Here is a 110,458-nt window from a genome sequence, read left to right as displayed (position 1 = left end):
CAGCTTTTCTTGATGCGGCTGCGGTCCACCACGCGGCCCATCAGCGGGCCGACGTAGATCACGCACAGGCCGTAGATCATCAGCACGCGACCGATGCTGGACGCAGCCACGCCTTCGGCTTCCAGGTAGAGCGGCAGCGCGAACGACAGCAGGCCGACCTGCGCGATCGAAAACGGGATCACGCTGCCCAGCAGCAGCAGGCCGAAATCGCGCGTGAACAGCAGCTTCAAGGTGTCCGAGACGTGCGCGCGGGCGCGGCCCGCCGTCTGCGCGGCCAGCTTGCGGCCGCGGTCCATGTAAGGCCGCATCAGCACCAGCACGCCGGCCAGCGGCATCGCCAGCATCACGGCGCCCACCGCGAACACCGCGCGGAACCCCACTTGTTCCATCAGCATCGCGCCGACCGCGGCGCCCGACAGATGGCCGGCGAACAGGCCCGCGATCACGCCGGTCATGTTGCGGCCGCGGAACTGCGGCGGGCTGCGCGTGACGATGAAGCCTTGCAGGCCCATCCAGGTCAGGCCGTAGCCCAGGCCGACCAGGCCGCGGGCCGCGCTGAACATCAGCAGGTTGGTCGCGGCCGCGCAGGCCAGCATGCCGGCGGCGGACACACCCAGCCCGGCCAGCACCGGCACCTGCCAGCCCTTGCGGTCGGTCAGGCGGCCCGCCAGCAGCGAGGTCAGCAGGCCGCAGCCCATTTCCACCGAGATCGGCAAGGCCAGCAGCAGGTTGGCCGGCAGGTCCAGGCCGCCCGCGGACAGGCTGCGCGCGTACAGCGGCAGAAAACCCAGCGGCAGCGCCCAGGCGAACAGAAAGCCGAACATGACGGGCCGCGCGATGCGGCCGACTTCGGATTCGTCGTCGGGCCCCACGCGCGACCCATCCGGCAGGGTGGCGCGCGCGGCGAATGCACGGTTCATCAGCAAGGACAGCAGCAACAGCATTTCGATGGCGGCCACCAGCGCCACGCCCACCACCGTCACCGCGTCCAGGGCGCGGCTGCGCACGCCCGCGGCGATCACGTCGCCGGACAGCCGCAGCACCAGGTCGCCATGCGCCTTGGGGTCGGCCAGCCCAGCACCCAGCGGCAGCACCAGCGTCAGGTCGTCGGGCTGCGCCCGCGTCTGCGGCAACGTCGCGACATCCAGCGGGCCACGGGCGTCGGCCCCGTACAGCACGCGGCCATTGCGGTCGGCCAGTTCGATCTGCGCCACCGCCGGGAAGGTCCCGGCCAGCCGCGAGAAGGGCGCGTCCACGCCGCGCAGCCGGTCCACCTCCAGGCCGTAGCCCAGCACGCGGTTCAGGTCGCGCTGCAGGCCTTCGGCCAGCAGCCCCACGTTGTTGCGCGTGACTTCCAGCCAGCCGCTGCGAAAGGTATGGATGGTGTAGGCCGCGTACACGCCCTGCGCCACCACCAGCGCCAACAGCGGCACCACGAAACGGGCACGGCCGCCCGCGGCCAGCGAGGTCAGCGGCACGACATATTTGAAGACCGCGGCCAGGCCCAGCCCGACCAGCACCGTGACGACCAGCAGCACCTGCAGGTTGTCGATGATGAGGCGGCGGCTGGCTTCGCCATCCTTGGCGGCCGACAGCACCACCGCGCCCACCGCCTTGCCGCCCGCGGCCGTCAAGGGCACGGCCACGGTGACGCGGTCGTCGGCCACCGCCACGATGGCGCCCGAACCGCGCCGCGCCAGGCCGGCGCCGGGCGTGCCGCGCGTGTCCAGCGTGCGGGCAAGCGCGGCCGCATCGTCAGGCAGCTCGCCCTGCGCGGCCAGGGCCTGGCCATCGGCCAGCAGCACCGCCGCGCCTTGCACGCCGCGCGAGCCGGCCACGCCGTCGCGCAAGGTATCGCGCAGGCCGAAATACTGTTCCAGGGGTTTACCCAGGCGCAAGCCGTTTTCGATGTTGCCGGCCACGCGCCGCGCCACCACTTCAACGCGGTCGGCGGTGGTGTCCACCACCAGCCGGTTCAGGGCCGACAGGCTGAGGGCGCCGATCAGCGCCTGCGCCAGCAGCAACACGGCCAGACAGGCCAATGTGACTTCCAGCACGGGGCGGCGACGCAACCCATCGAGCACTATTTGTATTGGTTCGCTACGCATGGGGCCCCGCCGCCGCAAAGTATTTACACACGGGCACCAATGGTATTTACAATTAATGCAAATTGCATCTTATTTCACGCCATCACCTCACCCGCCCCCTATATCCCCCATGTCGTTGCGCTCGCTCCGTAGCAAGATTTTTCTACTGGTCGTAGCGCTGCTCCTGGCGGTGGCGGCATTCGTGATGCTGACGTCGCAACGCAACGTCACGCGCACGGTGATGAACAGCGAGCGCCACGCCGTCAGCAACGTAATGGAGCTGGTGCTGCGCGACGCCGAGGCCCGCTGGGGCGCGCTGCTGGCGGACAAGATATCCACCGTGCGCAGCGGTCGGCGCCAGCTGATGCAAAGCGGCACCGTGGTGGCGGCGGCGCTGGGCGCCTACGCCGACCTGGCCGAGCGCGGCATCATCACCCAGGGAGCGGCCAAGGGCATGGCCCGCGCCTGGATCAACCGCCTGAAGCTGGATGACCGACGCTACGCGTTTGTCTACGATGCCGACTTCCAGGTGCTGGCCAGCGGCAATGCCGACATGGTCGACCGGGATCTGTCGACGCTGTCCGACTTCAAGAACCGGCCCCTGGCGCAGGCGCTGCTGGAAGAAAGCCGCACGTCAGGCTACGGCTTTGCCATCTACCGCTGGCCGCCCTCGGCCCAGCGCGGCGACGGCGAAACGCGCTACGCCTATTTCGGTTACTTCCGCCCCTGGAACTGGGTGTTCGCCATTTCGGACAGCGCCCAGGACGTGATCGAGCAGATCGACACGCGCCGCACACAGCTTGAGAATTCGGTGCGCGACACGCTGTCGAAGCTGACGCTGGCGCAATCGGGCTTCATCTTCATCGCCACCGACGACGGCCGCATGGTGGTGCCGCCGCCCCAGGCCCGGGCCGGCCTGCTGGATGCCAGGAACAGCGGCGGCGACACGCTGCGTGCCTTGCTGGCGCGGCAAGACAACAGCGGCAAGCTGCAAAGCCTGCGCTTTGACGGCGGCGACGGCCCCTGGCAGATCGACAGCGCGCGCTTCGCGCCGCTGGGCTGGACGGTGGTGGCGGTGGTGCCCGAAAGCGACCTGACCGCCCCGGCGCGCGAACTGCTCAACCGCCAGGCGCTGATCTTCGGGATCATGATGCTGGTGGCGCTGGTGTGCGCCTGGCTGGTGGCCGCGCGCATCGTGCGCCCCCTGGAAACGCTGACCCGCTATGCCCGCCAGCTGCCCGAGCAGGACCTGACCGCCGAATCCAGCGTACCCGCCCACATCGCGGCGCTGCCGGCCAGGCACAAGGACGAGGTCGGCCGGCTGGCATCGTCGTTCCTGTTCATGGACCGCAAGCTGCGCGAGAACATCGCCCGCCTGATGCGCGAAACCACCGCGCGCGAACGCTTCGAGAGCGAACTGAACATCGCCCGCGCGATCCAGCTGGGTCTGCTGCCGGTGCCGCTGTCGGCCATCACGCGCGAGCGGATCGACCTGAACGCGGTGATGCTGCCGGCCAAGGAGGTCGGTGGCGACCTGTACGACTATTTCACGCTGCCCGACGGACGGCTGTGCCTGGCCATCGGCGACGTGTCGGACAAGGGCGTCCCGGCCGCGCTGTTCATGGCGGTCACGCGCACGCTGATCCGGGCCACCGCCGAGGATGAGACCGACCCGGCGTTGATGATGCAGAAGATCAACAACCGGCTGTCCGAGAACAACCCGAACATGATGTTCGTCACGCTGCTGATCGGCGTGCTGGACATGACCACGGGCGAACTGCAATGGGCCAACGCCGGCCACCTGCCGCCCGCAGTGGTGGGCGCCGACGGCGTGGTGCGGCTGCTGCAAGGTCGCAGCGGCCCGGCCTGCGGCGTGCAGGAAGACCTGGAATACCGCTGCCTGTCGACGCTGCTGGCACCCGGCGAAATGCTGGTGGGCTACACCGATGGCGTCACCGAGGCCGTGAATCCGCAGAATGCGCAGTATGGCGACCCGCGCCTGCTGGCCGTGCTGTCCAACCCCCCCGTGCCGGCGGCCAGCCTGGCCAAGCGTCTGCTGGAAGACGTGCAGGCCTTTGCCGACGGCGCGGAACAATCCGATGACATCACCTTGATCGTGATCCGCCGCCCATGAAGACATCGCTGCCCACCCTATTGCTGAGCCTGGCCCTGCTGGCGCCCGCCGCGTGCCTGGCCCAGGCCGCGGCGTCTGGCGCATCGGCGGCTGGCGCCACGGCCGGGACGCCGGCAGCGGCGCCCCCCGCTGCCGCCCCCCAGGTGTTCCCCACCAAGCCCGTGGCCCGCCCCGATGGCAAGAAGTGGCGCATCGGCTATTTCGAAAGCGGCGACTACAGCGAATACCCCCGCACCTTGCGCGTCACGGTGGACGGCCTGCAGAAGCTGGGCTGGATCACCGTGCCCACCATTCCCGATGGCCTGAGCGGCAAGCAGATGTGGGAGTTCCTGGCCGACAACGCTCGCAGCGACACGCTGGAATTCGTGCGCGACGCCTGGTGGCAGCCTGGCAATTTCGACGCCGCCCAGCGCCCGGCCGTGCGCGAATCGATCAAGCAGCGGCTGGAAGGCAAGAAAGACATCGACCTGATCCTCGCCATGGGCACCTGGGCCGGCCAGGACATGGCGGGCATGGGCGCGCCCGTGCCGACCATCGTGGCCTCGACCAGCGATGCGGTCGGCGCCCGCATCACCCGCTCGGCGCAGGACAGCGGGCTGGACAATCTGCACGCCCGCGTGCAGCCCGAACGCTATCAACGCCAGGTGCGCCTGTTCCACGAGATCGTGCCGTTCAAGCGGCTGGGACTGGTGTATGAGGACAGCCCCGAAGGGCGCACCTACAGCGCGGTGGAGGCAGTGGAGCAGGTGGCGCGCGAACAGGGTTTCAAGGTGCTGACGTGCAACGCGCCGTCCAATGGCATCGCCCCCGAAGTCGCCACCCGCAACGCGCTGGAATGCTATGCCAGGCTGGCGCCGCAGATCGATGCCGCCTACGTGACGGTGCACCGGGGCGTGACGCCCGCGTCGGTCGACACGGTGGCCGAGATCCTGCGCCAGGCGCGGGTCCCCAGCTTTTCGATGCTGGGGTCCGAAGAGGTCAAGCATGGCCTGCTGCTGAGCCTGGCCCAGGCGGACTACTCGTACGTAGGGCTGTTCTACGCGGAAACGATGGCGCGCATCTTCAACGGCGCCAAGCCGCGCGAACTCAGCCAGGTGTGGATCGACCCGGCCAAGATCGCGCTGAACCTGCAGACCGCGCGGGTCATCGGCTTTGACCCTCCCGTGGACATCCTGCTGGCGGCTGACGAGGTCTACGAAGCGAAGTAGCGCGCGGGCGCAGCCGCAATGCGGTAACGCCCTGTTTCGCGCTGCCTGCCCCAACCCACGCAATAGCTTAAAATCCGCGTACGTGTCCCGGCGATGGAACCAAAGCGCCATCGGGGTTACTTAATCACAGGGGTTCTCGGACCCCGCCGTTAAGACCTCTTTCTGGCCGGATTTCGGACACGCCGGATTTATTGGCTGCATGACAATCTCATCGGTTACCCCTTCGTCGTCATTCGTCTCTCTCGAGGCCTTCTCCAAGGCCGCCGAGAGCGGTCAAGACATCTATGTCGACATCGCGGGCGAAACACTGCAGGTCCTGGGCATGGGCGCCACGCCCGGCGGCCGCAGCGTGGCATGGGTCGCACCCAATGTCGACACGACCGAAATGTTCGCCCAGGCGCTGGCCCGCAGCTACGGCCAAGGCATCGCCAGCGCCGTCTCGCGCGAGCTGGGCCTGGAGCCCAACCCCGGCAAGCCCCTCTCCGCCCGCACGGTTTCGTTGGCGCTCGACATGGCGCAGACCTCCAGCGATGCGCTGTCGGGCGTGGATTTCCTGACCCGGTTGGCGGTCTCGGCCGCACACGGCACCCCCGCGTTCCAGCAGGCCTGTGCCGATGCCGGCGTGGCGCCGGCCAGCCTGGATGCCGCGCGCCGCGGCCAGCTCGACCAGGCCATGCAGGCCCGCTTCGAACACGCCGCCCAGTCTGGCCAAAGCCCCGTCGCACTCAGCACCGCAGCCGGTTGGCTGCGCGAACTGCTCAAGGCGTAAACCCGCCAGGACTTTTCCGTCCCTGATTCCGGGTTCCGGAATACCGCCGAGTAACGGTTTACTTCTATTTACATTTCTGACTAAAAAAAAGCTACTTTTGCCTCAATATTTCCATTTTCGAAATATTGTGACACCGGTATGCTGCGATAATTCGCGTCATCCCGGTAGTAACTTGTAGCTTAATACACGTTTCTTTTCCCCTTCCATGACCAACCCCAGCGATTGCACAACCGCTTCCCCGGAAGCGGATCTGCCGCCCATTCGCGCTGACGGCGACGGGCCGGGTTGGGACACGGGCGAGGAATACCTGCTGCGGGACCTGGTGCGCGAACATTCCACCCGCCTGCAGCGCTTCATCATCAAGCACATCGGCAACACCACCGAAGCCGAAGACCTGGCCCAGCAGGCGTTCGTCGAAGCCGCCCGGTCCTACCGCAGCTTTCGCGGCGAATCGCAACTGTCTTCCTGGCTGTACGGCATCGCGCTGAACCTGGTGCGCAACTACCTGTCGCGGGCGCCCGAGCGACGTCACGACTTCGTCAGCGACAGCGTGCTGGCCGAGCATGCCTCCAACGACCTGTCCCCGGATCGCATCCTGGAGCAGAACCAGACTATGGCGCTGCTGCAGGAATCGCTGGACGAACTGCCGGCCAACATGCGCGACATCCTGCTCATGGTCGGGCTGGACGACATTTCCTATGAAGACGCTGCCGCGTTGCTGACGGTGCCGATCGGCACCGTGCGCAGCCGCCTGTCACGCGCGCGCACAGCCCTGCGCGACAAGCTGGCCGCCAAGGGCCTGCACCTGGACGACTGAGCATCGGCGGGCGCCGGCGACCGCACGGCGGCCCGTGCCGGCGGCGCCGACCCCATTCGATAGCCGATGCCGCGCCGCCCCATCACGGCGCCCTGCCCGTCCCCGGCGCCGCCACCGGTTCGATCTGGATCACCGGCCCCTGGCGCGCGCTGGACTTGCCTTCGAGCACCGGCGTGGCGACCGGGTCGGCGGTCGGCACGCCCTCCAGCCATTCCGAGGCCCGCAACGGGCCGCTCGACCGCCGCAATTCCACGTTCGGTCCGAACAGGATGCGGGTGCGCTGGCTTTGCGCCAGGTCCAGATACTGTCCCGCCGTCATGCGGCCGTCCCCCCAGGTGGCGTTGAGCATCGGCCCGGTGCCCGCCCCGCCCGGCGTGGCCACCATTTCGCCATTGATCGCCACCACCTTCGGCCGGATCAGGAACAGGCGTTCGCGACGCTGCACGGTCTTGGACTTGTTGGAGAACAGGATGCCCAGGCCCGGGATGTCGCCCAGGATCGGCACCTTGTCGACCTGCTCGGAATTCTGGCTGCTGTTGTAGCCGCCGATCAGCAGCGTCTGGTCGTTGCCGACGATGGCCAGGGTGCTGATGTTGCTCTTCCTGACCGTGGGCAGGTTGTCGATCTGGCGCTCTTCCTGGATGCGGCCATCTTCGATGTCCACCGTCAGTTCCACCCGCGAACCGCTCTTGGCCTCGATATGGCGCGGCGTCACCCGCAGCGACGTGCCCACGGTGACCGGCGTGACGGTCGCCACGCGCTCGCCGCGGGTCTGGATGTAGAAGGTGTCCGACAGGTCGATCATGGCACCCAGGTTGTCCGCCGTCAGGATGGACGGCTGCGACAGGATGTTGGCCTGGCCCTTGGTCTGCAACGCACGCAGGCGCGCCGCCAAGGTGTTGCCCACGCTGATGCCGATGGTACCCGGCGAGAGCGCCGCCCCGCTTTCCAGCGGCAGGCCGCCGCTGGGGCTCAAGGCCATGTTGCCGTAGCCGAACGAGGTGCTGCCGGCGCGCGCGCCCCAGGTCACGCCCAGTTCGCTGACCAGGTCGGAATTCACGTCCACGATCATGGCCTCGATCTCGACAAGCGTGCTGGGCAGGTCCAGCTGTTCGATCAGGCTGCGATAGATGGGAATGCGGTCGGGAATGTCCTGCACGATGATGGCGTTCAGGCGCGCATCGGCCTGCACCGTGGGTTCGCGCAGGCGCAGGCCCGATTTGGCGGCACCTGCCGGGGCCGGCGCCTGGCCGCCGCCGGCATTGGCTGGCGGCGCCGCGCTGTCGCCGCCCACCTGCGGAAAGGCCGGCGGGTTGTCGCGCAGGGGCGCGGCGATGGCCGCCAGGGTTTCGTTGTTGGCCCCGCCGCCGCCGCCCGTGATCAGGTTGCGCAGCACGGTCGACAGGCCGGGCGTCACGACCTTCTGGTCGCGGTAGCTGATGGTGCGGTCATTGACCGAAGCATGCTTGAGCCGGAACACCGCCACCTGCTGGCCGCCCGCGCCCATCGGCAGCGCGGCCACGGTGCGTTCGACCAGGTCCACATAGCCCGGCGGGCCGGACACCAGCGCAATGCCCTGGTCCGGCAATTCGCCCCAGCCAAACCGCGGGTCCAGCACGCCCAGTTGCTGCAAGGCCTGGCGCAGCGCGCTGATCGAGCTGCCCATGGCACTGACCGAGCGCGTCTTCATGTCGTTGGTGCGGCTGACGAACAGCGTGCCCGCATAGACGAACCAGTTGAAGCCGTAGACGCCGCCCAGCCGGTCCAGGAATTCGGTAGGCGTATTGGCGTTGAACTTGCCGTTGACGGTGCCCGTGACGTTGGGCCCGAGCTGCAGCGACAGGCTGAAGCCGCCGGCAAACTCGCGCAGCAGCGTCTGCAGGTTTTCGTCGCGGGCATAGTAGCTATAGGGCACGTTCGGCCAGTTCGGCGCGGCTTGCGCGCCTGCCGCCAGGCCCAGCGACAACGCGGTCGCCAGTATCATCCGCTTCAACACTCTTTCTCCTCGGGCGCTGCGCCCGTATCGCGTGTTCATGCCAGCCGCCGCACGGCGCCGGCCCAAAAGGAAAGCGCGTTCGCGAACGCGCCCATGGCTTCGTCCAGTTCCAATTCGCTGCTGCCCGGGCGCAGCGACTGCTGCAGCCACAGCGCCCGGCCCTGCGGATCCACCACGCAGGCGGCCGCATGCCGCGCCAGCATGCCGGCGGCGAGCTTGCCGATCTCCTGCACCAGCTCGTCGCGGCCGGCGTTCCTGGCCGGCAGGGCGCACAGCCGCGCGCTCATCGCCAGCCAGCCATCGCGGCCGGGTTGCAGATGTACGCGGTAGGTGTCGTCGATCACCAGCGTGACGCGGCCGTCGGGCCGGGTGGAGGGCGCCAGCCCGTGGCGGGCGGCGTAGGCGGAAATCAGGGGATGTGCGTTCATGTCGGGGCGTCCGGATGGGCAGCCAGTTTCCTGACGAGCCGCAAGACTTCGGCAACGGGCTCGATCAACTCGCTGGGAATGTACTGATCGGGTTGCGCGGACGCCATCAGCGCGCGCGCAAGGGGAATGTTCTGCATCACCGGCACGCCGGCTTCTCGCGCCGCCTGCATCATCTGCTCGGCCAGGGCGCCCTCGCCCTTGGCCAGCACCATCGGCAACGGGGTTTCGCCGGGTTCGTAGTAGATCGCCACCGCCAGGTGGGTCGGGTTGGTCACCAGCACCGAGGCCTTGCGCGTATTGGCCACCGCGCCGTGCATCACCATTTCCTGGTGCAGGTGCTTGCGCTTGTGCTTGATGTGGGGGTCGCCCTCCATCTCCTTGAATTCCTGCTTGATGTCTTCTTTGCTCATCATCAGCCCCTTGCGGTACTGCATGCGCTGCCAGACGAAATCGGCCAGCGAGATCACCACGTAGGCGACGGCGATGTTGATGATCAGCGTGCGCATCATGCCGCCCACGCCGGCCTCAAGACCGGCCAGGCCGCTGTGCGGCACCGCCATCAGTTCGGGCAGCGCATCGCGCACCACCAGCGTCACCAGCACCGACAGGAAGGCGATCTTGACGATGGACTTGAGCAGCTCGACCAGGTTCTTCTTCGAGAAGATGTTCTTCAGGTTGCTCATCACGTCCAGCTTCTTGGCCGACGGCTTGAGCTTTTCGAATGCCAGCACCACCCCCACCTGCAGGAATTCCGAGAACATGCCCACCACCAGCACGATCAGCACGAAGGGCAGCACCAGGTACACCGCCTCGCGCAGCGCCGCGTCCAGCGCCAGGGGCAGCGCCTGTTCGAAGGGCTGCCCAACCAGCGTCGAGGGGATCAGGATCAGCCGCCCCAGCGCCTCGACGATGCCGTGGGCGTTGCCCAGCATGTAGCCGAACAGCGACAGCACCAGCAACGTCTGGGTGAAGTCCTTGCTGTGCGCGACGTCGCCCTTCTGGCGGGCGTCGCGCAGCTTCTTGGTGGTTGGCTGTTCGGTCTTTTCGCCGCTCATGGCGCCCGCCATTGGTTGTCCAGGAACGGCAGGGCCGAACTGATCTGGCCGGTGGCCTCGGCGGCATACTCGAACAGCGTGTTCATGTACAGCACCATCACCAGCAGGGCCAGCGCGCTCTTGATGGGCATGGCCAGAAAGAACACCTGCAACTGCGGCGCGAAACGGCTGACCAGCGCCAGGCCGACTTCGGCCAGGAACATGGCGACGATCGCGGGCGCGGCAAACAGCAGCGTCAGCCGCAGGAAGCGGCCCAGCTGGTCCAGCATCAGCGGCACGCTTTCGCGGCGCAGCGTGGGGGCCCAGTCCCACAGGTCCCACAGCCGAAAGCTGTCGTACAGCATCGTCAGCATCAGCGTGAAGCCCCCGCCCACCAGGAAGAACACCATGAAGGCCTGGTTGAACAGGATGCCCAGCGGCGACGAATCGTTGCCCGTGGCCGGGTTGATGGTGGCGCCCAGGCTGGCGCCGCGCTGGTTGTCCACCACGAAGCCCACGGCCTCGAAGATCCAGAACGGAATCGCCACCAGGAAGCCCATCACCAGGCCGACGAAGACTTCTTTGACGACCAGCAGCACCAGTTCGATGGCGGACGGATCCATCTGCACGTAGCGCGGCGACAGCGCCGGCACCAGCACGATGCCGATGGCCGCGCAGATGGCGTAGCGCAGCATGCCGGGCAGCAGCTGGCGGTTGAACAGGGGCAGCATCGCGCACAGCGCCAGGATCCGCGGCTGCGTCAGCGCCAGCGTGCCCAGGAAGACTTTCGCTTCGACGTAGGTGATGCCCGAGATCATGGCCGCGTGTCGCTCCTAGTGGATCTTGTAGAAGAGATCGAACACGGAAATCGTGAAGTTGTAGAGCTCGGCGCTGAGCCAGCGCGCCGTCAGCATGATGGTCGCGAACACGGCGATCAGCTTGACGGCAAACGACAGCGTCTGTTCCTGGATCTGCGTCAGCGCCTGGAACAGCGAAAACAGCGTGCCCACTATCGCCGCCACGGCGATCGGCGGCAGCGACAGCCACAGCACCAGGTACAGCGCCTGGGTCATGTAGGAAACGAGGTCGACGGTTCCCATGGCGGCCTCAGGCGTAGGACAGCACAAGGCCCTGGATCAGCCGCGTCCAGCCGTCGACCATGACGAACAGGAACAGCTTCAAGGGCATCGAGATCGTCACCGGCGACACCATCATCATGCCCATGGCCAACAGGATGTTGGACACGATCAGGTCGATGATGACGAACGGCAGGTACAGCAGGAAGCCGATCTGGAAGGCCGCGGTCAGTTCCGACAGCAGGAACGACGGAATCAGCACCAGCAGGTCGTCCTGCTTCAGGTTGCGCGCCTGTTGCTCGCCCCACAGGCCGCGCGCGGTGCGCATGAAGAAGTCACGCTGCTCGGGCCGGCTGTTCTTCAGCATGAAGGCGCGCATCGGCTCGGCGCCGCGCGCCACGGCATCCAGGATGCCTTCCAGCCGGTCAGGCTGGGGCTGGCCCGGCGCCACCACGGCAGGCGGGGCGCGCAGTTCGTCGCCGATCTGCATCACCACCGGCCCCATCACGTAGGCCGACAGGATCAGCGCCAGCCCGTACAGCGCCATGTTCGGCGGCACCTGTTGCACGCCCATGGCATTGCGCACCAGCGTCAGCACCACCGCGATCTTCAGGAACGAGGTGGTCATGACGGCAGCCAGCGGCACCAGCGCCAACAGCGCCAGTACGACCGCCAGGCTGATGGGATCCGCGCCGCTCATGCGCCCGCCTTGCCCAGGCGATGCAAGGTCACGCCGATGCGGCCGTCGATCTCGACCAGTTCGCCGCTGCCGACCAGTGCGCCGTTGGCGCGCACCAGCACGGGGCCGTCGGCCAGTGGCCGTTCCAGGTCGAAGGTTTCGCCCGGCTGCAACTGCTTGAGTTCGCCCAGCGTGATCTGGCGTTCGCCCAGCTCGAACGTGAGCCTGACGGGAATGGCATCGATGTCGAGCGGCGTCGGGGCGCCCGACTCGGCATCGGGCGGTGTTTGCGGCGTCTCGGTCATGAGGGAAGTCCAGCCTTGAGTGATGAGGTATGAGGAATCCTGCCGGCGCACGCGCAGCCCCTGGCCGCCGGCGCCCAGCCACAGTTCGCCGTCCGGCGTCACCAGGCTGTGGTCCAGGAAAACGGTGTCGCGCGGGGCCAGGGTGCGCAGTTCCGCGGCCGGCAACCAAGTCCAGCCCAGGCAGGCGGCGATGCGCACCGGCACCGCGTCGGCGTCGATGTCGTTGGCGGCGGGCGCGGCGCGGCCCACCAGGCCGGCCAGCAGCATCAGGCCCAGGCCGTCGGCCTCCAGCGTGGCGTAGACGGTATGGCCGGTGGCCGAATGGCGCGCGGCGAGGGTCCAGGCCTGCGCCAGGGCGGGCGCCGGGCCGTCACGCCCCACCACGCGCACCGGGCCGCCGGGCGAGGCCTCGCTCAGGCCAGCCACCACTTCGGCCAGCAGGGTCTCGATGGCGGTGGCCACCAGCGCGGGCGGCAAGGCGTCGGCTTCCAGGCCCGGCAACCTTGCGGCCAGCCAGGCATCGGCGGCGCTGGCAGGCAGGCCCAGGCGTAGCCGCGCGCCGGCCCATTCCAGGTCGGCCGCCAGGGTGGCGGATTGGCGCAGGGCGTCGGGCACACCGGGCGTGAAGCCCAGGCGCCAGTGCGCCGGTTCGGCGTCGGCGCCGGCCAGCGGCGCCAGCGTCACGGACAGGTCGGCGCCGTGGCGCGCGATCAGCGAGCGGGCGCGGGCTTCGTTGGCGGTCAGGCGCGGCAAGAGATGTTGCGAACTTGCGGTCATGGGTTCCAGGGGTCAACGGGCCGGCGCCGAAGCGTCGGTCTCGGCCAGGCAGGGATATTCGGGATCGTCGGCGCTGACGCGCACGCGCGCCGGCCGCGCCAGGCTATCGGCCAATTGCTCGGCCAGCGGCCGCGCCATCGCAGTCAGGCGCTCGCGCGAGTCTTCGTTGGCGCAGACGAAGTCGGCGACGACACGGCCTTCTTCTTCATAGACCGACACGCTCACGCCGGGCAGCACGTCGTCTTTCAATTCCACGCGCACCTGGCGCCGGCCCTGGCTGCCATCGGCCACCAGCAGTTGTTCGGCGCTGTCCAGCAGCGCATCGGTCAGCGCGGTGGACGGTGCCTCGGCAGGTCCGGTCGCGACCGATGCGGCGGCGCCAAACAAGGAAAACGGCGTCGCAGCGGGCGGCGCGGGCGGCTTGCCGTCCGCGTCGGCGTCCTGCGCAAGCGCCTGTTCGAATGCGCGCCGGTCGGCGTCGCTGGCGTGGCGGCCGGGGGCCTGGCCATCGGATTGCGCCAGGCCGGTTCCCTGGGGGATGGCGGTTTCCAGGCCGATGCGTCGGTCGATGCTCATGCCGGCTCGAACTCCTCGTGCTGTTCCCAGTCTTCGCGGTCGCGCGACAGCGTGGCGGCCTCTTCCATTTCCATGTCTTCCTTGTGCTCCAGCGCCTTCAGGTGCTCGGCCAGGTGGATGCTGGCCAGCTCGACGAACTTGCCGGTCAGTCGCACCGCCTGCTGATGGCGGACGCGGCTGTCAGCCAGCGCCTGGCTTTCTTCGTGCAGGCGCTGGGCGGCCTGTTCCAGCGCCGTTTCGCACTGGCGCTCGCCCTCGCGCAGGCCCGCCACGCCCTGCAGTACGTTTTCGATTTCACGTACCCGCACCACGCGGCTGCACAGGTCGCGGTACATCTCGCGTTCCTGCCTGTCGGCGGCCTCGCGGAAATCCGCCAGCGCCTGTTCCGAGGCCTGCCGCGCAGCATCGGCCTCGGCCTGGCGCAGGCGCTGGCGCGACACCGCGATCTCGGCCTGGCCCTCGCGGAACCGTTTTATGGCCAGCAGTTCGTCAAAGACGCTCATCGCGTCCCCACGATGGCGCTCATCTGCGCCAGGGCGTCGGCCAGCGTGGCCCGTTCGTCGGTGCGCTGGCGCAGGAACTGGTTGATGGCGCCGATCTTGTCGATGGCCTCGTCGGTCACCGCGTCACCGCCGCGCTTGTATTCGCCGATCTTCACCAGCAGCTCCACTTCCTGGTACTTGGCCATCAGCTCGCGCAGCCGGCCGGCGGCCTGCTTGTGTTCGGGCGTGATGACGGCGTTCATGACGCGGCTGGCCGAGGCCAGCACGTCGATGGCGGGATAGTGGTTGGCGGCGCCCAGCTTGCGCGACAGCACGATGTGGCCGTCCAGGATCGAGCGCGTTTCGTCGGCGATGGGCTCGGTCATGTCATCGCCTTCGACCAGCACGGTGTACAGCGCGGTGATGGAGCCGTGCTCGTTCATGCCGGCGCGCTCCATCAGCTTGGGCAGGGTGGCGAACACCGACGGCGGATAGCCGCGGCGGGTCGGCGGTTCGCCCGCGGCCAGGCCGATCTCGCGCTGGGCGCGGGCAAAGCGCGTCACCGAATCCATCAGGAACAGCACGCGCTTGCCCTGGTCGCGGAAATACTCGGCGATGGCGGTGGCCACATAGGCGGCCTTGGCCCGTTCCATCGACGACTTGTCGCTGGTGGCGCAGACGATGACGCTCTTGCGGCGGCCTTCGCGGCCCAGCTCGTGTTCCAGGAATTCCCGCACTTCGCGGCCGCGTTCGCCGATCAGCGCCACCACGGTCACGTCCACGTCGGCGCCCTTGACCAGCATGCCCATCAGCGTCGACTTGCCGCCGCCTGCCGCCGCGAAGATGCCCATGCGCTGGCCTTCGCCGCAGGTCAGCACGCTGTCCAGCGCCCGCACGCCCAGTTCCAGCGGCTGCGAGATGATGCGACGCTTGAGCGGGTCCGGCGCCTCGGCGAACACGGGGTAGAACTTGCTGGCTTCCAGCGGCCCCAGTTCGGCCTCGTCCAGCGGCCGGCCCAGGCCGTCCAGCACGCGGCCCAGCAGGCCCGGGCCCACGGGCACCATGTGGGCCCGGCCGGTGGGAATGACCTCGGTCGCCGTGGAAATGCCGTACATGTCGCCGATGGGCGTGAGCAGCGCGGCGTCGCGGGCAAAGCCGACGACCTCGCCCTTCATCTCGAAGTTCTCGCCCGGATTGCGCAGGATGCAGACCTCGCCCACCTTCACCGAGGGCACCACGGCCTTGATGATGGTGCCGATCACCTGCGTGACCCGGCCCTTGATGCGCAGCGTCGGCGTGTCCTGCAGCGCCAGCGACATCATTTCCGAGATGTAGTCGAATTGGCGCATCGCTAGACCCGGCTGCCCAGGGTGCGCTGGAAAGCCTGGCGCAGCGCCTGGATCTGCCCTTCCAGGCTGGCTTCGACCATGCCGATCTCGCTTTCCAGGATGCAGGCGCCGCGCGCCAGCCGGCCGTCGGCCAGGATGTCCAGGTAGCCCACGCCGGGGTAGGCGGCCAGCAGGTCGTTGATCTGCTCGCGCACCGTGTCCACTTCGGCCGGGTTCAGGCGCAGCGTCATCTGCTTCTGGTTGCGCACCACCGCCAGGGCGTTGCGCACCACCACCATGACTTTTTCACGGTCGTCAAAACCATCGACCACCTTGCGCACGGCCGACATGACCAGTTCGACCATCTCGTTTTCGACGCCCGCGAAATACTCGACCGTGCGGCCGACGGTTTCGATCATCTTTTCGGCCTGGTCCAGCAGCGCCGATTCGCGGCCTTCCTGATAGCCGCGTTCGCGCTCGGCCTCGAAGGCCGCCTGGGCGCCGCCGATGATCTCGTCAGCCTGGGTCCGCGCCTGCGCCAGCAGTTGCCCGGCATCCGCCCAGGCCGCGTGATCGGCCGCCCGCAGCACGCGCAGGGCCGGATCGATGCGGCCGGCGGCGGCTCGCGGCGTCAGCGGATCGCGGGGAATGAGGAAAGCCATGTGGGATCCGTTTTCTTCAGTAGCGACAAGCCCAGCGACAGCGCCTCTTGCCCCGGCAAGGGCGGTGGGCCGGCGGGCAGGTCGGGCAGTTTCAATTCGGCGCGCTGCGCCAGTTCGGGACCGCCGCGGGCCAGGGCGGCGCGCAGCGCGTCGCGCCCCAGCGTGTCCACCGCGGCGGTGGTCTCGGCCAGCGACCAGGCGCTGCTGGCGGCAATGCCGCCATGCAGCGAGCCGGCGGTGCGGCGGGTGAAGTCCAGCAGGTCCGCGCCCAGCGCCGCGATCAGCATGCGCACCTCGTCGCCAGCTATGGCGCGGCGCAGCCGCGGGCCGCACAGCACCGCACCCAGCCGGCGCGCGCACTGCGCCAACGCATCGGGGGCCAGCAGCGCCAGCGCCAGTTCGGGCCGGTCCGGGTCCGTCACGGGACGCTGGCGCAGGCCCAGGGCGTCCAGGATGTCGCGCGACCAGTGCCGGTGCCAACCCGCTGCCAGCGCCGGCGCGGCGGCGATCGCCGCCAGCGTGGCCGGCGGCGCATAGGCCGCATGGCGGCTGGGGTGCAGGGTGCGGCTGGGCAACTGGTTGAATTCAACCAGCCGACGGTCCAGCGCGGTCAACGCCAGCGTCATCGCTAGCGCCCGTCCGTCACGGGTTCGCGGCGCTCGGGCCGGGCGCGGCGGGGCATGCCATAGCGCCAGAGCAGGTAGCCAATGACGCCGGCCAGCGCCAGCACCAGCACGATCAGCCCGATCAGCCACGCGGTCAGCGCCGGAGAAGTGCCTTCGCCCCCATCCCCCCCCATGGCCTGGCGCGCCGCATTGGCCGCGGCCGCCGCCGCGCCGGCCGGCTGCGCCGACACCAGCGCGATCGACACGCGGTCTTCGGTCAGCCCGGGAATGGCATGCGTGACCAGCTTGCGGATCTGCGGCTGCAGCGCGTCCAGGTTGTAGCCGGTCTGGTGCTTGATGAACACCGCGGCCGTGGACGGCGTGGTGGTTTCGCCGACGCCGCCGCGCTCGGGCAGCACCACGTGCACCCGGGCGGCCAGCACGCCGTCCATCTGCGACAGCGTGTTGGTGAGTTCCTGCGACAGGGCGTAGATGTAGCGGGCGCGCTCTTCCAGCGGCGACGACACCAGGCCTTCCTTGCGGAAGATCTGGCCCATGCCGTCGAAGCGTTCGCGCGGCAGGCCGCGGGCGCGCAGGATATCCAGCGCGCGGGCCACCTGCTGGCCGTCCACCGACACGGCCACGCCGGTCTTGGTGGTGGCCTTCTGCGCCGAGATGCCGGCATCGAGCAGCACCGACAGCACCTCGTTGGCCTCGCTTTCATTGGCGGCCGAAAACAGCTCGACGCGCGAGCCGCACGCGGCCAGCAGCAGCGCCAGCGCGAACAGCAGCCAGCGCAGATGCCGCAGCGCTGAGGCGCCGGGAACGGCGGGAAGGAACAACGGGGCAACGGCGTGCATTAGGACATCCTGACGAGCGTATCGATGTTTTGCGTGGTGCGCGAAACGGCCTTGCCGACCATTTCGTACTGCACCGAGATCTGCACCAGATCGGCCTGCAGGCGCAGCATGTCGGCGATGGACGGCTCGGTGGACATGGCGTCCAGGCGGCCGGAGATGTTCTGCCACTTTTCCGAATACTCGGTGGTGGTGCTGCGCAGGCTGGACAGGATCTGGTTGCCCAGCGTGGCCGGGGCCGCGTCGACGCCGGGCGTGAATGCCGATTGCAGCGCCGCTTGCAGGCCGGTCAAGGCCGGCGCGCCGGCCTCGGGCGCGGCCATCAACTGGTTGAAGCGTTCGGTGGCCAGCTCGGACGGCGTGGCGGCCGGCGCGGCCTTGACCGAGTCCAGCGCGGGCGACAAGGCGGCGGAAAGCGCGGTGATTTCCATGATTTTCCTAGCGTTGATCGGTTTGCAATCCCAACAGCGAACGCGCCAGCACGGCGCCCTCGCCGTCGGCGTCTGTCTCGGCGCAGGCCTGCAGCAGGCGCACGCTTTCGGCGTTGCGGCCCGCCAGCTGCAGCGCCAGGCCGCGCCAGGCGGCCAGCAGCGTGCGTTCCCCCGCGGCGCTGGCCTCGCCCTGCTCCAGCAGCCGCACGGCCTCGTCGGCCCGGCCCGCGTTCAGGCGCGCCACCGCCAAACCCAGCCAGGGGTAGGCGCGGCCGGGGCGCAAGGCGCGCAGCGCGTGGAAGATGGCATCGGCGCGCGCGACGTCGCCGCGGCCCGCGGCCAGAAAGCCCACTTCGGCCAGGCAACGCGCGTCGTCCGCCTCAAGTACAAAAGCCGTCTCACCCGAGACGGCCGTTGCCGAGGCTGTGCCCACCCTATCGTTCATGGCGTTCCCGACTCATGGGCGGACCTCCTTCTCAGCCAGCGCCAGCAAAGAGGCGGCGCGCGCGCCGGCCTGGGCATAGGCGCTGTCGGCCTCGGCCGCCGCCACCACCAGCCGCAACGATTCCCGCGCGGCTTCGGATTGGGCCAGCGCCAGCTGGCATTCGGCCACGCGCAAGGTGGCTTCCGGCGACGGCGGGAACAGCACGCCGATCAGCGACTGGATGCGGATCGCTTCTTCGAAGCGGGCCTGCATCTGCAGGCACAACGCCAGGCCCGCGAGGTAGTGCTTGCGGGTCGGCCCGTACTGCGACAGGAAAGCGAACAGCGGCAAGGCCTGCGCGTACTGGGCCTGGGCCACGTGGGCATAGGCCATCGCGTAGATCACTTCGAGCTGGTCGGCGGTCAGGCGTTGGCTGCCGGGCAGCGCCGCCAGGCCGTCATACAGTTGCTGCCCGAAGGGGCTGCGCACATTCGCGGATGAAGATTGGGACATGGTGTGGGTTCCGATGTTGCGCTGGTCAAACCATGGCGCGCTTGCCGATATTGGCGGTGACCTGGCTCATGCTGTCGGCGGCGGCGTTGATCATCTTGCTGACCAGCTGCATGGACTCGTCCATCGCCTGCATCACGGTCTTGATCTGTTCGCGGTCTTCTTCCATCGAGGCCTGCAGCTTGACCAGCAGGGCCTCGAGCGCCTTCTTGTCGGCCAGCACCTTGTCGGCCGCCTCCTGCGCCTGGGCCGACTGGATGGTTTCGACGCCGGTGGCGATCTGGCCCGCGCCCTTGACCACCGCCGCCGCGCCCGAGGCCACCTGCCCGGCCGTCTTGACCGAATCGGCCACGGTGCGCGCCGTCTGGGAACCGACATTGGCCGCCGCGTTGGCCCCGGCCGACACGGCGCCCGCGCCGAAAGTGGCCACCGCCATCACGATGCCCACGGTGATGGTGGCCGCCAGGCCGACGGCCATGGCGATATAGCCGGCGGTCTGCGGATCTGCCCCGGCCAGCACCGCAATGGCGCCGGCCATCTTGCCCAGCGCACCGGGTTCGATCAGGATCGCGCCGGTCAGCAGCATGGATGCGCCCGCGACGATGTTGCCGATCTTCTCGGCCATTTCAGGCTCGACGCCAAACGCCTGCAACAGCTTGCTGACCGCCTGCGTGACCAGGTTGCTGATGCTGATCTCGGGCCCGCCGCACTCGGCCGATATCTGGTTGGCCAGCATGCTCACCGCCCCTGCCACCGCAATCGCCGCCAGCGTGACCATCACCGGACCTGCCGCGCCCCCGGTCACCGCGGTGGCCGCCACGGCCGCCACCACCATCAGGGCCGCCGCGATCGCCGCCACGATGGCGCCGATCCAGCCGAAGATCTTGCCCAGGATGCCGCCCTTCTCGGCGTCCTTGCTCTTCTGGATCCACTCGTCGACCTTGCGCAGCTGCTCTTCGTTGTTCTTGGCCTGCTCGATGCGGTTGTTCTCGATGTTTTCCTTGGCGCTGCGCAATTGCGCGTCCTGCGTCTTGCCTTGCAGCGCGCGCAGCAGGTCCACCATTTCCGAGGCCGAGAATTCACGCGCCGGCGGCGCGATGGCGGGCTTGCCGTTGGCATTGGTGACGCCGTCGCCGGCGCCGTTGCGCGCCTGCGCCACGCTCGAGGCCCATTGCGAGGCCAGCGCGGCCAGGTCCAGTCCGCTGGCCGCCTGCAAGGCGGCCTGGGCCGCGGCGCCCGCGACCGCGCCGGCACCGGACGGGTCCAGCGCGGGTGTCAGGCCGGCGTTGCCGGTAGAAGGCCGGATATCCATAGTGATGGCTCCCCAGGCGGGTTCAGAGGTTGCGGGCGATGCCGCGATTCGTCTCGCTGCGGCTCTGTTCGATGGCGCCGAGCTTGTCGCGAACATCACGAATGACGTCCATCATCTGCTGCATCAGGTCGTTGGCATGCTGCACGCCCGACTCGAATACCTTGGCGTCGGCTTCCAGGTGGGCGCGCGCGGCGTCGGCTTCGCCTGCCTTGCGGTCGTAGTTCGCCTGAATGATGCCGCCGACGCCGCCGGCCACGCCGCTCAGGCCCTGGCCGATGCCGGAGGAGTTGGCGGCAAAACCGTCCAGCTTGGCCTGCGTGACCGTCTGCTGTGCGGTAAGCGGGCTGGAGGTGGTCGTCATGCGCGCCGACGCGCCCATCGCGGCCATCCCGCCGAGCCCCACGCCGGCCTGCATGACGCCGCCCACGATCTGGCTGATGCCCTGGGCCAGCGCGCCCTTGAAGCGCTCTTCTGCGGCTTCCTTGATCTTGTCCGCCGCGGAATGCAGGGCCTGGACCTGCGCGTCCATCGACGCGGCGCGTTCCGTGCGCGCGGCGTTGCGCTGCTCTTGCGCCATCTTCTGAAACAGCGCCATGACGGCGTACATGTCGGTCTCGGCCGACCCCATCAGCTTGCTCAGTGCGTCCGCGGCGCCCGCAGCGGCGTTGCCCGACGGCAGGGGCAGGCCCAGCGCGGCCAGCTTGTCGGCCGCGCTGCCCTTGGCCACGTACTGCGTGGCGTCCAGTTCGGTGAACCCGGCGGCCGGCGGCGGCGCGCCATCGGCGCCGGCCAGGGGATTGAGCAGCGCCGGATTGATGCCGGCGTTGTTGATGTTGATCATGTCAATTCTCCTTGGCGCCGCGCGCGGCGAGCAGGGTGCGCAGGGCCTGCGCGCGTTCGGCCAGCACGGCGTGGCGATCGGGTTTGCACATGGCCAGCGCCAGGTCGCACGATTGCATCGCGGCCTCGGGCTGCCCCATTTCCAACAGGCACTGGGCGGCGTAGAACACCGGGGCCGGCTCCAGCGGGTCCAGCAAGGTGGCGGCCATGTATTGCTGCAGTGCGTCGGCGTGCTTGCCCATAGCCTGGGCGGTGGCGCCCAGCGCCACCAGATAACGGTGTTCGGTGTGGTCCAGCGACACCAGGTAGGCCAGCACCTTGAGGGCGTCGGCATAGCGCGCCTTTTCGTACAGGCCGTAGCCCAGGCTGTAGAGCGCCTCGCATTCGTCGGCGGTCATGCCCTTGAGCTGGCCCAGGCTGCCGCCCCGGGCCAACTGGCCGACGATCTGGTCGTGCAGCGCTGCGTACTCTTCGCCGGTCATCGGCGCCTGGGCGGCGGTATTCATCGGGCGGCTCCTGGTGCGTTCGGAATCAGACCATCGTGCGCGGACGCTTGACCGGCGCGCCCGCGGCGCGCGGGGCGCTGCGTTGGCGGGCGTAGGCCGCCTCTTGCTCGACTTCGCGTTCGATCGCTTCCATGTCCTGGCGGAACAGGGCCTGCGCCTCGTCGCGCTGGCGCTCGTCCATCGGCTGCGCCTGCAGCGTGGAACGAACCTTTTCCGGGTCCAGGCCCAGCTTGCGCAGCTTGTCGTCGGATTCCTCGATGGACCGCTGGGCGTCGCGCACGGCGGCCTCGGCGCGCTCGATGATGTCCTGGATGTTCTGGTCTTGGGTGTCGGCCATTGCCGTTCTCCGGGGTGGGCGTATTTATCAGGGGCAGATCAGCGCATGTTGCCGATGATCGACGAACGGCTGTCCTGCATTTTCTTGACGAAGTTGGTCATCGTGTCGAAGGCTTCGTTGCGCTTGTTCGACAGGCTTTGCAGTCGCAGCATGTCCATCTGCTGACTGTTGCTGGCGGCATCCAGCTTGCTCTTGAGGTCGGGAATCGCCTTCTCCAGGCCCTCGCGGGTCGGCAGGCCGGTGACGTTCGCACTGATGACGTTGCCCTGGGCATCCTTGACCGGCGTGGCCTTGACCGGCGCCGGGTCCATACCCAGCTTGAACGCCAGGATGGCGTAGTCCTTCGCCAGCGCGTCGTTCGTCGGCGTGCCGACGTTGCCCTTGACCACGTCGCCCGGCTTGGCGTCCTTGGATTCCAGCGAACCCTTCATGCCGTTCAGCTTGGCCTGCATGTCGTTCAGGGCGCCGGTCAGTTCGTTGCGCTTCTGCACTTCCTCGATCTGGCTCTTGAGCTGGCTGTCCAGCAGCTTGGTGCGTTCGGACTGCACCATCATCAGGGCGGTCTCGATATCCATGCCGGCGAGGTTGCTCAATCCGACGTTGCCGACGTTGGCGCTGTTCACGTTCATGTTCAAGATGGGCTCCTGGCCCGGGCTGGCTGCCCGGATTCGATGTAGACGGTTGACCGACGATGCAGCGTAAGTAACGGAACCCGGCCTCAGGTTCCACGAATCTTTTCCGAAATCGACATCTTGCTGTCCTGCATCTTCTTGACGTAGTTGCTCAGCATTTCCGCCGACTCGTTGCGGCGGTTGGTCAGGGCTTGCAGGCGCAGCATCTGGTCCTGTTGCTGGTTGGACGTCTCGTCGATGGCGCCCTGCACCCGCTGCACGGCCTGGCGCAGTTCGCCATAGTCCGAGTCGTAGCGGATGCCGCCGGGGCAGCGGTTCAGCGTCTGGCCGGGGTAATCCGGCGTCATGAAGCCGTCGCCGCCGGCCATTTTCTTGACCAGCGTCTCGGCCAGGAAGTGGCCGCGCAGGTCACCCTTGTCGCGCCACTTGACCAGCAGGTCGGCCTGGTCGGGCGGCAGGTAGGCGTGGGCGAATTCCTTCATGTCACCCATGTGGCCGAACAGGCGCCAGGTGTTGCTGTCCGAGGCAAACCCCAGGTTCAAGCCGGCCTCGGCCGCCGCCCGGTTGATCTCGTCGGCGCGGCGAAAGCTCCAGCCGCCGCTGGCATCGTCCCATTCCTTGCTGTACTTGGCATCGGCATTGAATTGCGCCTGCACCGCCTTCAGGCCGGCCTGCACCGTATTGAGCAGTTCCAGCCGGCGGTTGAGCGCGCGCAATTCCTGGATCTGGGTCTCGATCTGCTTGTCCAGCAGGCGGCCACGCTCGCCCTGCACGCTCAACATGGCCGTTTCCTGGTCGGCGCCCACCAGGTCCGCGCCACGCACGCCGCTGGAACTTTCCAGGCCGACGCCGCCCAGCACGGGCTGGCTGCCGCTTACCGGTCCGCTCATCGATCGCCCCTGTTCATTAGCCGCCCCGGGCTCAACGCATGTTGCCGATGATCGACGACCGGCTTTCCTGCATCTTCTTCAGGAAATTGGTCATGACGTCGAAGGCTTCGTTGCGCTTGCCGGTCAGGCTTTGCAGGCGCAGCATTTCCATCTGCTGGGTGTTGCTCAGGTTGTCCAGCGACGACTTGATCTCGTTCACGGCCTGCTTGTTGGCGTCGATGGTCTTGCCGTTGTCGACGATCTTCGCTTCCAGCGCCGCGATCTTGCCGTTCAATTGGTCCACGAAGTTCTGCACGACCCGGCCCTTGGCGTCCATGGTGCCGTTGCGGTCGACGTCGCGGGGCGCGTCGTCGCCGGTCGGGATCGTCAAGCCGGCCGCCTTGATCTGGGCCAGGGTGTCGTGCGACAGCTTCTTGTCATCGCCCTGCCCCCATGACAGGCCGTACCAGCCTTCGGGATTGGGGCACTTGCTGGCCGACAGGCGGCCTTGCAGGTCTTTCAACTGCCCGATCTGGTCCTGCAGGCTGACGTTGGCCGATTCCAGCTTCAGGTTGTCTGCCGTCTTGGCGTTCATGGCCTCGTTCATGCCCGCCATCTGGGCATTGCGGCCGTTCACCGCATCCAGCTGCTGGCGCAGGGCGTCTTCCAGCATCTGCGAACGCTGGGTCTGCACCGTCATCAGTGCGGTCTCCAGGTCCATGCTGGACAGGTCCATGCCCGCAACGTTACCCACTCCCAATCCGGAAACCGTAGACATTCCATTCTCCTTTGACGGCCGCCCGCTGCCCGCGGCGCGCACCAGAACCATCACGGGTTAACCCTTAAATTCGGCATCGCAGCACCGGCGCCCATGGCAACTCGGCCTGCCCCGTGTACGTAACCGTTGCCCGGGCTTGGTTCCCTGCAAGAAGGATGGAACTTTCCCGCCCCAACCGTTACTACCCCAGACCATGCGCGGCCCTCGCCCGCCGCCTACCCGCGTCCCCATGAACCGTATCGACACCGGCCTGCCCGCTTCTTCCGCTTTCTCGTCCTCGACCGCGCACGCCGATGTCCAGTCCGGCCAGCCGCAGGTCGGCACGATGCTGGGCCAGACCGCGATGAAGGTGGACGGCGAGGTGTCGCTGGCGGATTCCGCCGAAGAGCTCAGCCTGCACATGGCCGAGAAGGCCGAGGACAAGCACCACGCCGAACGCAAGGTCGGCCGCGAGGCGCCCCTGCAACTGCTCAGCGCCGAAGCCATCATCGGCTTCCTGGCCGAGGCCCACGACGCCGATGCCCAGGAAAAACTGATCGAGCTGGCGCGCCACCTGCTGGCCGGCCAGGCCGACCCGCGCCAGGCCGCGGCCCAGGCGTTCGGCGATGCGGCCCGCCAATACCTGGGGCTGCAATACGCGCTGCGCCAGGGCGAAAGCGAAGGCGCCCCCGAAGACGTGCTGGACGGCCTGCGTGAAGCCCTGGCCGACCTGGAACTGGAAAGCGGCCCGCAGATACGCGCCAGCCTGAACACCATCGGCGCGGCGGCCGGCTATGCCGACGACGCCCGCGGCATCGCCGACTTCCAGCGCACCTACCAGGACGTGGTGCTGGGCGAATCGTCGCTGGCCAAGACCCTGGCCCTGGCGCTGGAGCGCTTCGGCGGCAAGGACGTGGGCCGCGGCTTGCAGCAGCTGATCCAGGCGCTGGGGCAGGACCTGGCCGCCGCGCGCCCGTCCACCAACCCGGACCGGCTGCACGCCCTGATGCAGGACCTGTATCAGCTGGGCGTGGCGGTGACGGTGCTGGACGGCTGCGCCGAACTGGGCCAGAAGCTGGCCACCGAACACGGCAAGACACTGGCGGCCGACCGCCTGATGCAGGACCTGGTCAACGTCAGCAACGAGAAATGGGTGTCGGAATCGCGCTTTTCCGCACTGGCATCCAGCCATGGCGTGGACACGGTCGGCGCCCGCATCGTGTTCCTGGGCGGGCTGCGCGCCGTGCTCAAGGACCTGCCGGTGCCCATGTTTCCCGACCTGGACGCCCGCCAATCCGTCCTGAATGCGGCGCAACTGGCCCTGGACGCGGCCATCGACGAGGAATACGAATGAACAGCCTGGACCGCGCGCTGGGCGCCTTCGGCGAGCACATCGGCATGGACGGCTTGGCCCTGGGCCGGAACGGCAACGTGGCGCTGCAGCTCGAATCCGGCCGCCGGGTCGTGATCGAGGCGGCCGGCGATCCGGCGGCCGCCGGATCGCCGGCCGGCGACGAGGTGCTGGTGTACGTGTCCGAACCGGTGCCCTACGACGCACCGCAACGCCTGCTGCAAGCCTGGAAGCGGGCCCACCATTCGCGCCTGGAAGGTTATGCCGTACAGGCCGCGCTGCGCGAACAGGACGGCTTGCCGCGCCTGCTGGCCGTCACACGGTTGCCGGCCGCCCAGGCCAGCGCCCCGGCGCTCAAGCAGGCGGTCCAGGCGCTGTCGCGTTGGCTTGACGACGCGCGCGCCGACTGACCGGGACGGAGACCAAGACATGTCAGATATGCGCATCAACGGCTACGCCTTCGACCGGGGGCTGGACGGCATTTCCTACACCAGCCGCGAAGCCACCGGCCAGCATCTGCCCGATCGCCAGGAACTGGCGCCGCCCACCGACGGCGTCAAGGCGCAACTGGCCCAACTGCTGGACACCCCCGGCACCGATCGCTACCTGGACAGCCAGTTGCGCCCGCCGCTGGCCAACCGCGACCTGCTGCTGCCCGGCAAGTTCGGCCAGGCCTTGCAGGCGGCGCTGGACGGGCTGGCCACGGCGGCCGAACAGGCACAGGGCAGCAGCCCGGAAGACGCCCGCGCGTTGAACCGCGCCGTGCGGCTGCTGAAGGACGAAGCCGGCCTGCGCGACCTGGTGGCCATGTACCGCAGCGCGTTGTACCAGGGATGAACACCGCCATGCCCCTGACGCCCGAAGCCCGCGAACTGCTCAGCCTGCTGGCGTACGTGTACCTGGAGAACAACCGGCCCGAGAAGACCGCCGTCGTGCTGCGCGCCTTGCAGACCCTGGGGCTGGCCGACGCGCGCCAGCTTGCCACCCTGGCGCTGGCGCAACTGCGCGCCGGCAAGGCCGACGCGGCGCTGTCGACGCTGGACCTGCTGGCCATGCAAGGCGGCGTCGATGCACCGTTCCACCTGATTCGCGCCCAGGCCCTGCTGGCCCTGGCGCGCCGCGACGAGGCCGCCGCGGCCATGCGCGCCTATGTTGCCCTGCGCCCCGCCCCGGCGCCCGCGCCCACCGAGACGGAAACGCTTTGAGCCGCCCCATGCAAGCCCTGAACCGCGCCGTCGCCGTCGCCACCAGCCGCAACGATATCGTCCTGGCGATCTTGATCGTCTCGATCATCTTCATGATGATCCTGCCGTTGCCCACCACCCTGGTCGACGTGCTGATCGGCGCCAACATGACGCTGTCGGCGATCCTGCTGATGGTGGCCATGTACCTGCCGTCGCCGCTGGCGTTCTCGTCGTTTCCGTCGGTGCTGCTGGTCACCACGCTGTTCCGGCTGGGCATCTCCATCGCCACCACCCGCCTGATCCTGCTGCAGGGCGATGCCGGCCACATCATCGAGACCTTCGGCAACTTCGTGGTGGGCGGCAACCTGATCGTGGGCCTGGTGGTGTTCCTCATCCTCACCATCGTGCAGTTCGTCGTCATCACCAAGGGCGCCGAGCGGGTGGCCGAAGTGGCGGCGCGCTTCTCGCTGGACGCCATGCCGGGCAAGCAGATGTCGATCGACGCCGACCTGCGCGCCGGCACCATCGACATGGACGAGGCCCGCAAGCGCCGCTCGGTGGTGGAAAAGGAAAGCCAGCTGTACGGCGCCATGGACGGCGCGATGAAGTTCGTCAAGGGCGACGCCATCGCCGGGCTGATCATCGTAGCGGTCAACCTGCTGGGCGGCATTCTGATCGGCACCATGCAGCGCGGCCTGACCGCCGGCGAAGCGGTGCAGGTGTATTCCATCCTGACCATCGGCGACGGCCTGATCGCGCAGATCCCGGCGCTGTTCATCGCCATCTGCGCCGGCATCATCGTGACCCGCGTGCAGACCGGCGACGGCCCCTCCAACGTCGGCAAGGACATCGGCGCGCAGGTGCTGGCGCAGCCGCGCGCGCTGCTGATCGCCGCCGCCATCGCCATCGGCATGGGCCTGATCCCCGGCATGCCCACCCTGACCTTCCTGGCGCTGGCCGCCGTGGTGGGCACCATCGGCTTCGTGCTGCTACGGGGCACCCGCAAAGTGGTGGACGAAAAGACCGGCGAGATCACCGAAATCCCCGCCCTGGCCGCCGACGGCCAGAAGCCCCAGGCCAAGCCGCGGGCCGATGGCAGCGCCGAATTCGCGCCGACCCTGCCGCTGATGATCGACGTGGCCGCCGCGCTGCAACGCAGCTTCAATGCCGACGAGCTGAACGACGAACTGCTCAAGATCCGCCGCGCGCTGTATTTCGACCTGGGCGTGCCGTTCCCCGGCATCCAGCTGCGCTTCAACGACGCGCTGGCGCCGGACACCTACAACATCCTCCTGTCCGAAGTGCCGGTGTCGCAAGGCAAGCTGCGGCCCGGCGCGGTGCTGGTGCGCGACACCGAGCAGAACCTGCAGGCGCTGCAAGTGCCGTACGACACCGACAAGCGCTTCCTGCCCAACATCCCCACTCTTTGGGTCGACGCCGCGCTGGCGCCCACCTTGTCCGCGGCCGGCATTCCGTTCCTGGACCCGCACCAGGTGCTGACCTGGCACCTGGCCTTCGTGCTGAAGAAGTATTCGTCGGACTTCATCGGCATCCAGGAAACCCGCTTCCTGCTGACCGCGATGGAAGACCGCTTCCCCGACCTGGTCAAGGAGGCGCTGCGCGTGATGCCAGTGCAGAAGATCGCCGAGATCCTGCAGCGGCTGGTGTCCGAAGACATCTCGGTGCGCAACCTGCGCGCCGTGCTGGAAGCGCTGATCGAATGGGGCCAGAAGGAAAAGGATTCGGTGCTGCTGACCGAATACGTGCGGGTCTCGCTCAAGCGCCACATCAGCTACAAATATTCCAGCGGCCAGAACATCCTGCCCGCCTACCTGCTGGCGCCGAACGTCGAAGAAACCGTGCGCGGCGCCATCCGCCAGACCTCGGCCGGCAGCTACCTGGCCCTGGACCCGGGCGCTTCGAAGAAGCTGGTCGACAACATCAAGCGCGCCACCGGCGATCTGACGGCCGCGGCGCAGAAACCCGTGCTGCTGACGTCGATGGACATTCGCCGCTACCTGCGCAAGATGATCGAGCAGGACCTGTACGAGCTGCCGGTGCTGTCCTACCAGGAACTGACGCAGGAAATCAACGTGCAGCCGCTGGCCCGGGTGGACCTGTGACCCTGCGCGCAACCGGAGCCCCGACATGAGCGAAGCGCTGGAACTGCGGGTCCTGTCCGGGCTGCACCGCGACGCCCGCTGCCTGGTCGAAGACGGCTCGGTGCTGGGCGCCGACCCGGCCTGCGACATCGTGCTGGCCGACGACGGCATGGGCCCGCGCGCCGCACGCGTGCGCATCGGCGCGGGCGGCTGGGACCTGGCGGTGGACGACGGCCAGGCCGGCGCGCAAGCCGATGCCCCGCCCGGCACGCCCTTCAATCGCCCGGTACCGCTGGGTCCGGTGTGGATCACCGTGGCGCGACGCGGCGACCCCTGGGCCAACGTGCCGGACGCCGCCAACGATGCCGTGGCGCCGGCAGCGGAACCGGCGGCGGGCCTGGCCGCCGCCGCGGTGTCGGCCACCGACGCCACGCCATCCCCGTCGGCCGCCCCCAACGACGAGGATCGCCAACTGGAACAGCGCCTGCCCCTGCCGCCCACGCAAGGGCGGCGCCGCAAACGCGATTCGTGGCCCATGGTGCTGGGCCTGGCTGCCGTGGTGCTGACCATACTCGTGGCCATCGGCCTGGCGCTGATGCCCACGTCCACCGCCACCCGCGCGCCGCAGGTCGACCCGCGCCTGGCCGCCGCGGAAAAATCGGTGGGCCAGATTTCCGCCGTGTTCGACCGCATGGGCCTGGCCTCGCGGCTGCACGTGTCGATGTCGCGCGACGGCACGGTGACGGTCTCGGGCTGGGTGCGCAACGCCGCCGAACAGGACGCGGTGGCTTCGGCCTTGTCGCAGATCTGGCCAATGCCGGCCATGCGCGTCAGCAACGAAGACGAGGTCGTGCGCACGGCCCGCGGCGCGCTGCGCGCCTTCAACGTGCGCTACGAGCCGCGCTACGAAGGCGATGGCCGCCTGAACATCGCCGGCATCGCCAGCAGCGCCCGCGAACGCGCCTCCGCCCTGGATGCGCTGCGGGCGCAACTGCCCGGCATGACGGTGCTGGGCAACGACATCGCGCTGACGCAGCAACTGAGCGACACGCTGTCCAGTCAACTGGTCGACGCCGGCCTGTCGGGCGTGACATTGGCCTGGAAACCCGATCACCTGGAAATCGCGCCCGGCGCGCTGGACGACGACCAGCAATCGCGGTTGCAGGAACTGGTGGACGACTTCAACAAGCATTACCTGGGCGTGGCCAGGCTGGCCGCCGCCAGCGCCGCACCGGCCGCCGACAGCGTGCCGTTCGTGATCCGCAGCGTAGTGGGCGGCCCCCAGCCCTTTGTGGTGCTGGAAGATGGCAGTAAGCTCCTGGTGGGCGGCGTCTACCGCAAGTACCGCCTGATCTCCGTGGAGAACACCCGCATCATCTTCGAAGGCCCCCGCTCGGCCATCGTCACCCGTTGACACCCCCCCTCGCCCGCATGAACGCCTCGACCGCCCTCACCGAACTGGAACAACGCCTGGCCGCCCCCGGTGGCGCAGACCTGCGCGCCAGCCTGATGCAGCAGCTTGCCACGCTGGAACAATCCGCGCGCACGCGACTCGATTCCGGCCTGGTGCCGGTGGCGTTCCAGCAATGCCAGGCCGTCGCGCAAGCGGCCGCCGCCGCGCGCGAGGTGCTGGCAGAGATTGCGCTTGACCCCCAGGCCGACGCCCCGGCGGCGCCGGCCTTCTCTCCCTTGACCCGCTAGGAGACGCACCATGGCACTGAACGGTTTGACCGGCTCGTCCGGCCTGAATTTCAACAGCGTGAACAACACCATCTACGACAGCATCCGCTCGCAGGAAAGCAATCTGCAGACGACGCTGTCGAACATGCGCACCAACGCCGACGGCAGCGTGTCGCAGGCGGACATGCTGAAGATGCAGCAGCAGGTCCAGCAATGGACCATGCTGATCGAAATCCAGAGCACGATCACCAAGCAGATCGCGGATTCGCTCAAGGGCGTGATCCAGAAGGCCAGCTAAGGCCCTGGCATCCAGGGTGTGGGGCGGCCGGCTAGACCGACCGCATCATGAAGGCGGGATCGCGCCGCAGCGCGTTGACGTCGGGTTCGGCGCGCGCGCTGCGTTTTTCCCAGGCCTCGACCTGGCCCAGCAGCGCGTCGATGGCGGCCAGCAACGCCGGCGCGCCGCACTGTTCGCGCGGCACGCCCAGTTGCAGATGCAGGCGTCCATCGGGGGCCGCGCAGGCCACCACGCCGCCGCCGGCCTGCAGGAAATTGCTTTGCGCCGCGTGCAGCGCCTGGGCGCCATCCATCTTGCCCCCCGCCACCGCGCACGACAGCAGCACTTGCCCGCGCGCCCCGTGCAGCATCAACTGCACCAGGTGGCGCCCGTCGAACGCCAACTGACACAGGCCGCCATCGGCCGGCGCCAAGGCGGGAATGCCCAGCGCAATGCCGAGTTCGGAGAGTATCCGGGCGAAATGGGGATCTGACACGATTGAGGTTCTGCAAGGCCGGGCACCGCCTGGGCGGCCCGGCATGCGGGAGATGAACGAGCCGGCATTATGGCATTCGTTGCCCACCCCGCCCAAGCCCCGCAACGTAACCGACGGGCCGGGCCGCGCTCGTGGCCACCGCGGCCCGGCCCGACATCCACACCGCCGTTCAGAGCGGCACGGCCGCGCGTTGCCGGCCGACCTTGGCCAGGCGCTGCGCATCCCCTTCCAGGCCGCGCCAGAGCCGCAGCAGACGGTCCGCGCCCGTGCTGCGCGACTCGATCGCGTAGCGCGCATACGCCAGCCAGTGCCGTTCGTCCGGCGCCAGGCCGCCTTCTGCCACCGCCAACACCTCGCCAGCCAAGGCCCGCACGGCATCGTCGTCCAGGGCATCGCGCATCGCGTCGGCGCGCATGGCGCGCAGCCGCAGCCAGCCCCACGATCGCAACAGGTCTTCAGCCTGCGCCAGATTGCGCATCAGGCCCAGTTGCAAGGCCGACGGCGCCATCACCAGCGTCGCGGCAATGGCCGGGCCGGCCTCATCGATCAACTGCGCGTCGGCAAAACCCGCCCCCGGGCCACGGCCTTCGATGTAGCCGCTGGCCCCCAGGCCTGCGTAGAGTTCTTCAATGCCGCCGGGCCGCCGCCAGGCCGCGCGCAGCGCCTCCAGCGAGGGCGGCTCGGCCAGGCGATAGCGCCAGCGCGCGTCAAGGAAATGCGCAAACTGCGAATATTCGAAATGGCCGCCTTCGGGCGCAATCGTCACGGCCTCGCCGGTATCCGTGCGCCGGCCCGGCCAACCGCCCGACGCCAGGAATTCGGACAGCGACGGCGAACCCGCCAGGCGCACGCCCGTGGCCGACTTGTAGCCGTCGTCCATCGCCAGCGGCAGGTAGCGGCTGGCGGTGCCCGGCGCGAACATCCAGCGGAAATAATCGCCCAGGTCCACGAACGGCCGTTCGGGCAAGCGTTGCAGGTAATGGTCGCCCGCATAGCGTGCATGGCGGAACATGCGGTCCCAGACCGTCAGCCGGTTTTCCTTCAGGCCGGTGACGCGGCCGCCTTCCAGCGGGCTGTTCGCGAAGATCGCGATGCCGGCCGGCGCCAGCGCCAGCACCACGTTCAACGCGCGCGCCGCCTGCGACACCTGCACCGACGTGCACGGGCTGTTCTGCGCCTTCGCGTCGATGCCCACGCGGTGCAGCCATTCACGGTGGCCCACCAGTTCGCGGTAGATCGGCCGCGGCACGTGCACCGAGGCATACCAGGACGGGTCCAGCGTGCATTGCGGATGCTCGGAGGCGTTCAGCACCATCGCGTCTTCGGCGGCCAGCGCCGTGCTGGCGTCGTGCAGCTCGCGCGATACGCGCCGCGCCAGCTCGTTCAGGCCGCCTTCGGCATCGGCCACCGGCGCAAACGCGGTCTCGAGCAGATTGAAGCCGTTGTCCAAGCCGCTTTCGCCAGCCGCGACCGATACCCCCACCGCCCGCGTGCCGATGCACACCCGCTCCGGCGCCTCGCCACGCGCTGCCTTGATGGCGGCCAGCGCATCGAAATAGCCGGCCACGGGGTGGCTCGCGCCGGTCGCGCGGTGCGCCACCGCCATCTCCATTTCCAGCCCCAGCGTCTGCCCCGCCACCGTCACTGCCGTCTCCTTGTTCTTGTGCGCCGTGCGCGCCGGGCGCGAACCGCGCCCGCCCCCTGCTTGGTAACCGCCATGCCGCCCCGCGTTCCCTGCGACAGGGCGTCAGGCAAATTCCGCCACGCCCTGGAAGCGCCGCGTCAGGATACCGACGAACGCTTCCGTCACCACCGACGGCGCCGTCTGCGCTGGATACGCCATGCACACCCGCACCGGCAACCTGGGTTTGAAAGGCCGTATCGCCAACTGCTGCGAGAACACGTCCGCGATGTACGGGTTGACGATGCCCAGCCCCGTGCCCGCCGCGGCCAGCGCGCAGATCGTCGACGAATACGTGGTTTCGATCTCGGACACCGGCTGCACCTGGTGCGCCAGCATCGCGCCCCGCAATTGCAGGTAGACGTCATCGTCGGCGTTCAGCACCAGCAGCCGGCGCTCGTTCAGGTCGGCAATGCCGATGGACGCCAGTTCGGCCAGCGGATGGTCCGGCCGCATCACGCACACCGCCGCGCTTTCGTGCAGGCTGGTCAAGGACAGGTGCGCGCCTTCCAGCGGCACCGTCGTCACCACCACGTCGTAGGTGCCGTGCAGCAGCCCTTCACGCAGATACTGGCTGCCCACGGTCTGCATGTTGATGTGCACGTCGGGGTAGCGCTGAGCGAATTCCTCGACCGCGCCCGGCAGCATGCCCAGGCCCAGCGCTGGCGTGCACGCCAGCCGCAGCACGCCGCTGCCGCTGCGGCGCATGGCGGCCACGCGGTCTTCGATGCGTTCCAGGCCGACGAAATGCCGCTTGACGGTATCGAACAGGTCCTTCGCCTCGCGCGTGGGCCGCAGCCGGCCGCGCTCCATATCGAACAGCTTCAGGCCGCTGGCCTGCTGCGCCTGCGACAGCAGCCGGCTGATCGACGGTTGCGTGGTGCGCAGCATCTGCGCGGCGCCGGTCGTGGTGCCGGTCAGCATTACCGCGTGGAAGGCTTCGATCTGACGGAAATTCAGCGGTCGGCTCATGGGCTCACAGGGTATGGCAAATCTGCATAGCCTATGCCTAAAAAAGAATTTTTTCAAATACTTGGCGACTCCTACACTCGTGGCTCCCAAGGTGCCGTGCTCCAGCACCGCCCTTGAAATCCAACCGCTGTAGGGAAACACCATGAATGCATGCCGTCCCTGGCGCCGCCGCGTCCTGCAAGCCCTTTGCCTGACCCTGGCCGGCGCCGCCCTGCCGTTTGCCGCCCAAGCCCAAGCCAATTATCCGGACCGTCCGTTACGGATCATCGTGCCCTTCACCGCCGGCGGCAGCTCGGACATCCAGGGGCGCCTGCTGGCCGAACACCTGGGCAAACTCTACGGCCAATCCGTCGTGGTGGAAAACCGCCCCGGCGCCGGTGGCCACATCGGCGGCAAATACGTGGCCGACTCCGGGCCCGATGGCTACACCCTGTTGCTCGGCTCCATCGGCCTGCACGCCACCTACGGCGTCTACAAGACCCTGAACTACCGCCCCGCCGAGGATCTGAAACTGATCACCATCGTCGCCGAAATGCCGCACGTGGTGGTCGCCAACCCGGAACTGTCGGCCAACACCCTGGGCGAACTGACCGCCCTGGCCCGCGCCAATCCGGACACCGTCCACTTCGGCTCGGCCGGCGTGGGCTCGTCGGTGCATATGGTAGGCGAACTGTACAAGATGGCGGCCCAGGCGCCGATCGTGCACATTCCGTACCGCGGCAGCTCGGCGGCCACCAACGACCTGCTCGGCGGCCAGATCCAGCTGCTGTTCGAGAACGTGCCCACCACCATCGGCTACATCCAGACCGGCAAGCTCCGTGCCCTGGCCATCACCGGCGCCACCCGTTCGCCCGCCCTGCCCAACGTGCCCACCGCCGCCGAGGCCGGCCTGCCCGGCCTGACGGTCACCTCATGGACTACGCTGGCCGCCAGCAAGGACGTGCCCGACGCCCTGATCCAGAAGATCAGCGCCGACCTGCGCCGCGTCTACGCCGACCCCGCGTTTCGGGCCGGTCTCGAACGCCTGGGCATGACGCCCGTGGGCAACAGCCCCACCGAAGCGCGCGAATTCGTCGAACGCGAGCGCGCCCGCTGGAACAAGGTCATCGAAACCGAGCACATCAGCGCAGGCTGATCCTTTCCCTCTTTACGATTGATGATTCGCATGACGCAATCCGACATCCCCTGCCGCCGCCTGGGGGCCGCGCCGGGCCACCACTTCTTCGGCTACTACAACAAGACCGTCTGGCACCGCGGCGGCCGCTATCTGCTGGCCAACCGCACGCCGGTCAAAGACGCCGTGCTGACGCCCGCGCTGCGCGCCGAGGTCGGCTACTTCGACCTGCAGGATGGCGAGCGCTACCACCCCGTCGGCGCCACCACGGCGTGGAACTGGCAGATGGGCTGCCAGCTGCAATGGCTGGACGGCAAGGCCGAACCGCAACTGATCTACAACTGCCGGCGCGACGACGACAGCGGTTTCTATTCCGGTTTCCGCTCGGCCGTGCACAACATCGTCACCGGCGAAACCCGCACCCTGCCGCTGCCCATCTACGTCGCCGCGCCCAGCAGCCGCTACGCGCTGTGCGTGGACTACCGGCGCCTGTACATCACCCATCAGACTATCGGCTACAGCGAGCATGCGCCCGGCCCCGTTGCCAATGCGCCCGCCGACGACGGCATCCACACGCTGGACCTGGACAGCGGCGAACACCGCCTGCTGGTCAGCTACGCGGACCTGGCCGCCTTTCACCCGCGCACCTCGATGCAACGCGCCATCCATTGGGTCAGCCACATCGAGGTCAACCCGTCGTCCACCCGCATCCTGTTCCTGCACCGCTGGACCGAACGCGTCAAGGACGAAACCTGCTTCCTGCACCGGCTCATCACCATGAACCCGGACGGCAGCGACATGCGCCTTCTGGAATGTTCCGACCACCCGCTGCCGCAACTGGCCGACGACTTCGACCCCAACGCCGTCGGCACCTTCGACTACGAAAAGTCCGAATACCAGATCTCGCATCCGCTCTGGCGCGACGACCGCTCGATCATTGTCTGGGGTCCGCACGACGGCAGCATCCACTACCACCTCTATGAAGACGCCCCCGGCGGCGCAGTGCAGGTGGTGGGCGATGGCGTACTGACCGAGAACGGCCACATGACCTTCTCGCCCGTCGACACCCGCTGGCTGCTCAGCGACACCTATCCCGACCCCGTCACGCACGAACGCATCCTGTTCCTGTACGACATGCAGACGGGCCGGCGCCACGACCTGGGCAGCTTCTACGCCGACCCCACGCTGTCCAAGGAAAACCGCTGCGACCTGCACCCGCGCTGGAGCCGTGACGGCACGCAAGTCTGCATCGACTCGGTGCACGAAGGCGAACGCCAGATGTACGTGCTGGACGTCGGGCCGATCGTGAAGGGATAAAAGAACAGGGCCGCTCTGGGCGGCCCCGCTTCTCTTCGACAGGTGATGCGTAACGCGTACGCAGGACCCGGGCCGGACCGCCCCGACGTCAGCCCTCTTGCGCCACTTGCCGCAACGCCTGCTCGAACACGTCCGCCGGCTGTCCGCCCGACACCAGGTACTTGCCGTTCAGGATCACCGACGGCACCGAGGTGATGCCGCGGTCGCGCCATTCGGCCTCTTCCTTGCGCACCTCGTCGGCATAACGGCCCGAGGCCAGCACCTCGCGGGCCTCGGTTTCGTCCAGCCCCGCATCCGCGGCCGCGCGCGCCAGCACGTCGGCTTCCGCCGTGTCCTGGTTGTCGTAGTGATAGGTTTCCAGCAGGCGCTTCTTCAGCGCCGTCTGGCTGGCCTGGCCCTGCAATCCAGCCCAGTGCAGCAGGCGATGGGCGTCGAAGGTATTGAACGAGCGGTTGTCCTCGGCCATGCGCATGCGCATGCCGACCGCCGCCGCACGCTCGGTGATGACCTTGCGGTTGGCCTGCACCTGCTCGCGATCGTAGCCATACTTGGCCATCAGGCGCTCGATGGTGTTCTGCCCGCCCTTGGGCATGTCGGGATTCAACTCGAACGGCCGGAACCGCAGCTCGACGTCGGCCTCGCCTTTCACCCGCTCCATCGCGGTCAGCAGGCCGCCCAGGCCCACCGCACACCAGGGGCAGGCAACGTCGGACACGAAATCGATAGTGACTTTGGACATGGAAATCTCCGGAGATCAGGCGTCCAGCGTAGACCAAAGCGGCACGGTGGCGCACAAAAGCCCTGAATGCGGCAAGGATTCCCCGTCGAGGCTGACCCTCAATCCGCGCTGGCGACTTCCCGCAGGGCATCGATGAACAGCTCGGCCGGCCGGGACAACGAGCGCCCCGACCGCCGCAAGATACCGATGAATCGAGACAGCGAAGGATTCTCGATCGAAATGCGCCGCAACCGGCTCGTGTCACCTCCCCGCACGACCAGTTCGGAAAGAACGGCCACCCCGAGGCCCTGGGCCGCCATCGCCATGATGGTCGAGTTATAGACCGCCTCGTAGGCCGCGGGCAGCGAGATCTTGTTCTTGTCGGCCGCGGCCTCGATGTGCATGCGGATACTGCTTTCCCTGACGGGCAGGATGAGCGGCGGGCCGGCCAGGTCCTTCAGCGTCACCGAACCGCGTTTCGTCCACGGGAAGTCCGGCGCGACGAAGGCGTAAAAACGGTCGGTCATCAATTTTTCCCAGACCAGCTCCTGGTCGCGTTTGACCGGGCTGCCCACGCCCAGATCCACCTCTCCGTTTCGGATCATGTAGGTCAGGCGAGCGGCCACGGTGTCCCGGATGCGGACCGTGATGCGCGGATAGTCTCGATTCAAGCGATGGATGGCGCGGGGCAACAGGCCCGCCGCCACCGACGGCAAGGCCGCCACGGTCACCGTACCGCGGTCCGGATCGTTTGCCTCTCGGGCATGGGTGACCAGGTCTTCGATTTCACCGACCAGGCGTTCGATTCGGGGGAACAGCTCCTGGCCTTGCGGCGTCAGCGTCACGCTTCTGCGATTGCGATCGAACAGTTGCGTGCGCAGGTGGGTTTCGAGTTGCTGAATCTGGATGGTCAGCGCTGACTGAGAGATGTTCAGCTCGTACGCAGCCCGGGTGAAGTTCCCCAGACGGGCGATCGCAAGGAAGGCACGCAACTGCTTCAGATCGCCCAGCATTACCGCTCCCCTTTTTTTTCGATGCAGCAATAGACGAGCTATTGATATTTTTGAAAACTCTATTCGTTTATTTGAATTTTACCAATCGCAACCACCTGAGTAAATTGTGATGCGGCACTTGACCAGGCCTCTAACCGGGAAAAAAGATGAGCAGCATCAACAAGGTAGTGGTAGTGGGCGGCGGAACCATGGGATGCGCGGTCGCCGCCATGTTCAATGTGGCGGGGTGGCGCGTCGACGTGGTCGAATCGGAAGCCTCGGCGCGGCTTGGCCTGCTTGACAGGGTAGGCGCGGCCGCCCAGGCACTGGGCGCGGACGGACACCGATCTTCGCTTGCCATTCATGGCGCGTTGGCCGATGTCGACTGGGCCGGCGTCGAGATCGTCATCGAGTGCATATTCGAGAACCTCGCCCTCAAGCAGGCGCTGTTTGCCGAACTCGAAGCACTGTGTCCGGCATCCATTCCTTTGACCAGCAATTCATCGAGCTTTCCGATAAGCCAGATCGCAAAGGGCTTGGCGACGCAGCATCGAATGCTTGGGCTGCACTTTTTCATGCCGGCTCATCTGGTGCCGGCGGTAGAGGTGGTCTGCAGCGCGGTGTCGCTGGCGTCGACCGCCGATCACGTCAGCGCCATCATGAGAGCGGTCGGCAAAAAGCCGATCCGGGTCAAGCGCGATATTCCTGGCTTTCTCGCCAATCGCATTCAGCATGCCTTGATGCGCGAGGCGATCGCCCTGGTCGAAGAAGGTTTCGCCTCGGCGCAAGACGTGGACGCCGCCGTGCGCTATGGGTTCGGGTTCCGCTACATCGCGGCCGGCCCGCTGCTGCAAAAAGACCTGGCCGGCATCGACATCCATTGCGCGGCCGCCACGACGATGTATCCGTATCTGCGCACAGACCAGCAACCCAGCGCCTACATGCGCGAACTGGTCGCCAACGGCGATATCGGCGTCAAATCGCCCACGCTACGCGGCTTCTATCAATGGACGCCCGAGCAGGTGGCGCTTGAACAAAAGCGATATGAGACGGCACTCCTGAAGGCCGCACGAATTCTGTCGGACGAAGAGGCCGCCACGAGCCCCCGATAGCACGCAAGCCCGGCACCCAAAACAAGAAACCAATCATTCAAATCTGCAATGCAGATTCCTACCAAGGACCAAGGGGAGATTTGATGAAGCGAGACACCACGCACCGGGAGGCGCCATGAACGGACATTGCGCCTCTCATAGAAAGTTCCTGGCGCTGCAACGGGCCATGGATTCCATCAACAATGCCGCGGAAAAGTGTGCCGGACTTTTTCTTCTCGGCATGATCGTCGCCATTTCGGTTTCCGTCTTTGCCCGGATTCTCTCTACCTACACCGGCATCCCCCTGTCCGCGCCCTGGGCAGAAGAGCTCGCGCGCTACCTGATGGTCGGAAGCGTCTTCATCGGTGGTGCGGTTGCCGCCTATCACCTGCGCCTGATCGGGGTCGATGTCTTCGCCAGCCTGGTCCCCGAGCGGCTTGCCCGTTGGCTGCGGCTGCTATCCCATGTCCTGACCCTGGCGCTGGCGGTCCTGCTGGTCTGGAAGTCCGTCCGGCTGATCGAGCTGGGCCTGAAGCAATGGTCGCCCGCCATGGAAATGCCGATGGCCTATGTCTATTCATTGATGGCCATCGGCTGCCTGCTCATGTGTGCGAACACCCTCACGAATGCGGCAAAAGAGCTGTTGAAGGTGGACACGCCCCAGCGCGAATCCGCGGAAATGGAAGAAGCGATGGAAATAAAGAACAGCGTCGAGGGGGCAATATGATTCTGGTACTTGGCTTGTCGTTCTTTCTGATCATGCTGATCGGCGCGCCGATCATGACGGCGCTGGGCCTGTCCGCCGCCATGGCACTGCAATCGGGGGACCGGTCGCTGCTCATCGTAGTGCAGATGGCCTTCCAGTCGCTGGACTCATTCAGCCTGATGGCCGTGCCGTTCTTCATCCTCGCCGGTCATCTCATGCAGTCAGGCGGCGTCGCGCGCAGGCTGGTCCAGCTGGCCAACGCCTTCGTCGGCTGGATTCGGGGCGGCCTGGGCGCCGTTGCGGTCCTGACATCCCTGTTGTTCGCCACCGTGTCCGGATCATCGTCGGCGACAACCGCCGCGATCGGCTCCGTGCTGATTCCTGAAATGGAGAAAAAGGGCTATCCGCGATCCTTCGCCGCGTCGATTGCGGCGTCGTCCGGCGAGCTGGGGGCCATCATTCCCCCTTCCATTCCCATGGTGGTCTATGCGCTGACGGCCAATGTCTCGGTCGGCGCGCTGTTCATCGCGGGCATACTCCCCGGCCTGCTGATCGCCCTGTCGCTGATCCTGACGGTTTGCGTGATTGCCAGCATCCAGGGCTTTGACGAGGTGCGGGTGCTGAGCCTGAAGGATTGGACCAAAGGCGTGCTGGTGGCGTTGCGGGACGCCATGCTGGCCTTGATGATGCCGATCATCATTCTTGGCGGCATCTATGGCGGCCTGTTCACCCCCACCGAAGCATCCTGCGTCGCGGTGCTCTATGGCCTGGCGCTGGGGATGTTCGTCTACAAGGAAATCACGCTCAGGAACCTGCTCGGAATCTTCGGACGGGCCGCGGTGATGTCCGCGATCATATTGCTGATCGTCGCCTTCGCCGCGGTCTTTGCCTATCTGCTGACCATCAACCAGGTTCCGCAACGCGTCGCTGCCATGCTCGGATCGGTGACCACCAATCCCATCGTATTCCTGCTGCTGGTGAACGGCATGCTGTTCATCGTCGGCATGTTCATCGAAGCGTTGGCGGCGATCCTGATCATTGTGCCGATCCTGGCTCCGATCAGCGTGACGTTCGGCATCGATCCCATCCATTTCGGCATGATCGTCATCACCAATCTCGCCGTCGGCATGGTAACGCCGCCGGTGGGGGTGAATCTGTTCGTGGTGTGCGAGGTGGCCCAATTGAAGATGCATCAATTGGCTCGCTACCTCGTCGTCTTCCTGGCGGTCCTGATCGTGGACATCCTCATCATCTCGTACGTACCCAGCCTCAGCACGGCGTTTCTCTAGCGGGCGGCGCCGGGCTGCGGCCCAGTATCAAGTGAAAAAAAACCAGATCCAGAAATCACCGAGGAGACAAGAAATGCGCATTCTCAAGAAGATCATCGGCGTCGGAGCCGCCAGCCTGTTGCTGCTGTCGGCCCCCTCCCACGCGTTGAACATGGAGGTCGGGCACACGCTGACCACGGACAGCCCGTTTCACGTCGGCACGCAGAAATTTGCCGACATCCTCAAAGAAAAATCAAACGGCAAGATCAGCATTACGGTGTTTCCTCATTCGCAGTTGGGCGGTGAGCTCACGATGATCCAGGGCGCCGTCGCTGGCGCTACGGATCTGTTCGTCACCGGCCAGCCGGCCCTGAACAATGTGGTGAAGGAATTCCTGGTCTTCGACACGCCATTTCTGTTTGACAGCGTGCAGCAGGCCAATGAAATCCTGGCCGGGCCGGTCGGCGACAAATTCCTCGACATCCTTCCCAAGTATGGCCTGGTCGGGCTGGGCTGGTTTTCCGCCATCGAACGCAATGTCTTCGGCAACCGGGCCGTCAATTCCGCCGGCGACCTCAAGGGCATGAAGATTCGCGTCATCCAGTCGCCGGGATATGTCGAAAGCTACAAGACCCTGGGCGCGCAGGCGACCCCGATGGCGTATTCCGAGCTGTACCTGGCACTGCAGCAGAAGGTCATCGACGGCGGCGAGACCACGCCGGACCAATTCGTGTCCGACAAGTTCATCGAAGTGTCCAAGTACTTCAACATGACCCACATCAATATCCATCCGGCGCTGCTGATCATGTCCAAGACGCGCTGGGACTCCCTCTCCGACAGCGAGCGGAAAATGGTGAAAGAGGCCGCCGATGAAGCGATGGCCTATGCCCGCGACTATTACCAGAAGGTCTATGACGAAGGGATGAAGACCATGACGGAAAAGGGCGTCACGGTGGTCTACCCGAGCGACCTCGACTCCCTGGTGCTGGCCACCCGGCCGGTCGTGAAGAAACTGGTGGGTGATGCGCCCAACGGCCAGGCACTGTACGACGCCGTGATTGCCGCCAAGGCCAAAGCCAACAAATGACCCATGACCGCACCGCCCCGCAACAGACAGGAAGACCCATGAATCGCTTCACCAACGCCAGCAACCTGCGGGTACTGATCACCGGCGCGGCCGGGAACATCGGCAAATGCCTGCGCACGCATCTGCGGGGCCGCTATGCCTTGCTGCGCCTGGCCGATATCGCTGAACAGGAGCCCGCGCAAGCGGGCGAGGAAATCTGCACAATCGACGTGCGCGACATGGACTCCATCGCGCGTTGCATGGAAGGCATCGATTGCGTCATTCATCTTGCCGGCATCCCGGGCGTGGACACCTGGGAGAAGATCCTGCCGATGAATATCGACGGCTGCTACAGCGTATTCGAGGCCGCTCGCCGCCAGAACGTGCCCCGCGTCATCTTCGCCAGCTCGAACCATGCCGTGGGCTACCATCGACGGGAGAAATTCCTGGACAACACCGTCGAACCCCGGCCCGACTCGCTCTATGGCGTGTCAAAGGTATTTGGCGAAGCCTTGGGCCGGATGTATGCCGACAAGTACGGCATGTCGGTTGCCTGCCTGCGCATCGGCACCTTCCGCACGCCCGACCGTCCCAGCGAAGCGCGCCAACTCCTGACCTGGCTCAGTCACCGGGACATGGCACAGCTGGCGCGCCGCTGCATCGAGCACGAGTCGTACCACTTCGTCGTGGTCTATGGCGTATCGAACAATCTGCGCAATCGTTGGGACAACTCGAACGTGAAATTCCTTGGCTATCGACCGCAAGACGACTCCGAGGTATTCGCCGCGGAGATACTCGCCCAGGGCATAGCGGAAGACCCGATCGCCGCCGAGTTTCACGGGGGCTTCTATTGCCCCCTGGAGTTTGTCGGCACCACCGACAGGATCTCCTGAAACGCCCGGGTGGGCGCGTTGGCGCCCACCCGCAGACAACTCCTTGCCACCGGGAAACCATGTACGCCGCACCGCCCGCCATTCAAGCCGAAGTCTTTGCCCGCCTGCCCGACGCCTTCCGCAAGCCGGAAGGCACGTCCGAATGGCATCGCTACCAACCGGGCAACCAGCCGCCGCACTCCCTGTTGGAGGGCCCCTCTTTCGATGCGCAAGGCCGTTTGTATTGCGTGGATGTCCCTTGGGGTCGCGTGTTCCGGGTCGACGCACAGGGTCGGTTCGAATTGATCGCCGAATACGACGGCGAGCCCAACGGCCTGAAGATCCACCGGGACGGGCGCATCTTCATCGCGGACTACGCGCGCGGCATCATGCAGCTCGATCCCGACACCGGCGAGGCCAGGCCCGTGCTCGAACGGGTCCACCTCGAGCGGCTCAAGGCGGTGAACGACCTGGTCTTTGCGTCCAACGGCGATCTGTATTTCACCGATCAGGGACTGACCGGCTGGCACGATCAGACCGGCCGGGTATTTCGACGCAGGGCAGACGGCCATGTCGACTGCCTGTTGGACAACATCCCCAGCCCCAACGGTCTGGTGCTGGACCCGAGCGAATCGGTTCTCTATGTCGCGGTCACGCGGGCCAACGCCATCTGGCGCGTGCCGCTCACCCGCGAGGGCGCCGTGACCAAAGTCGGCACCTTCATCCAGATGTCCGGCGGAGGCGGGCCCGATGGCCTGGCGATCGACGAGCACGGCAATCTGGCCGTGGCGCATGTCGGCCTGGGCGCGGTCTGGCTGTTCAGCCACCGCGGCGAACCCATGTTGCGCATCAATTCGCCAGCGGGGGCATTGACGACCAACATCGCCTTCGGCGGCCCGGACCGCAAAACGCTTTACATCACCGAATCGGAGTCCGGATCCATCCTGCGGGCACCGATGCCCGTCCCGGGCCGTGTCATGTATTCGGGCGTTTGACCGCCTGGCGGGCGTCGCTTTGAGCGAACAGGATTCGCTCTATCGCACGCACCCGGTCGCGGCGGCGTCTGACGGCACGCCCCACCCGGCCGAACGCACGCTTCTGTTGCCTGGCCTCGCGACTGGCTTGCAGGTGCTCGATATACACCGATTCGCCCAGCGCGTTGTCGGTCTTGTCGAAAACCCAGCAATACGCCACCGGCAGGATGCCCAGCCGAAAGCGCGGCGCAGCCGACGCGGCATCGTCAGCCAGAATGCGTTCCAGCACCAACTGGTCCCACTCGTCCGGCGACACCGCGCAGGCATCCGCCCATTCCTGCAGCAGCGTGGCCGCGGCAGGCGTATGGTTGATGAACAGCGTGCCGCTCAGCAGATGCCCATCCGGCTCGAAGTACGCGCCGATGTCGCAATCCAGCCCCGCCAGCGCCGGCCACGGATCGCGGTGAAACACCGCATCCACGTCCACATACAGCATCGGCCCGACGTGCTTCTTGCGCATCGCAACCAGCACCCCGGCCTTCATCGACGCATTGCGCACCCACGACCCGGTGGAATCGATCGCCTCGGCATCCACCGGCAGCCCCAGCCGTTCGGCCGAGCGCACCAGGCGGTTCTTCTCGGCCTCGTAGACGCTGTCCTTCGTATAGAAAGCCACCGTCATGCCGGTAGCCATGGGGCGAATATCCGGCTCCGCACGCCCCTGCGCCCCGGGAAAGCGCGCCACCACGCGCCGATGTTCCGGCGACCAGGCCGAAAACTTGCGTTGAAACCACTCGAACATGATGGGCCGCCTATCCAGACTGAAGAATCCAGGCGGAGTGTAGGAGCGGCGTTTCCAGGCGGGGAGCCGTTGCAACCGGCAGAAATACGGGTCACCGTGTTGCAACCGATCGAAATATGAATCCAGGCAAGAACGCGGCTGACGGACGTAAAAAAACCCGCAAGGCCATCGCGGCTTGCGGGTTCTTTCACGGAAATTCTTGGCGGACAGAGGGGGATTCGAACCCCCGATACGCTTTTGACGTATACACGCTTTCCAGGCGTGCGCCTTCAACCGCTCGGCCACCTGTCCTGATCTGGTACGCATTCCGAAAAATGCGAATCCGCGATTCTAGCAGATCGGAAAGAATGCTGCAGCGCCGGTCGGCAAATAAAAAGGGGACGCAATTGCGCCCCCTCGGTCCTCCCCGGGCCTGCCCCCACAAGGCGTCCCGGGGTTGACGCGATCGTTACACCGGCGGCGGGTCCTGTTCGCGGTAGGAACTGACCGTGCCGTCCGGCTCGGTTTCCTCCAGCCGCACCCGGAAGCCCCACAGCCGCGCCAGGTGCTTCATGACCTGCTCGGCATCCTCGGCCGCCAACGGCCGGCCGCGGCTCTTCAGGTGGCGCAGCACCAGCGACCGGTCGGTATCGCGATTGAAACGCGTGACCTGGATGTCCGGCACCTGGTTGTCGCGGTTGTGCTGCGCGGCCAGCAGGCGGCGGATGTCGCGGTAGCCTTCGTCGTCGTGGATGGCGGCGACTTCCAGCTTGGGGTTGGCCTGGTGGTCCGAGATCGCAAAGAAGCGGAACTCGCGGATCAGGCGCGGCGACAAGTATTGCGAAATGAAGGACTCGTCCTTGAAGTTGCGCATGGCGAAGTCCAGCGTCTTCAGCCAGTCGCCGCCCGCGATGTCCGGGAACCAGCGGCGGTCTTCGGGGGTGGGCTTTTCGCAGATGCGGCGGATGTCCGACATCATCGCGAAACCCAGGGCGTACGGGTTGATGCCGCCGTAGCCACGTTCGTCAAAGCCGCGCTGGCTGACGACGTTGGTATGGCTTTGCAGGAACTCCATCATGAAGCCGTCGTTGACCAGGCCCTTTTCGTGCAGGCGGTTCAGGATGGTGTAGTGCCAGAACGTGGCCCAGCCCTCGTTCATGACCTTGGTCTGCGTCTGCGGGTAGAAGTACTGCGCCACCTTGCGCACGATGCGCACCAGTTCCTTCTGCCATGGCGCGAGCTTGGGCGAGTACTTCTCGATGAAGTACAGCAGGTTTTCCTCGGGCTCGGGCGGAAACACCACGGCGGCCGCACGCGGATCCTTGTCGGCTTCCAGCCGCGGCAGCGTGCGCCACAGGTCGTTGTATTGCAGGCGCGCGTGCTCCTGCCGTTCGGCCTGGCGGGCGGACTCTTCCTTGTACGAGATCGGGGCGGGCCGCTTGTAGCGGTCGACGCCGTGATGCGACAGTGCGTGGCAGGAATCCAGCAGCGCTTCCACCGCGTCGATGCCGTAGCGGTCTTCGCAGTCCATCACGTACTTGCGGGCGAACACCAGGTAGTCCAGCACACCGTCGGCGTCGGTCCACTGGCGAAACAGGTAATTGCCCTTGAAGAACGAGTTGTGGCCGTAGCAGGCGTGCGCGATCACCAGCGCCTGCATCGTCATGGAGTTTTCTTCCATGAGATAGGCGATGCAGGGGTTGGAGTTGATCACGATCTCGTACGCCAGGCCTTGCATGCCGCGACGGTAGTACTGCTCGTTGCGGATGAATTCCTTGCCGTAGGACCAGTGCGGATAGCCGATAGGCAGGCCGGCCGACGCATACGCGTCCAGCATCTGTTCCGAGGTGATGACCTCGATCTGGTTCGGGTAGGTATCCAGCCCGTACTCACGCGCGACCTGCGAGATCGCGTCGTCATAGGACTGGATCAGCTCGAACGTCCATTCGGAACCTTGCGACAACGGCCGGGGGCTGGCGCCGACCGATTCCGGCTCTACGAGTGCGCCCACGATGGCATTCATGCGGTTTCCTTCTTGAACAGGTCATGGAACACGGGATAGATCTCGCCGCGTTCGCAGATGCGCCGCATGACGAAATGCGGCTCCAGTTTCTGTTCATATTCCGCCCACAGGCTGCTCTTGCGGGCTTCCTGCGAGTCGGGAATCTCGATATAGGCGAAGTAGCGCGAGGCCGGCAACAGGTGTTCGGCCAGGAAGCGCGCGCTCTTGCCAGCGTCGGCGCCGAACGAATCGCCGTCGCTGGCCTGCGCCGCGTACACGTTCCAGGCCGTAGGCGGATAGCGCTTCTCGACGATCTCGCGCATCAGTTCCAGCGCCGACAGCACGATGGTGCCGCCGCTCTTGGGATCGTAGAAGAAGGTCTGCTCGTCCACTTCCTCGGCATTGTCGGTGTGGCGGATGAAGACCAGGTCCACGTGCTCGTACTTGCGCGACAGGAACAGGTACAGCAGCGTGAAAAAGCGCTTGGCCAGGTCCTTCTTGCCTTCGTCCATGGAACCGGACACGTCCATCAGGCAGAACATGACCGCGCGCGCCATCGGTATGGAAACCGACACGCGGTTGCGGTAGCGCAGGTCCAGGTCGTCCAGGAACGGCACGCGGGCCAGGCGCTCGCGGCAGTCTTCGACGTCCTGCTCCAGCGTCCGGATCTGGTCGGCGGGCGCGCCCGCCGACAGGGCCTTGGCCAGGCGCTCTTCGGCGTCTTCGAGGTCGGCGCGCGCCTTCACGCTCAGCGCCACCCGCCGCGCCAGCGATGACTTCAGCGTGCGGCTGATGCTGAGCATGCTGGGCGAACCCGTGGTGGTGTAGCCCGCGCGCTGCCATTTCTTCTGGCTGACCTCGCCCAGCTGATTGCGTGCCAGGTGCGGCAGTTCCAGGTCTTCGAAGAACAGGTTCAGGAACTCGGCGCGCGACAGGCTGAAGGTGAACTGATCGACCGCCTCGCCTTCGCCGGGTTCATTGCCGCCCTGGCCCTCGCCTCCCTGGGGCCGGTCGATGGCGTCGCCCTTGGCGAATTCGCGGTTGCCCGGATGCACCATTTCCCGGTCGCCGCCCGCGCCGTGCCGGAACGTCGGCTCGGAAATATCGCGGGCGGGCAGGTTGATCTCGCCGCCCTGATCCATGTCCTGGATCGAGCGGTCGCGGATCATCCCATGGACCGCCTTGCGGATCTGGTCCTTGTAACGCCGGAGAAAGCGCTCCCGGTTGACAGCGCTTTTGTTGCGCCCGTTAAGACGGCGATCGATCAGTGAATTCATGATTCACCTCGCTCAGGAAGACTTCCTCACGCGGAGGTACCACTCGCACAGCAGCCTGACCTGCTTTTCCGTGTAGCCCTTTTCCACCATCCGGTCGACAAAGCTCTGGTGCTTCGACTTGTCCTCGGCCGAGGCCTTGGCGTTGAACGAAATCACCGGCAGCAGGTCTTCCGTGTTCGAGAACATCTTCTTCTCGATCACTTCGCGCAGCTTTTCATAGCTGGTCCAGGTCGGGTTGCGGCCGTTGTTGTTGGCGCGCGCCCGCAGCACGAAGTTCACGATCTCGTTGCGGAAGTCCTTCGGGTTGGCAATGCCGGCCGGCTTCTCGATCTTTTCCAGCTCATCGTTCAAGGCGCTGCGGTCGAAGCTTTCACCGGTTTCCGGGTCGCGGAATTCCTCGTCCTGGATCCAGCAGTCGGCAAACGTGACGTAGCGGTCAAAGATGTTCTGGCCGTACTCGGAGTACGACTCGAGATAGGCGGTCTGGATTTCCTTGCCGATGAATTCCGCATAGCGCGGCGCCAGGAAGCCCTTGATGAACTCCAGGTAGCGGCGGCGGATTTCCTCGGGGTAGTCCTCGCGGCCGATGCGCTGCTCGAGCACGTACATCAAGTGCACCGGGTTGGCGGCGACTTCGGTCTGGTCGTAGTTGAAGACGCTGGACAGGATCTTGTACGCGAAACGCGTGGAGACCCCGTTCATGCCTTCGTCGGTGCCGGCGTAGTCCTTGTATTCCTGCAGCGCCTTGGCCTTCGGGTCGACGTCCTTCAGGCTTTCGCCGTCGTAGACGCGCAGCTTGGAATAGATGCTGGAATTCTCGGGCTCTTTCAGGCGGGTCAGCACCGAGAACTGCGCCATCATGTCCAGCGTTCCGGGCGCGCACGGCGCCTTGGACAGCGAGCTGTGATGCAGCAGCTTTTCGTAGATGCGGACTTCTTCCGAAACCTGCAGGCAGTAAGGCACCTTGACGATATAGATACGGTCGAGGAAAGCCTCGTTGTGCTTGTTGTTGCGGAAGGTCTGCCATTCCGACTCGTTCGAGTGCGCCAGGATGCAGCCGTTGAACGGAATCGCCGAGAACCCCTCGGTACCCTTGAAGTTACCTTCCTGGGTGGCCGTGAGCAGCGGGTGCAGCATCTTGATCGGCGCCTTGAACATTTCGACGAACTCGAGCAAGCCCTGGTTGGCCAGGCACAGGCCGCCGGAATAGCTGTAGGCATCCGGATCATCCTGCGAGTGGCGGTCGAGCTTGCGGATGTCGACCTTGCCCACCAGCGACGAGATGTCCTGGTTGTTCTCGTCGCCCGGCTCGGTCTTGGCGATGGCCACCTGGCGCAGCACCGACGGATTCAGGCGCACCACGCGAAATTGCGAGATGTCGCCGTCGAATTCCTTCAGCCGCTTGACCGCCCACGGCGACATGATGCCCGACAGGTAGCGGCGCGGAATGCCGTATTCCTTTTCGAGGGTGTCACCGAAGCGTTCGGGATGGAACAGGCCCAGCGGCGACTCGTTCACGGGCGAACCCTTGAGCGCGTAGATGGGATAGCTCTCCATCAGGACCTTCAGGCGTTCTGCGATGGACGACTTGCCGCCGCCCACAGGCCCCAGCAGATAGAGGATTTGCTTGCGCTCTTCCAGTCCCTGCGCGGCATGCTTGAAGAACGCCACGATCTGCCCGATGACGTCCTCCATGCCGTAGAACTCCTGAAACGCTGGATAGCGCCGGATGGTCCGGTTGGAAAACAAACGGGAAAGACGTGGGTCGTTGCGCGTATCCACGATTTCAGGTTCACCAATCGCCGCCAGCATGCGCTCAGCGGGGCTGGCGTATGCCATCGGATCGCGTTTGGCGAGATTCAGATATTCCTCAAGGGAAAGCTCTGACTCCTGCTCTCTTGCATACTGCGACTTGAAGCCTTCGACGATGTTTTGCACGGAAACCTCCTACAACACGCGAAAAAGCCATGACGTCCCTACGTGTCCCCATTGTGTGCCTCAGTGCTTGTGCGTGACTAGACAATCTCGCCATAAGCAATCTCGGCACGGTCGTATGTTGCTTTCGCCACACATCAACCAAGAGCACGATCGGGCCCTTTCCGTTTAGGCTGCACCCTTCGGACACAAGTTCCGTCAGGGATTGCAACTAACGTGAATAAGTTCACTCGTACGCCTTCAGCATATCGCTGTAGAACGGGCGCATGATGCGGCCGCATATGAAATGGTCAGCAATGATTTGAAGGGATGAGCGATATCCCGGTGGATTCTTATGATCCGGGGCGTAAGGCCCGGTGCGTTCGCTGAACGATGGCAGCGAACGGTCTGAACGGCGCGATGTGCGACCGGGTTCAGCGACGTGTCGGTCCGGTTGTTGAAAGCGCCGGTACGCAACACTGGAATCCGTGGTGACGAGGGCGCGTTGCGGGCGGTGGAGCAAGCCATGCGCGCGTAGCGCCAAGTCATGGTCTTAGCTTAAGCCGATTTGACGCTTTTGTGGCAATTCATTTGCGCCGATGCGCAAAAAATGCAGCAGGAAATGTTAGGGACAACGCGAACGGCGTTCACGCAAGAATCGCTCCCAAACTTGCTGCGATCCGGCTGCAAGCCGCGCCGGCAAACGCTATGCCGGCGATGGTCTGCGACTATCGGCTGCATTTCCTGGCAGCCGCATGCGCAGAGTGCTAATACCCCTTGCGACATCAAGGATAGAATCACGCATCTTTTCAGCCGCGCGCAGCCCTTTTCTTTTCACTGTCTTTCACCGCATCATGCCGACCCGCCCGCGACCCGCCACCCCAGGGTTTCGCATCGCCAACGCGCCGCGGCGCCGGCCCCTGCTTGCGGCGATCTGCGGCCTGCTGCTGCTGGCCGGCTGCGAACCCGCCCGCGCGCCGCACGCAGGCGCCCCCCTTCCCAACGATGCCTATGTCTGGCAAAGGCGCTGGACGCCCGCCGTGACCGGCGCGCTGGCAGACGGCGCCGCATCCGTGCGGTCCTGGCGCGTGCTGGCCGCGGAAATGCGCGCCGACGGCGTCTGGTTCGATGCCGCGCCGGATCTCGCCGCGCTGGCCGCAACCCAGCGGCCGGTGGTCGCGGTGCTGCGGCTGGACGGTCGCGTGGGCGCGCTGCGGTCCGACGACATCATCGCTCGCGCCACCGCCACGCTGGCCGCGTGGCGCGATGCCGGCGTCGTGCCCGCCGCGCTTGAAATCGACTACGACTGCGCCACCTCGCAACTGCCGGCCTACACCGCCTTGCTGATCGACCTGAAGCACCGGCTGGTGCCCGGCGTGGCGCTGTCGATCACCGCATTGCCGACCTGGCTGGACAGCGCCGCGCTGGCCGCGCTGCTGGCGGTCCCGGACGAAACCGTGCTGCAGGTCCATGCCGTGCAGGATCCCGCGCTGGGTCTGTTCAACGCCAAGCGCGCACACGCCTGGCTGGATGCCTATGCGCGCCAGACCCATCGGCCGTGGCGCGTGGCCCTGCCCACTTACGGCAGCCGCGTCGCCTGGGACGACAGCGGCCGCATTGCCGCCGTCGAAAGCGAGCGCCCCGCCCTGATGCCTGGCGGCCGCTCGGCCGAACTGCTGGTCGCACCCGCCGACATGGCGGCGTTTGTGGCCCAGCTGGACCGCGAACCGCCATCGGGCCTGGCGGGCATCGTCTGGTTCCGCCTGCCAACCGCCGCCGATACGCGCGCCTGGAGCCTGCCGACCTGGCGCGCGGTGCTCGCCCGCCAGCCCCTGACCGCCGACATGACCGTCGCGGCGCAAACCGCCGGCCCCGGCGGCGCGCGCAACGTGCTGTTGGCCAACCGCGGCAACAGCGATGCCCCGCTGCCCTTTGCCATCCGCCTGGACGCCGCCTGCCGCGCGGCCGACGGCATCAACGGCTACACCCTTGAATACGACCGCCAGGGCCTGTATCTTCGCCGCGCGCAAGATGGCCTGTTGCGTGCCGGCGCCGAACGCGCCATTGGATGGATACGCTGTGAATCCGCAACCCCGAGCCTTCATGTACAACCGTAAATCGCTTGTCGCCGCCCTGCTGCTGGCCTGCGCCGCGGGCGCCGGCATCGTCATCGCCTGCGGTCCGGAGTTCCCGCCGCAACTGCTCGATGACCGCGCCGGCACGCTGCAAGGCACGCCCGCCAATTCCTTCGCCTACGAGGCCGCGCGGCTGGCGCCGGCCACCGACGCGCTGCGCGCCAGCGAATCGGCCCTGCTACCTGACGGGACTTACCGGTCCGACGCCATGCCGGAAGACTACGACCCGGCGCTCAGCTCGGCGCAACGCGACCAGATCCGCGCCATGCGCGCCAAGCCCGACGGCGATCAGGCCTATGCCGCTGGCGCGGGCCTGCCCGAGGCGGTACGCCTGTATGTCGCCGCCGCGGTGGACTACCGGACGGCCCCGCAAGGCCAGGGCGACGAGCGCCGGGACCGCGCCCGCAAACGCCTGCTCTCTATATTGGAGTTACCGGCCGAACAAGCCGCGACGCGCAGCGTCTGGGCGGCCTACCTGTTGGCGGAAATGGGGGACGTCGAAGCCGCCTACGCGCCGCTGGACGAGCATTCCCACGAAGCCAGCCACGATGCCGACGCCTGGCGCACGCACGACGCCGACGCCTACGCGCGCGTCCGCACCCTGGCGCTGCGCGGCGACGCCGATCCGCTCGGCCTGGCGGTGGCCAGCTACGGTCAGCAGGCCCGGCTATACCTGACCGGCGCGCAAGGCCCCTGCGTCTACGAAGACGGCGCCCCCGCCACCGAGTGCACCGACGCCATTGCGCCCGCCGACCTGAAACAGGCCATTCACCTGTACGCAGACCAGGCCGCCCGCGGTTCGGTCAGCGGACGAGAATCGCTTCGTATTCTCGCCCAGTGGGGGTTGAGCTCGCCCGCTCGCGCATCCCGCCTGATCGACGATCCGATCAGCCAGCGGCTGCTGGTAGCCTACGGGCTGGCCCGCGTGGGCGACATCGTCGACGGCAACCCGGACAGCGCCAACGACCTGTGGGCCACCTTCGACGCCACCGGCCGCCTGGCCCTGGCCGATGCCGCCACCGGCCGGCCCGACCTCACGCCCAATCCCACGCTGCAGTCGCTGGTGACCGCCTTGCAGACGCAGGACCCGCAGCGCATCGCCGATGCCGACCGGGTGGCCGCGCTGGCGTATCGCGTGGGCCGCTACGACCTGGCGCAGGCGCTGGCCGAGCGGCTCGATACGGCGCTGGCTTGGTGGGTGCGCGCCAAGCTTGCCGTGCGACAGGGCGACAACGAACGCGCCGCGCGCGCCTACACGCGGGCCTTGGCCGCGTTTCCGCGGGCCGACGGCAGCCTGGAACCCAACGCGGGTGCGCTGCTGAAAGCCGAGCAAGGCGTGCTGTCGCTGTCGCGCGGCCAATATGTCGAAGCGCTGGACCAGCTCTATCGCGCCGCCGCCCACCGGGATGGCGAAGCGCCGCCCGACGAAGGCTGGCCGCTGTCGCCGTACTGGAACGACGCGGCCTACGTGGCCGAACGCGTGCTGACGACCGATGAGCTCAAGGCCTACGTGGACCGCCAGGCCCCGGTGTCGCCGCCGCCCTCGCGGCCGCCTGGCTTCAACCGCTACACCACCGAGCAGTTCTACGAATGGAGCCGCCTGCACCAGCCCCCCGTGCACGACCGCCTGCGCCAGTTGCTGGCGCGCCGGTTGGTGCGCGAGGGCCGGGCGGACGAAGCGCTGGCCTATTTCCCCGCCGACGGCGATCCCCGCTTTGCCTCGCTGCAATACCAGGACGGCGACTGGAAGATTGTGGACTCCAACGTGCGCCAGCGCGCCGCCGAGTACAGCGACGCGCTGCAAGCCGCCGGCAACGCCTGGGGCCGCACCTCGCGCGCGCAGGCCTGGTACGCCGCCGCTACCTTGGCGCGTCGCGACGGCATGCGGATCATGGGTTACGAACAGGGCCCCGACTACGCCGTGTACGACGGCAGCTACGCAGCCGGCGCCGGCCGCGACGCCAATCCGTGGTGGCGCGAGGCCCGCGCCGACGCCGGCCAGCCGCTGGATACGCCACTGCAACGCGCCGAAGCCGACCTGCCCGGCCCCTTCGTGACGCAGGAAGAACGGGTGCGCTACGCCGCCAGCGAAGCCAAACCCGACGTGCGCTACCACTACCGCCAGATCGCCGCCGACTACGCGCTGAAGGCTGCCGACCAGTTGCCCACCCGCTCTCAGGCGTTCGCCGCCGTGCTGTGCCGCGGCGCGCGCTACGTCATCGACGACACGCCGGAACGCGCCACCGCCATCTACCTGCGCTATGTGGATCAGGGCGCGCAGGTGCCGTTCAGCGCCACCTTTGGCCGCGAATGCCCTGAACCCGACTTCCAGTCGGCCTCGCGCTTTCACTACATCCAGGCCTGGAAGGCATGGGAACGCGTGCGCCATCAGCATCCGGGGCTGCTCTTGGCCGGCGGCCTGCTGGCGCTGGCAGCGCTGGGTGCGGGTGTCCGGGCCTGGCGGCCGCGAGGCAGCAAACCCTGAGCGGGGCCTGCTGGGAAGCGGGGCTGCTGATAAAGAAGAGCGAAGCGCGCTCGGGCGCAGCCCCTAGGACAGCGCCGGCAGCTCGACCCGGCGCATCAGCTCGCGCCAGTGATCCGCCACCCGCGCGCGCACGCGCATGTCGGCGCCCAGGCGCTCGGCGTCGATGAATTCGTAACGTGGGGCGGCCTCCAGCCGCTCCAGCAGCGGCAGCTTGACCAGGCCGGCGGCATCGCCCAGCAGCATCGGCGCCAGGTAGACCAGCAGTTCGTCGATGCAACCCGCCGCCACCAGCGCACCGCTCAGGCCCGCACCGGCCTCGACATGGACTTCGTTGAACTGCTCTGCGGCGAACCAGCGCATCATGGCGGGCAGGTCGACCCGGTCGGGTTCCTGCCCCGGCAGCGCCACCACCCGTACGTTCCTGGCCGCCAGCCGGGCTTCTTTTGCCGCATCGGCGCGAGCGGTGAAGACGATGACTTCGCCGCCATCGATCAGGCGCGCATCTTCCGGCAGTTCAAGACGGCCGTCGACCACCGCCCGGCGCGGCTGGCGCGGCGTGGCCACGCTGCGCGCGGTCAGTTGCGGGTCGTCCTTCAGTACGGTGCCGATGCCGGTCAGCACCACGCAGCTGCGTGCGCGCCAATGGTGCCCGTCGGCGCGCGCCTCTGGGCCGGTGATCCATTGCGACACCCCGTTATGCAGCGCGCTGCGGCCATCCAGCGACGTGGCCATCTTCAGCCAGGTCCAGGGCAGCCCGCGGCTCATGCGCGACATGAAGCCCGCGTTGATGGCCAGCGCTTCTTCGCGGCACACGCCGGTGGTAACGGCAATGCCGGCCTCGCGCAGCCGCGCCAGGCCGCGGCCGTTGACCAGCGGATTGGGGTCGCCCAGCGCCACCACCACCCGGGCCGGCTTGGCGGCCAGCAGCGCGTCCACGCAGGGCGGCGTGCGGCCGAAATGGCTGCACGGTTCCAGCGTGACATATACCGTGGCGCCGGCCACCGATTCGCCGCGAGCCTGGGCATCGCGCAGTGCGCCGACTTCGGCATGCGGGCCGCCCGGCGGCTGGGTCGCGCCTTCGCCCAGCACCCGGCCGTCGCGCACGATCACGCAGCCCACCCGGGGGTTGGGCGCCGTGGTGTACATGACGGTCTGCGCCAGCGCCAGGGCGCGCCGCATCCAGGTAAGGTCGTCGGAGTCATAAGGGTGCGTCATGCCTGCGATTGTATGTCCGCCGCCCGCGATGGGCACGGGGAGCAGCCGGCCGGCGGGCCTTGCGCTCCGTGCCGCGCTATGATCTTCGACAGGGCCTGGCCAGCATGTCCGTTTCGGGCCGATGCTGGTCTGGAGCCGGCCTCGCCCAAGGGGCATGCCAGGGCGAAAATACCTGCCATACCCCTTGAAATTCCACGGCACGGAGCCCGGAACCATGAAACAAGCACTGATAGTCATCGACGTCCAGGATTCCTTCCGGCAGCGTCCGTTTTGGGACGAGTCCGAATACCCCGCGTTTGTCTCGCAGCTCCAGGGCCTGATCGATTCGGCCGCGGCGCGCGGCATTCCGGTGCTGCAGGTGTTCCACATCAGCGCCGCCAACGACCCCGCCAATCCGTTTTCCCTGGCGTCCGGCCACGTCAGGACCCTGGACGAAATCCGCATTTCGCCCGACGCGGTGTTCCACAAGACGGTGCATTCCTCGCTGTACGGCAAGGCCGCCGACGGTTCGACGTTGCACGACTGGCTGGCCGCGAACGGCATCGAAGGCGTGATCGTCAGCGGCATCCGCACCGAACAGTGCTGCGAAACCACCACCCGGCATGCCAGCGACGCCGGCTACAAGGTCGTGTTCCCGACCGACGCCACGCTGACGTTTGCCATGCAGAGCCCGTCGGGCCAGCACTACACCTCGGCGGAAATCCGCGACCGCACCGAACTCGTGCTGCAAGGGCGCTTTGCCCGCATCGCGCGCGCCGCCGACGCCTTCGCCAGCGCCTGACCGAACCCACCAGGACAGGACGCCCCCGATGATTCCCGTGCACTTCATACTGCCCCGGGGCATCGTGCTGCTGGACGTGGCGGGCCCGGCCGAGGCCTTTCGCGTGGCCAACAAGCTGTGCCCCGACGCGTTCACGCAGCATTTCTGCGGCCCGTCCACGGAAATCGAAAGCGGCATTCCCGGCCTGCACCTGGCGCGCATCCAGCCGTTGCCCGACCAATTGCCGCCCGAGGCGCTGGTGATCGTCTCGGGCGTCGTGGGCAAGCCCACCCGCCTGGACGAACCCGAGGCGCGCCGCATCATCGAGTGGCTGGCGGTACGGCATCCGGCCGACGGCTTCACGCTGATGACCGTCTGCGCCGGCGCCTTATTCGCCGCCGCGGCCGGCCTCACCCGCCAACGCGAATGCACCACGCACCATAGCTGCCTGGCCCAGCTTGCCGCCATGGACCCGACGGCCCGGCTGCACGACAACCGCATCTTCGTCGAAGACGGCAACCTGGTCAGCAGCGCCGGCATCACCGCCGGCATCGACCTGGCGCTGCACATGGTGTCGCGCCATTGCGGGCCGCGCGTGGCCAGCGAGGTGGCGCGCGACATGGTGGTCTACCAGCGCCGCGCCGGCACCGATTCGGCGCTGTCGCCGTGGCTGGAACATCGCAATCACATGCATCCCGGCGTGCATCGCGTCCAGGACGCCGTGGTACGCAACCCGGCCGCGGACTGGTCGGCGCAATCGCTGGCCGAGCAGGCCCACACCAGCGCGCGGCACCTGACGCGGCTGTTCCGCGAGCACGCGGGCTGCACGCCCATGGACTATCTGTATCAGATCCGCGTCGCGCTGGCGCGCGACATGCTGCGCGAAACGCGCTTGAACCTGGAATTGGTGGCGGAAAAGTCGGGCTTCGGTTCGGCCCAGCACCTGCGCCGCGTGTGGCGCCGCTTCCAGCCGCAGACGCCAAGCATGGCGCGGGCGGAACCGCGGTAAACGGCGTTCGCCGTCATTCCTGCGCCGTCATTGCGCGCGGCGTTATTCCTTGCGCAGCTTGCCCGGCAGCAGCGGCCCCTGCATTTCGCGGATGGCCTCGACGAATTCGCCGATGTCTTCGAAGCTCTTGTAGACCGATGCGAACCGCACATAGGCCACCTTGTCGAGCTTGCGCAGCTCGTTCATGACCAGTTCGCCGATGTGCTCGGACGGCACTTCCCGCAGGCCGCTGGCCAACAGCTGTTCTTCGATGCGGGCCACGGCCCCGTCCACGTCTTCGGTGCTGACCGGCCGCTTGCGCAGCGCCAGGCTCAGGCTGGCGCGCAGCTTGGCCGGATCGTACTCGCTGCGGCTGCCGTTGCGCTTGACGACGGACGGCAGGGCAAGTTCCACCCGCTCGTACGTGGTGAATCGCTTGTCACAGGACTGGCAGCGGCGCCGGCGGCGGATGGCGTCGCCCTCTTCCGAGACACGGCTGTCGACGACCTGCGTTTCGGAATTGCCGCAAAATGGACACCGCATGTGTGATCCCTGAAAACACGGAAAGGCAATAATTCGTCGACATTGTAACGATGAAACAAACAAAAGGACGGCCCTTGCGGAGCCGTCCTTTTCGCAGGCTGGGCGGCTGACGCCGCCAGCGGCCGTCTTACTTCTTGCCGTAGACCGGCAGGCGCGAGGTCAGCTCGTTGACGCGGGCGCGAACGGCGGCGATGTTGGCCTCGTCACGCGGGTTGTCCAGCACGTCGGCGATCAGGTTGGCGGTCAGTTCCGCTTCGGCTTCGGTGAAGCCGCGGGTGGTCATGGCCGGGGTGCCCAGGCGGATGCCGCTGGTCACGAAGGGCTTTTCCGGATCGTTCGGAATGGCGTTCTTGTTGACCGTGATGTGGGCCTGGCCCAGCACCGCTTCGGCTTCCTTGCCCGTGATGCCCTTGGAACGCAGGTCCACCAGCATGACGTGGCTTTCGGTGCGGCCCGACACGATGCGCAGGCCACGCTTGACCAGCGTATCGGCCAGCACCTTGGCGTTCTTGACCACTTGCTGGGCGTAAGCCTTGAATTCGGGTTCCAGCGCTTCCTTGAAGGCCACGGCCTTGCCGGCGATGACGTGCATCAGCGGACCGCCCTGGATGCCGGGGAAGATCGCCGAGTTGACGACCTTTTCGAACTCGGCCTTCATCATGATGACGCCGCCGCGCGGGCCGCGCAGCGACTTGTGCGTGGTCGAGGTGACGAAGTCGGCATGCGGCACCGGGTTGGGGTAGGCGCCGCCCGCCACCAGGCCGGCGTAGTGGGCGATGTCGACCATGAACAGCGCGCCGTTTTCATGGGCGATGCGGGCCATGCGTTCGAAGTCGATGTGCAGGGCGTAGGCGGACGCGCCGGCCACGATCAGCTTGGGCTTGTGTTCGCGGGCCAGTTGCTCGACCTGGGCGTAGTTCAGGACTTCGTTTTCGTCCAGGCCATACGAGATGAAGTTGTACAGCTTGCCCGAAGCGTTGACCGACGCGCCGTGGGTCAGGTGGCCGCCTTCGGCCAGGCTCATGCCCAGCACGGTGTCGCCCGGCTTCAGGACGGCCATGTACACGCCCTGGTTGGCCTGCGAGCCCGAGTTGGGCTGCACGTTGGCGGCTTCGGCGCCGAAAATCTGCTTCAGGCGGTCAATGGCCAGTTGCTCGACCACGTCGACGTATTCGCAACCGCCGTAGTAGCGCTTGCCCGGATAACCTTCGGCGTACTTGTTCGTGAGCTGCGTGCCCTGGGCTTCCATGACGGCCGGGCTGGCGTAGTTTTCCGAGGCGATCAGCTCGATGTGCTGCTCTTGGCGTACGTCTTCCTTCTGGATGGCGGCCCAGACGTCCGGGTCAGCCTTGGAGAGGGTGAGGTTGCGGTCAAACATGACGGGAGGTTCCTGAAGCGGGTAAGAGAGGGGGAAACTGCGCCCGGGCGGGTAAACCCGGATAATGACGAATAGTTTACCGCGTCACGCCAATTCCCTTGTCGCCAAAATGCCCCGAATGACGGCAAAATTCCCGGCAAGGGCGCGAAATTCCGGCCATTCCCCCGCCGCCGGAAAACGGGCTCAACCCGACTTGAGAACCTTTCATGCAAACCCAGACCTTGATCGCCTACACCCTGGTCGCCGCCGTCAGCGTCGTCACCCCCGGCCCCGCCAGCATCCTGGCCATGCGCAACGGCGCGGCCGGCGGCCTGCGCGCCGTGCTGCCGTCGTCGCTGGGCAATGTCACCGGCCTGTTCCTGCTGTCGGCCGCCGCCATGCTGGGCCTGGGCGTGGTGCTGCAATCGTCGGCGCTGCTGTTCGCGGCGCTCAAGATCGCCGGCGCCGCCTACCTGATCTACCTGGGCCTGCGGCACCTGCTGGGCAAAAGCAGCGTGGCCGCACCGCCACCCGACACCCAGGGGCGCGCACCTCGCGGCGCCTGGGCGCTCTACCTGGAAGCCACCTTCGTGGCAGGCCTGAATCCCAAGCCCATCCTGTTCTTCACGGCGCTGTTCCCGCAATTCCTGAACGCCGCCGAACCGCTGCTGCCGCAGTTCTTCATCCTGACCGGCATCTTCATGGGCATGTCGCTGCCCTCGCTGCTGGCCTACGGCCTCCTGGCGCGGCGCGCCCGGCGCCTCTTCCAGCAACCGCGCGCCGTGCTGTGGATCAACCGCGCGGTGGGATCGGTGTTCGTCGCCTTCGGCGTGGCGTTGCTGCGCCTGAAACGCGCGACCGGCTGATGGACACGCCTGCCGTCACCCAATAAAAAGGGCCGCATCAAAGCGGCCCTTTTTCACGCCCGGCGACGATCAGGACGCCGACGTCGCACCGATCTGCTTGGGTGCCAGCTTCGGATTGAGCGTGTAGGTACCCGTCACCGACGCCTGGGCCAGCACGTGCTTCTGCAGGGCCCGCAGCGCATCTTCACCCGTGAAGGCGCCCTGCAGGTTCAGCGTATGCACGTCCAGCGCGTACAGCGTGAACACGTAGCGGTGCACCAGCGCGTCGTTCCAGGGCGGGCACGGGCCGTCGTAGCCGAAATAGTCGCCGCTCATGTCGTGGTCGTTGGCGAACCAGGACGAATACGAGTTGATGCCCTGGCGGGCATCCAGCGGCGCCAGCGGGCCGCCCTTGCCACGCGGCGTGATGCCGTTGGAAAAGGTGCCCTCTTCGATTTCGCGCATGTCGGCGGACAGGTCCACCAGCACCCAGTGGAAGAAATCCACCCGCGGCAGGTCGGCCGGCACCTCGCGGCCTTCCTGGTTGACGTCGTCGGGCTTGGACGGCACGTCCGGATCGTGGCAGATCAGGGCGAACGACTGCGTCCCCGCCGGGACGTCGTCCCAGGAAAACTGCGGGTTGTAGTTGTCTGCCAGCGCGACGTGCGATTGCGCATCGATCTTGCCGAAGGCATAGCGCTCCGGAATCGACTCGTTATCGGAAAAAGACAAACTCGAGAGTTTCATGTCGTGCTCCTTGAAGTGCCGCAAAGGCGTCCCTGCCCCTGACCATGCCTCCAGCGTATCAAAAACTTTGCGATGATGGGTTCACAAAACTCGCAATCATGCATTCACGGTTACACGCGCGAATTTGCGCTTGCCCACCTGCACCACGTAGGTGCCCGCCGGCAGCTGCAACGATTTGTCTTCCACCCGGTCGCCATTGACCCGCACGCCGCCTTGTTCGACGTTGCGCTGGGCTTCCGACCCGGACGCCACCAGGCCGGCCTCGCGCAGCAGCTTCAGGATGCCGACCGGCGCGCCGCCCAGGGTCACCTCGGGCATGTCTTCCGGAATGGCGCCGTCGCGGAACCGCGCCTCGAACGACGCCAGGGCGTCTTCGGCCGCCTTGGCCGAATGGAAGCGCGTGATGATTTCCTGGGCCAGCATGACCTTGGCGTCGCGCGGATTGCGGCCTTCGTCGATCGACTGCCTGAGCGCCGCAATGTCTTCCAGCGACCGGAACGACAGCAGCTCGAAATAGCGCCACATCAGCGTGTCGGAAATCGACATCAGCTTGCCGAACATCGAGTCCGGCGCCTCCGAGATGCCAATGTAGTTGCCCTTGGACTTGGACATCTTCTCGACGCCGTCGGTGCCCACCAGCAACGGCATCGTCAGGATGCACTGCGGCTCTTGCCCATATTCCTTCTGCAGCTCGCGGCCGACCAGCAGGTTGAACTTCTGATCGGTGCCCCCCAGCTCCAGATCGGACTTCAGCGCCACCGAGTCATAGCCCTGCATCAGCGGATACAGGAATTCGTGCACCGAGATCGGGATGCCGCCCTTGAAACGCTTGGTGAAGTCCTCGCGCTCCATCATGCGGGCCACCGTATAGCGCGAGGCCAGCTGGATCATGCCGCGCGCGCCCAGCGGATCGCACCACTCGGAGTTGTAACGGATCTCGGTACGGGCCGGGTCCAGCACCAGGCTGGCCTGCGCATAGTAGGTCTTGGCGTTGGCCTCGATCTGCTCGCGGGTCAGGGGCGGACGGGTGCTGTTGCGGCCGCTGGGATCGCCGATGGTCGAGGTGAAGTCCCCGATCAGGAAGATGACCTCGTGACCCAGGTCCTGCAACTGGCGCATCTTGTTGAGCACCACGGTGTGGCCCAGGTGGATGTCCGGTGCCGTCGGATCCAGCCCCAGCTTGATGCGCAGCGGCACGCCGGTGGCGCGGCTTCGGGCCAGCTTGCGGGCGAATTCGGATTCGACCAGCAGCTCATCGCATCCGCGTTTGGCAATACGCAGATCGGCTTCGACTTCAGGGGTAATGGGGGCTTCGGAGGGAGACATTTTTGGGGCGCCGCGACGGCTTCAGCCGATAAAAAGGTGTAAAAAGTGACGAAAACTATCGAAAATTCTAGCCGAATCAGCTAGGATACCGCCCTAATCATACGCAACTGTCATATATACGCAGTTGTGCTCCGGTCTACCACCCGTTTGTTCACAAGTTGCGCCCCGCGCCAGCCCTTGCCCCGGAAACCCGTGGCGCGCGAGGGCCGTTCGTGTCACGCACCCTGCGAGCTCAAGCCACCTGAGAGGGTATCTTCACGATGAATCGTGGCCTCCACGACCTGGCGAGTAGCATCAAGCGCAAAGTTGCTGCCGTGTTTGCGCCCGTCGAGCCCAAGCCCCACCGCTCGGGACTTTTCCGCCGCACTCTCCTTGTCACCGCCATCGGCCTGTTTGCCGGCGCCGCCGCCCTGGGCATGGTGCAGCAACCCGACCGCAGCGAAATCCCCCCGTCCCGCATCATCCAGAGCGTTCTGCCGCTGACCACCGAACAGGTCGAAGTCAGCACGCCCAGCGCCGCGCCGTACATCAGCGAAACCCGCATCCGTGCGGGTGACACGCTGGCCGCCGTGCTGCAACGCCTGGAACTCGATTCGCCCGATCTACAAACCTTCCTGACCCACGACGCCAGCGCGCGCAGCATCTACAAGCTGTACCCGGGCCGTTCCGTGCAGGCCGCGACCGACGCGGAAGGCAACCTGATCTGGCTGCGCTACATCCACACCCCCGGCAACGAGGCTGACGGCCAGGTCGTCACCCGCATGCTGCACGTGGCGCGCACCGGCGACGGCTACAAGGCCGAAGAAATCACCGAGAACACCGATCGCCAGACCCGCGTCGCCGTGGGCACGATCCGTTCGTCGCTGTTCGGCGCCACCGATGCCGCCGGCATCCCGGATTCGGTCACCATGCAGATGGCCGACATCCTCAGTTCCAAGATCGACTTCCTGCGCGACCTGCGCCAGGGCGACCAGTTCCGCGTGGTCTACGAAGTGCGCTCGCACGACGGCCGCTACGCCGGCGCCGGCCGCGTGCTGGCTCTGGAATTCATCAACGGCGGCAAGACCCACACCGCCGTCTGGTTCAGCGCCGACAACAAGACCGGCTCGTACTACGACTTCGACGGCACCAGCCTGCGCGGCGCGTTCCTGCGCACCGCCCTGAAGTTCAGCCGCATCAGCTCCACCTTTGGCATGCGCATGCACCCCATCCACAAGACGTGGACGGGACACAAGGGCGTGGACTACGCGGCCCCCTCGGGCACGCCGATCCACTCCACGGCCGACGGCACGGTGGAATTCTCCGGCTGGCAGAACGGCTACGGCAACGTGGTCATCGTCAAGCACTACGGCAAGTATTCGACGCTGTACGCGCACCAGAGCCGCATCGCCGAGGGCATCACCAAGGGCGCCAAGATCTCCCAGGGCCAGTTGCTGGGTTACGTTGGCGCCACCGGCTGGGCCACCGGCCCGCACCTGCACTACGAATTCCGCGTCGACAACCAGCCCATCGACCCGTTGTCGGTGGACCTGCCGGTCGCCCGCGCCCTCGAGCCTGCCGAAATCCGCGCGTTCAACCAGGCCGTGGGCCCGTACAAGCAGCAGATCCAGCTGCTGACCGAGTTCCAGCAGACCCTGCCCGACGCGCTGACGAACGTGGCCAGCCGCTAGGCAGCCCCGTCCGCATGACGCACCCGCAAGGCGGCCCGCGCATCTCGATGCCGGGCCGTTTTTTACTCAGGCGGACCTAATCATGACTGCTTCCACAAACACCCAGCTCTACATCGGATTGATGTCTGGCACCAGTGTCGATGGTGTCGATGGCGTGCTGGTTCGCCTGCCCGACGGCCAGCCGCCGCACGTGCTGGCCAGCGTCAGCCTGCCCATGCCTGCCGCCCTGCGCGCCGAACTGCTGGCACTGAACCTGCCCGGCGACGACGAGCTGGCCCGCGCCGCGCTGGCCGCCAACGCACTGGCGCGCCTGTACGCGCAGGCCGTGACCGACCTGCTCGCGCAATCCGGCTTGCAAGCACAGGACATCGCCGCCATCGGCGCCCATGGACAGACCGTGCGCCACCGGCCCGACAGCGGCTATACGCTGCAGTTGAACGCGCCCGCCCTTCTGTCCGAACTGACCGGCATCGACGTGATCGCGGACTTTCGCAGCCGCGACGTGGCCGCCGGCGGCCAGGGCGCGCCACTGGTGCCGCCATTCCACGCGGCCGTCTTCGGCGCCACGCAGGGCCGCGCGGTGCTGAACCTGGGCGGCATCGCCAACGTGACCCTGCTGAACCCGGGCCAGCCGCCCCGTGGCTTCGATACCGGGCCCGCCAACGTGTTCCTGGATGCCTGGTGCCAGCGCCACCTGGGCCAGGCCTACGACAAGGACGGCCGCTGGGCCGCCACGGGCCAGGTGCTGGCGCCCTTGCTTGAACAATTGATCGCCAGCGAACCCTGGTTCGCCTTGCCGCCGCCCAAATCGACGGGCCGCGACCTCTTCAATCTACGTTGGCTGGACGACAGGCTGGCCGCCTATGACGGCCCTGCCCCCGCTGCGCAAGACGTGCAGGCGACGCTGCAACGGCTGACGGCTCGCACGGTCGCCAATGCCATCGATGCGGCCGCGGCCGATACCCGCGAGGTCTACGTCTGCGGCGGCGGCGCGCACAACACCGGCTTGATGCGTGAGTTGGCGTATTGCCTGCAACGCCCGGTGCAAGCGACCGACGCCCTGGGCGTGCCGGCGCAGCAGGTCGAGGCGCTGGCCTTTGCCTGGCTGGCGCAGGCGTTCCTGATGGGCAAGCCGGCTGGCGTGCCCGAGGTCACGGGCGCACGCGGTCCGCGCCGCCTGGGCGCGCTGTACCCGGCCTGACGGCCCGGGCGCGCAGCGCGCAAGCGAACGGGCCAGGGCGGCAACCCAAGGCCTGGGATTGCCCCACCTGGAAAATCGGCCCAAACCAATTGCCCAAACAAAAAGCCCTTCGGTATGCCGAAGGGCTTTTTTATCGCACGAGCACAAGCACCCGGCATCGCGGCGGCCCGACAGCGCGGGCCCGACGCCATCGCTACCGGCTTACACCGAGAACGACGAACCGCAGCCGCAGGTGGTGCTGGCGTTGGGATTGCGGATGACGAACTGGGCGCCTTCCAGGTCTTCCTTGTAGTCGATCTCGGCGCCCACCAGGTACTGGAAGCTCATCGGGTCGACCAGCAATTGCACGCCAGCCTTGTCCAGCACGGTGTCGTCTTCGTTGACGACTTCGTCAAACGTGAAACCGTACTGGAAACCCGAACAGCCCCCGCCCTGCACGAAGACGCGCAGCTTCAATTCGGGGTTGCCTTCTTCGGCCAGCAGGTCCTTCACCTTGGCGGCAGCCGAGTCGGTGAACACCAGGGGAGCAGGCGGGGCGGCCTGCAGGTCGACGGTTTCGGTCACTGCATTCATGATTCACTCCTGGCCGGTTCGGCCGTATTCCGGTGAGCGGCCTCGCCGCTCGTATACATCCACTATAGCGCAGCCGTTGCCCAGACTCAAAGTTCAAGCTTGACACTGCGCGAGGCGCGGACGGTGTCGCCTTCAAGGACGCTGATGGTCACGCTTTCGGGGACAAATCCCTCGGGCACGGCCAGCATTCCCTGGCTGCGCTGGTATTGGTCGAACTGCAGCGCCAGGGACGCTGCCGTGGTGGTTTCGCCGGTGGCGGGCACGGGGCCGCTTTCGGCCTTGACCTGCATCGGGGACAGATCCACCGTGACGGTTTCGCCCTTGAGCGTACCCGTTGCCTGGAAGCGGAGCGTGCCGGCAAACGCAGCCGCGCCATTGCGACCGCTGCGCATCAGCAGCACCTTGTAGCGCAGGCCGGCGCCATCGCGCTCGATCTGGGCGCCGCGGATATCCACCGAACCCTCGGGGCCCGGGGGCAGCAATTGCTCGTAGAAAGCCAGCTGGTCGCGCACCCGGCCGACTTCGGCCTGAGCAGCGTGCAGCTGGGTTTCGAGTTCCTGGCGGGCGGACCGCTCGATGACCAGTTCGCCGTCGGCGGTGTCGAGCTGGCCACGGATGTAGCGCAATTGCACCGCCTGCTGGCGCATGGCCTCGTCGCGCGCCTCGACCTGCTCGGCGCTGAGCACCACCGCGTCCTTGGGCTGGTACAGGCCGCGGGCGTAGAAGTAGCCAGCCACCACGCCCAGCACGACGCCCGCCACCATGCCGGCCGCGACGCGCAGGCCGGAACCGGCACGGGAAGATCTAGGGGGTGCGGACGTTTCGTGGGACATGAGGAGCGGGCCGGCGGCTAGCCGCCGGCCCGGCAAGGCATCACGGCAGGATCGCGACCTGGTCCAGGCCCGTGGTTTCGGCGATGCCGAACATCAGGTTCATGTTCTGCACGGCCTGGCCGGCCGCGCCCTTCACGAGGTTGTCCTGCACGACCATGATGATGAGCTGGTCGCCGCCGCCCGGGCGCGACAGGGCAATGCGCAGGTTGTTCGAGGCACGCACCGACCGCGTTTCAGGCAGGCTGCCGGCCGGCATGACGTCAACGAAGGCTTCGTCGGCGTAGCGCGCTTCGAACAGTGCCTGGAAGTCGGTATCGCGGGCCTCCGGCAGGATGCGGGCGTAGATGGTCGAGAACATGCCGCGGATCATCGGCACCAGGTGCGGCACAAAGGTCAGGCCAACCTTGCCGCCCGAGATTTTCTCGAGCTGGGCAACGATTTCGGGGTGGTGGCGATGGCCGGCCACGCCATAGGCCTTGAAGTTGTCGGACGCTTCAGAGAACAGCGAGCTGACTTCAGCTTTGCGCCCGGCGCCCGAGACGCCCGACTTGCAGTCGGCGATCAGGGTTTGCGCATCGACCAGTTGCTTGCCGCCTTCGAGCAGCGGGGCGAGACCCAGCAGCACGGTGGTGGGGTAGCAGCCGGGGTTGCCGATGACGCGCGCCTTGGAGATGGCTTCGCGGTTCAGCTCGACCAGGCCGTACTGGGATTCGGCCAGGATGTCCGGGCAGGTGTGGGGAATCTTGTACCAGCGTTCGAACGTGGGGATGTCCTGCAGGCGGAAGTCGGCGGCCAGGTCGATGACGCGGGTGCCGGCGGCGATGAGTTCCTGCGCCTGGGCCATGGCCACGCCGTGGGGCGTGGCGAAGAACACCACGTCGCAGTCGGTCAGCGTGGCTTTTTCAGGCGCGGAAAACGCGATCTTCACGCGGCCGCGCAGGTTCGGATACATGTCGGCCACCGGCAGCCCGTCTTCCTTGCGGGAGGTGATGGCGGTCAGTTCCACGTCGGGATGTTGCGACAAGAGACGCAGCAGTTCGACGCCGGTATAACCGGTGCCGCCGACGATGCCAACCTTGATACGGGTGTTCGATGCTTGGGCCATGATAGGTATGAACTCTTCGTAGAACGAAAATGGATTGTATCGCTCGGAGAATACTAGACTGCGTCGGGGCCTCGTGAGACAACGCAATCGCCAAGTAACGTCCGACCGTGCGAAGAACGCGGAGTTCCGCGCTCGAATAATCGGGACCCGTGGGCCCCCGTGCTGCCTGATCACGCCGAAATGGCAGATAGGACTCTCAACTCTTCCATCAGGCCCGGTCTGGACCGGTACAACACCTTGCCCTGGATATCCAGGACGACGGACTTGCTCAGGTCTGTCGTGTTGAGCGCCGTACTGCCCTCCATCCGGCGCAGGGCGTCGCCTTGCTGTTGACGAACGTGGATCGTGCGGGAAGCGACGCTGTACGCCCGCAGCAGTCGCATACGCCAACCAGGATATTCCTTGCCAACCCGGAGCCATCGCTAAACGGCACATCGCGGTACAGAAATGTTGTCGTCACCAGTGCGATGCAACCATGGCAGACCACACTACCCCTAGCGCCTCCCCAAAGATTTTCATGACGCTCTCAACGATGATCGCTGATGAACATCGTATAAATCTAAGCGCGAAAGCGTCAACGGCGTAGTTGCCGCAGAATGAAATTGCCGGATAAAAAAAAGCCCGCTCGAAAGCGGGCTTTTTTCGCAGCGATTAACGCTTGCTGAACTGCTTGCGACGACGTGCCTTGCGGAAGCCGACCTTCTTGCGTTCGACTTCGCGGGCATCGCGGGTCACAAAACCAGCTTGCGACAGTGCGGGCTTCAGGGTCGCGTCGTAGTCGATCAGGGCACGCGTGATGCCGTGACGAACTGCGCCGGCCTGGCCGGTTTCACCGCCGCCGTGCACGTTGACCTTGATGTCGAACGATTCCAGGTGGCCGGTCAGTTCCAGCGGCTGGCGCACGACCATGCGGCCGGTTTCACGAGCGAAGAACTCGTCGACGGGCTTGCCGTTGACGACGATCTTGCCGGTGCCCTTCTTGATGAAAACGCGAGCCACCGAAGTTTTGCGACGGCCGGTTCCGTAATTCCAGTTACCGATCATGGCGTTTCCTTAGATATCCAGCGTCTTGGGCTGCTGGGCGGTGTGCGGGTGCTCGGCACCAGCATAGACCTTCAGCTTCTTGATCATGGCGTAGCCCAGAGGACCCTTGGGCAGCATGCCCTTGACGGCCTTCTGAATGGCGCGACCGGGAAAACGCTCTTGCATTTTCTCGAAGTTCGTTTCGCGGATACCGCCCGGGTACGTGGTGTGGCGGAAGTACTTCTTGTCCTTCGCCTTGGTACCGGTAACGACGATATCGGAAGCGTTGATGATGACGATGTAATCGCCCGTATCAACGTGCGGCGTGAATTCAGGTTTGTGCTTGCCACGCAGACGACGTGCGACTTCGCTGGCCACACGACCGAGGACTTTGCCCTTGGCGTCGATCACAAACCAGTCACGTTGGACTTCATGCGGCTTGGCCACAAAGGTCTTCATGATGGTTCCTAGATAAAAATGGTATCTGGCAGGACTATCCAGCCAGGCTTTTTTCCCCAACTAGGCCGCAAAAAATCCGAGTCGAACCCGAACTTGTCGCACCCATATCGACGTCCCGCCTAAGCGTTATTACCCGCCCGTGCAATGGTCAAAATGAGGGAAAGCCTGAAATTCTACCACGGATGCTCAAAAAGTGGGCACGTGGCCAGTGATCCAGGCTGGGAGACGCCCGCGCCCCAGGGAACGGCTGTTGCGTAAATAAAAAGGGACACGAGAGGAGCCATGGCGGCCCCGTCTCATGCCCCCTTTTCCCGAGGCCCGGGTCAGGCGCCCAGGTAGGCTTCCAGGACGCGCGGGTGACCGAGCAGGCCGCGGCCGGTGCCGGCCAGCGCCATGGCACCGTTTTCCAGTACGTAACCGTGCTGGGCGATCTTCAGCGCCTGGCGCACGTTCTGTTCGACCAGGAACAGGGTCAGGCCGTCGGCATTGATGGCGCGCAGCGAGCGGAAGATTTCCTGCACCACGATGGGCGCCAGGCCCATCGACGGCTCGTCCAGCAGCAACAGGCGTGGCTTGGCCATCAAGGCCCGGCCGATCGCCAGCATCTGCTGTTCGCCGCCTGACAGGTTGCCGGCGATGCCGGTGATGCGTTCTTTCAGGCGCGGGAACAGGTTGAACACGTATTCCAGATCGTTGCCGACGTTCTTCAAGCCGCGGCGGTAGGCGCCCAGCTCGAGGTTTTCCAGCACGGTCATGGTGGTGAGGATGGCCCGGCCTTCGGGCACCTGGACGATACCGCGTGCAACCAGTTGGTGCGGCGCCAGGTTGGTGATGTCTTCGCCTTCGAAGAGGATCTTGCCGCGCGCCTTGGGCAACAGGCCCGACAACGCCAGCAGCGTGGTCGACTTGCCGGCGCCGTTGGCGCCGACCAGGGCGGTGATTTCCTTGGCTTCCAGGTCCAGGTCGATGCCGCGGACAGCTTCGATGTGGCCGTAGTTGACCTCGAGTCCGCGGACTTCCAGCATGGCGCTGCTCATTTTGCGGCCTCCGCTTGTTCGGTGTCGTCTTCGTCTTCGCGGCCCAGGTAGGCCTCGATGACCTGCTCGTTGTTGCGGATCTCTTCAGGTCCGCCGCAGGCGATGATCTTGCCGAAGTTGAGCACCGCGATGCGCTCGCACAGCCCCATGACGAAGCGCATGTCGTGCTCGATCATGAGGATGGTGTAGCCGCGGTCGCGAATGGCCAGGATTTCGCGCATGAGCTCGGCGCGTTCGCCGGTGTTCATGCCCGCCACGGGTTCGTCCAGCAGGAGCAGCTTGGGCTCGGTGGCCAGCGCGCGCGCCAGCTCCAGGCGGCGCTGCTCGCCATAGGACAGGTTGTCGGCCAGGTCGTTGGCCTTGTGGTCCAGGCGCATCCAGGTCAGGAGCTCGTGGGCGCGCTCGCGGGCGCGCTTTTCGTGCTCGCGGAACCCCGGCAGGCCCAGCAGCAGGCTGGGGAAACCGTAGTTCATGTGGCGGTAGGCGCCCACCACCACGTTTTCCAGCAGCGTCATTTCCTTGAAAAGACGGATGTTCTGGAAGGTACGGGCGATGCCCATGCGGGTAATGGCATGCGGCTTCTTGTTCAGGACGCTTTCGCCGTTGAACGTGATGGTGCCGCCGCTGGGCGGCAGCAGCCCGGTAATCAGGTTGAACACCGTGGTCTTGCCGGCACCGTTCGGGCCGATCAGGCCGAAGATGGAGCCTTCGGGCACGGACAGGCTGACGTCATGCAGCACATGCAGGCCGCCAAAGCTCTTGGAGACGGAGGAAAGTTCAAGCATGGCGCTTGCCTCCTTGGCGGCCTTGACGCATCCAGCGCTTGAAGCGCGCCGGATCCCAGATGCCTTGCGGCAGGAACAACACAATCACCACCAGGATCACTCCGTTCGCGATCAGGCGCAGATCCGCAAAACCGCGCAGCAATTCGGGCAGCACGGTAATGATGAAGCTGCCCAGCACGGGACCGGCCAAACCGCCGATGCCGCCCAGGATCGCCATAGTCAGGATTTCAACGCCACGATCAAAGCCGTATTCGTTGGGGCCGATGAAGAAGGTCAGGTGCGCATTCAAGGCGCCAGCCAGGCCCGCGATCATCGCGCCGGCCACGAAGGCCAGCATCTTGTTGGCACGCACGTCGATGCCCATCAGGCCAGCCGCGGTTTCGTCGCCGCGAATGGCGTCGAACGAGCGTCCGATCTTGGAGGCGCGGACACGCCACAGCACGAACAGGACGATGACGACCGCCAGCACCACGTGCCACCACTGCGTCAGTTGCGGGATGCCATTAAGGCCCAGCGCGCCGCCGGTGAGGGACTCGGTGTTCAGGATGGTCACGCGCACGACTTCGCCAAAGCCCAGCGTGGCCATGGCCAGGTAGACCCCCGACAGGCGCAAGGTCGGCAGGCCGATCAGCGCCGCCACCAGGGCGGGCGCCGCCATGCCGCCGGCGATCGCGACCGGGAACGAGACGTCGTAGTTCATGGTGAGCAGCGCGGCGGTGTACGCCCCGATGCCCATGAAGGCGGCGTTGGCCATGGCCAGCATGCCGCAGGCCAGCGTCAGCCAGATGGAGAGGGCCAGCAAGGCGTTGGTGCCCAGCGTGAGCACCAGGTTGCCGTAGATGGCCCAGAAGTTTTCGAATCCGCTCATTCTTTAAGCCTTGCGTTGAACCACTTTGCCGAACAGACCTTGCGGGCGCACCAGCAGGATCAGGAACAGCAGGCCGAAAGCCACCGCATCGCGCATGGTGGAGCCGATGTAGGCCACCGACAGCACTTCCGCGAACCCCAGGAAGAGACCGCCCAGCATGGCGCCGCGAATGTCGCCCATGCCGCCCAGGATGATGACCGCGATGCCCTTGTGCAGCATCGGCTGGCCCATCAGCGGGAACAGCGCGTTCGAGTACAGGCCGATCAGTACGCCCGCGACGCCTCCCAGGGCGGCGGCGGCGAACGAGGTCGTGACGAACAGCTTTTCGACGTTGATCCCCAGCAGCCAGGCGGCCTTGGGCGATTCGGCGATGGCGCGCAGGGCGCGGCCGAACTGCGTGCGGCGCATGACGAACATCAGCACGGCCATCAGCGCGAACGACAGGAAGATGATGCCCAGTTCGATGACGGTCAGGTGCAACCCGGCGATTTCGATGACGTCTTCAGGCACGGTGCCGTGCGGGAAGCGCAGGTTGCTGGCGCCGAAGATGCTCTGGGCGCCGTTGTTCAGGATGATGCCCACGCCAATCGTGGCGATCATGGGAATCAAGTGGGGCGCGTTGCGCTTGCGCAGCGGCTTGAGCACCAGGTAGTCGATGATGACCCCGGTAAAGCCGGCCACGAAAAAGGCGACCATCAGCGCCGCCCACAGGGGCAGGCCGAATTGCTGGACGACGAACAGTGCCGCGTAGGCGCCAACCATGAACACGGCGCCATGCGCCAGGTTGATCACCCCGAGCACGCCGAAGATCAGCGTGAAGCCCAGCGCGAACAGTGCATACACACAGCCCAGCGACAAGGCATTGACGAATTGTTGTTCGAACATGATGGGACTTTCCAAATCAAAAGCGCCCTGCGGACGGCCGGGCCGTCCGCAAGGCGCATCCCCCCGCGCGGGGATGCGTAGCGCTTACTTCTCGATGACGTACTTGCCGTCTTTGGTCACGCTGACGATCGGCGCCTGGTCGGCGTCGTAGCCGGCGGGCTTGCCGGCACGGTCGGTGGCTTGACGGAACTTGAAGGCGCCGGTGGCGCCGGTCCACGTCACGGCGGGCAAGGCGTCGCGCAGGGCAGCGCGGTCCTTGGCGAGTTCGCCGGTGAGCTTGGTGTTCTTCAGACCCTGGGCCACGATGTACATGGCGTCGTAGGACTGGGCGGCGAACTGGTCGGGCGAGCCGTTGAACTTGGCCTTGTAGGCATCGATGAACTTGACGTTCTCGGGGGCCTTGTTCTCGATCGACCACGGGCTGCCGATCCAGAGATTGTTCGACGCGCCGCCGGGGGCCAGGTCGAAAATCTTGACCGAGTTCATGCCGTTGCCGCCGATGACGGGCACGTTGATGCCCAGCTGGCGAGCCTGCACCATGATCGGGGCGCCTTCGGCCAAGAGTGCGGACAGCACGATGGCGTCGGGGTTGGTGCCCTTGATCTTGGTCAGCTGGGCCTTGAAGTCGACGTCGCCCTTGGCGAAGGTTTCCGTGGTGGTGACCGGGATCTTCTGGTCTTCCAGGGCCTTCTTGAAGTTGTCGTAGCCGCTCTTGGTGAAGACGTCGTCGTTGCCGTAGAGCACCGCCACGTTCTTCAGGCCGGTCTTGGCCTTGACGGTGGAGATGGTGGCCGGCAGCACGTCGGCTTCGGTGACCGAGTTGCGGAACACGTAGTTGCCGATGGACGTGATGCCGTCAGCGGTGTTGGACGTGCCGAAGGCGACCGTCTTGGCAGCCTGGGCGATCGGGTCGGCGGCCTGGGCCGAGTTCGACAGCGTCGGGCCGAAGACCATCAGGACATTGTCCTTGAAGATCAGCTTCTTGAAGACGTTGATCGCTTCTTCTTTCTTGCCTTGTTCGTCCTCGACCACCAGCACGATCTTGTTGCCGTTGATCCCGCCCGCGGCGTTGATCTCGTCGGCGGCCAGCTGGAAGCCGTTGCGGATCGAGACACCGTACTGGGCGGCGCCGCCGGACAGGGCTTCAGCCACGCCCAGCTTGATGTCAGCCGCGTGCGCAGCCGGGACGATGCCGGCAGCGATCAGCGCGGCCAGCAGCTTCTTGGTCTTGGATTGCATGGTTGATACCACCTTAAAGTCTGTCTCGGAATGTTGGTTATCCGGGCTGGAGTGATCCCGCCGGATTGACGTCCAATGCCGCCTGAAGGCGTCATGTTTGCGCGTCAAGACCCGGGATATTACTCCTTTGTATCAGGCGGAAACTCGAATGCCGTTCAACAAAAGGATCAAAACCGCCCACTTTTTTGTAAAAAAACCGGGGTAATCAGCGAAAACCCCACCTCCTGCCGAATGCCATTCGGCATCCGGATCCTGCCTTTCGGTGGCTAGCTGCGGGCGGACAACGCCACGCCCAGATACTGGTCATAGGCGCCTTCGGTCAGGCGGAACCACGGCATGCCGCTGTCGCGAAAGCCCATATAGCTGTCGTAGATGGCCTTGAACTTGGCGTCTTTGTCGTTCAATTCCTTGTAGACCTGCTGGGCGGCCTCGAAGGCGGCGTCCATGACCGAGCGGGGAAAGGCGCGCACCTGCGCACCGGCGGCCGCCAGCTGGGCCAGCGCGGCGGGGTTGCGCGCATCGAAGGCCGCCGTGGTCTTGACGTGCACGGCCAGGGCGGCGGCCTCGACCACCGCCTGGTAGGGCTTGGGCAGCTTGGCCCAGGCTTCTTCGTTGATATAGAGCGACAGCTGTTCGCTGGCGGCCCACCAGCTGGGGCCATAGTAGAACTTGCCGACCTTGTTCAGGCCCAGCTTGGCGTCCTCGACGGCCCCCGTGCCGGCAATGGCTTCCAGCCCGTCTTTCTCGACGGCCTCTGCCAGCTTGGCCAGGTCGGCCTGCTGCGGCGCCACGCCCAGGTGGGCCAGCACCTGGCCGGCCAGGCCGTCGACCCGCATCTTCAGGTCTTTCAGGTCGGTGACGCGCTTGATTTCACGCTTGGACCAGCCGCCCATCTGCGGACCGGTGTTGCCCAGCGGAAAGTTGACGATCTTCTGCGCCTTGAACAGCTCGCGCGTCAGGCGCAGACCGTCGCCCTCGAGCATCCAGGCGTTCATGCGGCTGGCATCCAGCCCGAACGGCACGGCCGAATCGAAGCAGAAGGCGGGATTCTTGGCGAAAAACAGGCTGGACGAGACGTGGGCGCATTCCACCTTGGCGGCGCCGACGGCGTCCATCAGGTCGGCCGCGGGCGCGATCTCGCCGTCGGCCTGCTGGCGGATGGTGAACTTGCCGCCGGTGGCGTCGGACACGAATTTGCAGAACGCCGCGCCGGCGCCGACCCGCAGGTCGAGCGCGCCCGGGAAGCCGGACGCCAGGCGCCAGCTGAGAGAGGGCGAGTCCTGCGCGAGGGCAGGCGCGCTGACCGCCGCGCCCGCTGCCACGGCGCCCAGGCCGGCCTGCTTCAAGAATGAACGTCGTTGCATCTCTTTGCTCCTCTGCCGCGATACTCGATTGAGCAATACCCGCCGGATATTACACGTTGGCATGAGCCTCGGCGGCTAGAGGAAATCCCCAGCGATCAAGGATTGCAAAGACGCAAACGGCGACGCCCGCCGGCCAGGGCCTTGAAGGACCCCGCCCCGGCGGGCGTCGCATGGCGTCGCGGCGGATCAGGTGCCGGCGATCGCCATTTGCTCGATCAGGATCGAGCCGGTGGTCTTGGTGCCGCGCGAGATGGTGTCCGCGCCCACCGCGACGATCTGGCGGAACATGTCCGCCAGGTTGCCGGCGATGGTGATTTCCTGCACCGCGTGCTGGATCTGGCCGTTTTCGACCCAGTAACCGAACGCGCCGCGGGAATAATCGCCGGTGACGTAGTTCACGCCCTGGCCGATGAGCTCGGTGACCAGGAAGCCGGTGCCCATCTTTTTGAGCATGGCTTCGAAGTCGTCGCCGCGGCGGGTGAGCGTGGACGAGAAGGTCAGGTTGTGCGAACCGCCGGCGTTGCCGGTGGTCTGCATGCCCAGCTTGCGGGCGGTGTACGAAGACAGGAAGTAGCCTTCGAGCACGCCCGCGGTGACCACGCTGCGCTTGCGGGTGCGCACGCCTTCGTCGTCGAACGGCGAGCTGCCCATGCCGCCGCGGATGTGCGGGTCTTCGGCCAGGTTGATGTGGTCCGGGAAAATGGGCTTGCCCAGGGCGTCGACCAGGAAACTGGCCTTGCGGTACAGCGCGCCGCCGTTGGCGGCCTGCGTCAGGGCGCCGACCAGGCCCAGGGCCAGCGGGGCCTCGAACAGCACCGGGAACTTGCCGGTACGGATGCGGCGGGCCGACAGTCGCGACAGGGTGCGTTCGGCGGCGTAGCGGCCCACGGCCTCGGGCGAGGCCATCTTGGCCGGATCGCGTTCGGACGTGTACCAGTAGTCGCGCTGCATGCCGTTGCCGCGGCCGGCGATGGGCGCCACCGACAGGCTGTGGCGCGAATACGGGTAGCCGCCCAGGAAGCCGCGGGTGTTGCCCATGACGAACTGGCCTTCGTAGGTACCCACCGTGGCGCCATCGGTATTGGTGATGCGCGCGTCCACCTCGCGGGCCGCGCGCTCGGCGCGCAGGGCCAGCTCGGCGGCTTCTTCGGTGGAGACCGTCCAGGCCCGGTGCAGGTCCAGGTCGGGGAATTCGGTGGCCAGCTGGTCGGCGTCGGGCAGGCCGGCGGCCGGATCGGCGGCGGTGTGGCGCGCGATGTGCCAGGCCGCCTCGACGGTCTGGCGCAGGGCCGCCTCAGAAAAGTCGGAGGTGGAGGCGGACCCGCGGCTCTGGCCGGCGTAGACCGTGAGGTCCAGCGAGCGGTCGCGGGTCTGTTCGACGGTTTCGATGTCGTTCTTGCGCACCGACACCGACAGGCCCAGGCTTTCAGAGACTTCGGCCGCGGCGTCCGAGGCGCCAATCTGGCGGGCGTACGCCAGGGTTTGCTCGACCAATTCGGAAAAACGCGCGTGATTGGCCGCCAGCGGCAAGGAGGAGGAGGATTTGACCATTGCTGTCCAATTTGCAGAGACGGTTATCATAGCCAAGTCTGTCATTGCGCAGTTTTCCATGAATTCCCATACCGAAGAAGAATCCGTCGACGAAGGCTACGACGAGAACGGCTACGACCGCCCCAGCAAGTCCCAGATCAAGCGTGAAATGCATGCGCTGCTGGACCTGGGCAAGCAGTTGATCGCCCTGTCTCCCGAACGCCTCAAGCAGTTGCCCCTGGCCGAACGCCTGTACGAGGCCATCCGCATGGCGCAGCGCACCACCGGCCGCGAAGGCCTGCGCCGCCAGGTGCACTTCGTGGGCAAGCTGATGCGCGACGCCCCCGCGGACGAAATCCGCGCCCAGCTCGATGTCTGGGAAAACGGCTCGCGCGAAGAAACCGCCGCCATGCACCGCCTGGAGACCCTGCGCGATCGCCTGCTGGACGACGACGACGCCCTGACCAAGCTGCTGCACGACAACCCGCAGGCCGATGTGCAGCAATTGCGCGCCCTGATCCGCGCCGCCCGCAAGGAAAAAGCGGCCAACGCCGCCCTGCTGCAAGGCCAGGACCCGCAAAAGAAGCACTACCGCGCGCTGTTCCAGGCGCTCAAGACCCTAACCCTCTGATTTCCCCCCGCCGTCCATGAACGCACCGACCGACCTGCTCGATTGCATCGAGATCGAAACCGCCCCCACTCCCACGCACGCCGTCATCTGGCTGCACGGCCTGGGCGCGGACGGCAACGATTTCGCGCCCATCGTGCCCGAACTGGACCTGCCGGCCGGCGCCGCGGTGCGCTTCGTGTTCCCGAACGCCCCGGTGCAGCGCGTCACCATCAACAACGGCATGGCGATGCGGTCGTGGTACGACATCCTGGTGATGGATCTGGTGCGGGTCGAAGACGCCAAGGGCATCCGCGCGTCCGAAGCCGCCATCAAGAAGCTCATCGCCCGCGAAAACGCGCGTGGCATTCCCACGTCGAACATCGTGCTGGCGGGGTTTTCGCAAGGCTGCGCCATGACCCTGCACACAGGCCTGCGCCTGCAGGAAAAGCTGGCCGGCATGATGGGGCTGTCGGGTTACCTGCCGCTGCTGGACACCGCCGAAGCCGAACGCGCCCCGGCCAACCAGCACACGCCCATTTTCCTGGCCCATGGCCAGTACGACCCGGTCGTGTCGCTGCCGCGCGCCCAGGCCTCGCTGGCCGAACTGCAGCGCCTGGGTTACGACGTACGCTGGCACACCTACCCGATGCCACATTCGGTCTGCGCTGAAGAAGTGGCGGACATCTCGCGCTTTCTGAACGACGTCCTCCTGGCCGGGTAACACCACGCGCCGCGGGCGATCCGCACGGGCCGCCCGACCGCCATCCCATCGGCGCCTCCCCCTTTCTGTATACCAAGTGGTATTCCAGCGCCGGTTCTTCGGAGGCTGACAGGCGCCCTCTCCTAGGGAAAAACGCCAATCCCAAAATCCTTGTCGCCCCTTGGTATTGAATATAGTATTCAAACCACGTCGTATCGGCCCGGGCGACGCAGGTTCGGGCTTCCCTGTTGTTGCAGTCGATCCATCCCATTGGCCGTGTCGCGCCGGGTTTTCGGCGAGGCATTCAGACGCAGGAGAAAGTCCCGTGAAGCCCTTGCCATTGCCCCGCCTGGCAGCCGCGGCGCTGCTTGCCGCGCTTGCACCCGCGCTCATCCCTTTCGCCGCCCACGGCGAAGCGCTCACCCCCCCTGTGAAGGTGCGCTACGAAGAGGTGGTGCGCTCCATTCTCTACGTGCCCAAATACGTGGCCCTGTCGCAGGGCTACTTCAAGGACGCCGGGCTGGACGTATCGATGAAGACCTCGCAGGGCACCGACAAGGGCATGACCGCCCTGCTGTCGGGCAGCGCCGACATCGTGCTGATCGGCCCCGAGGCGTCCATCTACGTGCAGAACAGCGAATCGCCGGTCAAGCCGAAGATCTTTGCCGGGCTGACGGCCACCGACGGCTTTTTCCTGCTGGCGCGCAAGCCGGTCGAGAAATTCGACTGGAGCATGCTCAAAGGCAAGGAGGTGATCGGCTTTCGGCCCGGGTCCAATCCCATCGTGTTCCTGGAAACCGCGCTGCGCAAGCACGGACTGGACCCGCAAAAGGACGTCAAGCTGCTGAACAATATCGGCATTCCGGCGCGGGCTGGGGCCTGGATGGCCGGCCAGGGCGAATACGGCATTTTCCTGGAGCCCGAGGCGGGCGAGCTGGTGCGCAACGGCAAGGGCTATATCGTGGCCTCGGTGGGCCATGAAGTGGGCCAGGTGGACTACACGGTATTCACCGCCACCGACAAATACATTCGCGACAACCCCAAGGTGATCCAGGCCTGGACCAACGTGGTGGCGCGGGCCGAGAAGTACGTGAAGGACACGCCGGCCGCCACGCTGGCGCCGCAGATCATGACGTATTTCCCCGGGATGGACGCCGCGGCCGTGACGGACGCGATCGACCGCTACAAGCAATACCAGATCTGGAAAACCTCGCCCCTGGTGACGGCCGACGCCATGAACCAGTTGCAGGACATGCTGATCGCCAGCGCGGTCATGAAGGAAAGCGGCCGCGTCAAATACGAAGACGTGGTGGTGGCTGACTTTGCCAAAAAGGCCCCGTGATGAGCGCCGTCGTCCATAACCTGAAACCTGAAGCGGCCACGGCGAAGATCGAGCTGCGCGATGTCTGTCTCAGCTATTTCACGCCGGAAGGCGAGACCGAGGCCCTGTCGCAGGTGTCGTTCGCGCTGGCGCCGGGTGAGTTCGTCAGCCTGATCGGGCAGAGCGGCTGCGGCAAGAGCACGCTGCTGTCGTTGATTGCCGGCCTGATCACGCCTACGTCCGGCGCCGTGATGATCGATGGCCAGGCGGTCACCGAGCCCAATCCGCGCATCGGCTACATGCTGCAGCAGGACTACCTGTTTGAATGGCGCACGATTCTGGACAACGTGATGCTGGGCGCCGAGATCCAGGGCCGGCGCGACGCCCGCAGCGAGGCGCGCGCCGTGCATCTGCTGGAAAAATGCGGGCTGGGCGCCTTTCTGACACACACGCCGCGCCAGCTGTCCGGCGGCATGCGCCAACGCGCCGCGCTGGCGCGCACGCTGGTCACCGAACCCGACGTGATCCTGCTGGACGAACCCTTTTCGGCGCTGGATTCGCAGACCCGGCTGGCCATCTCCGACGAGGTGGTCGACATCCTGCGGCGCGAAGGCAAGACCGTGGTGCTGGTGACGCACGACATCGGCGAGGCCATCGCAATGACCGACCGCGTGATCGTGCTGTCGCGCCGCCCCGGCCGCCTGAAGAGCCAGTACCGCATCCATTACGGCGACGGTGCACGCCCCACGCCGTTCCAGGCGCGCTCGCGGCCGGAATTCAATACCTATTTCAAGCAGCTCTGGGACGAGCTTGACGTCCACGTGGAGGGTTGAGCCGTGAATGCACCCATCGCCAACACCGTGCCGCTGCGCGCCGTGCCCGCGCCCAGCCAGAAATACCTGGACTATCTGCGGCGCGACCGCGCCCGCCGCCGCAACATCCGCCTGGCCCAGGTGCTGCTGCTGGTCGTGTTTCTATGCGCCTGGGAAATCCTGCCCCGGATGCACATCCTGAACCCGCTGTTGACCAGCTACCCCAGCGCGCTGTGGCCTACCTTCATCGAGCTGTGGACCAACGGCAACCTGGCGCACCACATCATGACCACGCTGTCGGCCACGCTGGTCGGCTTCACGCTCAGCATGGTGATCGGCATCGTGGTGGCTGCGGCGCTGTGGTGGTCGGACTTTCTGTACAAGGTGCTGGACCCGTTCCTGGTGGTGGCCAACGCCATGCCCAAGATCGCCTTCGTGCCCATCTTCTACCTCTGGCTGGGGTCCGACTACGCGGTATACGGCATGGCCGTCGCGATTGCCGTGTTCGTGACCATCATGGTGGTGTATGCGGGCTTTCGCGGCATCGACCTGAACAAGGTCAAGCTGGCGCGCACCTTCGGCGCCAGCCGCTGGCAGGTGCTGGTCAAGGTGGTGCTGCCCGGCAGCGTGCCCACGCTGATCGCCGCGGTGAAGATGAACATCGGCCTGGCGCTGGTGGGCGTCATCGTGGGCGAATTCCAGTCGGCCGATTCGGGCCTGGGCTTTCTCATCATGAACGGCAGCCAGGTCTTCAAGCTGAACATCGTCATGACCGCCATCACCATGCTGGCGCTGATTTCCAGCGTGATGTACCTGGTGGTGTACCGCATCGAAGCCGCGGTGGCGCGGCGCTACGGATAAGGAGCCGCCATGCAGATTCCGCAATGGGTCGAGGACCGCGTCATTGCCCGCCAGGGCTGCCTGCACCCCTATGACACGCTGCCCGGCGCACGCTGCGCCGTGGTGGTCATCGACATGCAGCAGTACTTCACCCTGCCCGGCTACCAGGGCGAATGCGCCGCCGCGCGCGGCATCATCGAACCCGTCAACCGCCTGTGCGACGCGGTGCGTGCGGCCGGCGGCACGGTGGTGTGGGTGCAGACCGCGTCCGACAACGCCGACGCCTTCTGGTCGCACCACCACGGCGTGATGCTGACGCCGGAGCGCAGCGCGCGGCGCCTGGAAACCCTGCGGCGCGACTCCCCCGGCTACGCGCTGCATCCGGACCTGCGGCCCGATGCCGGCGACCTGCGGGTGACCAAGCGCTTCTACAGCGCCATGGCGCCGGGTTCGTCCGAACTGGAGCCGCTGCTGCGCGGACGCGGCGTGGACACGTTGCTGATCGCCGGCACGGTCACCAACGTGTGCTGCGAGTCCACCGCCCGCGACGCGATGATGCGCGACTTTCGCACCATCATGGTCGACGACGCGCTGGCCGCGGTGACGCCGGCCGAGCACGAGCACGCGCTGCATGGCTGGCTGCTGTTCTTTGGCGACGTGCTGTCGGTGGACGAAACGGCAGCGCGACTGACCCCGGCGCAGGCGGCCCGCAAGACCGCCTGAATGCCCTGCGCGAACCCGGCCGGCGCATGGCGGCATCCGCCGCCCCGCATCAGCCCAGGTTCAGCCAGACCCGCCGCATGGTCGGGTCTTCGGGGTCCGCGTCGTTGGTAAAGCCCAGGCTGGTCATCAGCGACAGCATGGGCCGGTTGGTCGACAGCACCAGTCCGTCGATGTATTCCAGCCCCTGCTCACGCGCCGCGTCGATCAGCGCGGTCATCAGCTGACGGCCCAGGCCGCGGCGCTGCCAGTCGTCGCCGATCACCAGCGCGTATTCCGCGCCGCGCCCGTCCGGATTGCGCAAATAATGCGCAAACCCGACCAGGACCTCGCGCGGATGGCCGCGGTTGGCCGGGTTGGGCACCTGCGTGGCGGCCACCAGGGCCAGTTCGCGGTGGTAGTCCACCTGGGTGTAGCGCGACACCATGCGCGGGGTCAGCTCGCGCATCATCGATACGAAGCGCATGTAGCGCGAGCGTTCGGACAGGCCGCGGATGAATTCCTGCAACGGCTGGGCGTCTTCCGGGCGGATCGGCCGCAGCACCCACGGAATGCCATCGGCAAAGCGGCGCACCTGCACCAGGCGGGCCGGGTACGGGTGGATCGCCATGTGCGGATAGCCGGTGGTCTGCGGCGATTCGCAGCCCGGCTTGTCGGTCAGCGTCATGCGCAGGCCGCCGGCGCGCAGATGGGTTTCGCCGGCGTAGAGGGGGTCGATGTCCAGCGTTTCGATGTCCGGCAGTTCGGACACCAGCTCGGACACCAGCACCAGCGCCTGTTGCAGCGCCTCGGCGGCCTGGTGGCCGACGCGCGGCGCCAGGACCTTGCGCCACAGGCGGCTGCGTTCGATCAGCTGGCGCGCCAGAAAGCCGTTGAGCGGCGGCAGGTCCATGCCGCGATCGGACTGGGACAGCACGGCATCCGGGCCGCCCGCGCCGAAGCGGATGACCGGGCCGAACTGCGGATCGCGCCGCACCCGGATGGCCATGGGGCGGGATTCGGGCTCGCCCAGCGCCACGTCCACCGGCATGTCGCGCAGCGGCACGTAGAACAGGGCCAGCAGCGCGCGGACCTCGGACGTATTGAGTTCGCGCCGGCAATCGGCCCGCACCCGCGCCAGGATGTCGCGCGCGGCGGCCAGGTCGGGCACGTGGGTGGCCGGTTCGGGCGGCTGGGTCTGCAGCAGCAGTTGCTGGTTGTAGTGGTGCGAGGCCAGCACGCCAAAGGCATCGGCCGCCGATTCGGGCGTGCGGAAGGCCGATGTGCCGGCGTCGTCCAGCATGCGCCGCAGCGGCCGCATGCCGGCGTCGCCCATGAAACACGTGACCACGGGCTTCTTGGCCTTGGGCGCGATCAGCGCAAGTTCACGCGCCACGGCGGGCATGTCCGCCAGCGCATCGGGCGCCAGCAGCACCAGCACGCCGTCCACGCCGGCATCGTCCAGCACGGTGTCCAGGATGGCGCGGATGCGTTCGGGCGTCAGCGGGGTGTAGGTGATGACCGGGTTGGCGCTGGCCGCGTCGGGCTCCAGCATCGCCGCCAGCGCACGCTGGGTGGCCGGCGCCAGGTCGGCGCGCAGCACGGCAGCGTCCGGGCCGATCAGGTCCATGGCCAATTGCGGGGGGCCGCTGCCGTTGGAGATCAGCGCCACCCGCCGGCCCTTGGGACGGCGGGTATAGCCCAGCACCTTCACGGCCGAGAATAACTGCACGAAGTAGCGCACCCGCACGGCGCCGGCGCGGCGCAGGGCGGCGTCGAAGATGGCGTCGGCGCTGTCGGTGTCCGCCCGGCCCGCCTTGAGCACGATGACCGGCTTGACGCTGGCCGCGGCCCGCAGGGTGCTCATGAACTCGCGTGCCGGCCCGACGTCTTCCAGGTAGAGCACGATGCTGTCGGTGCGCGGATCGCTGGCCAGGTAGTCCAGCACCTTGGACAGGCCCACCACCGCTTCGTCGCCCAGCGACACGGCGGTGGAAAAGCCGATGTGCACGTCTTCGGCCCAGTCCATCACGGCCGCCATGATGGAGCGCGACTGCGCCAGCAGCGCCACCCGGCCGGCACGCGCCAGCACCGGATGCTGGCTGAGATTCAGGCCGGCATGGGGCCGCTGGGCGCCGAACGAGCGCGGGCCCAGCAGCTCGCAGCGGTTTTCTTCGGCCCAGGCGCGGCACAGCGCCAGGGTGCCGCGCGGATACGGATCGGGCAGCGGATGCGGCAGCAGGATGACCGAGCGCGGCGCCAGCGGCGACAGGCGGCGCAGCGTTTCAGGCAGCACGGCGGGCGACACGCAAACCAGGGCCAGATCGGGGCGCTCGCCCGCGGCCAGGCCTTGCAGCGTGCCGGGCAGGTCGGGCGCGGCGCCGGTTTCACAGGCCACGAAGGTGGTGCGCGCCTTGAGCGCCGGCGACAGCGAGCCCGCCGCCGGCAGGGGCCGGTCGGCAACGATCACCAGCGAACTGGGTTCGAACATCGGGGCAAGTGCGTGTCGCAGCATGTCGTGGGCGGGCGCTCATCTAAAATACCGTTCATCGTAACAAGACAACCCCGCCGTCCGCTTGATGTGGACCCTGCCCGACGCCGCTTTGTGGCGCCGCAGCCGCTATCATTGCCACCTATGACTTCCAACGCCTCTTCCCCCATCCGTACCCGCTTCGCGCCTTCGCCGACGGGCTTCCTGCACCTGGGCGGCGCCCGCACCGCGCTGTTCTCCTGGGCCTTCGCGCGCCACCACCAGGGCACCTTCGTCCTGCGCATCGAAGACACGGACGTCGAACGCTCCACGCCGGAAGCGGTGCAGGCCATCCTGGACAGCATGGACTGGCTGGGCATGCAGCCTGACGAAGGCCCCTTCTACCAGATGCAGCGCATGGACCGCTATCGCGAAGTGGTGGCGCAGATGCTGGCCGCCGGCACCGCCTACCACTGCTACAGCTCGCCCGAGGAAGTGGAAGCCATGCGCGAGGCCGCCCGCGCCCGCGGCGACAAGCCGCGCTACGACGGCACCTGGCGCCCCGAACCCGGCAAGACGCTGCCCGCCATCCCGGCCGGCCGCCAGCCCGTGGTGCGCTTCAAGAACCCGCAGGAAGGCGCCACGTCCTGGAACGACATGGTCAAGGGCACCATCAGCTTTGACAACACCGAACTCGACGACCTGATCATCGCCCGCCCGGACGGCACGCCCACCTACAACTTCTGCGTGGTGGTCGACGACTGGGACATGGGCATCACCCACGTGCTGCGTGGCGACGACCACGTCAACAACACCCCGCGCCAGATCAACATCCTGCGCGCGCTGGGCGCCACCCTGCCCGAATACGGCCACGTACCGATGATTCTCGGCCCGGACGGCGAAAAGCTGTCCAAGCGCCACGGCGCGGTCAACGTCATGGAATACGACAACGAGGGCTACCTGCCCGAGGCCATGATCAACTACCTGGCCCGCCTGGGCTGGAGCCACGGCGACGACGAACTCTTCAGCCGCGAACAGCTGGTGCAGTGGTTCGACACCCGCCACCTGTCCAAGTCCGCCTCGCAGTGGGACCCCAAGAAGCTGAACTGGGTCAACGCCCACTACATCAAGCAGATGGACAACGCCGAGCTGGCCGAACGCGTCGCCCCGCGCGTGGCCAATCGCGGCGGCCACCCGGAAAAGATCGACCTGCCGGGCGTCATGGGCCTCTTGAAAGACCGCGCCGAAACGCTCGAGCAACTGGCCGACGGCGCCATGCTGTTCTGCGGTGAATTCAAGCCGGCCGCCCCGGAACTGGTCGAGCAGCACCTGACCGCTGCCGCCCGCGAGGCCCTGGCCGACTTCGCCCAGCGCGCCGCCGGCACCGACTGGACCCGCGAAGCCATCTCGGCGCTGATCAAGGCCGTGCTGGCCGACCGCGGCCTGAAGATGCCGCAACTGGCGATTCCGCTGCGCGTGGCCGTGACGGGCCAGACCCAGACGCCGGCGGTGGATGCCGTGCTGGCGCTGCTGGGCAAGGAAACCGTGCAGAAGCGCCTGGCCGCGATCTGAATGCCGCGCCCGGCCCCGCGCCGGGCATAGGCCCCAACAAAAAGCCCCGAACGGCGTTGCCGGACGGGGCTTTTTCATGTCGCGAGGCCTCGGCGCCGCTACGCCGCCTGGGGCCGGGATTTCAGCGCACGCGAGAAAAACGCGCCCAACAGCGGCAGCAGCACGGCCGAGCCGCCGAACAGCACCGCCGCGCCGACCTCGTCCACCACCGCGCCGGCCAGCGCCACGCCGGCCGCCTGGCCCATGAACAGGCATGACGCGAACCACGCCACCGCCGTGCCGCGCGCGGACGGCACCATCTGGGTGGCGTTGGTCTGCAAGGTGGCGTGCAGCAGGTAGTAGCCAAACCCGGCCAGCACGCTGGCCAGCAGGCTCCACAGCCACACCGGCCCCAGCCAGTACGACAGGAAGGCCACGCCCAGCACCAGCCCGCCTGCCACCGCCAGGCCACGTTCGCCCAGGCGTTTGAGGATGCGACCCGCCACCACCGTGTAGAGCAGCCCGCCCACCGCATATACCGCCACCAGCGCGCCTGCGGCGGTCAGCGAGATATCGAAGCGTTCGTGCAGATACGACGGCGCGAAAGCCAGCGCGCCAAACACCAGCAGACCTTCGATGAACACCGTGGCCAGCACCACCCGCGCCCACGGGGTGCCCAGCACCTGGCGCGCCTGCGCCACGAACCCTTGGCGGGGCGCGTTGGGATCCACCACGCCCAGCCCGGCGCGGCGCTGGCGCCGCACTTCCTGGTGCAGCAGCACTCCCACCACGAGATAACCGCACACCAGCGCGGCAAAGGCCCAGCGCCAGCCCAGGGTGTCGGCGAACAGGCCGCCGGCCAGTTGGCCCGTCGCCATGCCCAGAATGGTGCCCGTCAGGAAGCGCGCCAGGGTCGCCTGGCGCCGCTCGTAGGGCACGGTGTCGCCGATCCAGGCCATCGACAGCGGCACGATGCCCGCCCCCGCGGCCCCCGACAGGGCGCGGCACACCACCAGCATGTCCAGCGTCTCGGCCGCGACGGCCCCGGCACTGCCCACTGCGCAGGCAAAGGTCGCCACGCTGACAACGCGGTACTTGCCATAGCGGTCACCGACCGGACCGAAGAACATCTGCAGCACGCCGTAGGCCACGGCAAACGCGGTCACCGCGCGCGCGGCCTGCCCGGTGGTGGCACCGAATTCGGCTGCCAACTGGGGCAACATGGGATCACAGATGCGAAAGGCGCTGGCGCTGACGAAAGCGGCCAGGGCCAGGAGCGCGATGGCGCGCGCTTCAGAGGAAAGGGCAGGCATGGAAGACCGGCGGCGGGATGGAAGGCGAAGTTCGCACCATACTCCAGCCGGACGCGCTTGGCGACGCCGCGGGCCGGCGCCTGTCCGCCCGGCGGGAAAGGCGGCCGCACGGCGTGGCGTCGCCGGCGGCTCGCCGTGCCCTCCGGCCTGAAGCCGCCCTCAATATGGCAGGCGATAACCCTGCGGCATGCGGCGCGCGGTCACGACCTGGCCGCCGCTTTTCAGTTCGCGCAGCGTCAGCTTGGCCTGCTCGACCTTTTCCACGCGGTAGCGGTTGACGTAGATCGGATCGGCGGCATCGACGATTTCGCCGTTCGATTGCGTGGTCTGCATGGTGTAGATGCCGTCCACCACGCTCCAGCAGCCGGTTTCACGCAGGGCCGGACGCGTCTTGCGACCGATCTTGAGCTGCGTTTCGTAGGCCATGCGGCCGTCGGCGTACAGCACGGTCAAGGCCTGGAAATCGCCGCTGACGCCGCGCGGCTTCGAATTCGAATACCAGGTGCCGACCATGGGATCGCCGCTCTTGGCCGGCACGCAGGCCATCGGCTTGGGCGGCCCTTCGGGCTGGGCCTCGGTAATGGAGGCGGGTTTGCGGGCGACACAGCCCCCCAGGATCAACACGGCGCAGACCACGCCCGCCGTACGCAAATACACACTGCTCATGACTTCCTCAACACGTCTGTCGACGCGTCGCGCCGCTCAGATCGGCGCGCCCCTCGCGCAGCAAACATCACGCACTCTAAAGAGGCGTCCATGAAGAATCAACGACGATCCGCGCCAAGTGCAATTGCGCAACAGTCCGTCGGGAAAAGCGCCCGCTTTACCGCGCTAACACGCAAAAATGCGTTGGTTTCACACGACAGTGCGACCGCCGCGCGCAGCCTTTTCGCGCAGCATTTCTTCCATGCGCGCAGCGGCCGGCGACAGGCTGCGGCCGGCCAGTCGGGTGATGCCCAGCTCACGCTCGATGCGCGGCCGCGCCAGCGGCACGAAGGCCAGTCCGGGCGATTCGGGCGGCACGCCCAACTGCGCCAGCACCGTCACCCCCACGCCGCGTTCCAGCATCGCCAGCAGCGACATCATGTTGGACACGAACACCTGCCGCTCCATCATGAACGCCGCCTGCGGGTAATCGGCCAACTGCCGGTGCGCCACCGTGCCCACCAGCGGCAGGGTGGCGATCTCGCGCCAGGTCACCGACTTGCGGCCCGCCAGCGGATGGCCGCGATGGCAGACCAGCCCGAACGCGTCGCGCAAGAGCGGCTCGAACGACAGACGCCGGTCCCGCAGCACCGGGCTGCACACGCCGAGTTCGACCTCGCCCGCCAGCACCATGCGTTCGACGCCTTCGGAGTTGTCGTCGAACAGGCGCAACGCCACCGCCGGATAGCGCGCGCGGTAAGTCGCCACCAATTCGGGCAACCAATGCGTCGCCACCGTGGCCACCGATGCCATCGTCAGCGTGCCGGCCTGGTTGCTGGCCAGCCCCGACAAGGTGCCGGCCACCCGGTCATGATGCTCGACCAGTTCACGCGCCAGCGGCAGGCAGTCCTGCCCGAACCGCGTCAACGCGTTGCCATTGCCGCGCTCGAACAGCGGCTGGCCCAGGCGCTGCTCCATCTCGCGGATCGACAGCGACAGCGCCGGCTGCGAGCGAAACGCCCGCGCCGCCGCCGCGCGGAAACTGCGCAATTCAGCCACCAGCAGGAAGTGGCGGTAGTGCGTGATCGACAGTTCTGGCAAGGCGGGCATGGAGCGGTCTGATTTTGTAGAACTTATCGATTTATAGGAAAAATAAAGTTTTCTCATCATAGGCCGCCACTTAAGATGGCCGCAATGACGACGACCACCCTCGCCCCCACCGCTTCCCACGATGTCGATCCACTGGACTTCAGCCTGGCCGACCGGCTGACCAGCCATGACGTCGGACAAGGCCGGCTGCTGATCGGCCGGGCCGCCCCCGCCCGCAGGCCCGCCGACGCTTTCGCATCCCATGCCGGGCCCGGCCTGTTGTTCGTGCCGGGCGGCTACCATGGCGCCTGGTGCTACGCGCACTACCTGGATTACTTCGCTCGCGCCGGCCTGCCCTGCGCCGCCGTGGATGTGCGCGGCCACGGCCCGCTGCCCCGAGACGCCAATTTCATCCAGGCCGGCGTCAGTGACCTGGCCCACGATGTCGTCGCCGCGCTCGATGCGCTGGACGGCCCGACCGTCGTCGTCGGCCACAGCGTCGGCGCCCTCCCCGCCCTGCTCGCCGCCACCCAGCGCCCCGTCGCCGGCATCATCCTCATGGCGCCATCCCCGCCCGGCAACCTGCCCGGCGCACGGGCCTTGCCGCCCGTCCCCGAAGACGTCGTTCGCCAACCTCCCGCCGCCACCGAAGTCCGCGCCCGCTTTCTCGCCACCTCGCCCGACCGCGACGTCAGCGCCGTCATGCGCCGCCTCACGCCCGAAAGCCCCCGGGTGCTCAACGAGCGCTACCTGCTGTGCGTTCCCGTCGACCCCGCTGCCATCACCGCCCCCGGCCTGTGCCTGGAAGCCGGCCTGGACTCGCACGACCGCCACCCGCCCGGGCAAGACCGCGCCATCGCCCGCTTCTATGGCTTTGACCACGCCGTCCTTGCCGGACAGCCGCACTGCATGATGTACGGCGACCACTGGCAGGCCAGCGCCGCAGCCATCCTGGACTGGCACCGCCGGCGATTCGGCTAGTCCCGAACGAGGCGCCAGAGCCAGCCCTGCGTACCCTGCCGCGCACATAGCGACCGCGAACAAGGCGCCGAAACACGGACACCCACCCAGCCAACACCCAAAACCCAAGCCCCCGCAGCAAAGCCGCACCGCCTCAGCCCAAAACGATAACGGCGCCCATTGGCGCCGCCAGGAGACAAGCATGACCCGCACCCCAACCCATCCCGCCACGCCCCCATCGCGCCGCACCGCCCTGCGCGCCCTGTTCGCCAGCGCCACGCTGCTGCTGGCCGGCGCGGCCCACGCCGCCGGCTGGCCCGAAAAGCCCATCACCCTCATCGTCCCGTCCGCCGCTGGCGGCGCCGCCGACCTCACCGCCCGCACCTTCGCCCAGTTCCTCGGCAAACAGACCGGCCAGACCGTCATCGTCGAAGACCGCCCCGGCGCCGGCGGCATCGTCGGCACCAACGCCGCCAAGAACGCCACCGCCGACGGCTACACCTTCCTCCTGTCCACCAACTCCACCCACGCCGCCAACCAGTTCCTGTACAAGAGCCTGCCCTACGACGCCCAGAAAGACTTCGTCCAGATCGGCATGCTCGGCACCTTCGGCACCGTCGGCATCGTCGCCCCCGACAGCCCCTACCGCACCGTGCCCGAACTGGTCGACTACGCCAAGAAACACCCCGGCGAAGTCTTCTTCGGCTACTACAGCTCGTCCTCCCAGGTCCCCGCCGAACTCTTCAAAAAGCGCGCCGGCATCGACATCGGCGCCGCCGGCTACAAGAACATCACCCAGATCATCACCGACCTGCGCGGCAAACAGATCGGCTTCGCCTTCGTCGACTACCTCACCGCCATGGGCCAGATCGACGGCAAAGGCCTCGCCCCCCTGGCCGTCACCGCCGACAAACGCCATCCCGCCTGGCCCGACGTCCCCACCATGTCCACCTACTACCCCGACTTCATCGTCGCCGGCTGGCTAGGCATATCCGCCCCCGCCGGCACCCCGGCCGACATCGTCGCCAAAATGAACGCCGCCACCCAAGCCGCGGTAAAAGACACCGCCACCGCCGATAAACTCCGCGCCCTGGGCCTGACCCCCGAAGCCATGGACACCCCCCGCTTCGACACCTTCGTCAAGGAAGACACCGCCCGCTGGCAGGAATGGATCAAGATCTCGGGGATACAACCCCAATAAAGACGCGCGAAAAGCGCTCTATATATAGAGACGATCCAAAAAGAAAGGCCAACCGCCCCAAAAGCAGTTGGCCCAGCATAACCAACACCCCCCCCCTCCCCCCCCCAAAAAAACGATCTTGGCAACCACGCCAAGCACACGATTCGCCCCAGGGCCCGAGGCTAAGCCTCATCAAGAGCGCGTGACGGGGCAGGCGGGGTGAGGGCGGGGCGTGTAGATGCGCCCGAGGGAATCCGTAGGAGTCGCCGAAGGCGAGGACGAGGATGAGTACGGGGCAGTCCGGAGCGAAGGCTCCGGACCGCAATCGTAGCCCCGCCCTCACCCCGCCTGCCCCGTCACGCGCGCCTTAAGAACTCAAAGCGGCAACTTCAACTCATGCTTGATCTCACGCAAAGCCACAATCGTCCGAGTCTGCCGAATCCCCGGCATATTGAACAAAAACCGATGCAAAAACCGATCATAGGCCTCAGGACTCTCAACAAGAATCTTCAACAGAAAATCCGAATCCCCCGTCACCGCATAGCACTCCAGAATCTCCGGCGCATCCCGCACTGACCGCTCGAAATTCTCCACCGTATTCGCCGAATGCCGCTCCAGGCTGATCTGCGCGAACATGCACCCCAGCCCCACCTTGCTGCGATCCACCTGCGCGCTATAGCCCTGGATCACCCCGCTCGCCTCCAGCGCCTTCACCCGCCGCCACACCGGCGCCGCCGACAGCCCCACCTTTTCAGACAACTGCTGCGCCGAAGCCCGGCCGTCCTCCTGCAGGGCCTTGAGGATGCCGATATCGGTCTTGTCCATCGTTTTGTCTCCTGTTTGGGTCGAAATTCCGCGAATACGAAATATTCATTGCGAATTATAGGGATAGCACGATCCAAAAACGCAATAAACCTGATGCTGCACGAACCTATCATGGTGCCGACTACAGGAGTATTCACGATGGACGGTACCCCCGCCGCCGAGCCCCAGCTGGACCTTGATTACCAGCTCGCCGACAACCTCACCCGCGAGACCGGCCGCATCTTTCTCACCGGCACCCAGGCCCTGGTGCGCATCATGCTCACCCAGCGCCGCATCGACCGCGAGCGCGGCCTGAACACCGCCGGCTTCGTCTCCGGCTACCGTGGCTCGCCCCTGGGCGGCGTCGACATGGCCATGTGGAAAGCGCAGAAAGCGCTGGACGCCAACCAGATCTCGTTCCTGCCCGGCATCAACGAAGACATGGCCGCCACCGCCGTCATGGGCACCCAGCAGGCCGGCGTGCGCGCCGACCGCAATGTCGATGGCGTCTTCGCCATGTGGTACGGCAAAGGCCCCGGCGTCGACCGCGCCGGCGACGCCCTGCACCACGGCAACGCCGCCGGCGCCTCGCGCCACGGCGGCGTGCTCGTCGTCGTGGGCGACGACCACACCGCCGTGTCCTCGTCCATTCCGCACGCCAGCGAAGCGTCCCTGATCGGCTGGCAGATGCCCATCGTGCATCCGTCCTCCATCGACGAATACGAAACCTTCGCCCTCTGGGGCTGGGCCCTGTCGCGCCATGCCGGCACCTGGGTCGCCTTCAAGGCCGTCTCCGAAACCATCGAAAGCGGCCACTCCTTCACGCCCGCGCCCATCGTCGCCTACGACATGCCGGCCGACCCCGACCTGCCGCCCGAAGCGCTGGAATATTCCGCCCGCGACTTCCTGTCGCTGGCCGTCGAAACCCGCATGAACCTGCGCATGAAGGCCGTCACCGCCTTCGCGCGCCGCCACAGCATCGACCGCCTGACCTGTCCGGCGCCGCGCGCCACCGTCGGTATCGTCACCGTCGGCAAGGCCCACCTGGACACCATGGAGGCGCTGACGCGGCTGGGCGTGGACACCGTCACCGCCAACGCGCCCGTGCGCATCTACAAGCCGGGCCTGACCTGGCCGCTTGATGCCGAGCGCATGCTGGAATTCGCGCGCGGCCTGTCGCACATCCTCGTGATCGAGGAAAAAGGCGCCGTCGTCGAAACCCAGCTCAAGGACCTGCTGTTCAACCTGCCCGAGCGCGCCAGCGTCATCGGCAAGAAGGGCTTTGACGGCGAACCCCTGGTGCCGTCGGCCGGCCAGTTGCGGCCGTCGCTGCTGGCCCGCCCGCTGGCTGCCTGGCTGTCGCGCACCGCCGGCCTGCAGACCGGTGCCGACCTGACCGGCTTCGAGTGCCAGGACACCCTGTCCAACGACGCAGACGGCATGCGCCGCCGGCCCTACTTCTGTTCGGGCTGTCCGCACAGTACCTCGACCAAGGTGCCCGAAGGCAGCCAGGCGCTGTCCGGCGTGGGCTGCCACTACATGGCCGCCTGGATGGACCGCGACACCGGCGGCCTGACCCAGATGGGCGGCGAAGGGGTCGACTGGATCGGCCTGTCGCGCTACACCAGGATGCCGCACATCTTCCAGAACATGGGAGAAGGCACCTACTACCACTCCGGCTACCTGGCCATTCGCCAGGCGGTGGCCGCCAAGGCCAACATCACCTACAAGATCCTGTTCAACGACGCGGTCGCCATGACGGGCGGCCAGCCGGTGGACGGCCCGATCTCGGTGCCGCAGATCTGCCAGCAGCTGCGCGGCGAAAACGTCGCCCGCATCGTCGTCACCAGCGACGAGCCCGAAAAATACCAGGGCGTGGACCTGGGCCCCGGCATCAAGGTGCACCATCGCCGCGAGCTCGACGCCCTGCAGCGCGAGCTGCGCGAGATCGCCGGCGTCACCGTGCTCATCCACGACCAGACCTGCGCCGCCGAAAAGCGTCGCCGCCGCAAGAAGAACCAGTTCCCCGACCCCGCGCGCCGCATGCTGATCAACAGCGCGGTCTGCGAAGGCTGCGGCGACTGCGGCGTGAAATCGAACTGCCTGTCGGTGGTGCCGCTGGAAACGCCCTACGGCCGCAAGCGCGCCATCGACCAGTCCAGCTGCAACAAGGATTATTCCTGCGCGGAAGGCTTCTGCCCCAGCTTTGTGTCCGTCATGGGCGGCAAGCCTCGCAAGAGCGCTGCCCCCAAGGCCGACCAGGAACACCTGCAACAGCTCATCCAGCAGCTGCCGCTGCCGCAGTTGCCCGCGCTGGATCGCCCCTACCGCATGCTGGTCGCGGGCATGGGCGGCACCGGCGTCATCACCATCGGCGCCATTGTCTCGATGGCCGCCCACCTGGAAGGCCTGTCGGCCGCCGTGCTGGACCTGACCGGCCTGGCGCAGAAGGGCGGCACCGTCGTCAGCCATATCCGCCTGGCCCCGGCGGGCGCCCCCGCCGGCCCCGTGCGGCTGGACTGGCAGCAGGCCGACGCCGCGATCCTGTGCGACCCGGTCGCCTCGGTCGCGCCGGACTCGCTGGGCGCGCTGCGCCGCGGCCACACCCGCGTCACCGTCAACACCTACGTCGCGCCGGTGTCCGAATTCACCCGCAACCCCGACGCCGCCATGCGGCCCGAGGCCCTGCTGGCCAAGATCCGCCACGCGGCGGGCGAGGCCAACACCGCCGCCATCGACGCCCACGAGGCGGCGCTGGCCCTGTTCGGCGACAGCATCCTGTCCAACATGTTCATGCTGGGCTATGCCTGGCAGCGCGGCGGCGTGCCGCTGTCGCAGGCCGCCATCAACCGCGCCATCGAACTGAACGGCGTGGCGGTTGCGGCCAACCGGGCCGCGTTCGACAGCGGCCGCCTCGCCGCGCACCAGCCCGACGCGCTGGACGGCGCGCTGCGCCCCCGTGCCCAGGTGGTGCAGTTGCACGTGCCCGAAACGTTCGAGCGCGCCGTGGCCCGCCGCGTCGAGGACCTGACCGCCTACCAGGACGCGGCCTACGCCAGCCAGTATCGCGAAGTGGTCGAACGCGTCGCGGCCCGCGAACGCGAACTGGCGCCCGACGCCAAGACGCCGCGCCTGGCCCTGGCGGTGGCGCGCAGCCTGTTCAAGCTGATGGCCTACAAAGACGAATACGAGGTTGCACGGCTCTACACCGGCGAGGCCTTCCAGGCGCAACTGCAAGGCCAGTTCGAAGGCGACTACAGCCTGCGCTTTCACATGGCCCCGCCGATCTTCGCCCGCAAGGACCCGCGCACCGGCGTGCCACGCAAGATCACGCTGGGCCCGCGCACCATGACCGCACTCAAGCTGCTCACGCGCTTCAAGCGCCTGCGCGGCACCTGGTTCGATCCGTTCGGCCACACGGCCGAACGCAAGATGGAGCGCGCCCTGGTCGGCGAGTATCGCCAGACCATAGACCAGCTGCTTGCAGGGTTGAATCGCGACACCCTCGCGCAAGCGGCTACAATCGCCGCCCTTGCAGAAACCATACGCGGCTTCGGCCACGTCAAGGCAGCCAACGTCGAGAAGTACCGGACAGAGTTGGCTCGCTTGATGCAAAGCTATACGGCGCCTGCCCCGCGCGATGTACCCCTGCGGAAAACCGCATAAACACTCGCGTTGAGCGGTCCTGTCCCGGGCGCGCCTTAGCAGGCGCGCCCGGTGCATTTGGTAACAATCTTTTGGGAACTTGGTCCTATCTTCTTCTTGTGGGTGTCGTACTCGATCACTAGAATTAGTGTCCAACGAGGGGTGCTACACTACATGTTGTGGTCGCCTAACCGCTGATTCTCGTCGGCCACGCCATACGGATACGTCCGTCCAAGCGTTGCGACCCCCCTCAATAAGATCCAATTTCGTACCTGACATGACGTCGTCATGTCGCTATCTACGCGCTTTTCGCACAGGAGCTTCCATGCAGACTACGATCGCCTCTGTGACCCGGCCCTCGGCCGTGCCGCCCTCTCAAACCGATTCCCCGGCCGACGCCAATGGCGGGCAATGGGCCAGCTACAACATCATTCGCCGCAATGGCTCGGTGGTCGGGTTCGAACCCAGCAAGATCGCCATCGCCATGACCAAGGCCTTCCTGGCCGTCAACGGCGGCCAGGGCGCAGCCTCGGCCCGCGTGCGCGAACTGGTGGAACAGCTGACGTCCCAGGCCGTCAACGCGCTGGTGCGCAACCGCCCCGGTGGCGGCACCTTCCATATTGAAGACATCCAGGACCAGGTCGAACTGGCCCTGATGCGCTCGGGCCAGCACGATGTCGCCCGCGCCTATGTGCTCTACCGCGAAAAGCGCACCCAGGAACGCGCCGCTGCTGCTGCTGCCGAAGGCCAGCAGAAGACCGACGCCGCGCCGCAGGAACACGTGCTGAACGTCACGGACGCGGGTGTCCGCCGTCCGCTGGACATCGCCGAACTGCGCGCCACCATCGTCGCCGCTGGCGAAGGCCTGGCCGAATTCATCGATTCGGAAGCCATCCTGAAGGAAACGGTCAAGAACCTGTACGACGGCATTCCCGTCGACGAGGTCTACAAGTCCGCCATCCTGTCGGCGCGCGCGCTGGTCGAAAAGGACCCCGCCTACAGCCAGGTCACCGCTCGCCTCCTGCTGCACACGATCCGCAAGGAAGTGCTGGGCGAGGAAGTCTCGCAAGACGGCATGGGCGCTCGCTACGCCGAATACTTCCCCACGTTCATCGCCCGCGGCATCGAAGGCGGCCTGCTGTCGCCCGACCTGGCCAGCTATGACCTGACCAAGCTGGGCAAGGCACTGAACGCCAAGCGCGACCTGCAATTCGGCTATCTCGGCCTGCAGACCCTGTACGACCGCTACTTCCTGCACATCCGCGGCACCCGCATCGAACTGCCGCAGGTGTTCTTCATGCGCGTGGCCATGGGCCTGGCGCTGCGCGAATCCGACCGCGAAACCCGCGCGATCGAGTTCTACGAGATCCTGTCGTCGTTCGACTTCATGAGCTCGACCCCGACGCTGTTCAACTCGGGCACCCTGCACTCGCAGCTGTCGTCGTGCTACCTGACCACCGTCTCGGACGACCTGGAAGGCATCTACGACGCCATCAAGGAAAACGCCCTGCTGGCCAAGTACGCCGGCGGCCTGGGCAACGACTGGACCCCGGTGCGCGCGCTGCGCAGCCACATCAAGGGCACCAACGGCGAAAGCCAGGGCGTGGTTCCGTTCCTGAAGGTCGTCAACGACACCGCCGTGGCGGTGAACCAGGGCGGCAAGCGCAAGGGCGCGGTCTGCACGTACCTGGAATCGTGGCACCTGGACATCGAAGAGTTCCTGGAACTGCGCAAGAACACCGGCGACGAACGCCGCCGCACGCACGACATGAACACGGCGAACTGGATTCCCGACCTGTTCATGAAGCGCGTCATGGAAGGCGGTGAATGGACGCTGTTCTCGCCGTCCGACTGCCCCGACCTGCACGACAAATACGGCAAGGCTTTCGAAGAAGCCTACGTCGGCTACGAAGCGCGCGTTGCCAGCGGCGAACTGAAGCTGTTCAAGAAGATGCCGGCGCTGAACCTGTGGCGCAAGATGCTGTCGATGCTGTTCGAAACCGGCCACCCCTGGATCACGTTCAAGGATCCTTGCAACATCCGCTCGCCGCAGCAGCACGTCGGCGTGGTCCACAGCTCGAACCTGTGCACCGAGATCACCCTGAACACCAACGAATCCGAAATCGCGGTGTGCAACCTGGGTTCCGTGAACCTGGTCGCCCACATGAAGCCGGCCGCGAATGGTGGTTTCGAACTGGACCACGACAAGATCAAGCGCACCGTCAGCATCGCCATGCGCATGCTCGACAACGTCATCGACATCAACTACTACGCCGTCGAGAAGGCCCGCAATTCCAATGCGCGCCACCGTCCGGTGGGCATGGGCATCATGGGCTTCCAGGATTGCCTGCAGATGATGCGCGTGCCGTACGCTTCGCAAGACGCCGTCGAATTCGCGGATCGCTCGATGGAAGCGGTGTGCTATCACGCCTACTGGGCCTCGAGCCTGCTGGCTGAAGAGCGTGGTCGCTATCAATCGTACGAAGGCTCGCTGTGGTCGCGTGGCATCTTGCCGCAAGACACGTTGAAGATGCTGCGTGATGAACGCGGTGGTCATGTCGAGGTCGATGAATCGAGCACGCTCGATTGGGATACGTTGCGCGCGCGCATCAAACAACACGGCATGCGCAACTCCAATTGCATCGCAATCGCCCCAACCGCGACTATTTCCAATATCATTGGTGTATCTGCGTGCATCGAACCCACTTTCCAGAACTTGTACGTTAAATCGAATCTCTCCGGCGAGTTCACGGTCGTTAACGATTATCTCGTGCGTGACCTGAAGAAACTCGGTCTCTGGGACGAAGTCATGGTCGCCGACCTCAAGTACTTCGACGGCAGCCTGTCCCGCATCGATCGCGTACCTTCCGAACTCCGCGAACTCTACGCCACCGCGTTCGAAGTCGAACCGAGCTGGCTGGTTGAATGCGCGTCGCGTCGTCAGAAGTGGATCGACCAGGCTCAGTCCCTGAACATCTACATGGCTGGCGCATCGGGCAAGAAACTCGACGACACCTACAAGCTGGCTTGGAAGCGTGGCCTGAAGACGACCTACTACCTGCGTACCCTTGGCGCCACCAGCGCCGAGAAGTCCACGGGACGCGGCGGCGAACTGAACGCCGTCACCGCTGGCGGTCAATCCACCGCCGCCCCCGTGTCCGCTGCACCTGTTTTGCCGGAACCCGAAGTTCTCGGGGCGGTTTGCACCATGCGGCCGGGTGACCCCGGCTTCGAAGAGTGCGAAGCCTGCCAATAAACCGCCTCCGGAGAATGAATCATGATTAATTGGGAAGACGACACCCTCGCCACGCAACCTGCACAAGCCCCCGCACCCGCGGCGGGTGGGCAGGCTGCGCCCGAAGTCCGGGCGGCGACCGGCGTGTTCGGCGACACCGCCCTGCCCACGCCCGCCGCGCCTGAACACGCGGCAGGCCTGGCGGCCAGCGGCGCCGCTACCTCGCAGCGCGTGAAGGTTGCAGACAAGCGCATCATCAACGGCGAAACCGACGTCAACCAGCTGGTGCCGTTCAAGTACAAGTGGGCTTGGGAAAAGTACCTGGCCACTTGCGCCAACCACTGGATGCCGCAAGAAATCAACATGTCGCGCGACATCGCCCTCTGGAAGAACCCCAACGGGCTCACCGAGGACGAGCGCCGCATCGTCAAGCGCAACCTGGGTTTCTTCGTCACGGCCGACTCGCTGGCCGCGAACAACATCGTGCTGGGCACCTACCGCCACATCACGGCGCCTGAATGCCGCCAGTTCCTGCTGCGCCAGGCCTTCGAAGAAGCCATCCACACCCACGCCTATCAATACATCGTCGAAAGCCTGGACCTGGACGAAGCGGAGATCTTCAACGCTTACAACGAAGTACCGTCCATCCGCGCCAAGGATCAGTTCCTGATCCCGTTCATCGACGCGATCGCGGATCCCAACTTCAAGACGGGCACGCCCGAAGCCGACCAGACGCTGCTCAAGTCCCTGATCGTCTTCGCTTGCCTGATGGAAGGCTTGTTCTTCTACGTGGGCTTTACGCAGATCCTGGCGCTGGGCCGCCAGAACAAGATGACCGGCGCGGCCGAGCAGTACATGTACATCCTGCGCGATGAATCCATGCACTGCAACTTCGGCATCGACCTGATCAACACCGTCAAACTCGAAAATCCGCACCTCTGGACGCCGGAATTCCGCGAAGAAATACGAGAACTCTTCCGCAAAGCGGTCGAACTCGAATACGCTTACGCCGAAGACACGATGCCGCGCGGCGTGTTGGGCTTGAATGCACCCATGTTCAAATCCTACCTGCGCTTCATCGCCAACCGTCGTTGCCAGCAAATCGGTATCGAACCGCTGTACCCGCAGGAAGAAAATCCCTTCCCGTGGATGGCGGAAATGATCGATCTTAAGAAGGAACGCAACTTTTTTGAAACTCGCGTGATCGAATACCAAACTGGTGGCACGCTGAGCTGGGAGTAACGTAGTTCGCCATCGGGTCCGGCGCGGGCACGCTCGAAAGCGCGTCGCGTTCGCGCCAGGCCTGAAGGCGATCTCCCAGGTCAGGGTGTTTTCGAACACGTAGAACAAGCGGTAGGCGGTCTGTGATCAGACTGCCCACCGGCGCCATTTGAAATGGCTCGCGCCAAAGGAGCGGGGGCCATATCAAATGGCTGTGCCGAATTCATTAGCGCAAACCGTAGTAGCTGTTGCTCGCACAGAACAGCGGCATGCGCCGATGAATAGCCCGGGCACGGTTCGCCTTGTTGGCGAGTCGGGGCACGGGTTTAAGTTCTGGGACCCCTGAACCTAAGGAGCATGACCATGGCAACAGCCAAGAAAGCCGTAAAGAAAGCGGTGAAGAAGCCCGCCGCCAAGAAGGCAGTAGCGAAGAAGGCCGCTCCGGCCAAGAAAGCCGCTGTCAAGAAGGTAGCAGTCAAGAAAGTCGCCGCCAAGAAACCGGCAGTGAAGAAGGTTGCCGCCAAGAAGCCGGCAGCCAAGAAGGTCGCAAAGAAAGCGGTAGCCAAGAAGGCCGTCGCCAAGAAAGTTGCGGCCAAGAAGCCGGTAGCCAAGAAGGCAGCGGCCAAGAAGGTCGTCGCCAAGAAGGCGGTTGCCAAGAAGGCCGTCGCCAAGAAAGCGGTAGCCAAGAAGGTCGTCGCCAAGAAAGCGGTAGCCAAGAAGGCCGTCGCCAAGAAGGCGGTTGCCAAGAAGGCCCCCGCTGCCAAGAAGGCGGTTGCCAAGAAAGCCGTAGCCAAGAAGGCTCCGGCTGCCAAGAAGCCCGCTGCTGCAAAGCCTGCCGCTGCAAAGCCGGCTGCTGCCAAGAAGCCCGCCGCCGCCAAGAAGCCCGCTGCGAAGAAAGCCGCTCCGAAGAAGCCCGCTACGCCGCCGTCCACGGCTGCTGCGCCGGGTGCGAAGACCGCGCTGAACCCCGCCGCGTCGTGGCCGTTCCCGACGGGTGGCCGTCCGTAATCGGACCGGTCCACATCGGTAGCAGTACCTCAAGCCGCCTGGCCCTGGCCAGGCGGTTTTTTATTGCCCCGACGGCCCACCCATTTCCGCTGCGCGACAAGGCGATCCCGCCATCCGGACACTATCGCGGCGCCCTTGGCGTGAGACAATAAAAGCCGTCTTTATTTGGTAGATAGCGTCCATGCTCGGTGAAATCCTTCGCTTCCTGCTCGAAATCGCATTCACGCTGTTCGGCGCGGCCCTGATCGCCCGCGCCTGGATGCACGCGATACGACTGCACCCCTTCAATCCGCTGGCACGCGTCATCTACCAGGCCACCAACTGGCTGGTGCTGCCGCTGCGCAAGATCATCCCCGCCGGCAACAAGATCGACTGGACCAGCATCGTGGCGGCCTGGCTGGCGGCGCTGGCCTATCTGGTGCTGATCTGGATGGTCGCGCTGGGCGCCCTGCTGCCGGCCGTGCTGCTGCCCAAGTTCCTGCTGGGCGCCCTGTTCATGGCGGCCAAATGGGCGCTGAACCTGGTCGTGTGGCTGACCCTGATCCAGGCCGTGCTGTCCTGGGTCAATCCGATGGCGCCCATGATGCCGCTGCTGCAAGCGCTGACCGCCCCGCTGCTGGACCCGGTCCGTCGCCTGCTGCCACGCACCTCGATCGACTTCTCGCCGCTGGTGCTGCTGATCGTGGCCCAGATCGTGCTGATGGTGCTGGCCCGCCTGAGCTACAACGTGGTGGGCGTCTGACGCGCACCGGATAGGCGGCCGCTGGCAAGACGCCAGCGGGCACTGACAAAAAAGGCCCGGGCATTCCGCCTGGGCCTTTTTTTGAATTCGAGCGGGATGCAGGCTCGCGCCTTGCCCGCTCGGGATCACGCCGGGATCGCGGCATAGATGTCGATCAGCTTCTTGCGATCGATCTTGTGATTGTTCGACATCGGCAACGCCGGGCAGGCGACCAGTTCGGACGGCACCATATAGGGTGGCAAGCGCAGGGCCAGGCGGTCTTTCCAACCCGACAAGGCGTCTGGCTGCAGAAAGCGTGCATCCGCCTCGCCCGTTGCCCCGCCGGCCACGAAGCCGATCAGGCGCACCGCCGTGCCATCCGGCCGGCGCAGCACCGCGCAGGCGCCCCCCTGCACGCCCGGCAGGCCATGCAGCGCTTCGTCGATCTCGGCCAGTTCGATGCGGTAGCCGTTCAATTTGATCTGGTCGTCCATGCGGCCACGGCAGAACAGCAGCCCGTCGGCCTCCATCTGGCCCAGGTCGCCTGTGCGGAAGCCGCGGCGGCCATCTTCAGCCACGAACAGCTTGGCCTCATTCAGGTCCGGGCGGTTCAGGTAGCCGCGCATGACGTGGTCGCCCACGATGCAGATCTCGCCGTCCTGCACGCGCAGTTCGCAATCGGGCTTGGCGTAGCCCACGGGCAGCGGATCGTGGGCCGCCAGCACCGCGTCCGTGACGTCGATCCAGGTGGTGGCCACGGTGGCTTCGGTCGGGCCGTAGGTGTTCAGGATCACGGCGTCCGGGAACCGCTGGCGCAGCTTTTTGGCCAGCGCGGCCGGCAAGGGCTCGCCGCAGAACAGGAAGGTGCGCAGCGTGGGCAAGGTGGCGGGCGAGAAATCGCGATTGGCCAACTGCTGGTGCGCGAACGACGGCGTGGACACCCACACCGTGATGCCATTGGCGGCCAGTCGCGGCATCCAGGTAGCCGCCGCGCCGATCTGCTCGCGCGAATTCAGCACGCAGGTGCCGCCAGCGGCCAGCGTGGCGAACACTTCGTACATGGACAGGTCGAAGCTGAACGGCGCCTGGTTCATGAAGATCGGCGCATCGCCCAGGCCGAAGCTTCCCAGCATCCAGTCGCCCAGCAGGCCGACGCTTTCGCGGCCGATCTGCACGCCCTTCGGGTCGCCAGTGCTGCCGGACGTGAACATGACGTAGGCCAGTCCGCGCTCGGCCAGCTCGGCGCCGTCGCCGGGTTCGAAGCCCTGGGCCGCCGCGTCGTAGACAGCGGCAGCGCGCACGATGTCGACGATACGGCGCAGGCGCTCGGGCGGGTAGATGGTATCGACCGGCACGAACGGCGCACCGATCAGCAAGGCGCCCACCATGGCGACGAAGAACGAGGCCTCTTTGTGGCCGTAGATGGCCACGGGCACGTCGGCCGCCGCACCGTGCTCACGGGCCTGTTCGGCCCACGCCACGGCTTCGTCACGCAGTTGCGCCCAGGTCAGGCTGCGGTCGGCCGCGACTACGGCGAGTGCGTCAGGCGCGCGCTCGGCGTCAACAAACTGGAAAGTCTTCAGGTCGAAACGCATGCCGAAACTCCGGGCATCAGATGGGGCTGCGGCCGCTGAACACGTAAAGCGCCAGGGCAGCGAGAATCAGGGTCAGGATGCGCCCGAGAAAGCGCATGACGGGATGGGCCAGCGTGGCCTGCAGCGCCGGCCGCGTGCGGGCAGCGTTGATGAGCAGGTTGTGGCCCACCGAATACGCCCCGAACATCAGGCCGCTGACGATGTAGTGCAGCGACAAGCCGTTCCAGACGCCCATGGCCAGCAGCGTGGCGAAGATGCCGATGTTCTGCGCCGCCATGCGATGGCGTGCGAAGAACGGCGTCTTGCTCAGCGCCTTGTAGATCGGCATGAACACGACGTCGCGCAGCCACTCGGACAGGCTGATGTGCCAACGGCGCCAGAAGTCCTGCGGATTGAGCGTGGCCAGCGGGTTGCGGAAGTTGATCGGCAGCGTGAAGCCGAACAACATGCCGATACCGATGGCCATCGTGGAATAGCCGGCGAAATCGAAGAACAGGTAGGCGCTGTACAGCGAGGCATTGAGCGCCACGCCGCTGAACGTGTAGTCGTGCGCATCCAGGGTCGCCAGGCCGTAGCGCCAGATCAGTTCGGCCAGGCCGAATTTCTGGATCACGCCCAGCATGATCAATTCCAGGCCGGTCAGCCAGGTATTGAGGTTCACGCCTTCGTAGCCGCGCTTCAGGTCGGCCTGGAAATTGCGCCAGCGGTACATCGGCCCGGCCAGGAGCGTCAGCGGGAAGAACAGGTAGATGAAATAGTCGAGCGGCGAGATGCGTTCATTGCGCTGGGCAAACAGCAATACGTCGATGGCGCGAAAGGTGGCGAACGACAGCCCCAGCATGGCGCCCAGGTGCGATACCCCGGTCTTGACCAGCAGCAGCGGCGTCATGGTGATGACGACGGCCAGCCAGGTGGGGATGTAGTTGCGGCGCACAGCCCACAACGCCGTGCCCGAAATCGCCAGCAGCGCCAGCGGCTGGTAGGGCCGCGCCCAGAATACGGCCATCCAGACGCCCAGGCAGATCACGCCGATGATGTGGCGATAGCCGATGCGCAGCGGCATGCCGAAAGACCGATAGGCCAACAGGCCCAGCCCGCCGCACAGGGCGCCGCCGAAAAAGCTCAAGCTTGCGAACAATTCCATGCTGCGGTCAGAACTGTTGGTATTGGAATTCGACCTTGATAGGTCCGCCGCTACCCGTGGTGGGCTGCGCTTGCAGCACGAACACCAGGATCACCCCGATATACAGGCACAGGTGCCAGAAGAAACGCCGGCCCCACGCCAAGCCCGACTTGCGGGCGCCTTGATCCTGGGCGCCGTCGCCGGCAGCCGGATCGGCCTTACGAAAGAGTTTCATCGGGAAAAGTACTCCGCAATACCTTGGTCCGCCATCGCCCAACCGAGCTCGGCCAAATGCATGTCATCACGCACCATGCCGGGTTCGAAGGGAATGCTGTACAGGTCCAGGCACCCCATCTGGTAGCGCGTGCACATGCCCGTGATGGCGGCCACCACCGGGTCGAAGCGTTCGACGTCGAGGATGAGCTTGGGGTTGAACGGCTGGATCACGAAGTAGGCCTTGACCTTGCGCTTTTGCAGCAAGGCCATGACGCGCGACAGGTCGCCCAGCTCGGTGCGGGTGATCGGATCGACGTCGGCAAACTCGTTGCGGGCTGGCGAATACAGCGACGCCAGATACTGCTTGTAGTAGTCGTCGCGCACGTCGTAGGGATTGTTGCTGCCCAGTTGATGCTCGACCTCGCGCGCCTCATGCGTCAGGCGCGACCACTGCCCGGCATTCAGCCGCGCCGACGACGGCCACGACACGAAACGGTGCGCCGGCACCGACAGCTTGCTGCGCGGCCGATCAGGCGCGGGTTCCTTGCGTGCGTTCCACCACAGCGCCAGCTTGTCTTTGAGCTCGGCGACCTGGCCATTGGCGATCAACCACAACAAGCCCCAATTGGCGTTGTCGGTGATCCAGTTCTGCATCTGCTCGCGCGTGCTGGGCTTGTCCCAGAGGCGATCCCAGACGGGGCCGGTCACGTGTTCGGCGAACGCGCTGCGCGGCAACTGGCCGCCCGAAGCGAACCACGCCGGCGATACCATGATCACCAACCGCGTATTCGGCGTCAGCGAATCCGCCACCGATTCCAGCACGCTGACGATGCCGTAGGACTGGAACATGGCGTGGCCATAGGCCAGCGTCGGCACCTTCAGTTCTTCAGGGAAGAAGCGATAAGGCACGAAGCGCAGGTCGTGGCTGGACAGTTCGGACGACCCCAGCACCACCAGCGTGCCGTCGCTGAGCGCATTGCCCAGCCGGGTCAGGTTGACGTGCTGCGTGCCCCAATCCGGCCCCAGATTGGGCAGATAGTTGCTTTTGTCCGACGCCACCGTGGACACCGGGCTGACGATGCGGGTCAGCAGGTCATCCGCGCCGCAGTAGGCCCCATACGCCAGGGCCACCGCCGTAGTGGCAGCCGCGACGTGGGACAACAGGCGGGTATTACGAAAGATTGGCAGCGACATAGCCGGCGAGCGTGCGGACCGACTGCAGGTGCTCTGCGATCTCGGGAGCCGGGATGCTGCAGCCGTACTCCGCCTCGACCGCCAGCGTGATGTCCACGGCGGCGAGCGAATCGACCAGGCCGGTGGCAATCAGTTGTGTATCGGGAGTGACTTTCTTCAGGACGATCGACTCGACGATCTCGCCGATCTTGGTGTGGAGTTCTTGCTCGGTATACATAAATAGTGCGGCGTTACGCGTTGCCTCGTCGGCAAAACATTCCCCGCCCCGAGATACAGGACGGCGAGTATACAAAAAAACGGTTGAAAATCGACTGACTTCCACCGCCACTTGGACCGACCTGCCGACGCACTTGGTTACATGAAAATCGCGCGTCGAGATCGCTCACGGGTGCAATCATGGCACTTCAAACGTTGAATCGCCATGAAACTTACAGACCAATTCGCTATAAAAGGCTCGTAAACGTAACGCCTGCGGGTAAATACCGGGTGCTGCGTTGCAGCGGAGCGACAGATTCTTACCACCCTGACCAGGGGCTAAACCCGCGCCACGGTTGCTGAACCGGCCCTTGAAATGCAAAAAAGCCCGCTTGCGCGGGCTTTTTGCTGCCAGAGGCTGGCCAACAGGCTTACATCGGCGTGACGCGGGTCGGGCCGGCGCCACTGATGACCTGGACGCGTTGGCCGACACTGATCGGCACGTCGGCTTCCTGGGCCACGACGCGGGTTTCGCCGTTATCGAGGCGCACCGTGATTTCGTAGCCGGAATTCTTGCCAACACGATTTTCCACCGCATTGCCTGCCAGGGCACCCAGGATGGCGCCACCGACGGTGGCGATGGTGCGGCCCGTGCCGCCGCCGACCGCATTGCCCGCCACACCGCCGAGCGCACCGCCGGCAAGCATGCCGACGCCGCTGGACTTGTCGTTCTGGATGACGATCGGGCGCACGCCCGTGACCGTGCCCGTGCGGACGATCTGCTCGCGCTGGGCCTGGTCGTAGCTATAGACGCCGCTGGAGGCGCTGGGATTGGCGCAACCGCCCAAGACGGCCATCGAGGTCACGACAGCAGCCACGGCCAGCCACCGGCCAGTACGCGGCGTCAACAGGGAAAGGGTTTTGCTTTGGTTCATTTGGACTCCTCGTTCGGGCACTGCCGACGAACTGATCATACTCCGCCAAAACAGGGCGGCAGCCTAACGTGCAACACACTGAAACGCACCGCCACGGGCGGAAAAGCCGTTTGCAAAACCGGCCGCGGCGGAAAAAAGCCGCGGCGGCCGGGTCATATCACGACGTATTCGACCATGGCGGCGCGCCCAGGTTCCCGAAGGGTCCTTTGCCCGCCGAAACGGCGATCAGAGCGGCAGGTGGATGCCGTAGGTGGCGTGCAGCACCGCGTCGATCTCGGCGCGCGAGGGCGCGTGGTTCTGCGGACCGCGCGAGGCGATCTTGATGGCACCCATGACGTTGCCCAGGCGGCAGCTGTCTTCCCAGTTCCAGCCGCTGGTCAGGCCGTAGAGCAGGCCGCCACGCTGCGCGTCGCCGCAACCGGTGGGGTCGACCACCTGGGTGGCGCGCACCGGCGGGATCTGGATCGTCTTGCCTTCGGTCAGCAGGGTGGCGCCTTCGGCGCCACGCGTCACCACCACGGCCTGCAGCCGGGTGGCCAGGTCGGCCATGCTGCGGCCCGTGCGCTGCTCCACCACGCCAGCTTCGTAATCGTTGACGGTCAGGGCCTGCGCCAGGCCCAGCATGCGTTCCAGGTCGGCGCCGTCGAACAGCGGCATGGCCTGGCCCAGGTCGAAAATGAACGGAATGCCGCGCTTATGCAGGCGCTCGGCATGAGCGAACATGCCCTCCTTGGCGTCCGGAGCCACGATGCCCCAGGCGGCGTCGGCATCGCTCAGGTCGTTGGTGGCCGAAAACGACATGGCGCCCGGGTGGAAGGCGGTGATCTGGTTGTCGTCCAGATCGGTGGTGATGAAGCACTGGGCGGTGAAGGTGTCCTTCACGACCTTGACGCGGCTGACGTCGATACCCAGGCCCGTCAGGCGTTCCAGGTATTCGCCGGCGTCTTCGCCCACGGTGGCCACCGGCACGGGCTTGCCGCCCAGCAGATTCATGTTGTAGGCGATGTTGCCCGAGCACCCGCCGTATTCCTTGCGCATGCTGGGCACCAGGAACGAGACGCTCAGGGATTGGATGCGGTCGGCCAGGATGTGCTCTTTGAAGCGGCCTTCGAACACCGCGATGGTGTCGAACGCCATCGAACCGCAGACCAGAACAGGGGTCGCCATGAATGTCATCCTTTACGGAAAGAATTTGTCGAGTTGATAGCCGTTGACTTGAACACCCGTCACCTCAATCGGCACGGAAATCTTGAGTTCGCCCGCCGGCCCGAAGGGGCCCTGCAACTGGTCGGGCGTCAGGTAGTTCTCGGGCATGAGCACGCGGCGCACCACCACCGTGTCCGACAGGTCGGTCAGGTCCAGTACCAGCGCGGGCCAATGCTGGGGCTTGTCGTAGCGGTTGCGCAGCACCAGGTTCAGCACCAGCCGCGTGCGGCCGTCGTCGATGGCGGCCGCGCCGGTGGGCGGTTGCAGCGACGACGAGGAAATCGCGATGCGTTCGAGGCGGCGGGCATAACCGACCGTGCAGCCCATGGGCTTGCAGGCGGCTTCGAGCGCCGGGCGCAGCACGGGCACGGAATTGGCGATGTCGACGCGATAGACGTAGAGCAGTTGCAGGCCCAGTGCGATCAGGCCGACCAGGCAGGCGTACCCCCAGACTTTGCGCATGAGGCCACGGCGTTCCTGCCGGTCCTGGTCGAGGAATTCGGGGGGTGCGCGGCCGACGTCGGTGGCGCTGGAATAGCGGGTACGTGCATCGCCCAGGATCGGCTCGCGCGGATCGGCGTCCGGATCGTCCTCGGGATCGGCGTCGGCGTCAGGGTCGTCGCGTGGCTCGTCGCGCGGCTCGTCGCGCACCACGAAAACCGGTTCGGCAGGCGCCGGGCTGCGCGGGGCATTCCCATGCGCGGCGGGCGGAGTGTCGCGAACCGCCACGATGGGCTCGTCGCGCCAGGCCGGCGCAGCCGGCTCCTGCCAGCGCGGTGCGGGCGCGTCGTCGTACCGATCCAGGTCTTCGTTTTCGTCTTCGTCGTCATCGCCCTCTTGCGCCAACACGGCGTCGGGTTCGATGCGGCGACGGATGTCATCGCGGCCACGAAGGACGGCGGGCGGGATGGCGGGCAACGGTGGGGCTTCGCTGGACGGCCGCTGCACCACCGGCGCCTCGTCGGCGCGCGCCAGGGGCGGCAGCGCGACGGGCGTTGCCAACACGGGTGCCGCGATGGGCGGGGCCGAGAACGGCGCCGGCGCCGACGGCACGGCCGCGGCGGGCACGGCCACCGTGGGCGCGGCGCCCGCTGGCTTCGGCCCAGCGGCGGACGGCAGGTCTGCCGGGGTGGTTGCCGATTCGGGCAGCAGGCAGGCGCGGCCGTCGAACACCGTGGCGCAGGCGCCGCAGCGAACCAGGCCGTTGCGGACCCGCAGTTGGTCGGGCACGACCTTGAACGAGGTGCCGCATTGCGGGCAGCGGGTGGTCAGGGCCATGATGCGATCCTGCGCGGCCCGGCTCAGGCCTTCTGGCCGTGCAGGCAGACCCAGCCGTCGCGGGCGCGCCAGACCGACATGGCGATCCAGGGCGCGTAGGCGGCGGCCACTTCTTCGGCCTGGCGCTCCAGCACGCCGGACAGCACCAGGTGCCCCCCCGCGGCAACGCGGCCGGCCAGCATGGGCGCCAGCACCTTGAGCGGATTGGACAGGATGTTGGCCACGACCACCTGGAAGGTGCCGTCGGCCAGGCCGTCAGGCAACATGGCCTGCAGCTCGACGTGGTTGACCTCGGCGTTGAAGACGGTGCTCTGCACCGCCTGGGCGTCGATATCGACCGCCTGCGTCGGACCGGCCCCGAGCTTGCGCGCAGCGATGGCCAGGATGCCCGAGCCACAGCCGTAGTCCAGCACGGTCGCGCCGCGCGGCAGTTCGGCTTCCAGCCAGGCCAGGCACAGGTGGGTGGTGGGATGGCTGCCGGTGCCGAAGGCCAGGCCCGGATCGAGTTCGATATGGATGGCGCCGTCGTCGGCAGCAGGCGTTTGCAGCCCCGGCACATCCGGGCTGTCGCGGTGCCAGCTGGGCACGATCCAGAGGCGTTCGGCGATGTGGATCGGGCCGAATTGCGATTGCGTCAGGCGCACCC

The 110,458-nt window shown here is 66.4% G+C and carries 106 protein-coding genes and 1 tRNA gene (2 of these 107 only partly in view); 41 read left to right on the top strand and 66 right to left on the bottom strand.

All coding sequences use genetic code 11. The annotated features are described in order from the left end of the window. Positions 1-2,108: the 5' portion of an MFS transporter gene (locus ACUDP5_RS03445; protein ID WP_445658166.1), read on the bottom strand. It extends 361 nt beyond the left edge of the window; the window shows 2,108 of its 2,469 coding nt (coding positions 1-2,108); its start codon is at positions 2,106-2,108; the stop codon falls past the left edge of the window. A gap of 109 nt (positions 2,109-2,217) precedes the next feature. On the opposite strand from ACUDP5_RS03445, the gene ACUDP5_RS03440 reads away from it, so the two are divergent. The 4 genes from ACUDP5_RS03440 to ACUDP5_RS03425 all read left to right on the top strand — a co-directional run bounded on the left by ACUDP5_RS03440 (position 2,218) and on the right by ACUDP5_RS03425 (position 7,015). Beyond that, positions 2,218-4,221 (top strand): SpoIIE family protein phosphatase, encoded by a 2,004-nt coding sequence (locus ACUDP5_RS03440; RefSeq protein ID WP_263914202.1) that lies wholly within the window; start codon positions 2,218-2,220, stop codon positions 4,219-4,221. After that, positions 4,218-5,429: an ABC transporter substrate binding protein gene (locus tag ACUDP5_RS03435; protein ID WP_263914203.1), complete on the top strand. Its 1,212-nt coding sequence runs from the start codon at positions 4,218-4,220 to the stop codon at positions 5,427-5,429. Before ACUDP5_RS03440 ends, ACUDP5_RS03435 begins: the two co-directional genes overlap by 4 nt. Positions 5,430-5,628: 199 nt before the next feature. Beyond that, a complete protein-coding gene (locus tag ACUDP5_RS03430; protein WP_445658165.1) occupies positions 5,629-6,198 on the top strand; it encodes a hypothetical protein in 570 nt (189 codons plus the stop codon). Between the two features lie 205 nt (positions 6,199-6,403). After that, positions 6,404-7,015 carry an RNA polymerase sigma factor gene (locus tag ACUDP5_RS03425; protein WP_263914205.1) on the top strand — a complete coding sequence of 204 codons (612 nt, stop codon included), beginning with the start codon at positions 6,404-6,406 and terminating at the stop codon, positions 7,013-7,015. An 82-nt stretch (positions 7,016-7,097) separates the two neighbouring features. Here the strand turns inward: ACUDP5_RS03425 and sctC are convergent, their stop codons facing one another. The 23 genes from sctC to ACUDP5_RS03310 form a co-directional block, all read right to left on the bottom strand. Then, on the bottom strand, positions 7,098-8,999 hold the full coding sequence (gene sctC / locus ACUDP5_RS03420) for a type III secretion system outer membrane ring subunit SctC (protein WP_263914283.1): 1,902 nt from the start codon (positions 8,997-8,999) through the stop codon (positions 7,098-7,100). Positions 9,000-9,046: 47 nt separating this feature from the next. Continuing rightward, positions 9,047-9,439: a CesT family type III secretion system chaperone gene (locus ACUDP5_RS03415; RefSeq protein WP_445658164.1), complete on the bottom strand. Its 393-nt coding sequence runs from the start codon at positions 9,437-9,439 to the stop codon at positions 9,047-9,049. Next, positions 9,436-10,494, bottom strand: coding sequence for a type III secretion system export apparatus subunit SctU (gene sctU / locus ACUDP5_RS03410; protein ID WP_263914207.1), 1,059 nt, complete (start codon positions 10,492-10,494; stop codon positions 9,436-9,438). The genes ACUDP5_RS03415 and sctU overlap by 4 nt, the downstream gene beginning before the upstream one ends. Further along, positions 10,491-11,291 (bottom strand): type III secretion system export apparatus subunit SctT, encoded by an 801-nt coding sequence (sctT, locus tag ACUDP5_RS03405; RefSeq protein WP_025137538.1) that lies wholly within the window; start codon positions 11,289-11,291, stop codon positions 10,491-10,493. Before sctT ends, sctU begins: the two co-directional genes overlap by 4 nt. 15 nt (positions 11,292-11,306) lie before the next feature. Continuing rightward, on the bottom strand, positions 11,307-11,573 hold the full coding sequence (gene sctS / locus ACUDP5_RS03400; protein ID WP_008163300.1) for a type III secretion system export apparatus subunit SctS: 267 nt from the start codon (positions 11,571-11,573) through the stop codon (positions 11,307-11,309). 7 nt (positions 11,574-11,580) lie between these two features. After that, on the bottom strand, positions 11,581-12,249 hold the full coding sequence (sctR, locus tag ACUDP5_RS03395; RefSeq protein ID WP_025137539.1) for a type III secretion system export apparatus subunit SctR: 669 nt from the start codon (positions 12,247-12,249) through the stop codon (positions 11,581-11,583). After that, positions 12,246-13,310: a type III secretion system cytoplasmic ring protein SctQ gene (gene sctQ / locus ACUDP5_RS03390; protein WP_445658163.1), complete on the bottom strand. Its 1,065-nt coding sequence runs from the start codon at positions 13,308-13,310 to the stop codon at positions 12,246-12,248. The genes sctR and sctQ overlap by 4 nt, the downstream gene beginning before the upstream one ends. Before the next feature lie 12 nt (positions 13,311-13,322). Continuing rightward, the gene (locus ACUDP5_RS03385) at positions 13,323-13,886 is read right to left on the bottom strand and encodes a hypothetical protein (protein ID WP_263914209.1); all 564 of its coding nucleotides are present in this window, start codon (positions 13,884-13,886) and stop codon (positions 13,323-13,325) included. Continuing rightward, positions 13,883-14,389, bottom strand: coding sequence for a type III secretion system stalk subunit SctO (gene sctO, locus ACUDP5_RS03380; protein WP_445658162.1), 507 nt, complete (start codon positions 14,387-14,389; stop codon positions 13,883-13,885). Before sctO ends, ACUDP5_RS03385 begins: the two co-directional genes overlap by 4 nt. Next, the gene (sctN, locus tag ACUDP5_RS03375) at positions 14,386-15,717 is read right to left on the bottom strand and encodes a type III secretion system ATPase SctN (RefSeq protein ID WP_263914211.1); all 1,332 of its coding nucleotides are present in this window, start codon (positions 15,715-15,717) and stop codon (positions 14,386-14,388) included. The genes sctO and sctN overlap by 4 nt, the downstream gene beginning before the upstream one ends. A gap of 2 nt (positions 15,718-15,719) precedes the next feature. Then, complete coding sequence (locus tag ACUDP5_RS03370; protein WP_263914212.1) at positions 15,720-16,358, bottom strand: HrpE/YscL family type III secretion apparatus protein; 639 nt, start codon at positions 16,356-16,358, stop codon at positions 15,720-15,722. Continuing rightward, complete coding sequence (locus ACUDP5_RS03365; RefSeq protein WP_445658161.1) at positions 16,328-16,984, bottom strand: SctK family type III secretion system sorting platform protein; 657 nt, start codon at positions 16,982-16,984, stop codon at positions 16,328-16,330. Before ACUDP5_RS03365 ends, ACUDP5_RS03370 begins: the two co-directional genes overlap by 31 nt. A gap of 2 nt (positions 16,985-16,986) precedes the next feature. Next, positions 16,987-17,823: a type III secretion system inner membrane ring lipoprotein SctJ gene (gene sctJ / locus ACUDP5_RS03360; RefSeq protein WP_445658160.1), complete on the bottom strand. Its 837-nt coding sequence runs from the start codon at positions 17,821-17,823 to the stop codon at positions 16,987-16,989. After that, the gene (gene sctI, locus ACUDP5_RS03355) at positions 17,823-18,251 is read right to left on the bottom strand and encodes a type III secretion system inner rod subunit SctI (protein WP_263914216.1); all 429 of its coding nucleotides are present in this window, start codon (positions 18,249-18,251) and stop codon (positions 17,823-17,825) included. Before sctI ends, sctJ begins: the two co-directional genes overlap by 1 nt. A gap of 7 nt (positions 18,252-18,258) precedes the next feature. Beyond that, positions 18,259-18,696: an HrpB1 family type III secretion system apparatus protein gene (locus ACUDP5_RS03350; RefSeq protein ID WP_263914217.1), complete on the bottom strand. Its 438-nt coding sequence runs from the start codon at positions 18,694-18,696 to the stop codon at positions 18,259-18,261. 12 nt (positions 18,697-18,708) lie between these two features. After that, a complete protein-coding gene (locus ACUDP5_RS03345) occupies positions 18,709-19,188 on the bottom strand; it encodes a CesD/SycD/LcrH family type III secretion system chaperone (RefSeq protein ID WP_445658159.1) in 480 nt (159 codons plus the stop codon). A gap of 25 nt (positions 19,189-19,213) precedes the next feature. After that, complete coding sequence (gene sctE, locus ACUDP5_RS03340; RefSeq protein WP_263914218.1) at positions 19,214-20,497, bottom strand: type III secretion system translocon subunit SctE; 1,284 nt, start codon at positions 20,495-20,497, stop codon at positions 19,214-19,216. Between the two features lie 22 nt (positions 20,498-20,519). Then, on the bottom strand, positions 20,520-21,338 hold the full coding sequence (gene sctB / locus ACUDP5_RS03335; protein ID WP_263914220.1) for a type III secretion system translocon subunit SctB: 819 nt from the start codon (positions 21,336-21,338) through the stop codon (positions 20,520-20,522). Position 21,339: 1 nt separating this feature from the next. Beyond that, positions 21,340-21,843, bottom strand: a complete 504-nt coding sequence (locus ACUDP5_RS03330) for a SycD/LcrH family type III secretion system chaperone (protein ID WP_445658158.1) — start codon at positions 21,841-21,843, stop codon at positions 21,340-21,342. 25 nt (positions 21,844-21,868) lie between these two features. Further along, complete coding sequence (locus tag ACUDP5_RS03325) at positions 21,869-22,180, bottom strand: hypothetical protein (RefSeq protein ID WP_263914223.1); 312 nt, start codon at positions 22,178-22,180, stop codon at positions 21,869-21,871. Positions 22,181-22,218: 38 nt separating this feature from the next. Then, entirely contained in the window at positions 22,219-22,809 is a 591-nt protein-coding gene (locus ACUDP5_RS03320) for a hypothetical protein (RefSeq protein ID WP_445659125.1), read from the bottom strand. Between the two features lie 89 nt (positions 22,810-22,898). Continuing rightward, entirely contained in the window at positions 22,899-23,702 is an 804-nt protein-coding gene (locus ACUDP5_RS03315) for a hypothetical protein (RefSeq protein WP_445658157.1), read from the bottom strand. 31 nt (positions 23,703-23,733) lie between these two features. Next, positions 23,734-24,459: a hypothetical protein gene (locus tag ACUDP5_RS03310; protein WP_445658156.1), complete on the bottom strand. Its 726-nt coding sequence runs from the start codon at positions 24,457-24,459 to the stop codon at positions 23,734-23,736. Between the two features lie 229 nt (positions 24,460-24,688). Here ACUDP5_RS03310 and sctW point away from each other — a divergent pair, with 229 nt between their 5' ends. From sctW to ACUDP5_RS03270, 8 genes are read left to right on the top strand one after another with little or no spacing between them, the layout of a single operon-like run. Beyond that, positions 24,689-25,792, top strand: a complete 1,104-nt coding sequence (sctW, locus tag ACUDP5_RS03305; RefSeq protein WP_263914228.1) for a type III secretion system gatekeeper subunit SctW — start codon at positions 24,689-24,691, stop codon at positions 25,790-25,792. Next, positions 25,789-26,199, top strand: coding sequence for a hypothetical protein (locus ACUDP5_RS03300; protein WP_445658155.1), 411 nt, complete (start codon positions 25,789-25,791; stop codon positions 26,197-26,199). The genes sctW and ACUDP5_RS03300 overlap by 4 nt, the downstream gene beginning before the upstream one ends. 19 nt (positions 26,200-26,218) lie before the next feature. Then, positions 26,219-26,626, top strand: coding sequence for a hypothetical protein (locus ACUDP5_RS03295; protein WP_263914231.1), 408 nt, complete (start codon positions 26,219-26,221; stop codon positions 26,624-26,626). Positions 26,627-26,634: 8 nt separating this feature from the next. After that, the gene (locus tag ACUDP5_RS03290) at positions 26,635-26,994 is read left to right on the top strand and encodes a hypothetical protein (RefSeq protein ID WP_263914232.1); all 360 of its coding nucleotides are present in this window, start codon (positions 26,635-26,637) and stop codon (positions 26,992-26,994) included. An 8-nt stretch (positions 26,995-27,002) separates the two neighbouring features. Further along, complete coding sequence (sctV, locus tag ACUDP5_RS03285) at positions 27,003-29,096, top strand: type III secretion system export apparatus subunit SctV (protein ID WP_445658154.1); 2,094 nt, start codon at positions 27,003-27,005, stop codon at positions 29,094-29,096. 25 nt (positions 29,097-29,121) lie between these two features. Then, the gene (sctD, locus tag ACUDP5_RS03280) at positions 29,122-30,489 is read left to right on the top strand and encodes a type III secretion system inner membrane ring subunit SctD (protein ID WP_445658153.1); all 1,368 of its coding nucleotides are present in this window, start codon (positions 29,122-29,124) and stop codon (positions 30,487-30,489) included. Between the two features lie 17 nt (positions 30,490-30,506). Continuing rightward, positions 30,507-30,776: a hypothetical protein gene (locus tag ACUDP5_RS03275; RefSeq protein ID WP_445658152.1), complete on the top strand. Its 270-nt coding sequence runs from the start codon at positions 30,507-30,509 to the stop codon at positions 30,774-30,776. Positions 30,777-30,786: 10 nt separating this feature from the next. Next, on the top strand, positions 30,787-31,053 hold the full coding sequence (locus tag ACUDP5_RS03270; RefSeq protein ID WP_025137564.1) for an EscF/YscF/HrpA family type III secretion system needle major subunit: 267 nt from the start codon (positions 30,787-30,789) through the stop codon (positions 31,051-31,053). A gap of 31 nt (positions 31,054-31,084) precedes the next feature. On the opposite strand, the gene ACUDP5_RS03265 is transcribed toward ACUDP5_RS03270, so the two are convergent. The 3 genes from ACUDP5_RS03265 to ACUDP5_RS03255 form a co-directional block, all read right to left on the bottom strand. Next, positions 31,085-31,528 carry a type III secretion system chaperone gene (locus tag ACUDP5_RS03265; RefSeq protein ID WP_263914234.1) on the bottom strand — a complete coding sequence of 148 codons (444 nt, stop codon included), beginning with the start codon at positions 31,526-31,528 and terminating at the stop codon, positions 31,085-31,087. Positions 31,529-31,697: 169 nt separating this feature from the next. Continuing rightward, positions 31,698-33,140 (bottom strand): glutamate-cysteine ligase family protein, encoded by a 1,443-nt coding sequence (locus ACUDP5_RS03260; RefSeq protein WP_445659124.1) that lies wholly within the window; start codon positions 33,138-33,140, stop codon positions 31,698-31,700. 135 nt (positions 33,141-33,275) lie between these two features. Continuing rightward, positions 33,276-34,181, bottom strand: a complete 906-nt coding sequence (locus ACUDP5_RS03255; RefSeq protein ID WP_263914235.1) for a LysR substrate-binding domain-containing protein — start codon at positions 34,179-34,181, stop codon at positions 33,276-33,278. Between the two features lie 142 nt (positions 34,182-34,323). Here ACUDP5_RS03255 and ACUDP5_RS03250 point away from each other — a divergent pair, with 142 nt between their 5' ends. Together ACUDP5_RS03250 and ACUDP5_RS03245 are read left to right on the top strand one after the other, a co-directional pair. Next, positions 34,324-35,316: a Bug family tripartite tricarboxylate transporter substrate binding protein gene (locus ACUDP5_RS03250; protein WP_445658151.1), complete on the top strand. Its 993-nt coding sequence runs from the start codon at positions 34,324-34,326 to the stop codon at positions 35,314-35,316. 30 nt (positions 35,317-35,346) lie between these two features. Further along, positions 35,347-36,612: a hypothetical protein gene (locus tag ACUDP5_RS03245; protein WP_445658150.1), complete on the top strand. Its 1,266-nt coding sequence runs from the start codon at positions 35,347-35,349 to the stop codon at positions 36,610-36,612. 88 nt (positions 36,613-36,700) lie between these two features. On the opposite strand, the gene ACUDP5_RS03240 is transcribed toward ACUDP5_RS03245, so the two are convergent. Next, complete coding sequence (locus ACUDP5_RS03240; RefSeq protein ID WP_445658149.1) at positions 36,701-37,351, bottom strand: DsbA family oxidoreductase; 651 nt, start codon at positions 37,349-37,351, stop codon at positions 36,701-36,703. A 98-nt stretch (positions 37,352-37,449) separates the two neighbouring features. After that, positions 37,450-38,343 carry a LysR family transcriptional regulator gene (locus ACUDP5_RS03235; RefSeq protein WP_263914240.1) on the bottom strand — a complete coding sequence of 298 codons (894 nt, stop codon included), beginning with the start codon at positions 38,341-38,343 and terminating at the stop codon, positions 37,450-37,452. Positions 38,344-38,489: 146 nt separating this feature from the next. On the opposite strand from ACUDP5_RS03235, the gene ACUDP5_RS03230 reads away from it, so the two are divergent. From ACUDP5_RS03230 to ACUDP5_RS03205, 6 genes are all read left to right on the top strand, one after another. Next, a complete protein-coding gene (locus ACUDP5_RS03230) occupies positions 38,490-39,434 on the top strand; it encodes a 3-hydroxyacyl-CoA dehydrogenase family protein (protein ID WP_445658148.1) in 945 nt (314 codons plus the stop codon). A gap of 166 nt (positions 39,435-39,600) precedes the next feature. Continuing rightward, complete coding sequence (locus ACUDP5_RS03225) at positions 39,601-40,140, top strand: TRAP transporter small permease (RefSeq protein WP_263914243.1); 540 nt, start codon at positions 39,601-39,603, stop codon at positions 40,138-40,140. Positions 40,141-40,154: 14 nt separating this feature from the next. Beyond that, complete coding sequence (locus tag ACUDP5_RS03220) at positions 40,155-41,408, top strand: TRAP transporter large permease (protein WP_445658147.1); 1,254 nt, start codon at positions 40,155-40,157, stop codon at positions 41,406-41,408. A gap of 73 nt (positions 41,409-41,481) precedes the next feature. Continuing rightward, the gene (locus tag ACUDP5_RS03215; protein WP_263914246.1) at positions 41,482-42,474 is read left to right on the top strand and encodes a TRAP transporter substrate-binding protein; all 993 of its coding nucleotides are present in this window, start codon (positions 41,482-41,484) and stop codon (positions 42,472-42,474) included. 38 nt (positions 42,475-42,512) lie between these two features. Beyond that, positions 42,513-43,346 carry an NAD-dependent epimerase/dehydratase family protein gene (locus ACUDP5_RS03210; RefSeq protein WP_445658146.1) on the top strand — a complete coding sequence of 278 codons (834 nt, stop codon included), beginning with the start codon at positions 42,513-42,515 and terminating at the stop codon, positions 43,344-43,346. Positions 43,347-43,405: 59 nt separating this feature from the next. Beyond that, positions 43,406-44,320 (top strand): SMP-30/gluconolactonase/LRE family protein, encoded by a 915-nt coding sequence (locus tag ACUDP5_RS03205; protein ID WP_445658145.1) that lies wholly within the window; start codon positions 43,406-43,408, stop codon positions 44,318-44,320. Here ACUDP5_RS03205 and ACUDP5_RS03200 read toward each other — a convergent pair. The 5 genes from ACUDP5_RS03200 to ACUDP5_RS03180 all read right to left on the bottom strand — a co-directional run bounded on the left by ACUDP5_RS03200 (position 44,301) and on the right by ACUDP5_RS03180 (position 50,288). After that, positions 44,301-45,101 (bottom strand): putative nucleotide-diphospho-sugar transferase, encoded by an 801-nt coding sequence (locus tag ACUDP5_RS03200; protein ID WP_445658144.1) that lies wholly within the window; start codon positions 45,099-45,101, stop codon positions 44,301-44,303. The genes ACUDP5_RS03205 and ACUDP5_RS03200 overlap by 20 nt on opposite strands. 200 nt (positions 45,102-45,301) lie before the next feature. Continuing rightward, positions 45,302-45,392 (bottom strand) — tRNA-Ser (locus tag ACUDP5_RS03195). 157 nt (positions 45,393-45,549) lie between these two features. Continuing rightward, positions 45,550-47,103 (bottom strand): SpoVR family protein, encoded by a 1,554-nt coding sequence (locus tag ACUDP5_RS03190; protein WP_263914306.1) that lies wholly within the window; start codon positions 47,101-47,103, stop codon positions 45,550-45,552. Next, positions 47,100-48,359 (bottom strand): YeaH/YhbH family protein, encoded by a 1,260-nt coding sequence (locus ACUDP5_RS03185; protein ID WP_263914307.1) that lies wholly within the window; start codon positions 48,357-48,359, stop codon positions 47,100-47,102. Before ACUDP5_RS03185 ends, ACUDP5_RS03190 begins: the two co-directional genes overlap by 4 nt. Positions 48,360-48,371: 12 nt before the next feature. Then, complete coding sequence (locus ACUDP5_RS03180) at positions 48,372-50,288, bottom strand: PrkA family serine protein kinase (RefSeq protein WP_445659123.1); 1,917 nt, start codon at positions 50,286-50,288, stop codon at positions 48,372-48,374. Between the two features lie 839 nt (positions 50,289-51,127). On the opposite strand from ACUDP5_RS03180, the gene ACUDP5_RS03175 reads away from it, so the two are divergent. Together ACUDP5_RS03175 and ACUDP5_RS03170 are read left to right on the top strand one after the other, a co-directional pair. After that, positions 51,128-52,390, top strand: a complete 1,263-nt coding sequence (locus tag ACUDP5_RS03175) for a DUF3142 domain-containing protein (RefSeq protein WP_445658143.1) — start codon at positions 51,128-51,130, stop codon at positions 52,388-52,390. Continuing rightward, positions 52,377-54,893: a hypothetical protein gene (locus ACUDP5_RS03170; RefSeq protein ID WP_445658142.1), complete on the top strand. Its 2,517-nt coding sequence runs from the start codon at positions 52,377-52,379 to the stop codon at positions 54,891-54,893. The genes ACUDP5_RS03175 and ACUDP5_RS03170 overlap by 14 nt, the downstream gene beginning before the upstream one ends. Positions 54,894-54,956: 63 nt before the next feature. Here the strand turns inward: ACUDP5_RS03170 and ribD are convergent, their stop codons facing one another. After that, positions 54,957-56,072: a bifunctional diaminohydroxyphosphoribosylaminopyrimidine deaminase/5-amino-6-(5-phosphoribosylamino)uracil reductase RibD gene (ribD, locus tag ACUDP5_RS03165; RefSeq protein WP_445659122.1), complete on the bottom strand. Its 1,116-nt coding sequence runs from the start codon at positions 56,070-56,072 to the stop codon at positions 54,957-54,959. A 250-nt stretch (positions 56,073-56,322) separates the two neighbouring features. On the opposite strand from ribD, the gene ACUDP5_RS03160 reads away from it, so the two are divergent. Then, complete coding sequence (locus tag ACUDP5_RS03160) at positions 56,323-56,889, top strand: cysteine hydrolase family protein (RefSeq protein ID WP_445658141.1); 567 nt, start codon at positions 56,323-56,325, stop codon at positions 56,887-56,889. Positions 56,890-56,917: 28 nt separating this feature from the next. Next, positions 56,918-57,877 (top strand): GlxA family transcriptional regulator, encoded by a 960-nt coding sequence (locus ACUDP5_RS03155; protein ID WP_445658140.1) that lies wholly within the window; start codon positions 56,918-56,920, stop codon positions 57,875-57,877. Positions 57,878-57,919: 42 nt separating this feature from the next. On the opposite strand, the gene nrdR is transcribed toward ACUDP5_RS03155, so the two are convergent. After that, positions 57,920-58,399: a transcriptional regulator NrdR gene (nrdR, locus tag ACUDP5_RS03150; RefSeq protein ID WP_263914316.1), complete on the bottom strand. Its 480-nt coding sequence runs from the start codon at positions 58,397-58,399 to the stop codon at positions 57,920-57,922. A 127-nt stretch (positions 58,400-58,526) separates the two neighbouring features. After that, a complete protein-coding gene (glyA, locus tag ACUDP5_RS03145; protein WP_263914317.1) occupies positions 58,527-59,777 on the bottom strand; it encodes a serine hydroxymethyltransferase in 1,251 nt (416 codons plus the stop codon). A gap of 206 nt (positions 59,778-59,983) precedes the next feature. On the opposite strand from glyA, the gene ACUDP5_RS03140 reads away from it, so the two are divergent. Next, positions 59,984-60,622, top strand: a complete 639-nt coding sequence (locus ACUDP5_RS03140) for a LysE family translocator (RefSeq protein WP_445658139.1) — start codon at positions 59,984-59,986, stop codon at positions 60,620-60,622. Between the two features lie 69 nt (positions 60,623-60,691). Here ACUDP5_RS03140 and ACUDP5_RS03135 read toward each other — a convergent pair whose 3' ends face one another. Together ACUDP5_RS03135 and tyrS are read right to left on the bottom strand one after the other, a co-directional pair. Beyond that, complete coding sequence (locus tag ACUDP5_RS03135; RefSeq protein ID WP_263914319.1) at positions 60,692-61,348, bottom strand: YbhB/YbcL family Raf kinase inhibitor-like protein; 657 nt, start codon at positions 61,346-61,348, stop codon at positions 60,692-60,694. Between the two features lie 96 nt (positions 61,349-61,444). Next, positions 61,445-62,674 (bottom strand): tyrosine--tRNA ligase, encoded by a 1,230-nt coding sequence (tyrS, locus tag ACUDP5_RS03130; RefSeq protein WP_445658138.1) that lies wholly within the window; start codon positions 62,672-62,674, stop codon positions 61,445-61,447. Positions 62,675-62,934: 260 nt separating this feature from the next. Here tyrS and ACUDP5_RS03125 point away from each other — a divergent pair, with 260 nt between their 5' ends. Together ACUDP5_RS03125 and ACUDP5_RS03120 are read left to right on the top strand one after the other, a co-directional pair. Further along, positions 62,935-64,344, top strand: coding sequence for a M23 family metallopeptidase (locus ACUDP5_RS03125; RefSeq protein ID WP_175193380.1), 1,410 nt, complete (start codon positions 62,935-62,937; stop codon positions 64,342-64,344). An 82-nt stretch (positions 64,345-64,426) separates the two neighbouring features. Continuing rightward, complete coding sequence (locus tag ACUDP5_RS03120; RefSeq protein WP_445658137.1) at positions 64,427-65,545, top strand: anhydro-N-acetylmuramic acid kinase; 1,119 nt, start codon at positions 64,427-64,429, stop codon at positions 65,543-65,545. Positions 65,546-65,746: 201 nt separating this feature from the next. Here ACUDP5_RS03120 and erpA read toward each other — a convergent pair whose 3' ends face one another. The 13 genes from erpA to pmbA all read right to left on the bottom strand — a co-directional run bounded on the left by erpA (position 65,747) and on the right by pmbA (position 77,267). Beyond that, positions 65,747-66,118 (bottom strand): iron-sulfur cluster insertion protein ErpA, encoded by a 372-nt coding sequence (gene erpA / locus ACUDP5_RS03115; protein WP_006388644.1) that lies wholly within the window; start codon positions 66,116-66,118, stop codon positions 65,747-65,749. Between the two features lie 86 nt (positions 66,119-66,204). Continuing rightward, positions 66,205-66,951: a DUF6776 family protein gene (locus ACUDP5_RS03110; protein ID WP_445658136.1), complete on the bottom strand. Its 747-nt coding sequence runs from the start codon at positions 66,949-66,951 to the stop codon at positions 66,205-66,207. Between the two features lie 40 nt (positions 66,952-66,991). Continuing rightward, entirely contained in the window at positions 66,992-68,056 is a 1,065-nt protein-coding gene (argC, locus tag ACUDP5_RS03105; RefSeq protein ID WP_263914322.1) for an N-acetyl-gamma-glutamyl-phosphate reductase, read from the bottom strand. A gap of 170 nt (positions 68,057-68,226) precedes the next feature. Further along, on the bottom strand, positions 68,227-68,439 hold the full coding sequence (locus ACUDP5_RS03100; RefSeq protein WP_263914323.1) for a hypothetical protein: 213 nt from the start codon (positions 68,437-68,439) through the stop codon (positions 68,227-68,229). 268 nt (positions 68,440-68,707) lie between these two features. Next, a complete protein-coding gene (rpsI, locus tag ACUDP5_RS03095) occupies positions 68,708-69,100 on the bottom strand; it encodes a 30S ribosomal protein S9 (protein WP_006388641.1) in 393 nt (130 codons plus the stop codon). A 9-nt stretch (positions 69,101-69,109) separates the two neighbouring features. Further along, the gene (gene rplM / locus ACUDP5_RS03090; protein ID WP_006217309.1) at positions 69,110-69,538 is read right to left on the bottom strand and encodes a 50S ribosomal protein L13; all 429 of its coding nucleotides are present in this window, start codon (positions 69,536-69,538) and stop codon (positions 69,110-69,112) included. Between the two features lie 323 nt (positions 69,539-69,861). Next, the gene (locus ACUDP5_RS03085; RefSeq protein WP_025137591.1) at positions 69,862-70,575 is read right to left on the bottom strand and encodes an ABC transporter ATP-binding protein; all 714 of its coding nucleotides are present in this window, start codon (positions 70,573-70,575) and stop codon (positions 69,862-69,864) included. Beyond that, positions 70,572-71,360, bottom strand: a complete 789-nt coding sequence (locus ACUDP5_RS03080) for an ABC transporter ATP-binding protein (RefSeq protein ID WP_263914325.1) — start codon at positions 71,358-71,360, stop codon at positions 70,572-70,574. The genes ACUDP5_RS03085 and ACUDP5_RS03080 overlap by 4 nt, the downstream gene beginning before the upstream one ends. Then, entirely contained in the window at positions 71,353-72,228 is an 876-nt protein-coding gene (locus ACUDP5_RS03075) for a branched-chain amino acid ABC transporter permease (RefSeq protein WP_175193386.1), read from the bottom strand. The genes ACUDP5_RS03080 and ACUDP5_RS03075 overlap by 8 nt, the downstream gene beginning before the upstream one ends. Before the next feature lie 3 nt (positions 72,229-72,231). Next, positions 72,232-73,113 carry a branched-chain amino acid ABC transporter permease gene (locus ACUDP5_RS03070; protein ID WP_025137594.1) on the bottom strand — a complete coding sequence of 294 codons (882 nt, stop codon included), beginning with the start codon at positions 73,111-73,113 and terminating at the stop codon, positions 72,232-72,234. 84 nt (positions 73,114-73,197) lie between these two features. Continuing rightward, on the bottom strand, positions 73,198-74,352 hold the full coding sequence (locus ACUDP5_RS03065) for an ABC transporter substrate-binding protein (RefSeq protein ID WP_263914326.1): 1,155 nt from the start codon (positions 74,350-74,352) through the stop codon (positions 73,198-73,200). 266 nt (positions 74,353-74,618) lie between these two features. Then, the gene (locus tag ACUDP5_RS03060; protein WP_445658135.1) at positions 74,619-75,716 is read right to left on the bottom strand and encodes a twin-arginine translocation signal domain-containing protein; all 1,098 of its coding nucleotides are present in this window, start codon (positions 75,714-75,716) and stop codon (positions 74,619-74,621) included. A gap of 186 nt (positions 75,717-75,902) precedes the next feature. Beyond that, complete coding sequence (gene pmbA, locus ACUDP5_RS03055) at positions 75,903-77,267, bottom strand: metalloprotease PmbA (RefSeq protein ID WP_263914328.1); 1,365 nt, start codon at positions 77,265-77,267, stop codon at positions 75,903-75,905. 58 nt (positions 77,268-77,325) lie between these two features. Between pmbA and yjgA the strand changes: the two genes are divergently transcribed. The 6 genes from yjgA to ACUDP5_RS03025 all read left to right on the top strand — a co-directional run bounded on the left by yjgA (position 77,326) and on the right by ACUDP5_RS03025 (position 82,252). Beyond that, entirely contained in the window at positions 77,326-77,877 is a 552-nt protein-coding gene (gene yjgA, locus ACUDP5_RS03050; RefSeq protein ID WP_445658134.1) for a ribosome biogenesis factor YjgA, read from the top strand. A gap of 16 nt (positions 77,878-77,893) precedes the next feature. Continuing rightward, the gene (locus ACUDP5_RS03045; RefSeq protein ID WP_263914332.1) at positions 77,894-78,577 is read left to right on the top strand and encodes an alpha/beta hydrolase; all 684 of its coding nucleotides are present in this window, start codon (positions 77,894-77,896) and stop codon (positions 78,575-78,577) included. Positions 78,578-78,881: 304 nt separating this feature from the next. After that, complete coding sequence (locus ACUDP5_RS03040; RefSeq protein WP_445658133.1) at positions 78,882-79,898, top strand: ABC transporter substrate-binding protein; 1,017 nt, start codon at positions 78,882-78,884, stop codon at positions 79,896-79,898. Beyond that, positions 79,898-80,710, top strand: a complete 813-nt coding sequence (locus ACUDP5_RS03035) for an ABC transporter ATP-binding protein (RefSeq protein WP_263914335.1) — start codon at positions 79,898-79,900, stop codon at positions 80,708-80,710. The genes ACUDP5_RS03040 and ACUDP5_RS03035 overlap by 1 nt, the downstream gene beginning before the upstream one ends. A gap of 3 nt (positions 80,711-80,713) precedes the next feature. Beyond that, positions 80,714-81,550: an ABC transporter permease gene (locus tag ACUDP5_RS03030; protein ID WP_445658132.1), complete on the top strand. Its 837-nt coding sequence runs from the start codon at positions 80,714-80,716 to the stop codon at positions 81,548-81,550. A 9-nt stretch (positions 81,551-81,559) separates the two neighbouring features. Then, the gene (locus tag ACUDP5_RS03025; RefSeq protein WP_445658131.1) at positions 81,560-82,252 is read left to right on the top strand and encodes an isochorismatase family protein; all 693 of its coding nucleotides are present in this window, start codon (positions 81,560-81,562) and stop codon (positions 82,250-82,252) included. Between the two features lie 49 nt (positions 82,253-82,301). Here the strand turns inward: ACUDP5_RS03025 and ACUDP5_RS03020 are convergent, their stop codons facing one another. After that, a complete protein-coding gene (locus tag ACUDP5_RS03020) occupies positions 82,302-84,743 on the bottom strand; it encodes a GNAT family N-acetyltransferase (protein WP_263914339.1) in 2,442 nt (813 codons plus the stop codon). A gap of 120 nt (positions 84,744-84,863) precedes the next feature. On the opposite strand from ACUDP5_RS03020, the gene gltX reads away from it, so the two are divergent. Beyond that, complete coding sequence (gene gltX, locus ACUDP5_RS03015) at positions 84,864-86,270, top strand: glutamate--tRNA ligase (RefSeq protein WP_263914340.1); 1,407 nt, start codon at positions 84,864-84,866, stop codon at positions 86,268-86,270. A gap of 98 nt (positions 86,271-86,368) precedes the next feature. Here gltX and ACUDP5_RS03010 read toward each other — a convergent pair whose 3' ends face one another. From ACUDP5_RS03010 to ACUDP5_RS03000, 3 genes are all read right to left on the bottom strand, one after another. Beyond that, complete coding sequence (locus ACUDP5_RS03010; protein ID WP_445658130.1) at positions 86,369-87,562, bottom strand: MFS transporter; 1,194 nt, start codon at positions 87,560-87,562, stop codon at positions 86,369-86,371. 159 nt (positions 87,563-87,721) lie between these two features. Continuing rightward, entirely contained in the window at positions 87,722-88,228 is a 507-nt protein-coding gene (locus ACUDP5_RS03005; protein WP_025137607.1) for a hypothetical protein, read from the bottom strand. Positions 88,229-88,417: 189 nt separating this feature from the next. Then, positions 88,418-89,317, bottom strand: a complete 900-nt coding sequence (locus ACUDP5_RS03000; protein ID WP_263914343.1) for a LysR family transcriptional regulator — start codon at positions 89,315-89,317, stop codon at positions 88,418-88,420. Positions 89,318-89,401: 84 nt separating this feature from the next. Between ACUDP5_RS03000 and ACUDP5_RS02995 the strand changes: the two genes are divergently transcribed. Both ACUDP5_RS02995 and ACUDP5_RS02990 read left to right on the top strand, forming a co-directional pair. Beyond that, on the top strand, positions 89,402-90,277 hold the full coding sequence (locus tag ACUDP5_RS02995) for an alpha/beta hydrolase (RefSeq protein ID WP_445658129.1): 876 nt from the start codon (positions 89,402-89,404) through the stop codon (positions 90,275-90,277). A 181-nt stretch (positions 90,278-90,458) separates the two neighbouring features. Next, complete coding sequence (locus ACUDP5_RS02990; protein WP_263914346.1) at positions 90,459-91,457, top strand: tripartite tricarboxylate transporter substrate binding protein; 999 nt, start codon at positions 90,459-90,461, stop codon at positions 91,455-91,457. Positions 91,458-91,811: 354 nt separating this feature from the next. Here ACUDP5_RS02990 and ACUDP5_RS02985 read toward each other — a convergent pair whose 3' ends face one another. Beyond that, positions 91,812-92,261 (bottom strand): Lrp/AsnC family transcriptional regulator, encoded by a 450-nt coding sequence (locus tag ACUDP5_RS02985; protein ID WP_049071146.1) that lies wholly within the window; start codon positions 92,259-92,261, stop codon positions 91,812-91,814. Between the two features lie 138 nt (positions 92,262-92,399). On the opposite strand from ACUDP5_RS02985, the gene ACUDP5_RS02980 reads away from it, so the two are divergent. The 5 genes from ACUDP5_RS02980 to ACUDP5_RS02960 all read left to right on the top strand — a co-directional run bounded on the left by ACUDP5_RS02980 (position 92,400) and on the right by ACUDP5_RS02960 (position 102,091). Further along, positions 92,400-95,906: an indolepyruvate ferredoxin oxidoreductase family protein gene (locus tag ACUDP5_RS02980; protein WP_263914348.1), complete on the top strand. Its 3,507-nt coding sequence runs from the start codon at positions 92,400-92,402 to the stop codon at positions 95,904-95,906. Between the two features lie 304 nt (positions 95,907-96,210). Next, the gene (locus ACUDP5_RS02975) at positions 96,211-99,141 is read left to right on the top strand and encodes a ribonucleoside-diphosphate reductase subunit alpha (protein ID WP_263914349.1); all 2,931 of its coding nucleotides are present in this window, start codon (positions 96,211-96,213) and stop codon (positions 99,139-99,141) included. A 21-nt stretch (positions 99,142-99,162) separates the two neighbouring features. Next, positions 99,163-100,362 (top strand): ribonucleotide-diphosphate reductase subunit beta, encoded by a 1,200-nt coding sequence (locus ACUDP5_RS02970; RefSeq protein ID WP_263914351.1) that lies wholly within the window; start codon positions 99,163-99,165, stop codon positions 100,360-100,362. A 342-nt stretch (positions 100,363-100,704) separates the two neighbouring features. Then, positions 100,705-101,349 (top strand): histone H1-like DNA-binding protein, encoded by a 645-nt coding sequence (locus ACUDP5_RS02965; RefSeq protein WP_263914352.1) that lies wholly within the window; start codon positions 100,705-100,707, stop codon positions 101,347-101,349. A 181-nt stretch (positions 101,350-101,530) separates the two neighbouring features. Continuing rightward, complete coding sequence (locus ACUDP5_RS02960) at positions 101,531-102,091, top strand: YggT family protein (protein ID WP_445658128.1); 561 nt, start codon at positions 101,531-101,533, stop codon at positions 102,089-102,091. A gap of 125 nt (positions 102,092-102,216) precedes the next feature. Here ACUDP5_RS02960 and ACUDP5_RS02955 read toward each other — a convergent pair whose 3' ends face one another. From ACUDP5_RS02955 to prmA, 9 genes are all read right to left on the bottom strand, one after another. Next, entirely contained in the window at positions 102,217-103,665 is a 1,449-nt protein-coding gene (locus tag ACUDP5_RS02955) for a D-alanine--poly(phosphoribitol) ligase (protein WP_445658127.1), read from the bottom strand. Between the two features lie 16 nt (positions 103,666-103,681). Continuing rightward, positions 103,682-104,809 (bottom strand): MBOAT family O-acyltransferase, encoded by a 1,128-nt coding sequence (locus tag ACUDP5_RS02950; RefSeq protein ID WP_445658126.1) that lies wholly within the window; start codon positions 104,807-104,809, stop codon positions 103,682-103,684. A gap of 7 nt (positions 104,810-104,816) precedes the next feature. Further along, complete coding sequence (locus tag ACUDP5_RS02945; RefSeq protein WP_263914410.1) at positions 104,817-105,023, bottom strand: hypothetical protein; 207 nt, start codon at positions 105,021-105,023, stop codon at positions 104,817-104,819. Continuing rightward, positions 105,020-106,198: a D-alanyl-lipoteichoic acid biosynthesis protein DltD gene (locus ACUDP5_RS02940; RefSeq protein WP_263914357.1), complete on the bottom strand. Its 1,179-nt coding sequence runs from the start codon at positions 106,196-106,198 to the stop codon at positions 105,020-105,022. The genes ACUDP5_RS02945 and ACUDP5_RS02940 overlap by 4 nt, the downstream gene beginning before the upstream one ends. Continuing rightward, positions 106,176-106,415, bottom strand: coding sequence for an acyl carrier protein (locus ACUDP5_RS02935; protein ID WP_445658125.1), 240 nt, complete (start codon positions 106,413-106,415; stop codon positions 106,176-106,178). Before ACUDP5_RS02935 ends, ACUDP5_RS02940 begins: the two co-directional genes overlap by 23 nt. Before the next feature lie 409 nt (positions 106,416-106,824). Further along, on the bottom strand, positions 106,825-107,328 hold the full coding sequence (locus ACUDP5_RS02930; RefSeq protein ID WP_025137621.1) for an outer membrane lipoprotein: 504 nt from the start codon (positions 107,326-107,328) through the stop codon (positions 106,825-106,827). A 225-nt stretch (positions 107,329-107,553) separates the two neighbouring features. Further along, positions 107,554-108,495 (bottom strand): carbohydrate kinase family protein, encoded by a 942-nt coding sequence (locus tag ACUDP5_RS02925; protein WP_263914358.1) that lies wholly within the window; start codon positions 108,493-108,495, stop codon positions 107,554-107,556. A gap of 12 nt (positions 108,496-108,507) precedes the next feature. Further along, entirely contained in the window at positions 108,508-109,812 is a 1,305-nt protein-coding gene (locus ACUDP5_RS02920; RefSeq protein ID WP_445658124.1) for a DUF3426 domain-containing protein, read from the bottom strand. 23 nt (positions 109,813-109,835) lie between these two features. After that, a protein-coding gene (prmA, locus tag ACUDP5_RS02915) for a 50S ribosomal protein L11 methyltransferase (RefSeq protein WP_263914361.1) crosses the window boundary here: on the bottom strand, positions 109,836-110,458 show its 3' portion. The gene runs 304 nt beyond the window's last position; only the last 623 of its 927 coding nucleotides appear in the window; its start codon lies off the right edge, out of view; its stop codon occupies positions 109,836-109,838.

Source organism: Achromobacter sp. NCFB-sbj8-Ac1-l (genome assembly GCF_052695805.1).
This window is presented reverse-complemented; position numbering and strand designations above follow the sequence as displayed.

What these genes read in the sequence shown, in the direction of transcription:
- ACUDP5_RS03440 (WP_263914202.1), top strand. Translation starts at nt 2,218, where the DNA reads ATGTCGTTGCGCTCGCTCCGTAGCAAGATTTTTCTACTGGTCGTAGCG.
- ACUDP5_RS03435 (WP_263914203.1), top strand. Translation starts at nt 4,218, where the DNA reads ATGAAGACATCGCTGCCCACCCTATTGCTGAGCCTGGCCCTGCTGGCG.
- ACUDP5_RS03430 (WP_445658165.1), top strand. Translation starts at nt 5,629, where the DNA reads ATGACAATCTCATCGGTTACCCCTTCGTCGTCATTCGTCTCTCTCGAG.
- ACUDP5_RS03425 (WP_263914205.1), top strand. Translation starts at nt 6,404, where the DNA reads ATGACCAACCCCAGCGATTGCACAACCGCTTCCCCGGAAGCGGATCTG.
- sctC (WP_263914283.1), bottom strand. Translation starts at nt 8,999, where the DNA reads ATGATACTGGCGACCGCGTTGTCGCTGGGCCTGGCGGCAGGCGCGCAA.
- ACUDP5_RS03415 (WP_445658164.1), bottom strand. Translation starts at nt 9,439, where the DNA reads ATGAACGCACATCCCCTGATTTCCGCCTACGCCGCCCGCCACGGGCTG.
- sctU (WP_263914207.1), bottom strand. Translation starts at nt 10,494, where the DNA reads ATGAGCGGCGAAAAGACCGAACAGCCAACCACCAAGAAGCTGCGCGAC.
- sctT (WP_025137538.1), bottom strand. Translation starts at nt 11,291, where the DNA reads ATGATCTCGGGCATCACCTACGTCGAAGCGAAAGTCTTCCTGGGCACG.
- sctS (WP_008163300.1), bottom strand. Translation starts at nt 11,573, where the DNA reads ATGGGAACCGTCGACCTCGTTTCCTACATGACCCAGGCGCTGTACCTG.
- sctR (WP_025137539.1), bottom strand. Translation starts at nt 12,249, where the DNA reads ATGAGCGGCGCGGATCCCATCAGCCTGGCGGTCGTACTGGCGCTGTTG.
- sctQ (WP_445658163.1), bottom strand. Translation starts at nt 13,310, where the DNA reads ATGACCGCAAGTTCGCAACATCTCTTGCCGCGCCTGACCGCCAACGAA.
- ACUDP5_RS03385 (WP_263914209.1), bottom strand. Translation starts at nt 13,886, where the DNA reads ATGAGCATCGACCGACGCATCGGCCTGGAAACCGCCATCCCCCAGGGA.
- sctO (WP_445658162.1), bottom strand. Translation starts at nt 14,389, where the DNA reads ATGAGCGTCTTTGACGAACTGCTGGCCATAAAACGGTTCCGCGAGGGC.
- sctN (WP_263914211.1), bottom strand. Translation starts at nt 15,717, where the DNA reads ATGCGCCAATTCGACTACATCTCGGAAATGATGTCGCTGGCGCTGCAG.
- ACUDP5_RS03370 (WP_263914212.1), bottom strand. Translation starts at nt 16,358, where the DNA reads ATGGCTTTCCTCATTCCCCGCGATCCGCTGACGCCGCGAGCCGCCGCC.
- ACUDP5_RS03365 (WP_445658161.1), bottom strand. Translation starts at nt 16,984, where the DNA reads ATGACGCTGGCGTTGACCGCGCTGGACCGTCGGCTGGTTGAATTCAAC.
- sctJ (WP_445658160.1), bottom strand. Translation starts at nt 17,823, where the DNA reads ATGCACGCCGTTGCCCCGTTGTTCCTTCCCGCCGTTCCCGGCGCCTCA.
- sctI (WP_263914216.1), bottom strand. Translation starts at nt 18,251, where the DNA reads ATGGAAATCACCGCGCTTTCCGCCGCCTTGTCGCCCGCGCTGGACTCG.
- ACUDP5_RS03350 (WP_263914217.1), bottom strand. Translation starts at nt 18,696, where the DNA reads ATGAACGATAGGGTGGGCACAGCCTCGGCAACGGCCGTCTCGGGTGAG.
- ACUDP5_RS03345 (WP_445658159.1), bottom strand. Translation starts at nt 19,188, where the DNA reads ATGTCCCAATCTTCATCCGCGAATGTGCGCAGCCCCTTCGGGCAGCAA.
- sctE (WP_263914218.1), bottom strand. Translation starts at nt 20,497, where the DNA reads ATGGATATCCGGCCTTCTACCGGCAACGCCGGCCTGACACCCGCGCTG.
- sctB (WP_263914220.1), bottom strand. Translation starts at nt 21,338, where the DNA reads ATGATCAACATCAACAACGCCGGCATCAATCCGGCGCTGCTCAATCCC.
- ACUDP5_RS03330 (WP_445658158.1), bottom strand. Translation starts at nt 21,843, where the DNA reads ATGAATACCGCCGCCCAGGCGCCGATGACCGGCGAAGAGTACGCAGCG.
- ACUDP5_RS03325 (WP_263914223.1), bottom strand. Translation starts at nt 22,180, where the DNA reads ATGGCCGACACCCAAGACCAGAACATCCAGGACATCATCGAGCGCGCC.
- ACUDP5_RS03320 (WP_445659125.1), bottom strand. Translation starts at nt 22,809, where the DNA reads ATGAACGTGAACAGCGCCAACGTCGGCAACGTCGGATTGAGCAACCTC.
- ACUDP5_RS03315 (WP_445658157.1), bottom strand. Translation starts at nt 23,702, where the DNA reads ATGAGCGGACCGGTAAGCGGCAGCCAGCCCGTGCTGGGCGGCGTCGGC.
- ACUDP5_RS03310 (WP_445658156.1), bottom strand. Translation starts at nt 24,459, where the DNA reads ATGTCTACGGTTTCCGGATTGGGAGTGGGTAACGTTGCGGGCATGGAC.
- sctW (WP_263914228.1), top strand. Translation starts at nt 24,689, where the DNA reads ATGAACCGTATCGACACCGGCCTGCCCGCTTCTTCCGCTTTCTCGTCC.
- ACUDP5_RS03300 (WP_445658155.1), top strand. Translation starts at nt 25,789, where the DNA reads ATGAACAGCCTGGACCGCGCGCTGGGCGCCTTCGGCGAGCACATCGGC.
- ACUDP5_RS03295 (WP_263914231.1), top strand. Translation starts at nt 26,219, where the DNA reads ATGTCAGATATGCGCATCAACGGCTACGCCTTCGACCGGGGGCTGGAC.
- ACUDP5_RS03290 (WP_263914232.1), top strand. Translation starts at nt 26,635, where the DNA reads ATGCCCCTGACGCCCGAAGCCCGCGAACTGCTCAGCCTGCTGGCGTAC.
- sctV (WP_445658154.1), top strand. Translation starts at nt 27,003, where the DNA reads ATGCAAGCCCTGAACCGCGCCGTCGCCGTCGCCACCAGCCGCAACGAT.
- sctD (WP_445658153.1), top strand. Translation starts at nt 29,122, where the DNA reads ATGAGCGAAGCGCTGGAACTGCGGGTCCTGTCCGGGCTGCACCGCGAC.
- ACUDP5_RS03275 (WP_445658152.1), top strand. Translation starts at nt 30,507, where the DNA reads ATGAACGCCTCGACCGCCCTCACCGAACTGGAACAACGCCTGGCCGCC.
- ACUDP5_RS03270 (WP_025137564.1), top strand. Translation starts at nt 30,787, where the DNA reads ATGGCACTGAACGGTTTGACCGGCTCGTCCGGCCTGAATTTCAACAGC.
- ACUDP5_RS03260 (WP_445659124.1), bottom strand. Translation starts at nt 33,140, where the DNA reads ATGGAGATGGCGGTGGCGCACCGCGCGACCGGCGCGAGCCACCCCGTG.
- ACUDP5_RS03255 (WP_263914235.1), bottom strand. Translation starts at nt 34,181, where the DNA reads ATGAGCCGACCGCTGAATTTCCGTCAGATCGAAGCCTTCCACGCGGTA.
- ACUDP5_RS03250 (WP_445658151.1), top strand. Translation starts at nt 34,324, where the DNA reads ATGAATGCATGCCGTCCCTGGCGCCGCCGCGTCCTGCAAGCCCTTTGC.
- ACUDP5_RS03245 (WP_445658150.1), top strand. Translation starts at nt 35,347, where the DNA reads ATGACGCAATCCGACATCCCCTGCCGCCGCCTGGGGGCCGCGCCGGGC.
- ACUDP5_RS03240 (WP_445658149.1), bottom strand. Translation starts at nt 37,351, where the DNA reads ATGTCCAAAGTCACTATCGATTTCGTGTCCGACGTTGCCTGCCCCTGG.
- ACUDP5_RS03235 (WP_263914240.1), bottom strand. Translation starts at nt 38,343, where the DNA reads ATGCTGGGCGATCTGAAGCAGTTGCGTGCCTTCCTTGCGATCGCCCGT.
- ACUDP5_RS03230 (WP_445658148.1), top strand. Translation starts at nt 38,490, where the DNA reads ATGAGCAGCATCAACAAGGTAGTGGTAGTGGGCGGCGGAACCATGGGA.
- ACUDP5_RS03225 (WP_263914243.1), top strand. Translation starts at nt 39,601, where the DNA reads ATGGATTCCATCAACAATGCCGCGGAAAAGTGTGCCGGACTTTTTCTT.
- ACUDP5_RS03215 (WP_263914246.1), top strand. Translation starts at nt 41,482, where the DNA reads ATGCGCATTCTCAAGAAGATCATCGGCGTCGGAGCCGCCAGCCTGTTG.
- ACUDP5_RS03210 (WP_445658146.1), top strand. Translation starts at nt 42,513, where the DNA reads ATGAATCGCTTCACCAACGCCAGCAACCTGCGGGTACTGATCACCGGC.
- ACUDP5_RS03205 (WP_445658145.1), top strand. Translation starts at nt 43,406, where the DNA reads ATGTACGCCGCACCGCCCGCCATTCAAGCCGAAGTCTTTGCCCGCCTG.
- ACUDP5_RS03200 (WP_445658144.1), bottom strand. Translation starts at nt 45,101, where the DNA reads ATGTTCGAGTGGTTTCAACGCAAGTTTTCGGCCTGGTCGCCGGAACAT.
- ACUDP5_RS03190 (WP_263914306.1), bottom strand. Translation starts at nt 47,103, where the DNA reads ATGAATGCCATCGTGGGCGCACTCGTAGAGCCGGAATCGGTCGGCGCC.
- ACUDP5_RS03185 (WP_263914307.1), bottom strand. Translation starts at nt 48,359, where the DNA reads ATGAATTCACTGATCGATCGCCGTCTTAACGGGCGCAACAAAAGCGCT.
- ACUDP5_RS03175 (WP_445658143.1), top strand. Translation starts at nt 51,128, where the DNA reads ATGCCGACCCGCCCGCGACCCGCCACCCCAGGGTTTCGCATCGCCAAC.
- ACUDP5_RS03170 (WP_445658142.1), top strand. Translation starts at nt 52,377, where the DNA reads ATGTACAACCGTAAATCGCTTGTCGCCGCCCTGCTGCTGGCCTGCGCC.
- ribD (WP_445659122.1), bottom strand. Translation starts at nt 56,072, where the DNA reads ATGCGGCGCGCCCTGGCGCTGGCGCAGACCGTCATGTACACCACGGCG.
- ACUDP5_RS03160 (WP_445658141.1), top strand. Translation starts at nt 56,323, where the DNA reads ATGAAACAAGCACTGATAGTCATCGACGTCCAGGATTCCTTCCGGCAG.
- ACUDP5_RS03155 (WP_445658140.1), top strand. Translation starts at nt 56,918, where the DNA reads ATGATTCCCGTGCACTTCATACTGCCCCGGGGCATCGTGCTGCTGGAC.
- nrdR (WP_263914316.1), bottom strand. Translation starts at nt 58,399, where the DNA reads ATGCGGTGTCCATTTTGCGGCAATTCCGAAACGCAGGTCGTCGACAGC.
- glyA (WP_263914317.1), bottom strand. Translation starts at nt 59,777, where the DNA reads ATGTTTGACCGCAACCTCACCCTCTCCAAGGCTGACCCGGACGTCTGG.
- ACUDP5_RS03140 (WP_445658139.1), top strand. Translation starts at nt 59,984, where the DNA reads ATGCAAACCCAGACCTTGATCGCCTACACCCTGGTCGCCGCCGTCAGC.
- ACUDP5_RS03135 (WP_263914319.1), bottom strand. Translation starts at nt 61,348, where the DNA reads ATGAAACTCTCGAGTTTGTCTTTTTCCGATAACGAGTCGATTCCGGAG.
- tyrS (WP_445658138.1), bottom strand. Translation starts at nt 62,674, where the DNA reads ATGTCTCCCTCCGAAGCCCCCATTACCCCTGAAGTCGAAGCCGATCTG.
- ACUDP5_RS03125 (WP_175193380.1), top strand. Translation starts at nt 62,935, where the DNA reads ATGAATCGTGGCCTCCACGACCTGGCGAGTAGCATCAAGCGCAAAGTT.
- ACUDP5_RS03120 (WP_445658137.1), top strand. Translation starts at nt 64,427, where the DNA reads ATGACTGCTTCCACAAACACCCAGCTCTACATCGGATTGATGTCTGGC.
- erpA (WP_006388644.1), bottom strand. Translation starts at nt 66,118, where the DNA reads ATGAATGCAGTGACCGAAACCGTCGACCTGCAGGCCGCCCCGCCTGCT.
- ACUDP5_RS03110 (WP_445658136.1), bottom strand. Translation starts at nt 66,951, where the DNA reads ATGTCCCACGAAACGTCCGCACCCCCTAGATCTTCCCGTGCCGGTTCC.
- argC (WP_263914322.1), bottom strand. Translation starts at nt 68,056, where the DNA reads ATGGCCCAAGCATCGAACACCCGTATCAAGGTTGGCATCGTCGGCGGC.
- ACUDP5_RS03100 (WP_263914323.1), bottom strand. Translation starts at nt 68,439, where the DNA reads ATGCGACTGCTGCGGGCGTACAGCGTCGCTTCCCGCACGATCCACGTT.
- rpsI (WP_006388641.1), bottom strand. Translation starts at nt 69,100, where the DNA reads ATGATCGGTAACTGGAATTACGGAACCGGCCGTCGCAAAACTTCGGTG.
- rplM (WP_006217309.1), bottom strand. Translation starts at nt 69,538, where the DNA reads ATGAAGACCTTTGTGGCCAAGCCGCATGAAGTCCAACGTGACTGGTTT.
- ACUDP5_RS03085 (WP_025137591.1), bottom strand. Translation starts at nt 70,575, where the DNA reads ATGAGCAGCGCCATGCTGGAAGTCCGCGGACTCGAGGTCAACTACGGC.
- ACUDP5_RS03080 (WP_263914325.1), bottom strand. Translation starts at nt 71,360, where the DNA reads ATGCTTGAACTTTCCTCCGTCTCCAAGAGCTTTGGCGGCCTGCATGTG.
- ACUDP5_RS03075 (WP_175193386.1), bottom strand. Translation starts at nt 72,228, where the DNA reads ATGAGCGGATTCGAAAACTTCTGGGCCATCTACGGCAACCTGGTGCTC.
- ACUDP5_RS03070 (WP_025137594.1), bottom strand. Translation starts at nt 73,113, where the DNA reads ATGTTCGAACAACAATTCGTCAATGCCTTGTCGCTGGGCTGTGTGTAT.
- ACUDP5_RS03065 (WP_263914326.1), bottom strand. Translation starts at nt 74,352, where the DNA reads ATGCAATCCAAGACCAAGAAGCTGCTGGCCGCGCTGATCGCTGCCGGC.
- ACUDP5_RS03060 (WP_445658135.1), bottom strand. Translation starts at nt 75,716, where the DNA reads ATGCAACGACGTTCATTCTTGAAGCAGGCCGGCCTGGGCGCCGTGGCA.
- pmbA (WP_263914328.1), bottom strand. Translation starts at nt 77,267, where the DNA reads ATGGTCAAATCCTCCTCCTCCTTGCCGCTGGCGGCCAATCACGCGCGT.
- yjgA (WP_445658134.1), top strand. Translation starts at nt 77,326, where the DNA reads ATGAATTCCCATACCGAAGAAGAATCCGTCGACGAAGGCTACGACGAG.
- ACUDP5_RS03045 (WP_263914332.1), top strand. Translation starts at nt 77,894, where the DNA reads ATGAACGCACCGACCGACCTGCTCGATTGCATCGAGATCGAAACCGCC.
- ACUDP5_RS03035 (WP_263914335.1), top strand. Translation starts at nt 79,898, where the DNA reads ATGAGCGCCGTCGTCCATAACCTGAAACCTGAAGCGGCCACGGCGAAG.
- ACUDP5_RS03025 (WP_445658131.1), top strand. Translation starts at nt 81,560, where the DNA reads ATGCAGATTCCGCAATGGGTCGAGGACCGCGTCATTGCCCGCCAGGGC.
- ACUDP5_RS03020 (WP_263914339.1), bottom strand. Translation starts at nt 84,743, where the DNA reads ATGCTGCGACACGCACTTGCCCCGATGTTCGAACCCAGTTCGCTGGTG.
- gltX (WP_263914340.1), top strand. Translation starts at nt 84,864, where the DNA reads ATGACTTCCAACGCCTCTTCCCCCATCCGTACCCGCTTCGCGCCTTCG.
- ACUDP5_RS03010 (WP_445658130.1), bottom strand. Translation starts at nt 87,562, where the DNA reads ATGCCTGCCCTTTCCTCTGAAGCGCGCGCCATCGCGCTCCTGGCCCTG.
- ACUDP5_RS03005 (WP_025137607.1), bottom strand. Translation starts at nt 88,228, where the DNA reads ATGAGCAGTGTGTATTTGCGTACGGCGGGCGTGGTCTGCGCCGTGTTG.
- ACUDP5_RS03000 (WP_263914343.1), bottom strand. Translation starts at nt 89,317, where the DNA reads ATGCCCGCCTTGCCAGAACTGTCGATCACGCACTACCGCCACTTCCTG.
- ACUDP5_RS02995 (WP_445658129.1), top strand. Translation starts at nt 89,402, where the DNA reads ATGACGACGACCACCCTCGCCCCCACCGCTTCCCACGATGTCGATCCA.
- ACUDP5_RS02990 (WP_263914346.1), top strand. Translation starts at nt 90,459, where the DNA reads ATGACCCGCACCCCAACCCATCCCGCCACGCCCCCATCGCGCCGCACC.
- ACUDP5_RS02985 (WP_049071146.1), bottom strand. Translation starts at nt 92,261, where the DNA reads ATGGACAAGACCGATATCGGCATCCTCAAGGCCCTGCAGGAGGACGGC.
- ACUDP5_RS02980 (WP_263914348.1), top strand. Translation starts at nt 92,400, where the DNA reads ATGGACGGTACCCCCGCCGCCGAGCCCCAGCTGGACCTTGATTACCAG.
- ACUDP5_RS02975 (WP_263914349.1), top strand. Translation starts at nt 96,211, where the DNA reads ATGCAGACTACGATCGCCTCTGTGACCCGGCCCTCGGCCGTGCCGCCC.
- ACUDP5_RS02970 (WP_263914351.1), top strand. Translation starts at nt 99,163, where the DNA reads ATGATTAATTGGGAAGACGACACCCTCGCCACGCAACCTGCACAAGCC.
- ACUDP5_RS02965 (WP_263914352.1), top strand. Translation starts at nt 100,705, where the DNA reads ATGGCAACAGCCAAGAAAGCCGTAAAGAAAGCGGTGAAGAAGCCCGCC.
- ACUDP5_RS02960 (WP_445658128.1), top strand. Translation starts at nt 101,531, where the DNA reads ATGCTCGGTGAAATCCTTCGCTTCCTGCTCGAAATCGCATTCACGCTG.
- ACUDP5_RS02955 (WP_445658127.1), bottom strand. Translation starts at nt 103,665, where the DNA reads ATGCGTTTCGACCTGAAGACTTTCCAGTTTGTTGACGCCGAGCGCGCG.
- ACUDP5_RS02950 (WP_445658126.1), bottom strand. Translation starts at nt 104,809, where the DNA reads ATGGAATTGTTCGCAAGCTTGAGCTTTTTCGGCGGCGCCCTGTGCGGC.
- ACUDP5_RS02945 (WP_263914410.1), bottom strand. Translation starts at nt 105,023, where the DNA reads ATGAAACTCTTTCGTAAGGCCGATCCGGCTGCCGGCGACGGCGCCCAG.
- ACUDP5_RS02940 (WP_263914357.1), bottom strand. Translation starts at nt 106,198, where the DNA reads ATGTCGCTGCCAATCTTTCGTAATACCCGCCTGTTGTCCCACGTCGCG.
- ACUDP5_RS02935 (WP_445658125.1), bottom strand. Translation starts at nt 106,415, where the DNA reads ATGTATACCGAGCAAGAACTCCACACCAAGATCGGCGAGATCGTCGAG.
- ACUDP5_RS02930 (WP_025137621.1), bottom strand. Translation starts at nt 107,328, where the DNA reads ATGAACCAAAGCAAAACCCTTTCCCTGTTGACGCCGCGTACTGGCCGG.
- ACUDP5_RS02925 (WP_263914358.1), bottom strand. Translation starts at nt 108,495, where the DNA reads ATGGCGACCCCTGTTCTGGTCTGCGGTTCGATGGCGTTCGACACCATC.
- ACUDP5_RS02920 (WP_445658124.1), bottom strand. Translation starts at nt 109,812, where the DNA reads ATGGCCCTGACCACCCGCTGCCCGCAATGCGGCACCTCGTTCAAGGTC.